The sequence below is a fragment of the Amycolatopsis sp. NPDC051128 genome (assembly GCF_040682715.1).
Lineage (GTDB): Bacteria > Actinomycetota > Actinomycetes > Mycobacteriales > Pseudonocardiaceae > Amycolatopsis.
The window spans coordinates 115,344-227,765 of sequence record NZ_JBFBBN010000006.1 but is presented as its reverse complement, the minus strand read 5'-3'; the positions used below and the strand labels follow the sequence as shown (position 1 = coordinate 227,765).

General features: G+C 71.4%; 108 protein-coding genes (2 of these 108 running past the window's edge). 66 read left to right on the top strand and 42 right to left on the bottom strand.

Translation table 11 applies throughout. The features are described 5' to 3' along the window. Together AB0M82_RS10070 and AB0M82_RS10065 are read right to left on the bottom strand one after the other, a co-directional pair. Positions 1 to 305: the 5' portion of a DUF6531 domain-containing protein gene (locus tag AB0M82_RS10070; RefSeq protein WP_364719417.1), read on the bottom strand. The gene continues 4,417 nt to the left of window position 1, outside the view; only the first 305 of its 4,722 coding nucleotides appear in the window; its start codon is at positions 303 to 305; its stop codon lies off the left edge, out of view. A 342-nt stretch (positions 306 to 647) separates the two neighbouring features. Next, complete coding sequence (locus AB0M82_RS10065) at positions 648 to 1,487, bottom strand: helix-turn-helix transcriptional regulator (protein WP_364719416.1); 840 nt, start codon at positions 1,485 to 1,487, stop codon at positions 648 to 650. A 140-nt stretch (positions 1,488 to 1,627) separates the two neighbouring features. On the opposite strand from AB0M82_RS10065, the gene AB0M82_RS10060 reads away from it, so the two are divergent. Further along, positions 1,628 to 2,473 (top strand): oxidoreductase, encoded by an 846-nt coding sequence (locus AB0M82_RS10060; protein ID WP_364719414.1) that lies wholly within the window; start codon positions 1,628 to 1,630, stop codon positions 2,471 to 2,473. Positions 2,474 to 2,482: 9 nt separating this feature from the next. Here the strand turns inward: AB0M82_RS10060 and AB0M82_RS10055 are convergent, their stop codons facing one another. Continuing rightward, positions 2,483 to 3,796: a cellulose binding domain-containing protein gene (locus AB0M82_RS10055; RefSeq protein WP_364719411.1), complete on the bottom strand. Its 1,314-nt coding sequence runs from the start codon at positions 3,794 to 3,796 to the stop codon at positions 2,483 to 2,485. 122 nt (positions 3,797 to 3,918) lie between these two features. After that, complete coding sequence (locus tag AB0M82_RS10050) at positions 3,919 to 4,506, bottom strand: TetR family transcriptional regulator (protein WP_364719409.1); 588 nt, start codon at positions 4,504 to 4,506, stop codon at positions 3,919 to 3,921. 157 nt (positions 4,507 to 4,663) lie between these two features. Between AB0M82_RS10050 and AB0M82_RS10045 the strand changes: the two genes are divergently transcribed. Next, positions 4,664 to 5,350: an SDR family oxidoreductase gene (locus AB0M82_RS10045; protein ID WP_364719407.1), complete on the top strand. Its 687-nt coding sequence runs from the start codon at positions 4,664 to 4,666 to the stop codon at positions 5,348 to 5,350. Between the two features lie 343 nt (positions 5,351 to 5,693). Beyond that, positions 5,694 to 7,214 carry a carboxylesterase family protein gene (locus tag AB0M82_RS10040; RefSeq protein WP_364719405.1) on the top strand — a complete coding sequence of 507 codons (1,521 nt, stop codon included), beginning with the start codon at positions 5,694 to 5,696 and terminating at the stop codon, positions 7,212 to 7,214. Here AB0M82_RS10040 and AB0M82_RS10035 read toward each other — a convergent pair. The 3 genes from AB0M82_RS10035 to AB0M82_RS10025 form a co-directional block, all read right to left on the bottom strand. Continuing rightward, positions 7,207 to 7,605 carry a hypothetical protein gene (locus AB0M82_RS10035; RefSeq protein WP_364719403.1) on the bottom strand — a complete coding sequence of 133 codons (399 nt, stop codon included), beginning with the start codon at positions 7,603 to 7,605 and terminating at the stop codon, positions 7,207 to 7,209. The two genes, AB0M82_RS10040 and AB0M82_RS10035, sit on opposite strands and share 8 nt — an antisense overlap. A gap of 182 nt (positions 7,606 to 7,787) precedes the next feature. Next, positions 7,788 to 8,681: a TIGR03619 family F420-dependent LLM class oxidoreductase gene (locus tag AB0M82_RS10030; RefSeq protein ID WP_364719401.1), complete on the bottom strand. Its 894-nt coding sequence runs from the start codon at positions 8,679 to 8,681 to the stop codon at positions 7,788 to 7,790. A 90-nt stretch (positions 8,682 to 8,771) separates the two neighbouring features. Continuing rightward, complete coding sequence (locus AB0M82_RS10025; RefSeq protein WP_364719399.1) at positions 8,772 to 9,767, bottom strand: LacI family DNA-binding transcriptional regulator; 996 nt, start codon at positions 9,765 to 9,767, stop codon at positions 8,772 to 8,774. 131 nt (positions 9,768 to 9,898) lie between these two features. Between AB0M82_RS10025 and AB0M82_RS10020 the strand changes: the two genes are divergently transcribed. From AB0M82_RS10020 to AB0M82_RS10010, 3 genes are all read left to right on the top strand, one after another. Next, a complete protein-coding gene (locus AB0M82_RS10020; protein ID WP_364719397.1) occupies positions 9,899 to 11,572 on the top strand; it encodes a peptide-N4-asparagine amidase in 1,674 nt (557 codons plus the stop codon). Between the two features lie 52 nt (positions 11,573 to 11,624). Further along, positions 11,625 to 12,131 carry a DUF4231 domain-containing protein gene (locus AB0M82_RS10015; protein ID WP_364719395.1) on the top strand — a complete coding sequence of 169 codons (507 nt, stop codon included), beginning with the start codon at positions 11,625 to 11,627 and terminating at the stop codon, positions 12,129 to 12,131. Positions 12,132 to 12,200: 69 nt separating this feature from the next. Further along, entirely contained in the window at positions 12,201 to 13,499 is a 1,299-nt protein-coding gene (locus AB0M82_RS10010) for a cytochrome P450 (RefSeq protein ID WP_364719393.1), read from the top strand. Here AB0M82_RS10010 and AB0M82_RS10005 read toward each other — a convergent pair. The 5 genes from AB0M82_RS10005 to AB0M82_RS09985 form a co-directional block, all read right to left on the bottom strand. Further along, on the bottom strand, positions 13,496 to 13,825 hold the full coding sequence (locus AB0M82_RS10005; RefSeq protein ID WP_364719390.1) for a hypothetical protein: 330 nt from the start codon (positions 13,823 to 13,825) through the stop codon (positions 13,496 to 13,498). The two genes, AB0M82_RS10010 and AB0M82_RS10005, sit on opposite strands and share 4 nt — an antisense overlap. A 100-nt stretch (positions 13,826 to 13,925) precedes the next feature. Beyond that, the gene (locus tag AB0M82_RS10000) at positions 13,926 to 14,552 is read right to left on the bottom strand and encodes an alpha-ketoglutarate-dependent dioxygenase AlkB (RefSeq protein ID WP_364719388.1); all 627 of its coding nucleotides are present in this window, start codon (positions 14,550 to 14,552) and stop codon (positions 13,926 to 13,928) included. A gap of 33 nt (positions 14,553 to 14,585) precedes the next feature. Beyond that, entirely contained in the window at positions 14,586 to 15,161 is a 576-nt protein-coding gene (locus AB0M82_RS09995) for a dihydrofolate reductase family protein (protein ID WP_364719386.1), read from the bottom strand. Positions 15,162 to 15,289: 128 nt separating this feature from the next. Then, positions 15,290 to 16,267 (bottom strand): RluA family pseudouridine synthase, encoded by a 978-nt coding sequence (locus AB0M82_RS09990; RefSeq protein ID WP_364719384.1) that lies wholly within the window; start codon positions 16,265 to 16,267, stop codon positions 15,290 to 15,292. 26 nt (positions 16,268 to 16,293) lie between these two features. After that, a complete protein-coding gene (locus tag AB0M82_RS09985; RefSeq protein ID WP_364719381.1) occupies positions 16,294 to 16,686 on the bottom strand; it encodes a DUF5313 domain-containing protein in 393 nt (130 codons plus the stop codon). Between the two features lie 70 nt (positions 16,687 to 16,756). Here AB0M82_RS09985 and AB0M82_RS09980 point away from each other — a divergent pair, with 70 nt between their 5' ends. The 3 genes from AB0M82_RS09980 (at position 16,757) to AB0M82_RS09970 (ending at position 18,718) form a co-directional block, all read left to right on the top strand. Next, positions 16,757 to 17,194: a MarR family transcriptional regulator gene (locus AB0M82_RS09980; protein WP_364719379.1), complete on the top strand. Its 438-nt coding sequence runs from the start codon at positions 16,757 to 16,759 to the stop codon at positions 17,192 to 17,194. A gap of 53 nt (positions 17,195 to 17,247) precedes the next feature. Then, the gene (locus AB0M82_RS09975; RefSeq protein WP_364719377.1) at positions 17,248 to 18,129 is read left to right on the top strand and encodes a TIGR03854 family LLM class F420-dependent oxidoreductase; all 882 of its coding nucleotides are present in this window, start codon (positions 17,248 to 17,250) and stop codon (positions 18,127 to 18,129) included. Between the two features lie 106 nt (positions 18,130 to 18,235). Then, the gene (locus AB0M82_RS09970) at positions 18,236 to 18,718 is read left to right on the top strand and encodes a hypothetical protein (RefSeq protein ID WP_364719375.1); all 483 of its coding nucleotides are present in this window, start codon (positions 18,236 to 18,238) and stop codon (positions 18,716 to 18,718) included. A 6-nt stretch (positions 18,719 to 18,724) separates the two neighbouring features. On the opposite strand, the gene AB0M82_RS09965 is transcribed toward AB0M82_RS09970, so the two are convergent. Then, a complete protein-coding gene (locus tag AB0M82_RS09965; RefSeq protein ID WP_364719373.1) occupies positions 18,725 to 20,242 on the bottom strand; it encodes an MDR family MFS transporter in 1,518 nt (505 codons plus the stop codon). 121 nt (positions 20,243 to 20,363) lie between these two features. On the opposite strand from AB0M82_RS09965, the gene AB0M82_RS09960 reads away from it, so the two are divergent. Next, a complete protein-coding gene (locus AB0M82_RS09960) occupies positions 20,364 to 21,524 on the top strand; it encodes a DUF1015 family protein (protein ID WP_364719370.1) in 1,161 nt (386 codons plus the stop codon). Between the two features lie 605 nt (positions 21,525 to 22,129). Here the strand turns inward: AB0M82_RS09960 and AB0M82_RS09955 are convergent. Continuing rightward, a complete protein-coding gene (locus AB0M82_RS09955) occupies positions 22,130 to 22,588 on the bottom strand; it encodes a DinB family protein (RefSeq protein WP_364719484.1) in 459 nt (152 codons plus the stop codon). A gap of 105 nt (positions 22,589 to 22,693) precedes the next feature. On the opposite strand from AB0M82_RS09955, the gene AB0M82_RS09950 reads away from it, so the two are divergent. Beyond that, the gene (locus AB0M82_RS09950; protein WP_364719367.1) at positions 22,694 to 23,773 is read left to right on the top strand and encodes an ATP-dependent DNA ligase; all 1,080 of its coding nucleotides are present in this window, start codon (positions 22,694 to 22,696) and stop codon (positions 23,771 to 23,773) included. Beyond that, a complete protein-coding gene (gene ligD, locus AB0M82_RS09945; protein ID WP_364719364.1) occupies positions 23,770 to 24,774 on the top strand; it encodes a non-homologous end-joining DNA ligase in 1,005 nt (334 codons plus the stop codon). The genes AB0M82_RS09950 and ligD (AB0M82_RS09945) overlap by 4 nt, the downstream gene beginning before the upstream one ends. Before the next feature lie 16 nt (positions 24,775 to 24,790). On the opposite strand, the gene AB0M82_RS09940 is transcribed toward ligD (AB0M82_RS09945), so the two are convergent. Together AB0M82_RS09940 and AB0M82_RS09935 are read right to left on the bottom strand one after the other, a co-directional pair. After that, positions 24,791 to 25,075 carry a hypothetical protein gene (locus tag AB0M82_RS09940; protein ID WP_364719362.1) on the bottom strand — a complete coding sequence of 95 codons (285 nt, stop codon included), beginning with the start codon at positions 25,073 to 25,075 and terminating at the stop codon, positions 24,791 to 24,793. A gap of 67 nt (positions 25,076 to 25,142) precedes the next feature. Further along, entirely contained in the window at positions 25,143 to 26,171 is a 1,029-nt protein-coding gene (locus tag AB0M82_RS09935) for a GTP-binding protein (protein ID WP_364719360.1), read from the bottom strand. Between the two features lie 563 nt (positions 26,172 to 26,734). On the opposite strand from AB0M82_RS09935, the gene AB0M82_RS09930 reads away from it, so the two are divergent. The 11 genes from AB0M82_RS09930 to AB0M82_RS09880 all read left to right on the top strand — a co-directional run bounded on the left by AB0M82_RS09930 (position 26,735) and on the right by AB0M82_RS09880 (position 45,899). After that, entirely contained in the window at positions 26,735 to 27,868 is a 1,134-nt protein-coding gene (locus AB0M82_RS09930) for a nitric oxide synthase oxygenase (RefSeq protein WP_364719481.1), read from the top strand. Between the two features lie 130 nt (positions 27,869 to 27,998). Continuing rightward, on the top strand, positions 27,999 to 28,505 hold the full coding sequence (locus tag AB0M82_RS09925) for a flavodoxin domain-containing protein (protein WP_364719357.1): 507 nt from the start codon (positions 27,999 to 28,001) through the stop codon (positions 28,503 to 28,505). An 80-nt stretch (positions 28,506 to 28,585) separates the two neighbouring features. Beyond that, positions 28,586 to 29,881: an MFS transporter gene (locus tag AB0M82_RS09920; protein WP_364719354.1), complete on the top strand. Its 1,296-nt coding sequence runs from the start codon at positions 28,586 to 28,588 to the stop codon at positions 29,879 to 29,881. Positions 29,882 to 29,944: 63 nt separating this feature from the next. Further along, on the top strand, positions 29,945 to 30,451 hold the full coding sequence (locus AB0M82_RS09915) for a hypothetical protein (protein WP_364719351.1): 507 nt from the start codon (positions 29,945 to 29,947) through the stop codon (positions 30,449 to 30,451). 197 nt (positions 30,452 to 30,648) lie between these two features. Beyond that, the gene (locus AB0M82_RS09910) at positions 30,649 to 41,358 is read left to right on the top strand and encodes a LamG-like jellyroll fold domain-containing protein (protein ID WP_364719349.1); all 10,710 of its coding nucleotides are present in this window, start codon (positions 30,649 to 30,651) and stop codon (positions 41,356 to 41,358) included. 14 nt (positions 41,359 to 41,372) lie between these two features. Next, positions 41,373 to 41,801, top strand: a complete 429-nt coding sequence (locus AB0M82_RS09905) for a hypothetical protein (protein ID WP_364719347.1) — start codon at positions 41,373 to 41,375, stop codon at positions 41,799 to 41,801. Between the two features lie 70 nt (positions 41,802 to 41,871). Further along, positions 41,872 to 42,528, top strand: a complete 657-nt coding sequence (locus AB0M82_RS09900; RefSeq protein WP_364719345.1) for a hypothetical protein — start codon at positions 41,872 to 41,874, stop codon at positions 42,526 to 42,528. 433 nt (positions 42,529 to 42,961) lie between these two features. Next, complete coding sequence (locus AB0M82_RS09895; protein WP_364719342.1) at positions 42,962 to 43,426, top strand: DUF4265 domain-containing protein; 465 nt, start codon at positions 42,962 to 42,964, stop codon at positions 43,424 to 43,426. Between the two features lie 253 nt (positions 43,427 to 43,679). Continuing rightward, a complete protein-coding gene (locus AB0M82_RS09890) occupies positions 43,680 to 44,720 on the top strand; it encodes a polymorphic toxin-type HINT domain-containing protein (RefSeq protein WP_364719340.1) in 1,041 nt (346 codons plus the stop codon). Between the two features lie 17 nt (positions 44,721 to 44,737). Next, complete coding sequence (locus AB0M82_RS09885; protein ID WP_364719337.1) at positions 44,738 to 45,226, top strand: SUKH-3 domain-containing protein; 489 nt, start codon at positions 44,738 to 44,740, stop codon at positions 45,224 to 45,226. Positions 45,227 to 45,323: 97 nt separating this feature from the next. Continuing rightward, positions 45,324 to 45,899, top strand: a complete 576-nt coding sequence (locus tag AB0M82_RS09880) for a suppressor of fused domain protein (RefSeq protein ID WP_364719335.1) — start codon at positions 45,324 to 45,326, stop codon at positions 45,897 to 45,899. A gap of 292 nt (positions 45,900 to 46,191) precedes the next feature. Here AB0M82_RS09880 and AB0M82_RS09875 read toward each other — a convergent pair whose 3' ends face one another. Further along, positions 46,192 to 46,650: a hypothetical protein gene (locus tag AB0M82_RS09875; RefSeq protein ID WP_364719333.1), complete on the bottom strand. Its 459-nt coding sequence runs from the start codon at positions 46,648 to 46,650 to the stop codon at positions 46,192 to 46,194. A 126-nt stretch (positions 46,651 to 46,776) separates the two neighbouring features. Between AB0M82_RS09875 and AB0M82_RS09870 the strand changes: the two genes are divergently transcribed. From AB0M82_RS09870 to AB0M82_RS09850, 5 genes are all read left to right on the top strand, one after another. After that, a complete protein-coding gene (locus AB0M82_RS09870; RefSeq protein ID WP_364719331.1) occupies positions 46,777 to 47,034 on the top strand; it encodes a hypothetical protein in 258 nt (85 codons plus the stop codon). Between the two features lie 324 nt (positions 47,035 to 47,358). Further along, positions 47,359 to 49,380 carry a polymorphic toxin-type HINT domain-containing protein gene (locus tag AB0M82_RS09865; RefSeq protein WP_364719478.1) on the top strand — a complete coding sequence of 674 codons (2,022 nt, stop codon included), beginning with the start codon at positions 47,359 to 47,361 and terminating at the stop codon, positions 49,378 to 49,380. Continuing rightward, entirely contained in the window at positions 49,380 to 49,784 is a 405-nt protein-coding gene (locus tag AB0M82_RS09860) for a hypothetical protein (RefSeq protein ID WP_364719328.1), read from the top strand. The genes AB0M82_RS09865 and AB0M82_RS09860 overlap by 1 nt, the downstream gene beginning before the upstream one ends. A 141-nt stretch (positions 49,785 to 49,925) precedes the next feature. Then, positions 49,926 to 50,687, top strand: a complete 762-nt coding sequence (locus AB0M82_RS09855) for a hypothetical protein (protein ID WP_364719326.1) — start codon at positions 49,926 to 49,928, stop codon at positions 50,685 to 50,687. A 48-nt stretch (positions 50,688 to 50,735) separates the two neighbouring features. Continuing rightward, on the top strand, positions 50,736 to 51,077 hold the full coding sequence (locus tag AB0M82_RS09850) for a suppressor of fused domain protein (protein ID WP_364719324.1): 342 nt from the start codon (positions 50,736 to 50,738) through the stop codon (positions 51,075 to 51,077). A gap of 103 nt (positions 51,078 to 51,180) precedes the next feature. Here AB0M82_RS09850 and AB0M82_RS09845 read toward each other — a convergent pair whose 3' ends face one another. From AB0M82_RS09845 to AB0M82_RS09835, 3 genes are all read right to left on the bottom strand, one after another. Further along, entirely contained in the window at positions 51,181 to 51,912 is a 732-nt protein-coding gene (locus AB0M82_RS09845) for a hypothetical protein (RefSeq protein ID WP_364719322.1), read from the bottom strand. Between the two features lie 171 nt (positions 51,913 to 52,083). Then, complete coding sequence (locus AB0M82_RS09840; protein ID WP_364719319.1) at positions 52,084 to 53,568, bottom strand: sialidase family protein; 1,485 nt, start codon at positions 53,566 to 53,568, stop codon at positions 52,084 to 52,086. A 119-nt stretch (positions 53,569 to 53,687) separates the two neighbouring features. After that, complete coding sequence (locus tag AB0M82_RS09835) at positions 53,688 to 54,662, bottom strand: putative sulfate exporter family transporter (RefSeq protein ID WP_364719317.1); 975 nt, start codon at positions 54,660 to 54,662, stop codon at positions 53,688 to 53,690. 70 nt (positions 54,663 to 54,732) lie between these two features. Between AB0M82_RS09835 and AB0M82_RS09830 the strand changes: the two genes are divergently transcribed. The 4 genes from AB0M82_RS09830 to AB0M82_RS09815 all read left to right on the top strand — a co-directional run bounded on the left by AB0M82_RS09830 (position 54,733) and on the right by AB0M82_RS09815 (position 57,912). Further along, positions 54,733 to 55,629, top strand: a complete 897-nt coding sequence (locus AB0M82_RS09830; RefSeq protein ID WP_364719314.1) for a LysR family transcriptional regulator — start codon at positions 54,733 to 54,735, stop codon at positions 55,627 to 55,629. 67 nt (positions 55,630 to 55,696) lie between these two features. Then, complete coding sequence (locus AB0M82_RS09825) at positions 55,697 to 56,011, top strand: hypothetical protein (RefSeq protein WP_364719312.1); 315 nt, start codon at positions 55,697 to 55,699, stop codon at positions 56,009 to 56,011. Positions 56,012 to 56,014: 3 nt separating this feature from the next. Further along, a complete protein-coding gene (locus AB0M82_RS09820) occupies positions 56,015 to 56,812 on the top strand; it encodes a PadR family transcriptional regulator (protein WP_364719309.1) in 798 nt (265 codons plus the stop codon). Positions 56,813 to 56,874: 62 nt separating this feature from the next. Continuing rightward, entirely contained in the window at positions 56,875 to 57,912 is a 1,038-nt protein-coding gene (locus AB0M82_RS09815; RefSeq protein ID WP_364719306.1) for a methyltransferase domain-containing protein, read from the top strand. 4 nt (positions 57,913 to 57,916) lie between these two features. Here AB0M82_RS09815 and AB0M82_RS09810 read toward each other — a convergent pair whose 3' ends face one another. The 3 genes from AB0M82_RS09810 to AB0M82_RS09800 form a co-directional block, all read right to left on the bottom strand. Further along, complete coding sequence (locus AB0M82_RS09810) at positions 57,917 to 59,236, bottom strand: M14 family zinc carboxypeptidase (protein ID WP_364719304.1); 1,320 nt, start codon at positions 59,234 to 59,236, stop codon at positions 57,917 to 57,919. A 197-nt stretch (positions 59,237 to 59,433) separates the two neighbouring features. Continuing rightward, entirely contained in the window at positions 59,434 to 64,905 is a 5,472-nt protein-coding gene (locus tag AB0M82_RS09805) for a biotin carboxylase N-terminal domain-containing protein (protein ID WP_364719302.1), read from the bottom strand. A 274-nt stretch (positions 64,906 to 65,179) separates the two neighbouring features. Further along, positions 65,180 to 65,419 (bottom strand): hypothetical protein, encoded by a 240-nt coding sequence (locus tag AB0M82_RS09800; protein WP_364719299.1) that lies wholly within the window; start codon positions 65,417 to 65,419, stop codon positions 65,180 to 65,182. Positions 65,420 to 65,633: 214 nt separating this feature from the next. On the opposite strand from AB0M82_RS09800, the gene AB0M82_RS09795 reads away from it, so the two are divergent. Together AB0M82_RS09795 and AB0M82_RS09790 are read left to right on the top strand one after the other, a co-directional pair. Next, positions 65,634 to 65,999: a hypothetical protein gene (locus AB0M82_RS09795; RefSeq protein WP_364719297.1), complete on the top strand. Its 366-nt coding sequence runs from the start codon at positions 65,634 to 65,636 to the stop codon at positions 65,997 to 65,999. A 79-nt stretch (positions 66,000 to 66,078) separates the two neighbouring features. Then, on the top strand, positions 66,079 to 66,909 hold the full coding sequence (locus AB0M82_RS09790) for a hypothetical protein (protein WP_364719295.1): 831 nt from the start codon (positions 66,079 to 66,081) through the stop codon (positions 66,907 to 66,909). 202 nt (positions 66,910 to 67,111) lie between these two features. Here AB0M82_RS09790 and AB0M82_RS09785 read toward each other — a convergent pair whose 3' ends face one another. Continuing rightward, positions 67,112 to 68,518, bottom strand: a complete 1,407-nt coding sequence (locus tag AB0M82_RS09785; protein WP_364719292.1) for an MFS transporter — start codon at positions 68,516 to 68,518, stop codon at positions 67,112 to 67,114. A gap of 80 nt (positions 68,519 to 68,598) precedes the next feature. Beyond that, complete coding sequence (locus tag AB0M82_RS09780; RefSeq protein ID WP_364719289.1) at positions 68,599 to 69,075, bottom strand: SRPBCC family protein; 477 nt, start codon at positions 69,073 to 69,075, stop codon at positions 68,599 to 68,601. Positions 69,076 to 69,230: 155 nt separating this feature from the next. On the opposite strand from AB0M82_RS09780, the gene AB0M82_RS09775 reads away from it, so the two are divergent. Continuing rightward, positions 69,231 to 69,746, top strand: coding sequence for a bifunctional nuclease family protein (locus AB0M82_RS09775; RefSeq protein ID WP_364719287.1), 516 nt, complete (start codon positions 69,231 to 69,233; stop codon positions 69,744 to 69,746). Between the two features lie 20 nt (positions 69,747 to 69,766). After that, positions 69,767 to 70,762, top strand: a complete 996-nt coding sequence (locus AB0M82_RS09770) for a sigma-70 family RNA polymerase sigma factor (RefSeq protein WP_364719285.1) — start codon at positions 69,767 to 69,769, stop codon at positions 70,760 to 70,762. Here the strand turns inward: AB0M82_RS09770 and AB0M82_RS09765 are convergent. Continuing rightward, entirely contained in the window at positions 70,759 to 71,241 is a 483-nt protein-coding gene (locus tag AB0M82_RS09765) for a DUF2087 domain-containing protein (protein ID WP_364719282.1), read from the bottom strand. The genes AB0M82_RS09770 and AB0M82_RS09765 overlap by 4 nt on opposite strands. Positions 71,242 to 71,310: 69 nt before the next feature. On the opposite strand from AB0M82_RS09765, the gene AB0M82_RS09760 reads away from it, so the two are divergent. The 5 genes from AB0M82_RS09760 to AB0M82_RS09740 are packed head-to-tail and all read left to right on the top strand — an operon-like array spanning position 71,311 to position 76,909. Continuing rightward, on the top strand, positions 71,311 to 72,945 hold the full coding sequence (locus tag AB0M82_RS09760) for a fatty acyl-AMP ligase (RefSeq protein ID WP_364719280.1): 1,635 nt from the start codon (positions 71,311 to 71,313) through the stop codon (positions 72,943 to 72,945). Continuing rightward, on the top strand, positions 72,938 to 73,201 hold the full coding sequence (locus tag AB0M82_RS09755; protein ID WP_364719277.1) for an acyl carrier protein: 264 nt from the start codon (positions 72,938 to 72,940) through the stop codon (positions 73,199 to 73,201). The genes AB0M82_RS09760 and AB0M82_RS09755 overlap by 8 nt, the downstream gene beginning before the upstream one ends. Continuing rightward, positions 73,198 to 73,515 (top strand): hypothetical protein, encoded by a 318-nt coding sequence (locus tag AB0M82_RS09750; RefSeq protein ID WP_364719275.1) that lies wholly within the window; start codon positions 73,198 to 73,200, stop codon positions 73,513 to 73,515. Before AB0M82_RS09755 ends, AB0M82_RS09750 begins: the two co-directional genes overlap by 4 nt. Beyond that, positions 73,515 to 76,511 carry a WXG100 family type VII secretion target gene (locus tag AB0M82_RS09745; RefSeq protein ID WP_364719273.1) on the top strand — a complete coding sequence of 999 codons (2,997 nt, stop codon included), beginning with the start codon at positions 73,515 to 73,517 and terminating at the stop codon, positions 76,509 to 76,511. Before AB0M82_RS09750 ends, AB0M82_RS09745 begins: the two co-directional genes overlap by 1 nt. Before the next feature lie 8 nt (positions 76,512 to 76,519). Beyond that, positions 76,520 to 76,909 (top strand): hypothetical protein, encoded by a 390-nt coding sequence (locus tag AB0M82_RS09740; RefSeq protein WP_364719270.1) that lies wholly within the window; start codon positions 76,520 to 76,522, stop codon positions 76,907 to 76,909. A gap of 9 nt (positions 76,910 to 76,918) precedes the next feature. Here AB0M82_RS09740 and AB0M82_RS09735 read toward each other — a convergent pair whose 3' ends face one another. Then, positions 76,919 to 77,728, bottom strand: coding sequence for a class I SAM-dependent methyltransferase (locus AB0M82_RS09735; RefSeq protein WP_364719267.1), 810 nt, complete (start codon positions 77,726 to 77,728; stop codon positions 76,919 to 76,921). A 26-nt stretch (positions 77,729 to 77,754) separates the two neighbouring features. Here AB0M82_RS09735 and AB0M82_RS09730 point away from each other — a divergent pair, with 26 nt between their 5' ends. The 7 genes from AB0M82_RS09730 to AB0M82_RS09700 all read left to right on the top strand — a co-directional run bounded on the left by AB0M82_RS09730 (position 77,755) and on the right by AB0M82_RS09700 (position 83,808). Then, entirely contained in the window at positions 77,755 to 79,341 is a 1,587-nt protein-coding gene (locus AB0M82_RS09730; RefSeq protein ID WP_364719264.1) for an alpha-amylase family glycosyl hydrolase, read from the top strand. 101 nt (positions 79,342 to 79,442) lie between these two features. Further along, positions 79,443 to 79,631 (top strand): hypothetical protein, encoded by a 189-nt coding sequence (locus AB0M82_RS09725; RefSeq protein WP_364719262.1) that lies wholly within the window; start codon positions 79,443 to 79,445, stop codon positions 79,629 to 79,631. Beyond that, a complete protein-coding gene (locus tag AB0M82_RS09720) occupies positions 79,631 to 79,816 on the top strand; it encodes a hypothetical protein (RefSeq protein ID WP_364719260.1) in 186 nt (61 codons plus the stop codon). Before AB0M82_RS09725 ends, AB0M82_RS09720 begins: the two co-directional genes overlap by 1 nt. A gap of 52 nt (positions 79,817 to 79,868) precedes the next feature. Next, positions 79,869 to 80,423 carry a hemerythrin domain-containing protein gene (locus AB0M82_RS09715; protein WP_364719258.1) on the top strand — a complete coding sequence of 185 codons (555 nt, stop codon included), beginning with the start codon at positions 79,869 to 79,871 and terminating at the stop codon, positions 80,421 to 80,423. Positions 80,424 to 80,566: 143 nt separating this feature from the next. Then, the gene (ligD, locus tag AB0M82_RS09710; RefSeq protein ID WP_364719256.1) at positions 80,567 to 82,144 is read left to right on the top strand and encodes a non-homologous end-joining DNA ligase; all 1,578 of its coding nucleotides are present in this window, start codon (positions 80,567 to 80,569) and stop codon (positions 82,142 to 82,144) included. A 373-nt stretch (positions 82,145 to 82,517) separates the two neighbouring features. Next, positions 82,518 to 83,357 carry an ANTAR domain-containing protein gene (locus tag AB0M82_RS09705; RefSeq protein WP_364719254.1) on the top strand — a complete coding sequence of 280 codons (840 nt, stop codon included), beginning with the start codon at positions 82,518 to 82,520 and terminating at the stop codon, positions 83,355 to 83,357. 52 nt (positions 83,358 to 83,409) lie between these two features. Further along, on the top strand, positions 83,410 to 83,808 hold the full coding sequence (locus AB0M82_RS09700) for an STAS domain-containing protein (RefSeq protein WP_364719252.1): 399 nt from the start codon (positions 83,410 to 83,412) through the stop codon (positions 83,806 to 83,808). A gap of 4 nt (positions 83,809 to 83,812) precedes the next feature. On the opposite strand, the gene AB0M82_RS09695 is transcribed toward AB0M82_RS09700, so the two are convergent. Then, on the bottom strand, positions 83,813 to 85,234 hold the full coding sequence (locus AB0M82_RS09695) for a PP2C family protein-serine/threonine phosphatase (RefSeq protein WP_364719250.1): 1,422 nt from the start codon (positions 85,232 to 85,234) through the stop codon (positions 83,813 to 83,815). Between the two features lie 8 nt (positions 85,235 to 85,242). Beyond that, positions 85,243 to 85,980 (bottom strand): GAF and ANTAR domain-containing protein, encoded by a 738-nt coding sequence (locus AB0M82_RS09690; RefSeq protein ID WP_364719248.1) that lies wholly within the window; start codon positions 85,978 to 85,980, stop codon positions 85,243 to 85,245. A 105-nt stretch (positions 85,981 to 86,085) separates the two neighbouring features. On the opposite strand from AB0M82_RS09690, the gene AB0M82_RS09685 reads away from it, so the two are divergent. Then, positions 86,086 to 86,829, top strand: a complete 744-nt coding sequence (locus AB0M82_RS09685) for a GAF and ANTAR domain-containing protein (RefSeq protein ID WP_364719245.1) — start codon at positions 86,086 to 86,088, stop codon at positions 86,827 to 86,829. Between the two features lie 28 nt (positions 86,830 to 86,857). Next, on the top strand, positions 86,858 to 87,778 hold the full coding sequence (gene ligD / locus AB0M82_RS09680) for a non-homologous end-joining DNA ligase (protein WP_364719243.1): 921 nt from the start codon (positions 86,858 to 86,860) through the stop codon (positions 87,776 to 87,778). A gap of 223 nt (positions 87,779 to 88,001) precedes the next feature. On the opposite strand, the gene AB0M82_RS09675 is transcribed toward ligD (AB0M82_RS09680), so the two are convergent. Further along, positions 88,002 to 88,160 (bottom strand): hypothetical protein, encoded by a 159-nt coding sequence (locus AB0M82_RS09675; protein ID WP_364719241.1) that lies wholly within the window; start codon positions 88,158 to 88,160, stop codon positions 88,002 to 88,004. 49 nt (positions 88,161 to 88,209) lie between these two features. Here AB0M82_RS09675 and AB0M82_RS09670 point away from each other — a divergent pair, with 49 nt between their 5' ends. From AB0M82_RS09670 to AB0M82_RS09660, 3 genes are read left to right on the top strand one after another with little or no spacing between them, the layout of a single operon-like run. Continuing rightward, positions 88,210 to 88,629: a DUF6292 family protein gene (locus AB0M82_RS09670; protein WP_364719239.1), complete on the top strand. Its 420-nt coding sequence runs from the start codon at positions 88,210 to 88,212 to the stop codon at positions 88,627 to 88,629. Positions 88,630 to 88,680: 51 nt separating this feature from the next. Continuing rightward, positions 88,681 to 89,676, top strand: coding sequence for a non-homologous end-joining DNA ligase (gene ligD, locus AB0M82_RS09665; RefSeq protein ID WP_364719237.1), 996 nt, complete (start codon positions 88,681 to 88,683; stop codon positions 89,674 to 89,676). After that, positions 89,673 to 90,137 carry a GNAT family N-acetyltransferase gene (locus AB0M82_RS09660; protein ID WP_364719234.1) on the top strand — a complete coding sequence of 155 codons (465 nt, stop codon included), beginning with the start codon at positions 89,673 to 89,675 and terminating at the stop codon, positions 90,135 to 90,137. The genes ligD (AB0M82_RS09665) and AB0M82_RS09660 overlap by 4 nt, the downstream gene beginning before the upstream one ends. A 1-nt stretch (position 90,138) precedes the next feature. Here AB0M82_RS09660 and AB0M82_RS09655 read toward each other — a convergent pair whose 3' ends face one another. Next, positions 90,139 to 90,657, bottom strand: a complete 519-nt coding sequence (locus AB0M82_RS09655; protein ID WP_364719231.1) for a hypothetical protein — start codon at positions 90,655 to 90,657, stop codon at positions 90,139 to 90,141. 164 nt (positions 90,658 to 90,821) lie between these two features. Between AB0M82_RS09655 and AB0M82_RS09650 the strand changes: the two genes are divergently transcribed. After that, positions 90,822 to 91,160 carry a DoxX family protein gene (locus AB0M82_RS09650; protein ID WP_364719229.1) on the top strand — a complete coding sequence of 113 codons (339 nt, stop codon included), beginning with the start codon at positions 90,822 to 90,824 and terminating at the stop codon, positions 91,158 to 91,160. Here AB0M82_RS09650 and AB0M82_RS09645 read toward each other — a convergent pair. Next, on the bottom strand, positions 91,121 to 91,984 hold the full coding sequence (locus AB0M82_RS09645) for an alpha/beta hydrolase (protein WP_364719227.1): 864 nt from the start codon (positions 91,982 to 91,984) through the stop codon (positions 91,121 to 91,123). The two genes, AB0M82_RS09650 and AB0M82_RS09645, sit on opposite strands and share 40 nt — an antisense overlap. Before the next feature lie 52 nt (positions 91,985 to 92,036). On the opposite strand from AB0M82_RS09645, the gene AB0M82_RS09640 reads away from it, so the two are divergent. After that, positions 92,037 to 92,321, top strand: coding sequence for a hypothetical protein (locus AB0M82_RS09640; RefSeq protein ID WP_364719225.1), 285 nt, complete (start codon positions 92,037 to 92,039; stop codon positions 92,319 to 92,321). A 7-nt stretch (positions 92,322 to 92,328) separates the two neighbouring features. Here the strand turns inward: AB0M82_RS09640 and AB0M82_RS09635 are convergent, their stop codons facing one another. Continuing rightward, the gene (locus AB0M82_RS09635; RefSeq protein ID WP_364719222.1) at positions 92,329 to 93,351 is read right to left on the bottom strand and encodes an alpha/beta hydrolase-fold protein; all 1,023 of its coding nucleotides are present in this window, start codon (positions 93,349 to 93,351) and stop codon (positions 92,329 to 92,331) included. A gap of 111 nt (positions 93,352 to 93,462) precedes the next feature. Here AB0M82_RS09635 and AB0M82_RS09630 point away from each other — a divergent pair, with 111 nt between their 5' ends. The 4 genes from AB0M82_RS09630 (at position 93,463) to AB0M82_RS09615 (ending at position 96,123) form a co-directional block, all read left to right on the top strand. Then, positions 93,463 to 94,137 (top strand): hypothetical protein, encoded by a 675-nt coding sequence (locus tag AB0M82_RS09630; RefSeq protein WP_364719220.1) that lies wholly within the window; start codon positions 93,463 to 93,465, stop codon positions 94,135 to 94,137. Further along, entirely contained in the window at positions 94,137 to 94,685 is a 549-nt protein-coding gene (locus tag AB0M82_RS09625; RefSeq protein WP_364719218.1) for a DUF6529 family protein, read from the top strand. The genes AB0M82_RS09630 and AB0M82_RS09625 overlap by 1 nt, the downstream gene beginning before the upstream one ends. Positions 94,686 to 94,699: 14 nt before the next feature. Beyond that, a complete protein-coding gene (locus AB0M82_RS09620) occupies positions 94,700 to 95,125 on the top strand; it encodes a Rieske (2Fe-2S) protein (protein WP_364719216.1) in 426 nt (141 codons plus the stop codon). Between the two features lie 80 nt (positions 95,126 to 95,205). Beyond that, positions 95,206 to 96,123 (top strand): DUF3800 domain-containing protein, encoded by a 918-nt coding sequence (locus AB0M82_RS09615; protein WP_364719214.1) that lies wholly within the window; start codon positions 95,206 to 95,208, stop codon positions 96,121 to 96,123. Here AB0M82_RS09615 and AB0M82_RS09610 read toward each other — a convergent pair. Next, positions 96,113 to 97,639, bottom strand: a complete 1,527-nt coding sequence (locus tag AB0M82_RS09610; RefSeq protein WP_364719212.1) for a serine/threonine-protein kinase — start codon at positions 97,637 to 97,639, stop codon at positions 96,113 to 96,115. The two genes, AB0M82_RS09615 and AB0M82_RS09610, sit on opposite strands and share 11 nt — an antisense overlap. Positions 97,640 to 97,698: 59 nt before the next feature. Here AB0M82_RS09610 and AB0M82_RS09605 point away from each other — a divergent pair, with 59 nt between their 5' ends. Then, a complete protein-coding gene (locus tag AB0M82_RS09605; protein WP_364719210.1) occupies positions 97,699 to 98,607 on the top strand; it encodes an NAD-dependent protein deacetylase in 909 nt (302 codons plus the stop codon). On the opposite strand, the gene AB0M82_RS09600 is transcribed toward AB0M82_RS09605, so the two are convergent. The 3 genes from AB0M82_RS09600 to AB0M82_RS09590 form a co-directional block, all read right to left on the bottom strand. After that, positions 98,546 to 99,145 carry a TIGR03086 family metal-binding protein gene (locus AB0M82_RS09600; RefSeq protein WP_364719207.1) on the bottom strand — a complete coding sequence of 200 codons (600 nt, stop codon included), beginning with the start codon at positions 99,143 to 99,145 and terminating at the stop codon, positions 98,546 to 98,548. The two genes, AB0M82_RS09605 and AB0M82_RS09600, sit on opposite strands and share 62 nt — an antisense overlap. Positions 99,146 to 99,305: 160 nt before the next feature. Continuing rightward, positions 99,306 to 99,761, bottom strand: coding sequence for a group II truncated hemoglobin (locus tag AB0M82_RS09595; RefSeq protein WP_364719205.1), 456 nt, complete (start codon positions 99,759 to 99,761; stop codon positions 99,306 to 99,308). A 40-nt stretch (positions 99,762 to 99,801) separates the two neighbouring features. Beyond that, complete coding sequence (locus tag AB0M82_RS09590) at positions 99,802 to 100,743, bottom strand: NAD(P)/FAD-dependent oxidoreductase (RefSeq protein WP_364719202.1); 942 nt, start codon at positions 100,741 to 100,743, stop codon at positions 99,802 to 99,804. A gap of 77 nt (positions 100,744 to 100,820) precedes the next feature. On the opposite strand from AB0M82_RS09590, the gene AB0M82_RS09585 reads away from it, so the two are divergent. Next, entirely contained in the window at positions 100,821 to 101,408 is a 588-nt protein-coding gene (locus AB0M82_RS09585) for an XRE family transcriptional regulator (protein ID WP_364576237.1), read from the top strand. A gap of 1 nt (position 101,409) precedes the next feature. On the opposite strand, the gene AB0M82_RS09580 is transcribed toward AB0M82_RS09585, so the two are convergent. From AB0M82_RS09580 to AB0M82_RS09570, 3 genes are all read right to left on the bottom strand, one after another. Further along, positions 101,410 to 103,068 carry a phospholipid carrier-dependent glycosyltransferase gene (locus AB0M82_RS09580; RefSeq protein WP_364719200.1) on the bottom strand — a complete coding sequence of 553 codons (1,659 nt, stop codon included), beginning with the start codon at positions 103,066 to 103,068 and terminating at the stop codon, positions 101,410 to 101,412. Then, entirely contained in the window at positions 103,065 to 103,574 is a 510-nt protein-coding gene (locus tag AB0M82_RS09575; protein WP_364719198.1) for a hypothetical protein, read from the bottom strand. Before AB0M82_RS09575 ends, AB0M82_RS09580 begins: the two co-directional genes overlap by 4 nt. A gap of 197 nt (positions 103,575 to 103,771) precedes the next feature. After that, on the bottom strand, positions 103,772 to 103,990 hold the full coding sequence (locus AB0M82_RS09570; protein ID WP_364719195.1) for a hypothetical protein: 219 nt from the start codon (positions 103,988 to 103,990) through the stop codon (positions 103,772 to 103,774). A gap of 103 nt (positions 103,991 to 104,093) precedes the next feature. On the opposite strand from AB0M82_RS09570, the gene map reads away from it, so the two are divergent. Continuing rightward, positions 104,094 to 104,918 (top strand): type I methionyl aminopeptidase, encoded by an 825-nt coding sequence (gene map, locus AB0M82_RS09565; RefSeq protein ID WP_364719193.1) that lies wholly within the window; start codon positions 104,094 to 104,096, stop codon positions 104,916 to 104,918. On the opposite strand, the gene AB0M82_RS09560 is transcribed toward map, so the two are convergent. Continuing rightward, positions 104,915 to 105,814 carry an SDR family oxidoreductase gene (locus tag AB0M82_RS09560; protein ID WP_364719191.1) on the bottom strand — a complete coding sequence of 300 codons (900 nt, stop codon included), beginning with the start codon at positions 105,812 to 105,814 and terminating at the stop codon, positions 104,915 to 104,917. The two genes, map and AB0M82_RS09560, sit on opposite strands and share 4 nt — an antisense overlap. Positions 105,815 to 105,911: 97 nt before the next feature. On the opposite strand from AB0M82_RS09560, the gene AB0M82_RS09555 reads away from it, so the two are divergent. After that, entirely contained in the window at positions 105,912 to 106,496 is a 585-nt protein-coding gene (locus AB0M82_RS09555; protein ID WP_364719189.1) for a helix-turn-helix domain-containing protein, read from the top strand. Between the two features lie 46 nt (positions 106,497 to 106,542). Here AB0M82_RS09555 and eno read toward each other — a convergent pair whose 3' ends face one another. Next, positions 106,543 to 107,826, bottom strand: coding sequence for a phosphopyruvate hydratase (gene eno / locus AB0M82_RS09550; RefSeq protein ID WP_364719187.1), 1,284 nt, complete (start codon positions 107,824 to 107,826; stop codon positions 106,543 to 106,545). Between the two features lie 216 nt (positions 107,827 to 108,042). Between eno and AB0M82_RS09545 the strand changes: the two genes are divergently transcribed. From AB0M82_RS09545 to AB0M82_RS09535, 3 genes are all read left to right on the top strand, one after another. Further along, complete coding sequence (locus tag AB0M82_RS09545) at positions 108,043 to 111,075, top strand: DEAD/DEAH box helicase (protein WP_364719185.1); 3,033 nt, start codon at positions 108,043 to 108,045, stop codon at positions 111,073 to 111,075. Further along, positions 111,068 to 111,799 (top strand): hypothetical protein, encoded by a 732-nt coding sequence (locus AB0M82_RS09540; protein ID WP_364719182.1) that lies wholly within the window; start codon positions 111,068 to 111,070, stop codon positions 111,797 to 111,799. Before AB0M82_RS09545 ends, AB0M82_RS09540 begins: the two co-directional genes overlap by 8 nt. Positions 111,800 to 111,893: 94 nt before the next feature. After that, positions 111,894 to 112,422, top strand: partial view of a LacI family DNA-binding transcriptional regulator gene (locus AB0M82_RS09535; RefSeq protein WP_364719180.1) — the 5' portion only. The gene runs 506 nt beyond the window's last position; 529 of the gene's 1,035 nt are visible here — the first part of the coding sequence; its start codon is at positions 111,894 to 111,896; its stop codon lies off the right edge, out of view.

Here is a 112,422-nt window from a genome sequence, read left to right as displayed (position 1 = left end):
GCGACGTTCTTCCACGTCTCCGCCTGCGCCGCGATCTCATCCGCATTGCCGGTCAACCCGTCGAGAGCTTCCTTCAACGGGCCGACATGCTCCATCAACCAGCCGACCCCGGCCGCCAGAACCGCCCCGAACGGGTCCATCGCCATCGACAACGCATCCAGCGCCGTCCCCACCGCACCCAACGCGACCGACGCCCAGTCGCCACTCTCGATCGCCGACTTCAGATCATTCGCCGACTCCAGAAGCGAAATCCCCGAATACGCCTTCGTCGAGTCCTTGGTCTCCGCGACCAGCGGATTTCCCACCGCGCGACCTTTCTGACGTCCTGGTCGGTTCTTTAGTCAAACTTTCAAGCAAGCTTGCCGGTGAAGATAGCAGCGCCTGATCGTCCCCGGCCGGCGCCGGCGCGCGGGTGCCCGAAAAGCCACGATCCCCTGGTCTGGGTGGGCAACCGTGCCGCTCGAGCGCCCGGGGTTGCGCCCCAATGTGGCGTTGGTTGCGTGGAATCAGCACTGCGGCGCGAAGCGCCTCCGTTGAGGGTGGTGGTGGGGGCATGGGAGGAGCACCGAACGCCACATTGGGTGCGTTGGACGCACCGAACGCCACATTGGGGCGCTCGGCCAGAACGTCAAACACCTTGCGAGAAACTAGCCGGTCAGCTGCTGGGTGCCGAGCACGGTGAGCAGGGCCAGGCGCTCGGCGTCGTCCGAGCCGGGCTCGGCGGTGTAGACCATGACGCGCTGGTCGCTGCCCGCGACGGTGAGCATGTCGCAGTCCAGCGTCAGCGGTCCCACCTGGGGGTGGTCGATCGTCTTCCGCGCGGTCTCGTAGTGGCCGACCGCCCCGGAGTCCCACAGCTCGCCGAACCGGGCGCTGTTCGCGCGCAGCTCGGCGACCAGCCGCCGCAGCTGCCGATCGGCGGGGTAGCGGCCCGCGGCGGCACGGAGATCGGCGACCAGATTGCCCTCCATGGCACGCCTCGACGCCGGTGTGTGCCGGACCCGGGTGCCCGGGCCGAGCAGGTTGCGCCACACGGCGTTGCGCTCGTGCGCGCGCCACCCGGACGGGTCGCCCATCAACGCCGCATACAGCGGGTTGGCGACCAGCAGCGTCCAGCACGCGTCGAACACCGCGACGGGCGTTCCGGTGAGCCGGTCCAGCAGGCGCTGGACGCTCGGGGTGAGGTAGGCGGGCACCGTGTCCGGGCCGGGCGGGGTCAGCTCGGCCAGGCGGAACAGGTGTTCGCGCTCGATCCGGGACAGCCGCAGTGCCCTGGCGAGGGTTTCGACGATCTGGGTCGAGGGGTTCGACGCGCGGCCCTGTTCGAGCCGGGTGACGTAGTCGGCGGAAATCCCGGCCAGCATGGCCAGCTCCTCGCGCCGAAGGCCGGCCGCGCGCCGGTGCCCGCCGGCGGGCAGGCCGACGGCGTCCGGCGAGACCCGGTCCCGCCAGCGCCGGACCGCCTGCCCGAATTCGGTGTTCGCCATGGCCGCCAGTGTGCCTCGCCCGTGCCGGATCTGCCTGGTACCGGCGGTCCCAGGAAGACCGGACGACTGGCTGTCCCCGCCGGCTCGGCCGAACCTGGTGCCAGGACGGAGAAAGACAGCGACGACGTAGTGGAGTACTCATGACACTCACCGAATCCCCGGTCTGGTTCATCACCGGGTGTTCCACCGGTCTCGGCCGCGCACTGGCCACCCACGTCCTCGATCGCGGGTGGCGGGCGGTGGTCACCGCACGCGACCCCCGGACGGTCGCGGACCTCGCCGGCCGCCACGGCGACCGGGCGGTGGCCCTCGCCCTCGATGTGACGGATCCTGGGCAGGTCGCCGACGCGGTCGCCAAGGCCGAAGAAACCTTCGGCCGGATCGACGTCCTCGTCAACAACGCCGGGTACGGCTACCTGGCCGCCATCGAAGAAGGCGAGGACGCCGAGGTCCGCGCGCTGTTCGAGGCGAACGTCTTCGGTCTCGTCGAGGTGACCAAGGCCGTGCTCCCCGGCATGCGGGCCAGGCGGTCCGGCCACGTCGTCACCATCTCCTCGCTCGGCGGGCTGGCCGGGTTCGGGGCCACGGGTTATTACCACGCGACGAAGTTCGCGGTGGAGGGCTTGTCGGAGTCCCTGGCCGCGGAGGTCGCGCCGCTGGGCATCGGAGTGACCATCGTGGAGCCCGGCGCGTTCCGCACAAACTGGTCCGGTCCGTCGATGAAGCAGTCCGCGATCCGCATCGGCGACTACGCCGAGACCGCCGGCAAACGCCGTGAAGCGACGCTGGCCACGTACGGCAGCCAGCCGGGCGACCCGGCCCGCGCCGCCGAGGCCATCGTCACGGTGCTCGAAGCCGAAGAGCCGTCGTTGCGGCTGCTGCTCGGCACGGCCGCCCTCGACGTCGCCCGCGGCAAGCTCGACGCCCTACGGCGCGACTTCGCCCGCTGGGAAGACCTCAGCAGGAGCACGGAACTGACCGCGTGACCACGCTCGTCAGCGGGCGGCGCAGCTCGTCCCGGCCAACGGCTGGGCGTCGCCGGTCACCACGGCGCCCCACGTGGTCGTCGCACCGGTGCCGAGCGCCCCGTTGTGGTTCTGGTTGGTGGCCTGTACCTGCTGGCCGGTCTGGGTCGGCACGGCGTTCCACGAACTGGCCACCCGCTGGGCGCCCGCGAACGAGAACGACGTGGTCCAGCCCCGCATCGGGACCGAGCCGGTGTTGCGCACGGTGATCTCGAGCTGGTGACCGCCGCTCCACGAACTGGTGACCGCGGTGGTGGCCGCGCACGCCGCGCCGGCGGGCGTGGTCGGCGTCGTGGGTGTGGTCGGCGTGGTGGGTGTGGTCGAGCCAGGGGTGCCGGTCCCGGTCGTGTAGCCGACCGAGGTGTAGGCCGCCGCGCACCCCGACAGGCACTGGTCCGGCAAGGTGAACCGGTACACGCGCCCGTCGTTCACCAGCGCGTCGCGGGCGTCCCGGACCCGGATCGCGTAGGACGTCCCCGCGGCGATGGTCGGGCCGATCACGAAGGCCTGTCCCATGTCGCTGTTCGGCTGCGCCGGCCGCCAGGCGCCGTCCACGTCGAGGTACTCCACGCCGTGGATGCCGTCGGGCAGGTGGGAAACGGCGATCGCGGCCCAGTACCGCTGCGCGCCCCGGAGGAACCCGATCTTCAGGTCACCGGTGTAGGCCGGCGCGGGGACGAAGGACCACGAGATCCGCCGGTTGTTCCAGTGCGCCGGGTTCAGGTCGCCGACCGGGACGCCGTTCTTCACGAACCGGTTGAGGGAGGCGGTCGACAGGTCGAGGTGGCCGGTGTCGTCGCGGCACCACGCGTTCGAGTCGCCGCAGCTGTCGGCGACCACCATGGTCAGCTGGGCGCCCTCGTAGCCGTCGGCCACCCAGGAACCGTTGCGGCAGAACGGTTGTCCCGGGGCGCCGTCGTTGATCCCGGTGCAGTAGTCGCCGATGGTGACCTGGACGAAGCGCCCGCAGTTGCGGCCGTTGTCCCACAGGCCGATCTTGTCGGCCTGCGACGGCGGCAGCGGCCGCGGGTAGAAGCTGTAGTCGCCGGGGGTCTTGTAGACGTTGAGGGCCACGAAGTCCGGGGCGTCGAGCACGTCCTGCGGCAGGCCGCAGCCGCCGTAGGGCGCGCCGAGGCCGTCGAAATGGGTGGCCATGGCGCTCACCGGGGCCGCTGGTGCGGCGGCCGACGGCCAGGACCACAGGACGGACCCGCCCAGCAGCACCGCGGCCACGGCGGCGAGGACAGCGGGGCGCGAGGCGATCCGGCGGGAGGCGGTGCCCATGGCGTCTCCTTCGCTTCGAATGCGGAGCGCGGCTGAACGGGCACCGGGACGGCGCCGACGGCGACTTCTGGAAGCGCTCCCAGAATCTCCCGCGGCACGCCGGTTGTCAACGTTCCTCCCGGCTAGTCGAGGAGGATGTGCCGCAAAACGGAGGACAGGTGCGTGATGAGCTGTTCGCCCGGCATGTCCGCGAGCGCACCGGTCTTCACGATGTACCGGTTGAACGTCACGCCGATCAATTGTGCGGCGAGCAGCGCGACCCGGACGTCGGCGTCGGCCGGGAGCACGTCCCGGTAGACCGCGAGGCTGTGCTCCTGCATCGCGACGTAGAGCTTGGTCGCGGCTTCCTCGTTGGCCGCCGCGCTGCGGACGAGCGCGACGAACGGGTCCTGGTCCGCGCCGTTCTCCATCCGTTCGACGAAGGCTCGCGCCACACGGTCGGGCAAGGTCCGGAGGTCGCCCTCGGCCACCTGCGCCAGATCGCGGGTGCCGGGAACGGCGGCGAGGAACAGCTGCTCCTTGGTCGAGAACTGCCGCAGCACCAATCCGTGGGTGACTCCGGCGCGACGCGCGATGTCGCGGACGGTGGCGCGGCGGTAGCCGGCTTCGGTGAACGCCGCCCGGGCCGCGGTGAGGATCGCGGCCCGGTGGTATTCGGGGTCGCGTCGTCGTTTGCGGGCCGGTGGGGGAGTCTCGGTCGGGCCGGTCACGGCCTCACTGTACGGCTGGACAGCGACGGCTCGGCTCGCTAGGTTGGGCACTAATGACCAATTGGTCATTAGTGATCGGCCTAGGGGAGACTTTGCGCGGCAAGCAGACAACGCCAACGGTGGTCACGGGAACCCGGCAGCCGGCGGGAACCACGGCATGACCACGTCGATCGTCGTGGGCGGTAACGGCGGCCTCGGCCAGGCCATCGCCCGGTCCTTCGCCGAGCGCGGCGACACGGTGGTCGTCACGAGCCGGGACAAGGCGCGGGCCGAGACGGCGGCCGCCGAGATCGGTGGTGACACCCACGGCCTGGCTGTCGACCTGGCCGAGCCGGAGACGATCGCCGCCGCGCTCGCGGAGGTGACCGAAGTGGACAATCTCGTGCTCACCGCCGCACCGCCGGCGATGAACACGATCGCGGACTTCGACGTGAGCGGCGCGATCCGGTCGGTGACGGTCAAGCTCGTCGGCTACGCCGAGACCGTCCGGGTCCTGCGCGAGCGGTTGCGCCCCGGCGCGGGCGTGGTGTTGTTCGGCGGCCTCGCCAAGGAACGCCCCTATCCGGGGTCCACGATCGTGACCACGTTCAACGCGGGGATCACCGGACTGACACGAACCCTCGCCCTGGAGATCGCCCCGCACCGCGTCAACGCGCTGCACCCGGGGCTCGTGGGCGACAGCCCCCGGTGGCGTGACGTGCCGCATCCGCCGCACGCGGACCGGGCGCCCATCGGCCGCCTGGTCACCACGGCGGAGGTCATCGACGCCACGGACTTCCTCCTCCGCAACACCGCCATGACCGGCCACGACCTGTACGTCGACGGCGGCCTCCTGCTGACCTGAGCGGATCGCTTCCGCCCCAATGTGGCGTTGGTTGCATCTGACGCACCGAACGCCACATTGGGTGCGCTGGACGCACCGAATGCCACATTGGGTGCGCTGGACGCACCGAATGCCACATTGGGTGCGCTGGACGCACCGAACGCCACATTGGGTGCGCTGGACGCACCGAATGCCACATTGGGGCGCATGAGCCGGGCGCGGCCCAAGCCGGTGAACCTTCGCGGTCCTGGCATCACGTTCGGGCCCCCCGGTAAATGGCTGGCGCGCATCCTGGTGAAGCGGGACGATCCCCGGGCCGGTGCGGATCCTGACGGGTCGCGCTCGGCTTGAGGGGGGAGTCGTGATGACCGTTGCCGGGGCCCGGCCCGAAGTCCGTGTGGCGGCCGGAACAGTGCGTGGCAGCACGGAAACCGGCGTGGCCGTCTTCCGCGGCATCCCGTTCGCCGAGCCGCCGGTCGGCGCGCTGCGGTTCGCCGCGCCGCGGCCGGCGCGGAGCTGGGACGGTGTGCGGGAAGCCGTGTCGTACGGCCCGCCGCCGCCGCAGGCCGGTGCGTTCGGGATGGACGCCCTGGCCAAGGACGCGGCCGACGACTGGCTGACGATCAACGTCTGGTCGCCCGACCCCGGCCCGGACGCCGGACTGCCGGTCATGGTGTGGATCCAGGGCGGTGCCTACGCGATCGGCATGGCGTCCCTCCCCGAGTACGACGGCGGCCGCCTCGCGCGGGACGGCGGCGTCGTGGTGGTGACCTTCAACTACCGCGTGGGCATCGAGGGCTTCGCGCAGATCGAGGGCGCGCCCGCCAACCGGGGCCTGCTCGACCAGGTCGCCGCCCTGCGGTGGGTGCACGACAACATCCGGGCCTTCGGCGGCGACCCCGGCCGGGTCACCGTCTTCGGGGAGTCGGCGGGCGGGGGATCGGTCGCCGCCCTGCTGGCGATGCCGCGCGCCGCCGGGCTCTTCGGCCGGGCCGTCGCGCAGAGCGTGCCGGGCACGTTCTTCACGCCCGCGCTCGCCGCCGACATCGCCACCGCCTTCGCCGCCGAGCTGGGGCTGCGACCCACGGTGGCCGCCCTCTCCGCCGTGGCCCCGGCCCGGCTGGCCGCCGCCGGTGACGCGGTTACCGCCAAGATCGGCCAGTGGGCACGACCCTGGGGCCAGGCCGCGCGCCGATCGATCCCGTTCGCGCCCGTCGTCGACGGCGACGTCCTGCCCCGCACCCCTTGGCAGGCGCTGGCCGACGGCGCCGGCCATGGCATCGACCTCCTCGCCGGCCACACCCGCGACGAGCAGCGGCTGTTCACCGCGATCGAGGGCCTGCTCGGCGAGGTGACACCGGAGCAGGCGGCGACGGCGCTGGAAGCATTCGCGCCCGGCCCGGACGGCGCCCGCCGGTACCGCGACAGCTTCCCGGCCGCCGGCCCGGACGAGCTGTACGAACTGGTCAACTCCGACTGGCTGTTCCGGATGCCGTCCCTCCACCTCGCGCACGCGCAGGCTGCGGCGGGCGGCCGGGCCCACCTCTTCGAGCTGACCTGGCCCGCCCCGGGGATGGGCGGCGCGTTCGGCGCCTGCCACGGCCTCGACGTGCCGCTCGTCTTCGGCAACCTGAGCAGCGGCCAGCCCGCCGTGCTGATCGGGGAGGCGCCCGAGGCGGAGGAGCTGTCCGCCGGCATCCGTGCCGCGTGGACGGCGTTCGCCACCCACGGCGACCCCGGCTGGCCCGCGTACGACACCGGCCGACGCCTCACGCAGCTCTTCGACACCCCGCCGTCGGTCACCGCCTACCCGGAAGAGGCCTCCCGGCTGATCTGGCAGGACCACACCTTTTCCGTGCTGCCGCTGCTCGGTGGGGTCAGCTGACCCGGTCGTCGCTCAGCAGCAACGTCGCTTCCTCTTCGAACCCGGCGCCGAGTGCGGCGAACTGGTTCGCGGCGTCCTTCAGCAGCCCGGCATCGCCCCGGCGGCGGGCGTGGGCGCGGGTGAGGACCGCCGCCGTCCAGCGGTTGTGCGCGGCGTGCCGCTCGGCACGCCGAAGGTGGCGCTCGGCGTCCGGGACGTCGAGCACCACGGCCAGTTCGGCGGCCAGGCCGGTCGCGTACCCGTCGAACCGGCCGGGGGAGAAGCCGGCGCTGATGACGGGCAGCAGGTCCGCGAGACCGGCGCCGGTGTGCAGGGCCACCCTCGCCCGGACGAACGCGTCCAGCGGGGCGAGGTTGGCGGAACACGAGGTCGTGTTCGTCGGCGCGGGCACTGTCGTGAGTGAGAACAGGGTTAGCCATGCCGGAAATCCTGGCGCGCCAAGACCTGCCGCACCATGCGGAAGTCCGCCGCATCGGGTTCCGGTTTTCCGCAGTGCGGTGACACCCCTGATCGGCCGGATCCCCCGGGATGTCACCGCGCGGGCATGGCCTTCCGGCGGCGAAGCGGGCGTGATCAGCCCTTGGCGGTCAGTTCGAGCAGCCGGCCGGTGAGGTCGAGGTGTTCGTCCACGCTGCCGGTCAGGTAGGTGAGATCCACGAAGACGTGGTCCGGCTCGAGGAGCGGGACGATCTTCGCCATCGACTCGGCGATCAGTTCCGGCTTCGTGCCCGAGCCGGCGTTCACCCGCAGCGCGAGGCCGAGCGCCCGCGGGTCGCGGCCGGCCTGCTCGGCGCCGGCCCGGATCTTGGCCAGGGCGGAGGTGAGCATTTCCGCCGGGAACGTTTCGGGGACGGACCAGACCGGCAGCCAGCCGTCGGCCCGCTCGGCGACCCGGCGCAGCGCCTTCTCGCCGAACCCGGCCAGGTGCACCGGCGGCTTGCGCACGGGCTTCAGCGCGACGTGCGTGTCCGGGATCGTGTAGCCGACGCCCTCGTGCGACACGATGTCCTTGGTCCACCAGGTGTCCAGCAGATCGAGCAGGTCGTCGAGCCGCTTGCCGCGCTCGGACATCGGGACGCCGACGGCCGCGTACTCGTCGGGCGACCAGCCGATGCCCAGGCCGGGCAGCAGCCGGCCGTTGCTGGCCACGTCGATGCTGGTCAGCAGGCGGGCGAGGTTGGCGGGCTGGTACTGGGTCGCGTTGATGGTGCTGGACCCGAGGACCGCGGTCTCGGTCACCGCCGCGGCGACGGCCAGCGCGGCGAACGGGTCCTGCGCGGTCCAGAACTCCTCGGGCATGGTGTCGTAGCCCGGGTAGGGCACCGCCGGGGCGACCGGCGACAGCAACCGGTCACCGACCCAGAGACCGGCTGCCCCGGCCTGCTCGGCCGCGCGCGCGTACCGCGCGATCCCGCCCGGTGTGGCCGCCGCCTTGCCGAACACCGGAAGGCTGAAACCAATTCGCATGAATTCTCCCCTGAAGAGCGAACGGACCGTACCGGCCCTGGTGCCACTAGTACCCCCATCTAGTTGCTCGTTCAAGAATCCTGGCCGGCTTCAGCGGCGCACCCGGGTCGACTCGCGGACGACCAGCTCCGGGGTGAACACCACCGCCCGGTGCTCCACCGTGGTGTCCGCCGTCTCCGCCAGCAGCAGCTCCGCCGCCGTGCGGCCGAGGCGGCGGGCCGGCTGGCGGACCGAGGTCAGCGGGACCGCCGCCGCGCCCGCGAACTCGATGTCGTCGTAGCCGACGATCGCCATCTCGTCCGGGACCCGGACGCCGGCGCCGACCATCGCCTGCAGCACGCCCAGCGCCAGCAGGTCGTTCGCGCAGAACACCGCCGTCGGGCGGGGACTCATGCCCAGCAGGCGGGCGCCCGCGTCGAGGCCGGAGGAGACGTCGAGGCCGATCGAGTCCAGCACGGTCAGCTCCGCCGCCGAGCCCGCCAGCGCCGTGCGCACGCCCTGTTCGCGGTCGCGGCACTGGGCGAGGATGGCGGGGCCGTTGACGAACGCGATCCGGTGGTGACCGGTCTCCAGCAGGTGCCGGGCCGCGAGCGCGCCGCCCGCGAGGTCGTCCACCGCCACCGAGCTCGCTTCCGACGTCGGCGCCTTGCGGTCGACGAAGACGTACGGCGTGCCGCTGCGCCGGAACGCGCGCAGGGCCTCGCCGGACGTCGCGACCGGGCTCAGCAGCACCCCGCGGACCCGCTGCTCGGCGAACATGGCCAGGTACGACGCTTCGAGGTCGGACCGCTGGCCGCTGTTGCACGTGACGATGTTGAGGCCCTCGGCGTGCGCGGCCTGCTCGGCGCCGCGGGCGACGTCGACGAAGAACGGGTTGCCGAGGTCGAGCACCAGGAGCCCCATGATCCGGCTGCGGCCCGCGCGCAGCTGCCGCGCCGACTCGTCGCGGACGTAGCCCAGCTCCTCGATCACCGACAGCACCCGGTTGCGGGTGGCCACGGCGACCACGTGCGGCCGGTTGACCACATTGGACACCGTGCCGATCGAGACGCCGGCCTGCTTCGCGACGTCCTTGATGCCGACCACCACACCCCCTCGCCGGGAAAACCGCAGCCTACCACGGGAACTGAAACGTTTCAGGCCCGATTCCCGCCGTTCGTCGGACGCGCGCGCCGCTAGGCTCCGAGCCGGTGTCCCTGCCGCTGGGAGGAGTCCGGGTGCGGATCTTCACGATCGTCCTGTCACTGGTGCTGACGTGGGTGCTCTCCGGTGCGGTCGCCGCGGCCTCGCCCTTCGTGGAAGGGGACACCGACGATCCGGTGACCGCGGCGCCCGCGGTCACCCGGCCGGACACCCCGCACTGCACAGTCACGCTCGCCGACGGCTTCCGCTCCAACGCCGCCGACGGCAGCCCGCGCTTCTACGAAGGCACGCTCACCCCGCCGAAGGCCTGTCCCGGCCCGTGGGCGAAGGTCGTCATGGACCAGAGCGTGACCGTCAGCGGCCGCCAGTACGACCGGATCGGCGACCTGCGGATCGGCGGCACCGAGGTCTGGTGGGGGACGACCGAGGAGCCCAGCGGCGAAGGCCGCCGCCCGATCACCTACCACTTCGACAAGGACCTCACCCCCTACAGCGCGCTGCTGCGCACCCCGCAGCCGTTCCACGGCGGCATCGAGAACTACAACTCGCCGGTCTACACCGGTGTCTACGCGCAGACCGTGACGCTCACCTACTACCAGGCGGACCGGAAGCACCCGGCGCCCGCCACCCCGGACCACGTCGCCGGCTTCGGGCACGCCGACGCGACTCCCGCGGCGCCCACCGTCCACTTCGCCGCGAAAGACCTGCCGCGCAACATCACCCGCGCCTACCTCGAAGTCACGCTCGAGGGCCACGCCTGCGACGAGCAGTGGTTCGACGACGTCCCGGACGACGTCGCGGCGAAGTACCCGGCGGCGGGGCTGTGCGGGAAGGGGCCCTACCGCGAGGCGAACTTCGCCATCGACGGGACTCCGGCCGGGAGCGCGTTCACGTTCCCGCACATCTACTCCGGCGGGATCGTGCCGCAGCTGTGGCGGCCGATCGTGGCGATCGACACCTTCAGCCTGCACGCCGAAACCTACGACGTCACGCCGTTCGCGGGCCGTCTCGTGGACGGCGGTGTGCACGACATCTCCTTCTCCTTCCCGGACATCGGCGGCGAATTCACCGTCGTCCCGACGCTACTGCTCTACACCGACAAAAAAGCGGCGCGGACGTCCGGGGCGCTGACCCAGGCCGACGTCGCCGCCGCGCCGGCCCGGCAGACGACGGTCAAGGACATCGAGGGCGGCGTGAACGTCACGGTCGCGGCGAAGCGCCACGACGTCACCGCCGGCTACGTCGACACGTCCGCCGGCCGTGTGTCCACCCGCGTCGAACGCACCCGCGACTACCGCAACAGCGACGACGTGACCGGCGGCGGCTTCACCCAGCACGTCGTGCAGGCCGACGCGGGGCAGCAGACTTCGGTGTCCACAGTGGACGGCCGGGTGCGGTCCGCCGACCGGCACACGTGGTCCTACCCGCTCACCACGGACGCCACCGCGGCCATCACCGACGACCAGAACCTGCGGATCTCCGGCTCGGTCGAGATGACGAAGATCCTCGGCGACCTCACCGGCGACGGCCGGTCGTGGCGGCCGGCGCGCGCGTCGCGCGAATGGCTGAGCTCGGCCGGTGTGCTGGCCCGCACGAACGGCGTGAACACCGAGGCCGACGGCCGGTCGCGAACGCTGTACACCGGCTCGGACGGCGGTGACGACGGGACTGGCCGGCCGTACTTCCACTACGTCGCCAGCGAGCACGGGTTGATCACCGAGAACCGGGAACTGCCGCCGCGGAGGTGAAACCGGATCCGGCTCACGGCAGCGGTACCACTCGCTCCGCCATCATGTCCGCATGGTGTCGACCTCGGACGATCTGCAGGAGCGCAAGGACAGGGCCTTCGCCCGGTGGCAGGCCCTGATGAAGAACTGGCGGGGACGCGCGTGGCGGAGCCGCCTGGCGTCCAAGCTCTTCACCTACGGGTGCGTGACCATGACGGTCGGCACCACCGCGATCGCGGGAGTGCCGACCGTCCCCCGCTCGTGGATCATCGTGGCCAGCGCGGGCGCGGCGCTGGCGGCCGGGCTCATGAGCGCCACGCGTTCGCACGAGCACTGGACGGCGTCTCGCGAGGTGCAGAACCGCTTGTTCGCCGAGCAGTTCCTGTTCGAGCAGGGCGCCGGCTCCTACCGCGGCCTGTCCGGTGAGGAGAGGGTCCTGCTGTTCTCCGAGCGGATCAGCGAGATCGGCATGGCCGGGCACGGCTCGTGGGCCCGTCAGGTCGCCGAGGGAGCGAGGACGGTGACGACGGCCGATCGTCCGTCCCCGGATGCCGCCGCGGGCCGGAAAGGACGGGCCTGATGGCCGTCCGGCGTGAAACCCGTCTCGCTCTCCGTCACCCGATCGGGCTAATGCGGTAGTGTCGGCCGTATGGGGAGTCTCCGCTCACGGGTCCTGGGCTGGGTCGGGCGACGCTATCTCGCCCGGCAGTCGAAAAAAGGCTTCGACCTCGAGAAGATGTCGTCCTTCCTGCCCGATTCGGCGCTCGTGCCGCTGAAGCGGGACGGCCTCGACCCGGTCGCGGAGATCGGCGCGCGCCGGGCCGCCGCCCCGATCGACAAGCTCGACCTGCCGTTCGGGATGAACGCCTGGCTGGTGACGGGCTACGACGAGGCGAAGGCCGTGCTCGGCAAGGTGACCGAGTTCTCCACCGACTTCACCAACCTGGTCGGCAACGCCGGCGTGACCGCCGACCAGAACCCGGGCGGGCTCGGCTTCGCGGACCCGCCGGTGCACACCCGGCTGCGGAAGCTGCTCACGCCGGAGTTCACCATGCGCCGGCTCAACCGGCTGGTTCCGCGCATCGACGAGATCGTCGCCGAGCAGCTCGACGCGATGGCCGCGGCCGAGGGTCCGGTCGACCTGTGGCAGGCGTTCGCGCTGCCGATCCCGTCCCTGACCATCTGCGAACTGCTCGGTGTGTCCTACGAGGACCGCGCGGAGTTCCAGCGGCTGAGCACCGCCCGGTTCGACCTCTTCGGCGGCGCGGGCGCCTCGCTCGGCGCGATGTCGGAGTCGCTGACCTATCTGCTCGACATCGTCAAGAAGCAGCGCGAAGAACCCGGCGACGGCCTGCTCGGCATGCTGATCAAGGAACACGGCGACGAGATCGACGACCGCGAGCTGGCCGGCCTCGCCGACGGTGTGCTCACCGGGGGCCTGGAGACCACGGCGAGCATGCTCGCGCTCGGCGCGCTGGTGCTGCTGCGCGACGAAAAGGCGTTCGAAGCGGTCCGCGGCGACGACGAGTCCGTGCACCGCTTCGTCGAGGAGCTGCTGCGCTACCTGACCGTGGTGCAGATGGCCTTCCCGCGGTTCGCCAAGCAGGACATGGAGATCGGCGGCGTCCACATCGCGGAGGGCGACATCGTGCTGGTGTCGCTGTCGGCCGCGGACCGGGACTCGAAGCTGGGCCCGGACATGGACACCTTCGACGCCACCCGCGAGCCGACGTCACACCTGGCGTTCAGCTACGGCATCCACCGCTGCATCGGCGCGGAGCTGGCCCGGATGGAGCTGCGCACGGCGTACCCGGCGCTCGTCCGCCGCTTCCCGAACCTGCGGCTCGCGGTGCCGGAGGACGAGCTCGCCTTCCGCAAGGTGTCCATTGTGTACGGTCTGGACGAGCTGCCGGTCCTGGTCGGCGACTCCGTGAAAGATCCGGGCTAGGGCCGTTCGTCGCAGCCCTGCTTCAGCTCCCTGGCGACCATCGACAAGCCGTACTTGCCGTTGACGGTGACCTGGAGCTCGCCGATGTCGTCCGGATACCTCGTCTGGGCGACCCGGCAGATCTTGTCCCAATCGGCGTCGGTCGGCTCACCGGACATCGCGAGGTCGAGCTTGAGCACGCCGTCGCCGATCGCCTTGTCGTGCTCGACGCCCTTGACCTCGTACCCGGCGTTCTTCAGGTCGGCCTCGAAATCGGCCACCGTCGCGCCCGACGTGCAGCTCGCGAGCGCGAACAGGCACAGGACGACGAGCACAACCCTCGACATCGAACCTCCCGGAGACCGCACCGGCTCCAGTTCTCCTGGGCGACCCGCGATCAAGACGTGATGATCAGCGGACTATACCGGCCGCTCCTTTGTGGACCGTTCAGCGGACGCCGCGCGGCCGGAACTGGATGCTGATCCGCGGCCCGACCGCCCGGGTCGTCTTGGGGATGGCGTGTTCCCACGTGCGCTGGCACGAACCGCCCATGACGATGAGGTCGCCGTGGCCGAGCGCGTAGCGGTGGGACTCGCCGCCGCCGCGGGGGCGCAGTGCCAGCTGGCGTGCCGCGCCGACCGAGACGATCGCGACCATCGTGTCTTCGCCGGCGCCGCGGCCGATCGTGTCGCCGTGCCACGCCACGCTGTCGCGGCCGTCGCGGTAGTAGCACAGGCCCGCCGTGCGGAACGGCTCGCCGAGCTCGCCGGCGTAGTGCTCGCTCAGCGCGGCGCGGGCCTCGGCCAGCACGGGGTGGGGGAGCGGCGCCGCTTCCCGGTAGAAGCACAGCAGCCGGGGGACGTCGACGAGCCGGTCGTACATCCGGCGCCGTTCCGCCTGCCACGGGACGCCGGTGACGAGTCCGGTGAACACCTCGTCGGCGCCGCCGAGCCACCCCGGCTGCACGTCGATCCACGCGCCCGAGCCCAGTTCGGTCCGGCGCGGCGCCAGCGCGTGCAGCGTGACGGGGCCGGACTCGCCGAACAGCGATGCCTGCAGTGCCGGGGTCGTCATGGCTCCGACCGTACCGAAGTTCGAACAAATGTTCTACTTCACGACGTCGTAGATCAGCTTCTGGATCCCGTTGGAGTACAACTCGCTCTCGACGACCTTCAGGTTCTGCTTGTCCTTGTCGGTGTCGCTGAACAGCCGCTTGCCCGCGCCGAGCAGGACCGGGAAGACCAGCAGGTGGTAGCGGTCGATCAGGCCGGCGTCGGCCAGCGCGCGGTTCAGGGTGGCGCTGCCGTGGACGGTGATCGGCCCGCCTTCGGTCTCCTTCAGCGCGGCGACGTCGGCCAGCGAACGCAGGATGGTGATCTCGCCCCAGTTCGACACGAGGTCCTGCTCGGCGAGGGTGGTCGACACGACGTACTTCGGCATCGCGTTGTAGCCCGGGAACTCGGCCGTCATGCCCGGCCACACCGGCGCGAACGCCTCGTAGCTGACCCGGCCCATCATCATCGCCGCGGATTCCTCCTGCTCGCGGCCCTTGAGCTCGTAGGCGGCCGCGTCGAACTCGATGTCCTTGAACGTCCAGCCCGCGTTGCGGTAGCCCGGCTCTCCGCCGGGGGCCTCGACGACGCCGTCGAGGGAGACGAACGAGGTGGCGATCAGGGTGCGCATGGACTTGCTCCTTGGTGGTTCGGGCTTGCTCTCGTCAGTGCGTCGAGCGGGGGCCGCCGGATTCGACAGCCCTCGGGAGAAAACTTTCGACGAGCCGGCCGGACCGATCATCGTGGAGTGGAGCGGGATCAGGTTCGGGTGCAAGTGACGTCCGCGGCGCTCCCGGCGCCGGCCGGGGGCGCCGCCCAGGCGTCGAGGTCGTCCCAGGCGGCGAGCCGCCGCCCGCTGGTGAACCGGCGGTGTGCCCCGGTCAGCGGGTCGTCGAAGTCGAGGACCTTGGCCAGCAGCTGCAACGGTTTGGTGAAGTCGTCGAGGGGTTTCTCCCGCAGTTGCGGGTAGAAGTCGTCGCCGAGGATCGGGACGCCGAGGCCGCTCAGGTGCACGCGCAGCTGGTGCGTCCGGCCGGTCGACGGCGCCAGCCGGTACCGCCCCAGGCCGTCGCGGTGCTCGAGCAGCTCGACGTACGTTTCGGCGTTCGGCGGGCCCGGCACCTCCTGCGCGGCCAGCACCCCGCGTTCCTTGACGAGCCGGCTCCGGACGGTCCGCGGCAGGGCCAGGGCCGGGTCGTACGGCGCGATCGCCTCGTATTCCTTGTGCACCTTGCGGTCCCGGAACAGCGTCTGGTACTTCCCGCGCAGCTCCGGCGTGATCACGAACATCACCAGCCCGGCGGTGACGCGGTCGAGCCGGTGCGCGGGGGACAGGTGCGGCAGGCCGAGGTCGCGCCGCAGCCGCACGAGCGTCGTCTCGAGGATGTGCCGTCCGCGCGGGATCGTCGCCAGGAAGTGCGGCTTGTCGACGACCAGCAGGTGCTCGTCGCGGTGGACGACGGTGATGCCGAACGGGACCGGCACCTCGTCGGGCAGGTCGCGGTGGAACCAGATGAACGAGCCGGGCTCGAACGGCGTGTCGACGCCGAGCGGGCCGTCGGTGCCGTGGATGCGCTCTTCGCGCAGCATCTGCTCGATGCGCTCCGGCGCCTCCCGGGGCAGCCGGTCGACGAGGTGGGCCAGCAGGGTCGGCCACTCGCCCTCGGCGGGCAGCTTGAGCCGGGCGGGGTCGAGCCCGTGGCGGGGCGGGATCGGCGGCCGGAGCTTGCGTCTCATCGTCTTCCGACTGTAGCTAACCCCAGCTAACCCGCTGACGGCGTCCGGTACCGCGCGAGGTAGCGGGCGGTCACCTCGGCGTTGGCGGCTTCGGCCGCTTCGGCGCGGACGCGGCGTCCGGTGTTGTGGGGGAAGCCTTGGCGGCCGAGCCGGTGCTCGATGCTCTCCTCCATGTACGCGCACGAATAGAAGTACGCGACCAGGGCCGCCATGAGGACCAGCGAGAGCCTCAGCCAGATCGATCCGGGCAGCAGCAGCCACACGGCGCACAGCGGCACGATGCCGACCGAGCTGCGCAGGACGTAGCGGGCGCGCCAGTGCTTCGACGTCGCGTCGTGCAGGGCCCAGTCGTCGTAGCGGTCAGGAAGCCGCACGCCGACGGCGTAGCCGAGCCAGCGGAGCACACCAGGTCGTTCCATGAGTTCGAGAGTACACTAATACTTAGTGTGCTAATTATTAGTGTGACGAGAGGCGCGGTAGGGTCGAGAGATGATCGATCTGGGTGAGGACCCGCTGAAGCTGGACCGGCAGGCGTGTTTCGCGCTGTCGGTGGCTTCGCGCAGCGTGATCGCGATCTACCGGCCGCTGCTGGAGCCGTACGGCCTGACCCATCCGCAGTACCTGGTGATGCTCGCGCTCTGGGAGCGTTCACCGCGGTCGGTGAAGGACCTCGGCGCGTCGCTGCGCCACGAACCCGCGACGCTGTCGCCACTGCTCAAGCGGCTGGAGGCGCTCGGGTACGTCACGCGCGGCCGGAGCCGGTCGGACGAGCGCCAGCTGATCGTCGAGCTGACGGAGTCCGGCCGCGCGTTGCGGGCGCAGGCCGAGAAGATCCCCTATCGCGTCGTCGAAGCCCTCGGGATGGACGTGTCCGAGCTGGAGGCGCTCCACGGCGTGCTGACCCGGGTCATCGACGCGACCGCCTGAGGAATTCCTGGCCGCCCGGCGCGTTGCCCCCGGAAAGACCGCTGGGAGGCACCGTGCTGAAGATCAGGTTGGGCGTCGCACCGGCGGCGGGGACCGGGCCGGCGGAGTTCGCCGGGCTGGCGCAGCGGCTGGAATCCGCCGGCGTCGACTCGCTGTGGCTGTCCGAGCTGGTCTACTCGCCCGAAGTCGACCCGATGATCGGCATGGCGCACGCGCTGGCGCGGACGTCGAAGCTGAAGGTCGGCACGGGCGTCGCGATCCTGCCCGGACGGCACCCGGTGCTGGTCGCCAAGCAGCTGCTCACGCTGGCCGGCCTGGCGCCGAAGCGGGTGCTGCCGGTGTTCGGGCTCCGCCCGGCACGCGCGGCCGAGCACGACCTGTTCCCGGTGCCGCTGGGCCGCCGGGCCGCGGTGTTCGACGAGTCGCTCGTCTTGCTGCGGCGGTTGCTGGAGGAGGATTCGGTGTCGTTCGCCGGCTCGTTCTTCCAGGTGGAAGGGGTGAGCTTGGGGCCACGCCCGGCGAAGCGCCTGGACGTCTGGCTGGGCGGAGCGGCCCCGGCGGCCCTGCGCCGCACGGGCCGCCTGGCGGACGGCTGGCTGGGCAGCTTCCACACCCCGGCCCAGGCCCGCGACGCCCGCGTCGCGATCCAGCAGGCCGCGGCGGAGGCGGGCCGCGAGATCGAGGAGGACCACTTCGGGCTCAGCCTGGTGGTGGCGGACAAAGGCCTCCCGGACGAACTGGCGGCGGTGGCCACCCGGCGGCGTCCCGGAGTGCCGGTGACGGACCTGGTGGCGACGAGTTGGGCCGAGGCGCGCAGGCTGGTGGAGCAGCACATCGAGGCGGGGTTGTCGAAGTTCGTGATCCGGCCGGGGCACGGGGATTTCGAAGGGTTCCTGGAGAACTTCCGGAAGGAACTGGTGCCGCTGCAGAACTAGCCGGCGGTTGCGCCGATCGGGTGGGCCGTGCGACGCGGCCTCAACCCGTGGCCGGGTGTGCGCGTTTCCCCCGCGACCACGCCCGGACCCAGGAAGGACTCCCGCGATGCGCCGCTTCGCACGACTCGCCACGATCCTCGGCCTCTCGCTGACACTGGCGACGGCGACCGTCGGCTCCGCCGAGGCCAGGCCGTCCCGGTTCGCTGTCGCGGCCGTGCACTCGGCGGGCGCGGGCGCCACGGCCGGGTTGCTCACCGGAGCGATGAGCTGGTCGACCTCCCTGAAGACCGTGACGCTGTCCGGGGTGAAGCTGTTCGTCAAGGGCGGCGAATGCATCAACTTCCAGGTCGCCGGACGCCGCGGATCGACCATCGTCACCGACATCAAGCGGTACCCGTCGTCGCCGAGCGGCGGCAGCTACTGCCCGGCGGCGGACTACACGTATTCGTTCGGCACGATCAGCATCACGGCCGACAGCCCGGGCGGGATCGAGTACGTCGACTTCGACATCGTCGACTACTGGCACAGCGTCCACGGCTGGGCCGTCTGCGACCGCGACGCCGCCGCTTGCACCGGCGCGAACCACTGACGGCGATCAGAACTCCAGCTGTTCGGTCTTCCTCGGCATGAGCAGCAGCGCCGCCACCGAAAGCACCGCCACCATCAACAACCCCACGAAGACGTAGTGCGTCGCGTCCGCCAGCGCGCCGCGGACGAACCTCGCCGCCGGGGAGTCGTCCGCGTGGCCGCCCAGGACCAGGCTCGTCGCGTCCACCGAGCGCGGCAAGTGACCCGCCACCTCCGCCGGCGGGTTGGCGAACCGCGAAGCCAGCGTCGCGTTGGCGATCGCGCCGAAGACCGCCGCGCCGACCGCGCTGCCCAAGGACCGGCTGAACAGGTTCGTCGCCGTCACCACGCCGCGGCGGTCCCAGCCCACCACCGACTGGACCGCCACCATCGTCGGGCTCGACGCCAGGCCGAGGCCCAGCCCGAGGACGAACGCCGCGAGAGCCGCTTCCCAGATCGACGACGAAGAACCGAGCATCGCCACCAGCACGCCGCCCGCGATGACGAACACGCTGCCGATCAGTGCCGTGTCGCGGAAGCCGATGCGCAGGTAGATCTTGCCCGCCAGCGACGCCGAGATCGGCCAGCCCACCGTCAGCGCCGCCACCGCGAACCCGGCCACCAGCGCCCCCGCGCCGAGCACGCCCTGCGCGTACGTCGGCAGGTACGACGTCAGCCCCATCAGGATCGCGCCCACCACCACCGCCACCAGGTTGCCGCCCACCAGGACCCGGCGAGTGAACACCCACAGCGGCAGCACCGGCTCGGTGGCCCGCTTCTCGACCAGGACGAACGCCACCAGCAGCACCGCGCCCACGACGAAGATCGCCACGCTCGGCAGCGACCCCCACGCCCACGCGACGCCGCCTTCGAGCAGGCCCAGAATCACCAGCGAGCAGCCGATGGTGAGCAGCGCCGCGCCCGGGTAGTCGACCTTGTGGGGCTTGCGCTCCACCCGCTCGGCGAAGCTGCGGAACAGCATCAGCGCGGCGATCGCGCCCAGCGGCAGGTTGATGAAGAAGATCCACCGCCAGTCCAGGTACTCCGCGAACACGCCGCCGAGCGTCGGGCCGACCACCGACGCCACGGCCCAGACGCTCGCGACGTAGCCCTGCACCTTGGCGCGTTCCTCCACCGTGTAGAGGTCGCCGATCACCGTCATCGACATCGGCTGGATCGCGCCCGCCCCGATGCCCTGCACGGCGCGGGCGGCGATCAGCACCGGCATGCTCCAGGCGGCGCCGCACAGCACCGAACCGACGAGGAACGCCGCGATCCCGAAGAACATCACCGGGCGGCGGCCGAGGACGTCGGCGAACTTGCCGTAGAGCGGCACCGTCACGGCCTGGGTGAGCAGGTAGATCGAGAACAGCCACGGGAACTGCGCGAACCCGCCGAGGTCGCGCACCACCGACGGCACGGCGGTCGCGATGATCGTGCTGTCCAGCGCGACGAGCGCGACGCTGAGCATGATCGCGATGAGCACCGGGCCGCGCTCGGACCGGAACCCGACGCCTTTCACGCTGGTGGCGGCGGGTGTCGTCATCGGTGGCTCCTCGGGACGGTCATGACCGGAGTCAACTATTTTGCAGCCCTAAGCATTCCACCGGAGTGGCGTCGGACCCAACGAATTTCCGTCGGAGGCCGCATCGCGCAAGATGGGGCGGATGAGCGACTGGATCCGGCCGATCGGGCGGGGCTGGGTGGTCCGCGACGCGGTCCCCGGCCCCGATGTCGACGAGTTCGCCGAGCCCGACCGGGTGATCGCCGCGCTGGCCGCGCCGGGTGCCGCGGACGGCCTCCTCGCCGTGCAGCACCCGGCCCGGACGCCCGCGGCGCTGGCACGCGGCCTCGACCTGGACGCCGCCGTGCCGGTCGCCCGCGCCGTGCTCGAACGGCTCCGCAAGCGGTTCTACCGGCCGGTGCGCGAGATCGTCGCGCCTTACCGGATCGAAGGTCCGGACGGCGTGGCCCTCGGCCTGCTCTGCCTGGTCGACCCGGCGGCGGTGACCGACGAGGGCGCCGCGCGGGTCCGCCACACCGAGGACGTCTATCCCGACGTCGTGACCGAGCGGGCCGCCGTGCTGGCCGGGCTCGGCTGCGCGACCAGCGCGGCGCTGCTCGTCCCGGCGACCGGCGGCGCCTTCCTGACCGAGCAGCTCGACCAGGCCTGCGCCGGCCTCGGCCTGCCCGATCTGTCCACTTCGGACGCGGCCGGGCGGCGGCACGACCTGTGGGTGGTGCCCGCCGGCCCGCTGCAGAGCCGGCTGCTGGCCGCGGTCGCCGACGCCGACCTCCTGGTCGCCGACGGCAACCACCGCGTGGCGGCGGCCACGGCTGCCGGCCACGGCGCGCTGCTCGCCCTGGTCACCGCCGGGCCGCGGCTGCGGATCGGCGCGATCCACCGGGTCCTCACCGGCACCGGCCTCGGCCCGGAGGAACTGGTGTCGCGCTGGTGCGCGGCCGGCCTGGACGTCCGCTACGACGAGCACGCCGTGCCGGTCACCGGCGAGGCCGTGGTGCGCGCCGGTGACGCCGTCCTGCGGGTGCCGTTGCCGCGCCAGGACGGGCCGGGACCGGTGATCGACCACGAGATCGTGGAGCGGGTGCTCTTCGCCGACGCGCTCGGCGTGGATCCCGACGGGCCGTGTGTGCGGCCGCTCCCGGCCGGCCGGCCGGTGCCGGCGGATGCGGACGCGGTGGTGCTACTCGCGCCGGTGGCCTTCGCCGACGTCCTCGCCGTGCACGAGGCCGGCCGCCGGATGCCGCGGAAGGCCACCTACTTCACGCCGAAGCCCCGCAGCGGCCTGGTCCTGGCGGAGCTTTAGCGCCCGGATGGCGAACCACTTCGACGGCTCCCCGGCCGGGACGTCCACTTCGAACCACACCCGCCCGGGGTCCCGCCGCGACTGGAGTCAGGTGCCGTCCGGCTGCCGGGCCGCGGGGATCAGCTCGATCGCTCGGCCAGGCGGGGTCCGGCGGCGTACCCTCCGCGCCGAGCCAGACCCCGTTGGCGAGGGTCCAGGCGTGGTGTCGCGAATGAGCAAGGCCGGGCAGTTAGCTGCGGCAGCGAGCTGCCCGATTAGCCCGATTGGCCCGGTTTCATGTGCTCGCCCAAGGCCGTGGATGTCGCATTGAGGGACATAGAGTCCCTCAATGCGACATTCACGGCCGTTCCGTTGACCGCATTCGCGACCAAGAAACCCCTCGAAGCCACCCCTCGCCAAGAGACTTTGCCGGGCCCCTGCCCTGGGAGGGCAGGTCGTCGTACTCCCAGCGGCGGTGCGAAGCGAGCAGTTCGGCCGTGCCGCTCAGAACCGCCGCGTCGAGGCCCCATTCCCGCAGCGCGTTCAGCGACCACGTCGTCGCCGGTCGCGCTCCACCTGCCGGCGCGGCGCCGGATCGGCGTCGCGCGACCAGACGAGCGGGTCCGTCAGGCCCCTGTGACGCCGTCGATGGCCTCCCGCAGGAAGTCGGCGTGGCCGTTGTGCCGGGCGTACTCGTGGATCATGTGCAGCATCACCAGCCGCAGCGAGACGTCCGCGTCCCAGCGCGGCTGGTGGCCGGTGACGTCCAGGGACTCGGCCGCCTCTTCGATCTTGCGCGACTGCTCGACCTCGGCCTGCCACGCCTCGAACGCCTCCGCGCGCGTCGACGAACTCGCGTCGTAGGCGGCCTGGAAGTCGCCATCGGCCGACCATCGCAGCGAGATGTCCTCGGCGTTGATCACCCGCCGGAACCAGGTGCGCTCGACCTCGGCCATGTGCCGGACCAGGCCGAGCAGCGAAAGCGTCGACGGCGGGCTCGACGCCCGCCGGAGGTCCTCGTCGGACAGTCCGTCGCACTTCATGGCGAGGGTGGCACGGTGGAAGTCGAGGAACGTGCGCAGCATTTCGCGCTCGCCCCCGACCAGCGGCGGTGCGGGTCGCTCGGTGGTGGTCACGAGTCAGTGTGTATCACGCCCGGAAATGTCGTACCTCTGAATTAAGCTCGCGCGGTGGACTTGCCCGTGATGCCGCCGGTGCGGCCGATGCTCGCCAAGGCCGTGCACGCCGTGCCGCGCGCGCCGGGGCTGCTCTACGAGCCCAAATGGGACGGCTTCCGGTGCGTCGTGTTCCGCGACGGCGACGAGATCGAGCTCGGCTCCCGCAACGACCGCCCGCTGACCCGCTACTTCCCGGAGCTGGTGGAGCTGCTGGCCGCCGCGTTGCCGCCGAGGTGCGTGGTCGACGGCGAGATCGTGCTGGTCACGCCCGCCGGGCTCGACTTCGAGGCGCTGCAGCTGCGGCTGCACCCGGCCGCCTCGCGCGTGCGCAAGCTCGCCGAGGAGACGCCGGCCAGCTTCATCGCCTTCGACCTGCTCGCCCTCGGCGACACCGACCTCACCGAGGAGCCGTTCCGCGAGCGGCGCAAGCAGCTGGAGAACGTGCTCGCGACCGAGGCCGAGGGGCTGCAGCGCGTCCACCTGACCCCGCTGAGCGAGAACCCGGACCAGGCCGAGGACTGGTTCACCCGGTTCGAAGGCGCGGGCTTCGACGGCGTCATGGCCAAGCCCGCCGACCTGCCGTACGAGCAGGACAAGCGCGTCATGCTCAAGATCAAGCACGAGCGCACGGCCGACTGCGTCGTCACCGGGTTCCGCTGGCACAAGGACGGCGTCGGCGTCGGCTCGCTTCTGCTCGGCCTGTTCGACGACGAAGGCGTCCTCCACCACGTCGGCGTCGCGAGCAGCTTCACGAAGGCGCGGCGTGGCGAGCTGGTCGAGGAGCTGGCGCCACTGCGCGAGAACGCGCTCGAGAACCACCCGTGGCGGTCGTGGGCCGAGTATGAGCCTCAGCCTGGACGCCAACCTGGCGCCAACAGCCGGTGGGCGCCGCAGAAGGACCTCTCCTGGGAACCGCTGCGTCCGGAGTGGGTCGCCGAGGTCCGCTACGAGCACCTCCAGGGCGGGCGGTTCCGGCACGGCGGGCGGCTGGTCCGGTTCCGGCCCGACCGCACCCCGGAGTCCTGCACGTACGCCCAGCTCGAGGAGGCGCCGCCCGCCGAGCTCGCGAAACTGTTCGGGGAAGCACGATGAGCGGGGCGGTGCTGCTGGACGTCGACGGCGTCGAGGTCAAGATCAGCAGCCCGGACAAGGTCTACTTCCCGGAGCGCGGCGAGACGAAGCTCGACCTCGTCGAGTACTACCGCGCGGTCTCCGGGCCGCTGCTGGCCCGGCTCGGCGGCCGCCCGCTGCTGCTGGAGCGCTACCCGGACGGCGCGGGCGGCAAGAACTGGTTCCAGAAACGGGTGCCGAAGGGCGCGCCGCCGTGGCTGACCACCACCGTCGTCTCGACGCCCAACGGCACGACGAGCGACGCGCTGGTCGCGAAGGACCTGGCGCACATCCTGTGGGCGGTGAACCTCGGCTGCCTCGGCTTCCACGTCTGGCCCTACCTCGCCGACCGCCCGGAGGTCACCGACGAGCTGCGCGTCGACCTCGACCCGTCACCCGGCGTCGGGTTCGAGGAACTGCGCGAGGCCGCCCTGCTGACCAGGGAGTTCCTGGCCGAGCACGGCATCGAAGGCCACTTGAAGACGTCCGGTTCGCGGGGGCTGCACCTGTACGTGCTGCTCGAACCGCGCTGGGACGGCTTCCAGGTGCGGGCCGCGGCGGTCGCGCTGGCGCGGGCGCTGGAACGCCGTCACCCGGAGAAGATCACCGCGCAGTGGTGGAAGGAGGAACGCGGCTCGCGCGTGTTCGTCGACTTCAACCAGAACGCGCCGCACAAGACCGTGTTCGGCACCTGGTGCGTGCGGCCGCGGGCCGGCGGCCAGGTGTCCACGCCGATCGGCTGGGACGAACTGGCCACCGTCGAACCCGACACGCTCACGCTGAGCACGGTGCCGGCCCGGGTCGCCGAGCGGGGCGACCCGTGGGCCGGGGCGGGGGAGCGGCCGCAGTCGATCGAGCCGCTGCTGGCGATGTCCGAACGGGACATGGCGAACGGGCTGATGGACGCGCCGTGGCCCCCCGTGTACCCGAAGATGCCGAACGAGCCGCCGCGGGTCGCGCCGAGCCGGGCGAAGAAGGAGTGACGGCGGAGCCGGCCCGCTACGCGAAGCTCGTCGGCTGGATGCCCAGGTCGAGCGAGAGCTGACCCTGGTCGTCGCCGGCGGTGACACGGACGCCGGACAGCGTCGCGACGCACGCCGGGCACGGCGCGATCTCGGACGTGGTCAGGTCCACCGGTTTCCAGCTGCGCGATTCCCGCTCGCCGCAGGCCGAACGCCGGTAGCGGAGGTCGCCGGAGCGGGTCATCAGGTGCGCCAGGGGAACGTCTTCGGGCAGCACGCCGACCAGGTACCAGCGTGGTGCGCTCACCGCGGTGGTCGTCATGGCCGTCAGTGTCCGTCGCGGTGGCCCGGACGGGAGCGCATTTGCCGATCTTCGGCGTGGCGGGCGGTCAGGCCTCGTCGGGGAGGTAGCGGAGGATGTGGAGCAGGCCGCGCTCGTCGACGGCGTCGGGGTCGCCGGCCACGCAGCGGCCCAGGTCGGCGAGGACGGCGTCGGCGTCGATCCCGGCGCCGATCAGCACCAGCTCGGTCCGCCGTGGCGCGCCGGACGGCCAGGCCGAGCGGTCGAGCTGCACGAACCCGCCGACGGTGTGCAGGTGGAATCGGGACTTCGGGCCGGCCGGCCCGAAGTCGGCCTGGCCCTTCATCCGGTAGAGCCCGGCCGGCCGGCGCTCGAGGAACTCGACGAAGGCGCGCGGCGCGAGCGGCGTCTCGGCGGTGAAGGTGACCGTCTGGTACTCGGCGTGCAGGTGCCGCGAGTGGTCGTGGTGGTCGTCTTCGCGCAGGTCGTCGAACGACAGCTGGCCGACCCGCTCGCCGCGGGGTTCGGGGTCGAAGAACAGCCGCGGGTCGACGCGGCCGTGCGTGGTGACCAGCAGCGGGCGGCCCGGCGCCAGCTCTTCGACGGTCGCGGTCAGCTTGGCCAGCGCGCCGGACGGCACCCGGTCGGCCTTGTTCAGCACGACGAGGTCCGCCAGCCGCAGGTGGTCGGCCAGCTCGGGGTGGCGTTCGCGGGCGGCCTCGAACTCGGCGGCGTCCACCACCTCGGCGAGCCCGCCGTAGCGGATGTCCGGGTTCTCGCTGGCGATCATCAGCCGGATCAGGTCGCGCGGCTCGGCGATGCCGCTGGCCTCGACGACGATGACGTCGATCCCCGCCTCGGCCGACGAGAGCCGGCCCAGCATGGCGTCCAGCCCACTGGCGTCGACCGCGCAGCACAGGCACCCGTTGCCGAGCGAAACCATCGTGTCGACCTGGCCGGCGACGGCGAGCGCGTCGACGTTCACGCGGCCGAAGTCGTTGACCACGACGCCGACCCTGGCGCCCTCGCGGTTGGCGAGCAGGTGGTTGAGCAGCGTCGTCTTGCCCGCGCCGAGGAAGCCGGCGACGAGGACCACGGGGATGCGCCTGGTGCTCACGAAACGTCCCTCCTCTGCCGATCCCGCGACTCTACTGTGCCGTTCGTTACTGATCCGACCACAGTCACGGCCGGATAGCTTTCGTGGCAATGGCACGTACCGCTCGAGGGGCCGGCCTACTTTTGGCCGGATCAGTAACGCCGGGACCCGCGCGGCCCATACACGGGTTACTACCACCGGAGAAGACCGTTCGCCGAATACCCACGAAAAGACGCGGCCGGCCATGTGGGAAAGGATCACGCGGATTTCTTCGCCGTCCGTGATCGATGGACGGAAAACGCGCTGTGCCATGTCTGGATAACGCGTGGTAGCAGTTATTTTCTTGGCCTTTTCGTTGGTGGCGGCGGAATTCCGGGATCGCCGGGGCGTCGTTCACGTCCGGTGGAGTGCGTCTCGCGGAACGTGGAGTATTCTCCCCCACCTGGCCGGAGGTCCTGGTGTCGCAGGAACTTCCGGCCTGCCGGGTCGTCGGTGACCATCGGAGGAACGGTGAACCTTTTTGTCGGGACGCAGGGCACGATTTCGGAGAGTGAGGCAGCGCGGTGACAGTTACACCCGAGCAGGTGACGTCCCCGCTGCCGCTCTACCACCAGCGCGTCTCGGGGGAGCAGAGCGTCAATTCCGCGGAAGCGGAGGAATTCCTGCGCCGGACGTTCGCCGAAGGTGCCGCCGAAGAGGGCGAGCGGCTCGAGAACCGGCTGGGAGAGGTCCGCGCGGAAATCGCCGAAACGGGCACCTACCGGCACACCCCGGCCGAGCTGGCGTTCGGCGCGCGCGTCGCGTGGCGCAACTCGGCCCGCTGCATCGGCAGGTTGTACTGGCGCAGCCTCCGGATCCGCGACCGTCGCCGGGTCACCGGCCCCGCCGCGATCGCCGGCGAGTGCGTCGCGCACCTGCGCCAGGCCACCCGCGGCGGCCGGATCCGGCCGACGATCACCGTCTTCGCGCCGGACACCCCGGCCGCGCCGGGGCCGCGCATCCGCAACGAGCAGCTCATCCGCTACGCCGGGTACCGCCTCGAAGACGGCTCGGTCCTCGGCGACCCGCGGTACGCCGAGTTCACCGAGCGGGTGCGAAGACTCGGCTGGCGGCCACCGGAGCGAAGAGGGTCCTTCGACGTCCTGCCCCTGCTGGTCGAGGCGGCGCCCGGGGAGCCACGGCTGTTCACCCTCCCCGCGGACGCCGTGCTGGAGGTGCCGCTGACCCACCCCGACCACCGCTGGTTCGCCGGGCTGGGGCTGCGCTGGCACGCCGTGCCGGCGATCAGCGACATGCCGCTGGAGATCGGCGGCATCACCTACCCCGCCGCGCCGTTCAACGGCTGGTACCTCGGCACCGAGATCGGCGCCCGGAACCTGGCCGACGAGCGGCGCTACGACCTGCTGCCGGTCGTCGCCGAGCTGATGGGCCTGGAAACGGTGTCCGAGCGCACGCTGTGGCGCGACCGGGCGCTGGTCGAGCTGACGCTGGCGGTGCAGCACTCGTTCGACGCGGCCGGGGTGACGATGGCCGACCACCACACCGAGTCGGAGCGGTTCCTGGCCCACCTGGAGCGTGAGGAGCGGGCCGGGCGCCGGTGCCCGGCGGAGTGGAGCTGGATCGTGCCGCCGATCTCCGGCGGCCAGACCGCGGTGTTCCACCGCTACTACGACGAGCCCGACCCGGGGGAGCGGCCGGCGTTCCTGCCGCCGGGCTGAGCCGCCGGGGCCGGCGCCCGCCGGGTCGAGCCGTCGGCCGGTCGCTGTCGGAGCAGCGTGGAAGCGCCCGTTCGGCGGATCGTTCCCGGCCCGCGGAGCAGTCCGGCCCGCGAGGGCCGACAATGGACCGATGACCGCAGTCCTCGTCACCTACGCCGGGCGTCACGGCGGAACCCGGCAGATCGCCGAGGTCATCGCCGCCGAGCTCGGGGAAACCGGCCTGACCGTGGACGTGCGGGACGCCGCCGACGTGGCCGGGGTCGACGACTACGCCGCGGTCGTCGTCGGCAGCGCCCTGTACTACCACCGGTGGCGGCCGGAGGCCGTCCGGTTGCTGGAGCGCAACGCTCAGGTGCTCGCCGAGCGCCCGGTCTGGCTGTTCCACAGCGGACCGTGCGGCCCGGGGGCGGCCGGACGGCAGGTCAGCCTGCCGGCGAACGTGGCGCTGCTGGCCGCGCGCATCGACGCGGAACGCACCGCCACCTTCGGCGGCAAGCTGGACCCGGCGACCGTGCACGGCCTGGTCCCGCGGCTGATGGCGTCGGGAGGGCGGGCCGGCGACTTCCGCGACTGGGACCGGATCAAGGCCTGGGCCCGGGACGTCGGCCGCCGGGTGCGCACGCGCGTCACGCTCTGACCCGTCTTGCCCGCCCGGGGTGGTGGGTGCTACACCGGGTCTGAGGTCTTCCGGTGGGAAACCGACGGACGGGGGCGAACGTGACGGATCGGCGGGCGGAACCGGCACCGGCGAAGAAAGCGCTTACCTCCGACCAGCGCAACGCGTTCCTCGCCGCGCTGCTCGGCTGGAGCATGGACTCGTTCGACTACTTCCTCGTCGTCTTCGTCCTGACGGACATCGCTAAGGACAAGTCGTTCGGCGCGACGGCGACCCAGTTGGCGTTCATCACCACGGCGACACTGGTGATGCGGCCGGTCGGCGCCCTCCTGTTCGGCCTGTGGGCCGACCGCGTGGGCCGCCGGATCCCGCTGATGGCCGACGTCCTGCTGTACTCGGTGGCCGGCCTGCTGTGCGCGTTCGCCCCGAACTACACCGTGCTGCTGATCCTGCGGTTCGTGTACGGCATCGGCATGGGCGGCGAGTGGGGCCTGGGCGCGGCCCTGGCGATGGAGAAGATCCCGGTGGCGCGGCGCGGGTTCTTCTCGGGCCTGCTGCAGGTCGGCTATTCGATCGGGTACCTGCTGGCCGCGCTCGCGTACCTGCTGTTCCACTCGGCGCTCGGTCTCGAGTGGCGCTGGATCTTCGTGCTGAGCATCTTCCCGGCCCTGATCAGCCTCCTGATCCGGGCGCGGGTCCGTGAGTCGGAGGTCTGGGAGGCCGCGCGGGAGAAGCTGCGGGTGACGCGGACGTCGGTCAAGGACATCCTGCTGAACCCGAAGGTGATCCGCCGCTTCGGCTACCTGATCCTGCTGATGACGGCGTTCAACTGGATGAGCCACGGCACCCAGGACGTCTACCCGAGCTTCCTCAAGGCCCACGAAAACGGCGGCGCCGGTCTCGGCGCGTCGACGAGCACGTGGATCGCGGTGCTGTACAACGTCGGCGCCATCATCGGCGGGCTGACGTTCGGCACGCTTTCGGAGCGGCTGGGCCGCCGCCGCACGATCGTGACGGCGGCGGTGCTGGGCCTGCCGGTGGTCCCGATCTTCGCGATCGACCACGGGGCGGGGATGCTCGCGCTGGGCTCGTTCCTGATGCAGATCATGGTGCAGGGCGCGTGGGGCGTGATCCCGGCGCACCTGACGGAGATGTCCCCGGACGCGATCCGCGGGTTCTACCCGGGCGTGACCTACCAGCTGGGCAACCTGCTGGCGGCGCTGAACCTGCCGATCCAGCAGGCGATCGCGGAGTCCCACGGCTACCCGTCCGCTCTCGTGTGGACGGTGGTGCCCGGCCTGATCGCGGTGGCGGTCCTGACGGCGATCGGCAAGGAGGCCAAGGGAATCAGGTTCGGCGAATCCGCCGTGACGACTGCCCCGGCGAGCGCGAAGTAGCCACCGCCGTGGTGCACACTACCGGGGTTGCGCCCGGAGCCGGGCGCGGGAGCGAGGGGTCTCGTGCGGCGTGGGTGGGTGGTCGCGGCGGCCGGTGCCGTCGTCGTGGGCGTGGTGGCCCTGGTGGTGTGGTGGCCGTCGCGGGGGGACGACGAACTGCCGCCTGCGCGGGCGCGGGTGTACGCCGACTTCTCGGCGTGCCTGCTCACCGGGGACCAGGGCCTGGCGAGCCCCGGCGCCGCACCGGTGTGGGCCGGGCTGCAGGACGCGTCCGCCGGCACCGCGACCAAGGTCTCCTACCTCGCCGCGGCGGGACCGGCGACGGACGCGAACTACCTCCCGTACCTGAACTCCCTCGTGCAGCGACGCTGTGACGTGATCGTGACGGCGGGACAGCCGGGCACCGCCGTCGCGCTCGCGCAAGCGGCCGCGCACCCCGGAATCCGCTTCGTGACCGTCGGCGGCTCCGGGCATCCGGCCGCCAATGTCTCCCCCGTGGGGGTGAGCGCGCGCGTCCGCGAGGACGTCGCCGGAGCGGTGCGGGAGGCCGCGCACGCCGCCGGGCACTGAAAATTTGGCCCTCGTTCGTCCTTTTTGCTGCCTTTTCGCGGGAATCGGGAGTGTCCGTCCTCTCAGAAATCCGTGCGTTCGCAGTCTTTTCCGGACCGCTGCCCGTGTGGTGAACTCATCCGCCGTTCGTCGGGGATGGACATCGAGGGGGACCCGTGCGTCGCCGTGCCGTGAGACTTTGTGCTGCCTCCATCCTGTTGGGACTGGGGTTGTCGCTCGGCAGCGGGCAGGCCGACGCGGCTCAGCTGGCGCTGGGCCACCTGCCGCTGGCGGAGCTGGGCTCGTGGCTCGGTTCGCTCTTCTCCGGTTCGCCGCAGTGGGGCGCGACGCCGCGGCAGGCGGCCGGCACGGCCGACGGCAAGGGGCACGACGCGACCACCGCGTCGACCCGGGCCACCGGCGGCGCGGGGAAGGCGCCCGGCACCGGACGCGGTGAGCTGCCCGCCGACAACGGCCACGGCAAGAAGGTGAACCCGGGCCCGAGCGGCGTGGCGTCCCGGGGCTTCGATCCCGCGACGAGCCGGCGCGACGCGGCGAAGTCGACCGCGACGATGAACTACTTCGCCAACGCCGACGGCTCGGTCACCCGCGACTACACGCGCGGCCCGGTCAACTTCGCCGACGGCCCCTGGGGCTGGCGGCCGATCGACACGTCCGTGCGCGGCGGCCAGGACGGCCGCTGGCACGAGACGGCCAACGCCCTGAGCGTGGACTTCGCCGCCGACGCGGCCGATCCGGCGCTCGCCAAGCTGGCCGTCGACAACGGACACACGATCTCGTACGGGCTCCAGAACGCCCACGCCGTCAAGCCCCGGGTCGACGGCCACGCCGCGACCTACCTCGGCGCGCTCCCGGGCACCGACGTCACGCTCGAGCCCACGACCACCGGGCTGAAGGAATCCCTCGTCCTGCACTCGGCGGCCGCGGCGAACTCGTGGGTGTTCCCGCTGGCGCTCGACGGGCTCACGCCGCGGCTGGAGACCGACGGCTCGGTGAGCCTGCTCGACGGGGCCGGCGCGATCCGGCAGCGGATCCCGCGCGGCTACGCCTTCGACGCGAAGGTCGACCCGGTCTCCGGCGTCCCGGCCACCACCTACGCGGTCGGGTACGAGCTGACCACCGCGGCGGGCAAGCCGGCGCTGAAGATCACGCTGGACCCGAAGTGGCTGGCCGACCCGGCGCGGGTGTTCCCGGTGACCGTCGACCCGACCTTCACCGACACGCCGTCTTCGACGTACGCGGAGATCGGCGCGCCGGGCGACCACTCGATGGAGAAGACGGTCAAGATCGGGTCGTACAACTCCGGTCCCGACTCGGCGAACACGTTCCTCCAGTTCCCGAAGGACCTCGACGGTTCCCAGGTCACGGTCAGTTCCGCGACGCTGAAGCTGTTCGACACCTGGGCGTCGACCTGCACCGCGGCCCGCCTCGACGTCGCCCCGGTGACGCAGGCGTGGACGCCGTCCGGGGTGAGCGCGTACCCGGGGCCGTCCTTCGGCGCCAGCATCGGCAACGTCACCCCGTCGGTGCCCAACGCGTGCGCCAACCGCGCTGCCGACCGGACGGTGGGCGACTGGGTGAACGTCCCGCTCTCGACGGCGACGTTCACCGGCTGGGCCAACGGATCGGTGGCGGACAACGGCCTCGCGGTCTACGCGGCGAACAACGACTCCCTGCACTGGAAGCAGTTCGACTCCTGGCTGATGAACGCCGGCTACCAGCCGGTGCTGTCCCTGACCACGAGCGGGAACGTGCCGCCGGTCGTCGACTCGGCCTTCCCCGGCGCCGGCGGGACGACGACGAGCCTGGTGCCGTTCCTGTTCGCGACCGCCCACGACATCGACGCCGGCCCGAGCGCCCTGAAGTACCGCTACCAGGTCGCCGACTCGGCGGGCTCGACCATCGCCGACTCCGGCCTGGTCACCGAAGGCACCTGGCGGGTGCCGGCCGGGAAGCTGAAGTACAACCAGACCTACTACTGGGCGGTCCAGGCCTACGACGGCGCGTCCTATTCGGCCGCCCCGCCGTGGAACCCGCTCACCGTCTCGGTCGACCAGCCGCTGGTGACTTCGTCGCTGTCCCAGAACACCGGCGTGCACGGCGTCGAGCCGAGCATCGGCAACTACACGACGTCGGCGACCGACGCCGAGGTGCGCACGGCGGGCCCGGCGCTTTCGGTGGTGCGCAACTACAACTCCCGTGACCCGCGGTCCACCGGCGCGTTCGGTGCGGGCTGGTCGAGCGTGTTCGACGCGCGCGCGGCCGAGCAGTACGACTTCGACGGCTCCGGCACGGTCGTGAGCGTCCTGGTGACCTACCCGGACGGGTCCGAAGTCGGGTACGGCAAGAACGCCGACGGCACCTTCTCCCCGCCGGCCGGGCGGTTCGCCACCTTCAAGGCGATCACCGGCGGGTACAGCCTCACCGACAAGAACGACACCGTCTACACGTTCACCCAGGCCCTCGGTTCCGGCGCCTACCAGCTGTCGTCCATCGCGGACGCCAGTGGCCGCGCGGTGAACCTCACCGTGTCCGGCGGGCACCCCGCCGCGCTGACGTCCGCGGTGTCCGGGCGCGCGCTGCACCTGGCCTGGACCACACCGGCGGGCGCCACGAACCCGCACGTCACCTCGGTCTCGACCGACGACCTCACCGCGGGCGCGCCGCTGACCTGGACCTACAGCTACACCGGGGACCAGCTCACCGCCGTCTGCCCGCCCGGCACGACCACCGACTGCACCAGGTACGGCTACACCTCCGGTTCGCCGTACCGCACCAGCATCCTCGACCTCGGCCCGCACTCGTTCTGGCCGCTGGCCGAGACGACCGGCACGACCGCCGCCAGCGCCGTGCTCACCAACGAAGGCACCGACGCGGCCACTTACCAAAACGTCACGCTCGGCCAGGCCGGTCCGCTGGCCGGGTCCTCGGCGACGGCGGCGGGGTTCAACGGCACGTCGTCGTACCTGCAGCTGCCGCGGGCGGACGCTTCGGCGCCGAACACGATGTCGGTGTCGATGTGGTTCAAGACCGCGGCCACCAACGGCGTCCTGTTCTCCTACAGCACCATGCCGCTGACGGAGACGACCAGCCCGGCGTCGCAGTACACGCCGGCGCTGTACGTCGGCAACGACGGCAAGCTGGTCGGCGAGTACTGGACGGGCGGCACTGACAAGACGATCACCACCGCCAACCCGGTCAACGACAACGCCTGGCACCACGTGGTGTTCACGCACTCCTCGACCAGCCAGGGCATGTACCTCGACGGCCAGTTCGTCGGGTCCTCGAACGGCGCGATCGTCCCGATGGGCCCACAGAACCGCTTCATCGGCGCGGGTTTCCTCGGCAACGCCTGGCCTGATCAGTCCCACAGCGGTCAGCCCGGCACCGCGACGTTCTTCAACGGCCAGATCGCCGACGTCGGCATCTGGGACCGGTCCGTGCCCGGCGTCCAGGAGATGCCGCTCTACCAGGCCGGCAAGCAGCAGGCGAGCCTGCTCACCTCGATCACCCGCCCGTCCGGCGCGGTGCACACGACCGTGTCCTACGACCCGGTTTCCCAGGCGGTCACGCAGATCGGCGACGAGAACGGCGGCACCTGGAAGTACGCGCCGCTGACCGCCACCGGGTCGAGCCAGGTCTACCGCGGTGCCGTGCTCGGCTCGCAACCCGAGCTCTACCAGCGGCTCGCCGACGCGCCCGGCACCGCCTCGCCCGCGGGTGAGGTCAACTACCGGCCGTCGGCCTACACGAACGCGACGCTCGGCGTGGCCGGCCCGTTCACCGACTCGACCGCGGCGAAGTTCCCCGGCACGGTCGCCGGCGTCACGCTGCCCGACCACCTGGTGAGCGCGTCGACCACCGCGTCGGTCGAGCTGTGGTTCAACACCACGTCGACGGCGGCGGGCACCCTGTTCTCGACCGGGAACTCGGCGCTGGGCGCCGCGAACCCGTCCGGTGGCGCGATGCCGGTGCTGTACGTCGGCACGGACGGCAAGCTGCACGGGCACTTCTGGGACAACTCCGTCGCGGGCATGGCCTCGCCGGGCAAGGTGAACGACGGCAAGTGGCACCACGTCGTGCTCAGCGGCGCGAACACCAGCCAGGTGCTCTACCTCGACGGCCTGCAGGTCGGCACGCTGTCGGCGCAGATCTTCAACAGCGACCCGCTGAACTTCGCCGGCGCCGGCGTCTACAACAGCAACGGCTGGCCGGCCGCGCCGTCCGGGAACACCTGGAACTACTTCAACGGCTCGCTCGGCGAGGTCGCCTACTACCGGTCGGCGCTGACCGCCGCCCAGGTCACCCAGCACTTCCTGGCCGCGGGCAACTCGCAGGGCCTCGCGCCGCTCACGACGTCGACCATCACCGACCCGGCGGGCAAGACGGCGGTGCAGCAGTACGAACCGGGTGCGGGCAACCACAAGGTGTCCGAAACGGACACGAACGGGAAGCGCACCACCTACGGCTACGACACCTCGGGCTTCCTGCACACGACCACCGACCCGAACGGCAACGTGGTCACCGTCGGCCACGACGTCCGCGGCAACGTCGTCTCGCAGACGACCTGCCAGGACCAGGCCGCCGAGAAGTGCTCGACGTCCTACTCGACGTACTTCCCGGACGACACCACCGCGCAGCTGACGACGGCCGACGCGCGCAACGACCTGATGCTGACCTCGCGGGACCCGCGGTCGTCGAGCGTGACCGACCCGGCCTACCTGACGACCTTCGGCTACGACACCGCGGGCAACCGCACCACGGTCACCACGCCGCCGGTGCCGGGCTTCCCGAACGGCCGCACCACGACGATCACCTACAGCGACGGCACGTCCGCCTTCCCCGCGGCCGACTCCGGGAACGTCCCCGCCGGGCTGCCGGTGAAGACGGCCTCACCCGGCGGCGCGGTCAACCGGATCGCGTACCTGCACAACGGCGACGTCGCGAGCACGACCAACGCCGACGGCCTGGTCACCCGCTTCACCTACGACGCGCTCGGCCGCGTGCTGACGAAGACGGCGGTCTCCGACAGCTTCCCGGCGGGCCTGGTCACGTCCTACACCTACGACAGCAACGACCAGGTCGTCACGCAGACCGACCCCGCGGTGACCGACCGGGTGACCGGAGCGGTGCACACCGCCGTCGCCACCAGCGTCTACAACGCGGACGGCAGCGTCACTTCCCAGACCGTCTCCGACAGCACCGGCGGTGACGCCGCCCGGACCACGAGCTCGACCTACAACGACAAGGACCAGGTCGCCTCCACCACGGACGCGAACGGCAACGTCACCACCTACACCTACGACGTCTACGGCAACAAGAAGAGCGAGACCGACGCCAACGGCACTGAAACCGACTTCACCTACGACGGCGAAGGCCGACTGCTCACGCAGGGTTTCTGGTCGACCGGCAACCCCGCCGACCCGACGCCCGCGACGTTCGTGACCCAGAAGTCCAACGCCTACGACCCGGCCGGGCGGCTGGCGTCCGAAACCGACTCGATGGGCAACGTCACCGCCTACACCTACACCGACAACGGGCTGACCGCGACGGTCACCAAGAAGAACCCGGGCGGCACGCAGTCGTTCGTCACCGAGTCGAACACCTACGACGCGGCCGGCAACCTCGTCGGCAAGGTCACCGGGAACGGCGCGAACACCTCGGCCTCCACTGTGGACGCCGCGGGCCGGGTGTTCCAGGCCGTCGACGACCCGGGTGGCGCGGCGCGCACGACGTCGGTGTCCTACACCCCGGACGACAAGGTCGCGACGAGCACGCAGACCGACCCGTCAGGGGCCAGCCGCACGGTCAGCACGTCCTACGACCCGATGGGCGTGCTCACCTCCCGGTCGGTGGCCGCGGACGGCACCGGGCACCCGGTCGGCTGGTGGAAGCTGAACCAGACCTCGGGCACCACGGTCACCGACTCTTCGGGGACCGGCAACACCGCGGCGGCCTCGGCCGTCACGTGGTCCGGCGGCGCCGCGACCCTCGACGGCACGAGCTCCCAGATCGCCACCAACGGCCCGGTCCTCAACACCGCGGCGAGCTATACCGTCTCCGCCTGGGTCAAGCCGGCCACGCTCGGCTCGGCGTTCCAGACGTACGTGATCCAGAAGGGCGCCGTGATGAGCGGCCTCTACCTGGAGTACGACCCGAGCACGCACAAGTGGTCGTTCTCCCGGTTCGGCACCGACGCGTCCAACGCCACCGCCTATCGCGCGGAGTCGTCGGCCGACGCGCAGGCCGGGGTGTGGACGCACCTGGCGGGGGTGTACAACTCGGGCACCGGCGCCATGACGCTGTACGTCAACGGCGCGGCGGCCGGGAGCACGACCGACCCGTCGCCGATGGCGTCGGGCGGCCCGCTGGTGATCGGCCACGGCTGGTACCTCGGTGCCAACGGCAACTACGCGACCGGCCAGGTCGACAGCGTCCAGGCCTACTCGCGGGCGTTGACGGCCGCCGACGTCACGACCGTCTACAACGGAGGCCGCAACGGCGGCACCGCCGCCTCGTCGGCGGCGGAGACGACGACCTGGACCGTCGACCAGCGCGGCCTGCCGACGTCGATGACCGACGGAGGAGGCAACACGACGTCGTACGCCTACGACGAGGCCGGGAAACCCGCGGTGACGACCGCGCCGACCGTGAACACCGAGACGAACGGCGGCCCGGCCACCGCCGTGCACCCGGTCACCACCACCGGGTACAACACCTTCGGCGAGCCGGTCGAAGCCGTCGACCCGGACGGCAACCAGATCACGACGGTCTACGACGCGGAGGGGCAGGCCGTTTCGGTCACCAACCCGAACTACACCCCGCCCGGCGGCACGCCGATCACGGCGACGACCGTGCGCACGTACGACAAGCTCGGGCAGGTCGTCGCCGAGAAGGACCCGCTCGGCCACGTCACGACCCTGGCCTACGACCAGCTCGGCGACCTGGCCCAGGTGACCAGGCCGTCCGGCGCGAAGGTGGTGTCGACGTTCGACACCAACGGCGACCGGCTCTCGGTCGTCGACGCGAACGGCGCCCGGACCGAGGCGACCTACGACTTCCTGTCCCGGCCCCTGACGTCGACGGCGTTCGAACGCTACCCCTCGACGCTGACCGCGACGACGACGAACTCCTACGCCGCTTCGGCGAGCAACCCCGGCGGTGCGCACCTGGCGTCGACCACGACGCCGGCCGGCGCGGTGACGTCCTACGGCTACAACGCCCTCGGCGAGACCACCTCGGTCACCGACCCGGCGGGGAACACCACCCGGTACGGCTACAGCTACCTCGGGGAGCGGACGACGGTCACCGCCGCCGACAGCACCTCGACGGTGACGGCCTACGACCAGTCGAGCCGTCCGGTGCAGGTGGCCCGCAAGGACGCGACGGGCGCGGTGCTCCAGCAGACGTCGGCGACCTACGACGCCGGCGGCCGCCTGACGTCCAGTGTGGACGGACGCGGTACCGCGCGCACGTTCACCTACGACGCGGGGAACCGGCTCGCGAGCGAGATCCAGCCGGTCTCGGCCACGGCGTCGATCACGACGTCGTTCGGCTACGACGCGGCGGGCAACCGGACCCGGTTCACCGACGGCCGCGGCAACCCGACGATCACCCGGTTCAACGCCTGGAACCTCCCGGAGGCCCTGGTCGAGCCGGCCACGGCCGCCTACACCGCGGACGCAGACAGGACGTTCACGTCCGTCTACGACGCGGCGGGGCGCCCGGTCACCCGGACCGAGCCGGGCGGGGTGACCGTGTCGGCGGGCTACGACGACGACGGGAACCTGGTCAGCCAGTCCGGCAGCGGCGCCGACGCGGCGACCGCGACCCGGACGTTCGGCTACGACCCCGGCGGCCGGATGACCTCGGCCGCCACCGCGGAAGCGGGCGTCACCGGCCACTCGGACCACCAGGTGGCTTCGAGCGAGACGTTCACCTACAACGACCGCGGCGGCCTGCTGACGGCGAGCGGTTCGGCGGGATCGTCGTCGTTCGCCTACAACACCGACGGCCTGATGACCTCGCGCACCGACGCGGCGGGCACCACGTCGTACGGCTACGACAACACCGACCGGCTCTCGACCATCACCGACGCGGCCACCGGCGGCACGCAGACCCTGAGCTACAACACGCTCAACCAGGTCAGCGGGGTGAAGTACGGCACGGGCAACGCGCGGACGTTCTCCTACGACGGCCTGCACCGCCTGACCGGCGACGCGCTCAAGACAGCCGGGGGAGCGGCGATCGCGTCGGTGACCTACGGCTACGACGGCAACAGCAACCTGACGTCGAAGACGACGGCCGGGTTCGCGGGTTCGGCGGCGAACACCTACACCTACGACTTGGCCGACCGGCTGGCGTCGTGGAACAACGGCGTGAGCACGGTGGCCTATGGCTATGACGCTTCGGGCAACCGGACCCAGGTGGGCTCGTCGACGTACACCTACGACGAGCGCAACGAGCTGACGTCGGACGGGTCGAACACCTACAGCTACAGCGCGCGGGGGACGTTGCGGCAACGCGCATCGTCGACCGGTTCCCTGGTGTCCGCTTCGGACGCGTTCGGCCAGATGGTCGTCCAGGGGACGCAGAGCTTCGGCTACGACGCGCTGCAGCGGAACCTGACCGACACGACGATCGCGTCGGGTGCGACGACGACGTTCTCGTTCTCGGGGATGGGCAACGCGATCGCGTCGGACGGCACGTCGACCTACAGCCGTGACCCGGGCGGCGGCCTGGTCGGGATCGCCTCCGGCGGGAGCGGTGCGTTCGCGTTCGTGGACCAGCACACCGACGTGGTGGGGACGTTCACGGCGACCGGGACCGCGCTGGCCGGTTCGACGTCGTATGACCCGTTCGGGAACGTGCTGGCGTCGGCGGACGTGAAGGGGCGGCTGGGTTACCAGTCGGGTTGGACGGACCGGTCGACGGGGAATGTGAACATGGCGGCGCGCTGGTACAACCCGGCGGTCGGGCAGTTCATGAACCGGGACACGGTGTCGAACAGCCCGGTGCCGAATCCGATGGAGGCGAACAAGTTCGCCTATGTGGACGACAACCCGATGACGGGCACGGACCCGTCCGGGCACGGCTTGTGGGACTGGGTGTCCGACACCTTCGTGAAGCCGGCGGCGTCGTTCGTTTACCACGAGGTGATTCAGCCGGCGGCGCACTTCGTGAACACGTATGTGGTGCAGCCGCTGGTGCATGTGGCGGTGGCGGGCTACAACGCGGTCCGGGACGGCTACCACGCGGCGGTGCGGCTGGTGAAGAACACCTATCACCGCGCGGTGCGGTTCGTGAAGCACGTGTACCACGCGGCGGTCCACGTGGTGAAGACGGCGTACCACTACGTGGCGAAAGTCGTGAAGACGGCGGCTCATGCGGTGGTGCACGCGGCGAGGACGGTGGCGCACGCGGCGGTGTCGGTGGCGAAGACGGTGACTCACGCGGTGGCGACGGCGGCGGTGGCGGTCGGTCACGCGGCGGCGTCGGCGGCGTCGCATGTGGCGACGTTCGCGAAGGAGCACGCGTCGACGATCGCCGGGATCGCGGCGGGTGTGGTGGTCGGTGCGGCGTGTACGGCGGCGACGTTGGGGATCGGCGCGGTGGGGTGTGCGGCGATCGGTGGCGCGGTCGGTGGTGCGGTGTCGTACGGGATGGATTGTTCGAAGGCGCACAACTGTTCGGCGGTGGGCGCGGTCGAGGCGGTCGGTTTGGGTGCGCTGGGTGGTGCTTTGGGCGCGGGTTTGGCGGGTCCGCTGGGTGGCAAGCTGGTGTCGGACGCGTTGAACGGCGTGTTGCCGGAGGTGGCGACGCAGGGTCTGGTGGGTGCGGGTTCGGGGGCGATCAGCGGCGGTGTGACGGCGTTGGCCGGTTACGGGTTGAACTGCGGCCGTGATTGTTCGGTGGGCGGTGCGTTGTCGGCGGCGAAGACGGGTGCGGTCGCCGGTGGTGTGGGTGGTGCGGCGTTCGGTGCGTTGGGCGGTTTGCGGGCTCGGGGACGTAGTTCGGCGGAGGAGCCGGCGGCGTGTCCGATTCACAGCTTCCTCGCTTCCACGAAGGTCCTGCTGGCCGATGGTTCTTCGAAGCCGATCTCCGCGCTGAAGGTGGGGGATCGGGTTGCGAACTCGCAGCCGGGCAAGGCGGGGCTGGAGGCGCACCCGGTGGATCGGGTGATCGTCACCGAGACGGACCACGACTTCGTGGACCTGAAGGTGAAGCCGAACCGGGTGCGCCGCGCGGTCGGCCGCGTGGTGGCGGGCCTGGCGGTGGCTGCCGCTGTCGTCACAGGTGGGGCGGCTACGGCCTCGGCGGCTCCGGCGACGGTGACCACGACGTACCACCACCCGTTCTACGACGTAACGCGTGGCGCGTTCGTGGAAGCGGTGAACTTGCGGGTGGGTGACCGTCTGCAGACCGCGGACGGGGGTGAGGCGACCGTCGAGGAGGTGACGCCGTATCACTCGACGGAGGTCACCTACGACCTGACGATCGATGAGCTGCACACGTACTACGTCTTCGCTGGCGACACCCCGGTGCTGGTCCACAACTGCGGCTCTGCGGCTGGACCACGAGCTGCAGAGTTGCAGGCCAAGCTGCCGGCAGGATCACAAGGCCGGGTGACGATGGGTGTCGGCGAAGGTGTTGATGCGAATGGCGTTCCTCGCACCGTCGTTGGGACGAGTGAACCCAACGGCTACCTTAGGCCAGGCGTCCGAGATGCCATCGCACTGGGTGAGGAGGTGGCGACCGGCGCAGGTCACGCCGAGGTGAGTATCCTCGACTACATGAGAGAAAACGGAATCAAACCCATGGTGGTTGGTGCCGGACGGCCGATCTGCCCAGCGTGCGCCTCGGCTATTGAGGATGCGGGAGCGATACCGGGAAGTCCGCTGAAATGAGTCAGTCAGGACTAATGCGGATTTCTCCGGAGTTGGTCGAGATGCTTGGAGCCGCTTCGGTTGAGCAGAGGCGCCAGATCGTCGAAAGGATATGTAAGCTGGCGGTTGAGCGAACGGGTCTATCGGACCAGGTTGTCATCGATGCGACGAACGGGCTGCGTCACATAGGAAAAGTCGATCCGTCGATTCGAGACGAGGTCGGTGCTCTGACGCAACAACTTGACGAGAGGGCCTGGGATATTCAGGAGGCAGTCGAAATCGGCTCTGCGACTGAAGATGAATATTTGACCGCCTTTGCCAAGGCTCGTGCGGTGGCTGCAGTCGGGTTCGCATTGGAAGACTCTCTGAGTGCTACATTGAATGCGGTATACGAGGCATACTACGCGATAGGCGATCGGGAAGAATTCATGCGAACTCTTGGCAGTGCGCCTCCTGGACGGTAGTCTCAAGCAACAGTTTCGATGCTTTGAACGCACCTTGACGGGTGAAAGTCGCGTATCAGTCCGTGGTGCGGTGTCGTACGGGATGGATTGTTCGAAGGCACACAACTGTTCGGCGGTCGGCGCGGTCGAGGCGGTCGGTTTGGGTGCGTTGGGTGCCGGGCTGGCGGGTCCGCTGGGTGGCAAGCTGGTGTCGGATGCGTTGAACGGTGTTCTGCCGGAGGTGGCGGCCCAGGGTCTGGTGGGTGCGGGTTCGGGGGCGGTCAGCGGTGGTGTGACGGCGTTGGCCGGTTACGGGATGAACTGTGGCCGGAGCTGTTCGGTGTCGGGTGCGTTGTCGGCGGCGGGTTCGGGCGCTGCGGCGGGTGGTGTTGGTGGGGCGGCGTTCGGGGCGCTGGGTGGTTTGCGGGCTCGGGGTCGGAGTTCGTCGGAGGAGCCGGCGGCCTGTCCGATTCACAGCTTCCTCGCTTCCACGAAGGTGCTGCTGGCTGATGGTTCTTCGGAGCCGATCTTTTCGCTGAAGGTGGGTGATCGGGTTGCGAACTCGCAGCCGGAGAAGGCGGGGCTGGAGGCGCATCCGGTCGATCGGGTGATCGTGACCGAGACCGACCACGACTTCGTGGACGTGAAGGTGAAGCCGAGGCGGGTGCGCCGCGCGGTCGGTCGCGTGGTGGCGGGCCTGGCGGTGGCTGCCGCTGTCGTTACGGGCGGGGCGGCCACGGCCTCGTGACAAGGAACGGCGGTTCCGTTTTCGAGGAGTTCACCGCAGAGTCAGGGCATTCCGCGATCAGGATCGTGTTCATCGGGGATGCCGAGAGGTCGGCGGTGGAAGCCAGGCTGCGCGAGGTAGGGAGCACTCTCCTGAATCGGCGGGTGCCTCGGTCTCGGTTGGGCAACTGTTGCCGCCGACCGGTCCCGCAAGCTGTCCGAATTATGCCTGATCAGGCGGATTATCGCGGCAGGGCAAGGAAAGCGGTGCAGCAAGCCTCGTCTACGGTGAGGCACTCGCGTGCACCCGCACGCGCCCCCAATGTGGGGGAAACGGCCGACTGGAATCGCACCTAGAGTGGGACAATGAACTGCGAGACTTTTTGCCCGAGGGGTGGTGAGAGGTGGACGTGAGTGACAGTAGTGACCCCCCTCGGTCCGCGGACGGCTCCAGGTTGTTCAAGGTCGCCTTCGATCTCGAACCGGAGCGTCCCGGGTGGCCTCCCGTATCGGTGGAGAGGCTGTGGGGCGAGAAAACCGACGTGAGAATGGAGATCAAGCTCGTCAATACGCCGTTCTTCGCGCGGGGAATCGCATTTGGAGACCTTGTTCGAGTGCGGCCTGACCACGAACGCAGGGAGCTCGTTTTCGAGGAGTTCACCGCAGAGTCAGGGCATTCCGCGATCAGGATCGTGTTCATCGGGGACGCCGAGAGGTCGGCGGTGGAAGCCAGGCTGCGCGAGGCAGGGTGTAGCTGGGAGTCGGCGGGTCAATTCGGCAGCCTGGTGGCTGTCGACATTCCTCCCGCGGTTGATTACCGCGAGTTGCGCAGCTGGCTTGTCGGCAAGGTCGATGCCGGCTCGATCGAGATTCAGGAGAGTGCCCTTTCCCAGGTGCACCGGCGCCAGTTGCCGAGCTGATGAGCCCGGGCGTTGCCGGTGTGAGGCGTGGAGGCCACCGGCATGGCGGCGCCTCGGCCTCGGTTGGGCAACCGTTGCCGCCGACCAGTCCGCAACCTGTCCGGAATGTACCTGATCAGGCGGATTATCGCGGCAGGGCAAGGTAGTTGCCGGAGGTGGCGACCCAGGGCCTGGTGGGTGCGGGTTTGGGCGCGGTCAGCGGTGGTGTCACGGCGGTGGCGGGGTATGGGCTGAACTGTGGCGGCGCTGTTCGGTGAGTGGTGCGTTGTCGGCGGCGGGTTCGGGTGCGCTGGCCGGGGGTGTCTGGGGAGCGGCGTTCGGGGCGTTGGGTGGTCTGCGGCCCCGGGGTCGCAGCTCGGCCGCGGAGGAGGAAGCTCCTTCTTCGAAGTGTGAGACTGCCGAGGCGCACAGTTTCTTCGCGGGCACGAAGGTGCTGTTGGCAGACGGAACTTCGAAGCTGATTTCCTCGGTGAAGGCGGGGGATCGGGTCGCGAACTCGCAGCCGGGGAAGGCCGGGGTGGAGGCACATCCGGTCGATCGGGTGATCGTGCCCCAGACGGATCACGACTTCGTCGACCTGAAGGTGAAGCCGAGCCGGGCGCGTCGGGCGGTCGGCCGGGCGGCGGCGGTACTCGCCGTGGCCGCGGCAGCGGTAACGGGCGGCGCGGTTACGGCCTCGGCCGCACCGGCGACCTTGACGACGACGTATCACCACCCGTTCTATGACGTGACACGCGGAGCCTTCGTCGAAGCGGTGAATCTGCGGGTGGGCGACCACCTGCAGACCGCGGACGGCGGCGAAGCGACGGTCGAGGAGGTGACCCCGTACCACTCGACCGAGGTCACCTACGACCTGACGATCGACCAGTTGCACACGTACTATGTGCTGGCCGGCGACGTCCCGGTCCTGGTCCACAACTGCGGCGAAGCGCTCGAGGACTTTGCGGCTAGTCAGCGCGAGGTGCCGGGCACCAAGTTCGCATCGGAGTACACGTCGCCGTCCGGAGAGAAATACTACAGTACGAACCGCCACGGGACGGCAGGTGAGCTGCAAGACATGCCAGAACTGCAAGATGCGGTTTCCGCTGCTGGACATCACGGTGGCTGCGCAGAGGTTGGCTACCTCATCCAGGCGTACGCGGCGGAGGGGCCGTCTGCAATCTCTGGTGGCATGATGCGCACCGTAAACGTTCGGAATCCAATGTCGTCGCGCGCGGCTGAACAAGGCACCCCTGCATTTCCGTGTGGGAGATGTCAACGGTTGCTTGAAGGACTCGGAATTGGAGTGGGGTAATGGTGACTATGCCACGGGTGTTTCCTTCGCCGGTACTGGAAGAGCTCAGAGTCGCGGGTTGGACACCTGATCGGGAAATCGACATCTCTGCATGGGAAGCGGAACTAGGCTCGCAGGGGTACCACTTGACTGATATCGCGGCCGAGTCTCTTCGTTCGTTCGGCGGGCTTGAGATTGGCCCGGTCAATACCGAAGGGCCAAACTTCAGTAACGATGAGCCGCTGAACGTGGATCCGATACTCGCTGGTTCTGGGCACTTCGCTCTAGCTGAGGAGCTCAGCCAGGAGCTTGGGGATGTGTGGTATCCCTTCGCTGAGTGGTTAAGCTCATCGAGTGTCTTTGTTGGTGCGTCAGGACATGTAGTGGCCACGGGTCTGGGGTGGATATGGGAACTCGGAGAATCCGTCGAAGACGCCATCAGGTTTGCGCTGATGGCCGATCATCCGTTGCGTTGTCTTAGGGTGCTGGCGCCTGGTGCAAAGCCGTGGCCGCCGCAGTTGACCTGAAGCGCGGACGACTACGGTACCAGCAGGGAACAAGCCTCGAGTGTCCTGCGTGCAACCGGAGTGGGGGAACGACGATTCGAGATTCGGCGGATGAGGTATGGGACTGATCGAACACTTGGAGGCGCATCTGGGCCTCATCGCCGCTGGCTGGTCGAAAGATTCGGATGGACGGCCACGAGAGTTCCGGGTTGCCGCCTTCGCGGACGGCACGATCTCCGGTGTCCAATCCTTTTCGACGATCGGCTTGAGCCGCCATGATCTGGTGTCGCCGAGGTCCGGGCGGAAGTTGCGCCTGGAACTCCTTGCCGGCGAGCGGGGCGGCCCGGGCACGGAATACCTACCAGGCCTCGTTGGGCAAGTAGCCGACGAACTTTTGGCTTCCGGCCGAGCACTTCTGCGTGGGGACGTGATCGGCCCCCGAGGTCCGCTGGTCCCTGGGAGCCGGATGGAAGCGTGGTACGCCGCGGCGCCGGTTTACTACGACGATGGCTTCGCGGGCGTGGACCTGGACGACGGACACCGTGCCGCGATCGTGTGGATAGTGCCGATCTCTCGAGGCGAAGCTCAGTTCGTCAGTGCGAACGGCTGGCGAGAGTTCGAGAACGAGTTGATCAAGCATGATCCGGACCTGTTGGATCTTCATCGAGAGGAGCTCCCCCTGGCCACCCGGTGAACGGCTGACACCGCTGCGCGGTCACTTCGGTCTGTCTCGAAGGTCCGACGATCACCCGGTTCAACTCCTGGAACCTCCCGGATCGCGTTGGGTGAATTTGAACGGTATTCACCAGTTGGTGGCAGTCATCACTTGTACTATGAAGGCGAGCAGTGGGTCCGTGAGTTTCGAAACGCGCGATCGAATGCTTGAAGCTGCGCGGCTTGAGGTGGTCGACAGAGCTTGGTCTGGTCAAGTTCCGGAGCCGGCCGAGGCGTGGAGACTGATTATCGGTGGGAGCGTTGTTCCGTCGTCAACAGTCGGCCGTCGTTCCGGTTCGAAGTATCTTGACGAAGTCGATTCTTTGTGGAGAAGGCTTGGGTCGGAGGTGGGAATGCTTGATGGGAATAAGGATTTCCTTGTCAGTGTGGGAGGTGCAGAGTTGGGTAGTCTTCCGTGGGCGCGAGTACGGTGTGGGCGCGTGCCTGTAATGGCGCATCACCTTGCCGCGATTGCGGAAGAGCCAGAGTTTGTGGCGATGTCCATCGATGGTACTGTTGTCTGTGGCGTGACAACCGAAGAGTATGATATTTGGGTTATCGCCAAGCGTTTCGAATAGCGCTTTCAGGTTATCGTAGTGATCACTCAGGCCGACCACGATTTCGTGGGTGAAGGTGAAGCTGAGCGGTTTGCGTCGTGCGGTGGGTCGCGTGGCGGCGAGACTTGCCGCGGCGGCGGCGGCGGCGGCGGTGGTGACGGGCGAGGCAGCCACGGCGTCGGCCGCACCGGCGATCTTGATGACAACGTATTACCCGTTCTACGACGTGACACGTGGCGCGACAAGTCGGCCCCCTGCCCTGCGTCGGGGGTCGAATAACGCGATGCGTTCGTGGAGGCAGTGAACCTGCAGGTCGGCGACCACCTGCAGACGGCGGGCGGTGGCGAAGCAGACGTGGTGGCGGTGACGCCGTATCACTCGATCGAGGTCACCTACGACCTGACCATCGACGAACTGCACACCTATTATGTGCTGGCTGGCGATATCTCGGTCCTCGTGCACAACTGTGGCGGCCCGTCCGACTTTCGGACGAGACAATTGACACGCATATTCTTCCGCGACCCGGTTTGGTCAAGTGAGCGAAGGGTGCGGCGCTGATGGTTCGGTTGTGTCAGATGGCGAAGCCGCTTGCCTGAGGCGGGTGCATGTGTCGTAGTGATGATTCCGCATACTCGTACAATTTTACGGAACTTGACCAGTGGGTCTCCCTTCGAAGGAATGGCGATGAAGTTCGCATCGAGTGCAACTTTGCGCAGCAAGTATTGACTGCGTCGGTTTCTGAGTTCTCGCACGCGGTGCACTTGGTTGCAAAGCGGGAAATTCAAAAGCTTGAGTGTGAGTATTCCGAGATGTCGATGCATCCGGTCGTGAGTGACCTGTGGAGTAAATGTCAAGATATCGAGTGAGATAGCCGAGGGGTAGCTGGGTTACCAGTCGGGTTGGACGGACCGGTCGACGGGGAATGTGAACATGGCGGCGCGCTGGTACAACCCGGCGGTCGGGCAGTTCATGAACCGGGACACGGTGTCGAACAGCCCGGTGCCGAATCCGATGGAGGCGAACAAGTTCGCCTATGTGGACGACAACCCGATGACGGGCACGGACCCGTCCGGGCACGGCTTGTGGGACTGGGTGTCCGACACCTTCGTGAAGCCGGCGGCGTCGTTCGTTTACCACGAGGTGATTCAGCCGGCGGCGCACTTCGTGAACACGTATGTGGTGCAGCCGCTGGTGCATGTGGCGGTGGCGGGCTACAACGCGGTCCGGGACGGCTACCACGCGGCGGTGCGGCTGGTGAAGAACACCTATCACCGCGCGGTGCGGTTCGTGAAGCACGTGTACCACGCGGCGGTCCACGTGGTGAAGACGGCGTACCACTACGTGGCGAAAGTCGTGAAGACGGCGGCTCATGCGGTGGTGCACGCGGCGAGGACGGTGGCGCACGCGGCGGTGTCGGTGGCGAAGACGGTGACTCACGCGGTGGCGACGGCGGCGGTGGCGGTCGGTCACGCGGCGGCGTCGGCGGCGTCGCATGTGGCGACGTTCGCGAAGGAGCACGCGTCGACGATCGCCGGGATCGCGGCGGGTGTGGTGGTCGGTGCGGCGTGTACGGCGGCGACGTTGGGGATCGGCGCGGTGGGGTGTGCGGCGATCGGTGGCGCGGTCGGTGGTGCGGTGTCGTACGGGATGGATTGTTCGAAGGCGCACAACTGTTCGGCGGTGGGCGCGGTCGAGGCGGTCGGTTTGGGTGCGCTGGGTGGTGCTTTGGGCGCGGGTTTGGCGGGTCCGCTGGGTGGCAAGCTGGTGTCGGACGCGTTGAACGGCGTGTTGCCGGAGGTGGCGACGCAGGGTCTGGTGGGTGCGGGTTCGGGGGCGATCAGCGGCGGTGTGACGGCGTTGGCCGGTTACGGGTTGAACTGCGGCCGTGATTGTTCGGTGGGCGGTGCGTTGTCGGCGGCGAAGACGGGTGCGGTCGCCGGTGGTGTGGGTGGTGCGGCGTTCGGTGCGTTGGGCGGTTTGCGGGCTCGGGGACGTAGTTCGGCGGAGGAGCCGGCGGCGTGTCCGATTCACAGCTTCCTCGCTTCCACGAAGGTCCTGCTGGCCGATGGTTCTTCGAAGCCGATCTCCGCGCTGAAGGTGGGGGATCGGGTTGCGAACTCGCAGCCGGGCAAGGCGGGGCTGGAGGCGCACCCGGTGGATCGGGTGATCGTCACCGAGACGGACCACGACTTCGTGGACCTGAAGGTGAAGCCGAACCGGGTGCGCCGCGCGGTCGGCCGCGTGGTGGCGGGCCTGGCGGTGGCTGCCGCTGTCGTCACAGGTGGGGCGGCTACGGCCTCGGCGGCTCCGGCGACGGTGACCACGACGTACCACCACCCGTTCTACGACGTAACGCGTGGCGCGTTCGTGGAAGCGGTGAACTTGCGGGTGGGTGACCGTCTGCAGACCGCGGACGGGGGTGAGGCGACCGTCGAGGAGGTGACGCCGTATCACTCGACGGAGGTCACCTACGACCTGACGATCGACCAGCTGCACACGTACTATGTGCTGGCGGGCGACATCCCGGTCCTCGTCCACAACTGTGGTAACTCGGCTGCTCACGATGCGCAGAATATCGCGGAAAATCTTGATGATAATGTCTATTTTCACTACACGAGTGAGGGTGGGCATGCGGGCATCGTGACACCTGGCGGAGGCCTGAGGATCGGTGCGAACGCTGGAAAGGTGCATGTGACGCAGGAAATGGGAGGCCCGGCCGAAATTGAACAGAACATTTTTATTGGGAACCCGAAGTACTCAGGCAAGGCAGATTTTCTTCTTGCATTTCGAATGTCTGAGGGAGTTGAACTGCGAACTGGATCGCAACCGAATGAGCTGATCTTCGAAGGTTCTCTGAAGATTCCCGCTGAAAATGTCATCTACCATGGAAGGAATCCCTTCTGATGTCAGTGCTGATCGAGCTGGAATCAACAAATCAGCTGGAGGCGCTGCTTCGTGCCGGAATGTTGGTGAAATTTGAACGGGCAGACGAATCGGAATTGCTGATCGGTAGCCCTGTCTACGCCGCAGCGCTGGCGGTCTTACGAGACAGTCTGATCGAAGAGCTGCGCTCGAGTGGGTCGGCGGGACATAGTCAGCGGCAAGCTGCCTGGTATCAGATTGCTCGACATCCCCACCTATGGGCTGTGGTGGCAAGTCGCGCGGCGTCTCATCCGCGCTGGCGCGAGCTCGGTGAAAGCGATCGGCTTTCTTGGGTCGAGACGCTTGCTGCACCATTGACTGTTGATCGTCAAACCTTCTCGTCCATTCAGCTGATGGTCGATGACTTGGTCGGGCCCCACACGTGAGATACGTGCTACGAATTTGATTTCGTCGGTGCAGATGGAGATTGTCAATGGCGAAGTGCGGGCTCCTGGTGGTGGTACGCTTCCGCCTGGGCGTGAAATTTTCCCCCGGCAATGCGACTGCGGCTGAAGGGAGAAATTGACATGACTTCTCAGCTGAGTCTCCATGGTCGAAGCGTGGTCGTGGATTCCGAGCGCATCGTCGAGGCTTTTCCGCGATTTATTGCCGATGAGAAGATGGTGGTGATTGGTCCATTGCCGGGGCGCGGTGAGCACGAGTCGCATGTGCTGAATACGGTGGGGAGTGTCGACTGGTTCTCGTCTGTCTCGGTGGATGAGTTCCGCTTCGACAATAGAAGCGGCGTTCTCGTCAGTGCTGCCTTGCATGTTCCCGACCAGGTATGGGAACCCGCTCGCAAGTCGGAGTTGGGCGGACGCTCGATGAGTGGCGCAATTTGTTTGGTCGATATCGCTGACTTCTTCTCCCCGTCGACCACCGTTCGACATTACGGATCTGATGACGTGCTTACCTGCCTCATGGGTTCCGGCTCTGCGGCTGATCAGGAATTGACATTCCTGGATATCTCGCAAGGGCTGTCGTTGATCTTCGCGGTCGACCAATATGTTGGGTGGCGGTTGGTCGATGCGTCGGCCGCTCTGGCGGATTCAAGTGGGGAAGTTGCCGTCGGCGAGGCAGTCTGCGTCGAGCTGCGCGAAGGACTGGCTGATTACCTGGAGCTGACATCGACTTCCATGGTCGAGCAGCTTTACGGTCGTGATCGGATTGTTCGGAATTGTCTGGAAAGGTTGGTCGAGCGGCTGTCCGATCCGGCCGCGCTGCTGCCGACGAAGTGCACGATCCTCTCGCGTATGGCGGACGATCTGCTCCGTGAGTGGTTCGACTGATTCGCGGCTAAGAGTTCCTGGCAGAATCGTTGGACGTGTCTGTAGCAGATGATGCAGGTGGCGAGGCTGAGGAAGGCTTCGTGGATGTCGTCGCGGCGTTCCCAGTGGATGCGTAGCCGCTTCATGCCGTGGTACCAGGCGGATGGGTCGGCCGCGCAGCGAGGTGCCAGCTGCGGGGCTGGTCCTTTTCACGGGAGCCGGGTTTGGGTGCGATCAGCAGTGGTGGGACGGCGCCGTGCCGCGATTGTCTGGATTGTGCCGATCTCTCGCCGCGAAGCCGAGTTCGTGAGCGTGAACGGCTGGCAAAGGTTCGAAAGCCTGTTGGCCGAGTACGACCCGGACCTCCTGGACCTTCACCGGGAGGAGCTCCCGCTGCCGACCGCCCGGTAACCAGTCGGTGTGCTGCGTTCGGGCTCGCCGGAGAGGGCACTGACACCACGGCGGTCGCTTCCACGAGGAAAGCGACCGCCGCGAGGAGCAAAGCCTGCCTGGGTCAGGAGCCAGGACCGGAGTAGATCTCGGCCTTCGGCGGGATCGTCGCCGTCACCGGCTTGTTCCATTCGCTGAAGTCCATGGCGCCGCTCTTGGGGTCCTGCATGCGCAGCAGGTAGTGCGGCTCGTCCGCGGCGACGGTGGCCGTGCCGTCGGGGCTGGTGAACTTCAGGGCCGCGGCGCCGTCGACCGTGGCCGGCTCGCCGCCGGTGAAGGTCGACTTGCCGAGCTGGCCGACCGTGTTGTCGAGGAACGTCTTGTAGTCGAGGAACTGCTTGAACGCCTCGGCGATGCCCGCGCCGACCGCCGCGGTCGAGGGGACCCACTTGCCCGTGAGCTGCTTGCCCGCGGCGGCGGGGATCCCGGCCTTCTTGACCAGGGAGTCGGTGAACCGGAAGTAGTACTTGTCCCCGACCCGCAGGACCGGGATCTCGGTGCCGTCCTGCGTGACCGTCCCGGTCGCACGGTCCTGGCCGAGCTGCAGGTCCAGGGTGGTGCTGCCGCCCTCGGAGACGGCTCCCCGGATGTGCACCGAGGTGGCCTGCTTGGCCGCGTCGGTGACCGCCGAGCCGACCTCGGCCGCGTCGAGCGCGGGCGGCGTGGGAGCCGCCGAGGTCGACGGCTGCGTGGTGGCCGCCGCCGGCGTCGAGGCGGGGGATCCACCGGAGCAGGCGCCGCAGAAGACGATGATGGCGCCGACGGCGGCGAGCACTCCCGGGCGAAGACGAGTCATGGTTGAGGGTCCGTTCGTCAGGCCCGGGCACCCCGGGCACGATCGTGGTATCGCCCGGATCCGTGAGCTGTTACCCCAACGGGGTGTGATTCGTGCCTGCTTCCGGAGTAGGCCGCCAGCCCCATCCGGCCGGTGGTGGCCGGACCCGCCGGGCCCGGCCACCACGAGCGGTCAGCTGCAGTGCTCGAACTCGCTGTTGTAGGCCTGGTCACCGGTCGCGCCGCCCCACTTCACGCACTTGTCCGCCGCGGCCGCCGAGACCGGGCCGGCGAAGTAGCCGAACGAGCCGGAGTCGGTGACCCGCGTCGAACCCTTGACCTCCAGGTAGGCCGAGGTCGCCGTGGCCGTCCCGGTGGACGCGCTCTTCATCGTGCTGACGCAGTTCTTGCCGTTGGCCGCGTTGTACGAGAGGTACACCGTGCCCGCCGCGCCGAGCGGCTGCGAGTCGATCACGCTGTAGCCGCCACCGCAGGCCGGGGCGCCGAGCGCGGCTTCGGTGATCGTGGCGTAGCGGATCGAGTTGCGGTATTCGCCCCCCGTTCCTGCTTCGAAGATCACTCCGGCCGACGACGCGGACAGCGGAACCATGTCCGAGTACGCCGCGTCCTCGCCCCACACGAGCAAGCTGCCGGCGGTGCCGGTCCAGTTGGCGCCCTCGTCGAACGACGAGTGGACCCGGAGGTCCTTGCGTTCGCCGCAGAGGGACGGCGCGGCGAACAGGAGGCGGTTGTACTTGCCGCCGGTGTCAGTGGCGCTCATGCGGCCCGTCGACCCCTCGACGGTCGGCGCGACGAGGTCGGTCGCGAAGGCGAACTTCGAGCTGAAGGACGCGCCGCCATCCGAGCTGATCGCGAAGGCGCGATTGCGCGTGCCGCCCTCGAGGCACTTGTTGCCGTCGTTCGCCTGGTTGCGGGCGGCGGCGTAGATCCGGCCGTCGTTGAGCTCGGTGACGCTGATCTCCTGTGGGTTCATCGCGCTCGTCGTCGGCTTGTCGGTGGCGCCGAGGTGCCAGGTGCTGCCCTTGTCGTCGCTGTAGATCAGGGCGCCGATGTTCGAGTAGCTCATCCCGGCGACGAGCCGGCCCTTGTGCGCCCCGCGGGTGAGCACGATCCCGTGGGACGGCCCGGTGGCCAGCCAGCCGGGCGCGGTCGAGAAGCCGAGTTCCGTGGTCAGCACCTTCGGCGCGCTCCACGTCGCCCCGTTGTTGTCGCTGATGGACACGCGCGGGATCCGGCCGCAGTCGGGACTGGTGAAGCACTGCATGGTCGACAGCAGCACGATCCGGTTGCTGTTCGGGATGACGATCGGCGCGGGGTTGCCCTTCACATCACCGAAGGCGGTGATGACCGTGTCCAGCGGGCCCCACGACTTACCGCCGTCGATCGAGCGCTTCATCACGAGGTCGATCTTGCCCAGGTCGTTGCACCAGCTGGCGCCGTCGTTGCGACCTTCGGCGAAGGCGAGCAGGTCGCCGTTGTTCGCCTTGACGATGGTGGGGATGCGGTAACAGTCGTGGTTGTCGGTGCCCCTGGCGAACACCACCGAGCTGGCCACGTCGGCCTGGGCGGTGGCGGCGCCGACGGCGGCCGGGACGGCGAGGGCGGCGCACCCCAGCAGCCCGGCCAGCAGGCCTTGGGCGAGTCGGGTGATTTTCACGATGCAGCTCCCTAGGTCATTCTACGTCCTACGTCTTGCCGACAGCTTCGACGCGGCCCGTACAAGACCTGTACAACCGGGCGTATAACGACCTGTATCGCCTTGCCTGGAGGGAAACTTCAGGTGAACGCGGCCAGGGTGCCGAAGCCGGTCGCCAGTACCAGAAGCGTGGACAGCAGGCCCAGGAGCAGCGCCCGGCCGCCGCCGCGGAGCAACGCGCCGAGCCGGACGGCGCAGCCGAGCCCGAACAGCGCCCCCGCGAGCAGGAGGGTCGACGCCGTCTTCGCGACGTCGAGCGCGAACGCCGGGACGAGCCCGGTGCCGCGGACGGCGACCATCGCCAGGAAGCCGAGCACGAACAGCGGGACGAGCGGCGCGTGCCCGCCGCGGCGGGTGCGTTCGGCGGCGCCGACGAGCGCGACCACCGGGGCGAGCAGGACGACCCGGCTCAGCTTCACGACGATCGCGACCCCCACCGCCGCGGCGCCCGCGGGCCCGGCGGCCGCGACGACCTGGGCCACTTCGTGCACCGAGATCCCGGCCCAGCTGCCGGTCCGCGTCGCGTCCAGGCCCCACCAGCGGGCCAGCAGGGGCAGCACGCCGAGGGCGAAGCTGCCGTAGCACGTGACGAGCGCGACTGCGGTCGCGACGTCGGAGTCCTCGCGGTCGACCACGCCCTCCATCGCGGCGATCGCCGACGCGCCGCAGATCGAGAACCCGGTGGCGACCAGCAGGGCGAGGCCGCGCGGCACGCGGACCAGCCGGCCGAGGCCGAGCGTGCCGAGGAAGGTGACGGCGACCGTCAGCACCACGGCGGCGAGCGTGCCGGGGCCCAGCGCGAGCACGGCGGGGACGGCGAGCTGGAGCCCGAGCAGGACGACGCCCGCGCGCAGCAGGCGTTTCGTGACGCGGGCGACGGCTTCGCGGTGCTCTTCGGTGAGCACCGGGGTGCTCCCCGCGACGATGCCCAGCGCGACGGCGGCGGTCAGCGCGCCCGCCACCGGCCAGGCCGAGCTCAGCGCGTACGCCGCCGCGACGCCGAGCCCGGTGATCGCCAGGCCGGGCAGGAGCGGTTTCGCCGACGTCAGTGCCATGCCTCCAGCGTCGCCCGGCGGCGGGGTTTCCGGTAGCCGCCGGTCGCGGCGGAGGTCATAGACTCAGGCTATGACCGGACCCGATCTCGACTCGCTGCGCCTGCTGGTGCTCGTCGACGACCTCGGCAGCATCGGCCAAGCGGCCGGGGCGCTCGGCATCGCCCAGCCGTCGGCGAGCAAACGGCTGTCCACTTTGGAACGGCAGCTGGGACTGTCCCTCGTGGACCGGACCCGGCGCGGCTCGGCGCTGACCCCGGACGGCCGGGTCATCGCGGGCTGGGCGCACCGCGTGCTGGCCGAAGTGGACGGGCTGCGCACCGGCGCGGAGGCCCTGCGCACCCAGCGCGGCGCGCAACTGCGGGTCGCCGCGAGCATGACGCTCGCCGAGCACTTCGTGCCCGCTTGGATCGGCGAGGTCAAGCGGACCGGACCGGACACCTACGTCGGGCTCGAGGTGGTGAACTCCGAGCACGTCGCCGACCTGGTCGCGCGCGGCCGGGTGGACCTCGGCTTCGTCGAGTCGCCGGGGCCGTGGCCGGGCCTCGCGACCCGTCGCGTCGCGGTGGACCGGCTCGTCGTGGTGGTCCCGCCCGGGCACGTCTGGGCGCGGCGACGGCGTCCGCTCACCGCGGCGGAGCTGGCCGCGACTCCGTTGGTGGTGCGGGAGCCGGGCTCGGGGACCCGCGAGACGGTCGAGGCGGCGTTGCGGCGTGCGGGGGCGGGTCCGGTGCGGCCGCTGCTGGAACTGGGTTCGGCGTCGTCGGTGCGGAACGCGGTGATCGCCGGGGCCGGGCCCGCGGTGATCAGCGACCTCGACGTGGTGCGGGAGGTGGCCGGCCGCCGGCTGGTCCCGGTGGCCGTGGCCGGCGTGGACCTGGGCCGGGTGCTGCGGGCGGTGTGGCCGGCGGGACGGCGGCTCACCGGCCCGGCGGCGGAGCTGCTGGCCCTGGCGGTCAAGTCCGGCTGAGCCTCGCGGGTCACCTGCGCCCGCGCTGTGGTCGCCGAGGCTCGCCTGTGCCTCGGGGGTCCGGCTCATGCGCCCCAATGTGGCGTTCGGTGCGTCCAACGCACCGAACGCCACATTGGGTGCGCTGGACGCAACCAACGCCACATTGGGTGCGCTGGACGCAACGAACGCCACATTGGGTGCGCTGGACGCAACGAACGCCACATTGGGTGCGCTGGACGCAACCAACGCCACATTGGGGCGCATGAGGCCCCCTCCGGAAGCCCGCGGAAACTCGGTCGCGGCACTGGCGAACGTTGCTTCCTCCCTTGGCGGCCGGTTGCGGCCGATCCAACGGCGATATATCGTGCGAATGTCGGCGATACGACAACGCGAGGAGTGAAGCATGGACATGAGCGCTGGAGCGGGCCGGATGTTCGGCGGTTTCGGAGGTGGCCTGTTCGGTGGCCACGGGCACCAGGGTCACCCCGGCCATCCTGGTCACCCTGACCACGGTGCGCCGGGGCACGAGGGCTGGGACGGCGGCCCCGAGCTGGCGCGCGGCGGCCCCCCGGGCGGGTTCCCACCCCCGCCACCCCACCCACCCCAACCACCCGGCCGGCCGGGCGGCTTCCCCGGGTTTCCCGGGTTCCCGGGCGGGCCCGGGTCGTTCGGCGGCGCGGGCGGCTGGGACGGTGGTGGCTCGTGGCAGCGCGTGCGGGAGTTCCGCGGCGGGCGGCCCGCGGCCCGTCCGGTGCGCCCGGCCGTGCTGGCCCTCTTGGCGGAGGAGCCTCGGCACGGCTACCAGCTGATGCAGGAGATCCGGCGCCGCACCCACGACCGGTGGCGGCCCAGCCCCGGCTCGGTGTACCCGATCCTGCAGCAGCTGGAGGACGAGGGCCTGGTCCACACGGTCGACACCGGCGGGCGGCGGGTCGCCGAGCTGACCGACGCCGGCCGGGAGCACGTCGCCGGCCGGGAGGCGGAGTTCGCCGCCCTCTGGGAGGAGCCCGAGGAGGAGCCGGGCGCCGACCGGTTCGCGGCCCTGTGGCACGCGCTGGGGGAGCTGTCCGGCGCGGCCGCCCAGGTCGGCTACAGCGGCACCGAAGCGCAGGTCGCCGAGGTGAAGAAGATCCTCGCCGACGCGCGCCGCCGCGTCTACTCGGTGCTCGCCGACGCCGGTCTGGAGGACGAGGAAGCCTGACCCGGTGGGGCGGGCCGTCCACACCGGACGGTCCGCCCGCTCCGGCGGTAAGGTCGGATCGCATGGAGGAGAAGGACTTCGCCGCGCACCTGACGGCGACCATGACGGGCAGCGCGCTCACCATGCTGATCGGGCTCGGCCACCGCACCGGGCTCTTCGAAGCCGCCGCCCGTGGGCCCGCCACCAGCGCCGGGCTCGCCGAACGGGCCGGGCTCGAGGAGCGTTACGTCCGCGAATGGCTCGGCGCGATGGTCACCGGCGGGATCTTCACCTACGCCGCCGGTGAGTACACCTTCCCGCCGGAGCACGCGAAGTTCCTGCTCGGCGAGACGGCGTCGAACCTCATGCCGTCGCTGCTGACGCTCACGGCGTTCACCGGCATCCTGCCGGAGCTGGAACGCGCGTTCGCCGAAGGCGGCGGCGTCCCGAGGTCGGCGTACGGGCCCCACCTCGAGACGCTGGGCGCGAAGACCGGCGACAGCTGGAAGCACATCTATCGCGAGCACCTGGTGGACGGCTTCTTCGGCGCGGTCCCCGGTCTCAAGGAAAAGCTCACGGCCGGTGCGCGGGTGCTGGACCTCGGCTGCGGCACCGGCAACGCGATCGCGGTCGCCGCCCGTGCGTTCCCCGCGTCGCGGTTCACCGGCCTGGACATCACCGCGAGCGTCGTCGACCAGGCGCGGGAGACCACGGCCGGGCTGCCGAACGCCGAGTTCGCCGTCGGGGACGCTGCCGAGCTGTCCGCCGATCCGCCGTACGACGTGATCACCGCGTTCGACGCGATCCACGACCAGGACCGCCCGGACGTCGTGCTGCGGCGGATCCGCGGCGCGCTGGCGCCGGACGGCCTGTTCTTCATGGTGGACACGAACTTCTCCAGCGACGTGGCGAAGAACGTCGGCGACCCGATGGCCGCGCTCTACTACTCGATCAGCCTGATGTACTGCACCACGACGTCGCTGGCCGAGGGCGGCGCGGCGCTGGGTGCCATGTGGGGCACGGAAAAGGCCACCGAAATGCTCGCGGACGCGGGGTTCCGGCACGTCGACGTGCTCGGTTCCCCGCGTCCGCAGAACTGCGTCTACGTCTGCCGTCCCTGACGGGTCACTGCTGGTACGGCGCCGCCGCGGCCTTCGCGGCGGTGACGAACGCGCCCTTGTTCTTCGGCCAGAAGGTGCTGTCGACGCAGGTGTACTTCGGGAGGAAGCCGCCGCAGGTGCCGCTCGAGCCGCCGACCTCGAACGTCACGCTGGCGACGCCGAGTTCGCCGTAGGTGAAGTCGTCGGTGGTGCCGGTCGTGTCGTAGCCGACGGTTTCTTCGTTGGTGCCCACCAGGTAGCCGTTGGAGGCCGCCATCTTCGCGCCGAACTTGCGGTACTGCGCGTCGTTCGGCGAGGTGGCCTGCGTGAAGCCCCACGGGATGATGATGTCGTTGCCGTAGCTGTGCAGCGTGATCATCGTGCCCTTGGCGGTCGACGGCGCCGGGTCGTTGTTCCCGGTGCCGCGCTGGTCGGGGAAGATCGCGCGGGCCAGCTTCTCCACCGCCTGGACTTCGGGCTCGGAGCCGGCGCTCACGCCCTGGTAGGTCTCGGAGCAGGCGGAGTTGGAGTCGCCGCCCCACTTGAACGTCGAGTTGCGGTTGAGGTCGACGCCGATGTTCGTGCCCGAGCAGCCGCCGCGGCTGTTGTTCGCGTTCTTGCGCTGCAGCTTCGGCGAGTTCCCGCCCGAGGCGACGACGTCGACGCCGTCGGGGTTGGCGATCGGCACCACCCAGACTTCGGTGGTGTCCAGAATGGACTTCGCGGTGGCGTCGGTGGCGTAGCCGCCGGCGAGGTAGTCGATCCAGCGCCAGGCGAGCTCGCCGGTGGACAGCTCGCGGGCGTGGATCTGGGCCATCAGGAAGAACTTCGGCTTCGTCGACGTCGTCGACAGCGTGCAGTCACCGGCCTGTTTCTTCGTCAGGCAGATGGCCTGGATGTCGTGCCCGCCCTGGCCCTTCGTCTTCTTCCACGACTGGCCGATCGTGTACTTCGTGGCCAGGTCGGGGTGCGCGGAGGCGACCTGCGCCAGGTGGTTCTCGTGGGCGGTGACGGTGCGGTACCCGCCGTAGAACGTATCGGCCGCGAGCCGGTTCGCCTCGGCGGGGAGTTCCTTGTAGACGGTGTCGAAGAACGTCGGCCGGTAGCCGAGCGCCCGCAGCTTCGCCGCGACTGCCCGCCCGCCGACGACGTTGACGGTGCCGGCGTCGCCCTCCTCGACGTCGAAACCGGCTTCGCCCAGCGCCTGCGCCTGGGCGGCGGTGGCCGGGACGCGCCAGAACACGGGAGTGTCGGCGGGCTGCGCGGCGGCGGTGCCGCCGAGCAGGGCGGACAGCACGACACCGGTCGCCGCCAGGGCGAGCCGGGACAGGGACCTTGACGCCATCGGGGGATCTCCTCACGCCGCACGGATGGACGCCCGGCGGCGACCACGAGCCCCGATCACGAGCCCACGGTCACCGGACCGGCACGCACAGTGTGTCGGCCCGGCACAAACCCGCCATACCCCCGAAAGTCGCGAACCCGCCCAACGGCGAAGGGCGGCACTTTCGTAGGGAAAGTGCCGCCCTTCGACGATCCGAGCTACTTCTTCAGGCCGTGCTCGATGGCCTCGATGATCCGGGGCCGGAGGTCCGCCGCGCTGATGATCGCGTCCACCGAGCCGACCTCGACCGCGCGCTGGATGCTGTGCACCCGGTCGAACTCCGCGGCCACCTCGCTGACCTTCTCCGCCCGCACCGCCGACTGGACCTCCGCCAAGCGGGCGTTGAGGGTGGCGCGGGAAGCGCCGCCGGCCGTCGAAACCTGGGCCTGCAGCTCGGTCACCCGCGGATCGTTCGCGGTGCGCGTGTTCACCTCGCCGGAGAACACCACCGCCGCCGCCGGGGCGCCGCCCAGCACGGAGGCGAACGAGCCCTCCAGGGCCAGCACCGTCATGTTCGGGTTGAGCGCCTTCGAGAACACCACGAACGCGCCGCCGTGGTAGCGGGAGATCACGCAGAACACGATCGGGCCCTCGAAGTTGACGATCGCCCGGCCGATCTCCGCGCCGTACTCCAGCTGCAGCTTGCGCAGCGACTCCGGCGAGCCGTCGAACCCGGACAGGTTCGCCAGCACGACCAGCGGCCGGTTGCCCGAGGCCGCGTTGATCGCCCGCGCGGTCTTCTTGGACGACCGCGGGAACAGCGTGCCCGCGGTGTACGCGTCCGGCCCGTCGGTGGGCGGGAAGCCGCGGCGGGGCACCGAACGCGACTCGATGCCGATCAGGCAGACCGGCCGCCCGCCGATGTGCACGTCCTGCACCGCCGCGGTGTCCGCGTCGGCCATGCCCGCCCAGCGCTCCAGCACCGGGTGGTCCTGGTCGGACAGCGCGCGCATCACCGTGCGGATGTCGAACGGCTTCTTGCGGTCCGGGTTGTGCTCGGCCGAGAAGATCTCCCCGACGGTCGCGAAGTCGCTGCCGACGATCGCGTGCGGGAACGACGAGATGTCCCGCTCGACCGGGTCGGTCGTCGCCGTCTGCCGCGGCCCGGCTTCGCCCGGCACGACGTACGTGTGGTCGTAGTGCGACATCAGCACTTCGCGAGCGGCCGGCAGGTTCGGCGCCCAGTACTGCGCCTGGCCGTTCGGGCCCATCACGCGGTCGTAGCCGCCGATGCCGAAGTTGTCCTCGGCCGACACACCGCCGGAGAAGTCCAGCGCCTGCTTGCCGGTGAGCACCATCGCCGAGTCCGGCGTCATCACCAGGATGCCCTTGGTGTGCATGAGCATCGTGGCTTCGGCGTTCCAGTACGGCTGGGCGCCGACGTTGATGCCGTTGACCACGATGTTGATCTCGCCGCCGTCCTGGGTGAACGTGACGATCCGCTTGAGCGCCGCGGCGACCCAGTCCATGTTCTCGGTGCCCGAGGACATCGAGATCCGCGCACCGGACGACAGGGCGAACCACTCCAGCGGAACCCGCATCCGCTCGGCCAGGTCGAGCGCCGCGATGACGCGCGAGCACTCCGGCTCCGAGAGCGCGCCGAGCGACTTCGTCGGGTCGCCGAGCAGCACGACGCGGGTGATGCCCTCGGGGTGCCGCTCGGTCGTGGTCGTGACGACGCCCGCGATGATCGCGGCGGTGTTCTTGCCCTTCGGCCGGTCCACCGGGACCAGGACACCCGAGGAGTCCATGTCGTGCTCGACGAACGAGCCGCCCGGGCCGGCCAGCAGGCCGGTCAGCTCGTACGGGTAGACGTTGCCGCGCCGCGCCGCGCGCAGCACCTTCAGGCGATAGTCGTCCAGCGGCTTCACCGGCTCGGTCGACGGCGCCTCGACGTGCAGCTTCGCGCCGTGCCCGGGATCGAAGGCGACCCGGACGGCGAGCTCGGTCAGCTTGCCCGCCTCGGTGCGGCGGCGGGCCAGGAACTGGACCTCCTCCAGCCCGGCCCCCACCGAAGTCGGCAGGATGCGCTGGACGAGCGTGTTCAGCTCCTCGGTGGTCAGCTCGGTCGGCGGCCAGACGTACATCATGATCCGGTTGGTGTCGAACCGCTTGTTCGGCGGCCGCTGCGCCTGGATGTTCCGGATCCCGTCGAGGCACGCGGTGACCGCGTCCTCGAGCGCGGGCAGCGCGACCAGCCGGCCGTCGGCTTCGCGCAGCGGCGTCAGGTCGCGGACCTGGCCCATCGCGATCAGCCGCTCGTCGGCCGGGTTGCTCTTCGCCACCGCCTTGAACAGGTAGATCTCCTCGTCGGCCGACGGCAGCCGGGTGAGGTCGAACTCGCGCAGCCGCTGCAACTGCAGCCGCTGCGCGATCTGCGGGTGCAGACCGCGGATGACCCGGTCCTCGGTGAAGCCCGCGCCGTCGCGCCGGAACGTGAAGTGGTGGTGCATCACCGCGCCGCCGGTGCCGGCCACGGTGACCACGACCCGGTGCACGCCCGCCGGCAGCGGGTGCTCGGCCAGCAGCGCGCCGAGCCGCTCCGCGGTCGCGTCCACGTCCGGCTGGTCCTCCCACCGGAGGTACAGGTCGGCCACCACGCCGTCGGTGGCCACCTCGCCGAGCGCGCGGACGGCGTCGGGCAGGTCGGCGATGTCGACGGCCGTGGTGACCAGCGGCAGCACGCCTTCGGGGGTGTTCAGCTCGGCGGTCAGCAGCCGGCAGCCGGCGATGTCGCGCACCGCGACCCCGGACAGCCTGCGGTTGCCGTAGTAGCGGCGGGTCAGCACCTCCAGCAGCGGCGCGTGGTCGCGGCCGGGCCGCCCGATCCGCTGCCCGATCAGCCGGACGAGGGGCTGCGAGCCGGTGATCATCGCCTGGATCCGCTCGGCGCGGTCCGGCGCGTCCGGGTGCTGGTCGAGGTACCGCAGCTCGGTGCGGACGGCGGCGTACACCTCGGCGCGGTTGCGGCGCAGCAGCGGCTGGGCGAACCAGCGGAACACGACGCCCCGGGCCAGGTCGGACACCGCGGGGAAGCGCACCTGCGTGGCTTCGACCAGGTGCTCCAGGGTGAGCCCGGCGCGCTGGCTCAGCGCTTCGAGCGGCGTGGCACCGGCCAGCCACTGCCGCAGCAGCTCCGAGATGACGGCGACGTCGGCCGGCATCCGCTGCTGCGCCAGGAAGATGCGGAAGACCGCCGCCTCCAGCTCCGGCGTGCGGTCGAGGTCGGCGACGCCGTAGTGCCCGAGGACCTGGCGCAGCCGGGCCTGGAAGCCTTCGGTGACGCCGGCGCGTTCGACGTCGAGGCTCTGCAGGTAGCTGTGGAAGAACTCACGTGGGCTGTGCACCGGGCTGCCCGGCTCGGTGTCGAGCTCGCCGCCCGGCGTGTTCCGGCTCAGCTCGGACAGGTCGGCGAAGACGGTGAGCAGCTCCAGCTCGCCCTCGACCGGGCGGTTGCCCAGCTCGGCGCGCGCCTCCAGGTACGCCGCGAGGAGCCGCTTGCGCTCGGCGGGGTCGACGTCGAAGCCGAGCAGCAGGCTCCGCAGGTCCTGCAGACCCCGTTCGACGCGGTCGGCCGCGGACACGCCGGCCGGCGCGGTCGGCAGGTCGATCTCGACGGACTCGGTCTCGGCGGCCGCCTCGTCCTCGGTGCCGTCGGACAGGGGCTCCAGGCGCATCAGCGGCGCGCCGGTCTCGACCTGGCTGCCGACGGACACCGGGCACTCGCGGACGCGGGCGCGGAACGGCGCGCGCAGCACCGTCTCCATCTTCATGCTCTCCAGCACGAGGATGGGCGCGTTCGCCTCGACCTCGTCACCGGGCGACAGCGGCGTCGCGACCACCAGCGCGGGGGCGGGCGAGCGGACGACGCCGCCTTCGTCGCGGCTGATGCGGTGGGTGACGCCGTCGACCTCGACGAGGTGGATCGGCCCGTGTGTGGCCGCCACCAGGCGGAACCGCTGCCCGTTGACCAGGATCTGGCCGCTGTGGGCGTCGAACCGGTCGACCTCGATGTCGGCGTGGTGCACGTCCGAGGTGCCGGCCGAGACACCGACGCGGAAGCGCGTGCGGCCCGCGCGGGCCACGCTGACGCGGTAGCCGACGCCGCGGAGCTTGAGGTCGAGCGGGCGGCCGATCTCGTGCTGGACCTGCGGGCGGCCGCCGTGCGCGGTGGCCAGCAGCTGCTGGACGGTGACCTCTTCCTCGTCCTGGTAAGCCTCGATGGCGGCCGCGGCGAGCGCGACCGCGGAGTGCCGGTGGGTGACGAGCCTGCCCTCGGCGCGGACGCGGTCGATCCAGCCGGTGTCGGCGCTCGCGTCGATCACCTCGGGCTGGTCGAGCAGGTCGAGCACGAAGCTCTTGTTGGTGGCGCCGCCTTCGATGATCACGGTGGTCTCGGCCATCGCGCGGCGCAGCCGGCCCAGTGCCTCGTCGCGGTCGCGGCCGTAGGCGATGATCTTGGCGATCATCGAGTCGAAGTCGGCGGGGATGGTGTCGCCCTCGCTGACGCCGGTGTCGACGCGGATGCCGGGGCCGGCGGGCAGGGCCAGCCGCGCGATGCGGCCGGGGGAGGGGGCGAAGTCGCGGTCGGGGTCCTCGGCGTTGAGCCGCGCTTCGATGGCGTGGCCGCCCTCGGCGGGCTGGGTGCCTTCGAGCTTGCCGCCGTCCGCGACGTGCAGCTGCAGCTTGACCAGGTCGGTGCCGGTGGTGATCTCGGTGATCGGGTGCTCGACCTGCAGCCGGGTGTTGACCTCGAGAAAGGCGAACAGCTTCTCGCCCGGGTGATACAGGAACTCGACGGTGCACGCGCCGCGGTAGCCGACGGCCACCGCGAGCCGCTCGGCCGACGCCTTCAGCTCGGCGGTCTGCGCCGGGGCCAGGACGGGCGAGGCGGACTCCTCGATGATCTTCTGGTTGCGCCGCTGCACCGAGCAGTCGCGGACGCCGAGCGCCCACGCCGTCACGCCGTCGGAGATCACCTGGACCTCGACGTGCCGGGCGCCGGTGACCAGGCGCTCCAGGAACACCACGCCGGAGCCGAAGGCGCGCAGGGCTTCCTGGCTGGTGCGCTCGTAGGCGTCGGCCAGCTCGTCGGCCGAGGAAACCTTGCGGATGCCGCGCCCGCCGCCGCCCGCGGTGGCCTTGAGCATCAGCGGGTAGCCGATCCGCTCGCCCGCGCTCAGCGCGTCTTCTAGGGTGGCGACCTCGCCGCGGCTCCACGGCGCGACCGGCACGCCGACCTCCTCGGCGATCAGCTTGGCGCCGATCTTGTCGCCGAGCTTGCGCATCGCGTCCGCGCTCGGCCCGACGAAGGTGACGCCGACCTTCTCGCACAGCTCGGCGAAGGCCGGGTCTTCCGCGACGAAGCCCCAGCCGACCCACGCGGCGTCGGCCTTCGTCTCGACGAGGGCCTGCTCGAGCTTGGCGAGGTCGAGGTAGGGACGGGCCGAGGCGGGGCCGAGGGGGTAGGCGAGATCGGCCTCACGGACGAACGTGGCGGTGCGATCCGCGTCGGTGTAGAGGGCGACCGTCTCGATCGGCGTCCCGGTTTCCGCCGACAGGTCCCGAACGGCGTGGATGAGCCGCATCGCGGCCTCTCCGCGGTTGACGATGGCGACACGATTGAACACCGGCTGAGCCTCCCAAGTACCCACGCACGAAAGGCGACGCACCTGTTGTGGAGCGTCGCCTGCACCTGTCTACACCCTGCTGGATTACCGCCGGGTAGACCAATGTCCGCCATGGCGCATGCCGAGGCGGTTGCTTTGTGGGGACCCGACAAAAAGCGACCCGCGCCACACCGCGGGGGCCGGATTTCTCGCGAGGACTGCCACAAAGCACGATGCGCAGCTTACGGCGGAAAAGAGTAGGGAAACATCCGGTGGCGCGGAGATAAGGGGGCGGTCAGGAGGCCAGGAGGACGTCCGACTCCAGAACCTGGCCCAGTTCGCGGCGTTCGGCTTCCGACAACGGGACGGCGGCGACGCTGCACCGGCCGTCCGGGCCGGGCGCGGTGGTGACCGCCAGCACGTGCCGCCCGTCGATCTCGCGCACCGTCACGCGGCCACCGCAGGAGAGGTCCACGGTGACCCCGGGCCGGTCACGATGCCTGCCCAGCCAGCGGCTGACGAAGTCGAAGGTCATCGTGGTCTCCCCTCGGTACGGGCGCTCCCCTTGAACTACAGGTGCCGAACATGGGTGCCCCGGATACCTCGGGTTCACACCCCGATCGGGCGAAAAACCGGCGGGACCGGCCCGGATTCCGTGAACAACCCCAGTTCTCCGGAAGCCCGCCACGGCGGCCGGGTTGCCCGTCGATGAGGTGTGCCGGGGGCGGGTTCGCGGCCATGATGGCCGGATGAAGCTCGAGCGGTGGGTGTCGGCGGCACGGGACCTGTTCGGCGCGAAACTGGTCTACGGCGAACCGGTGGAGCGCGACGGGATCGTCGTGATCCCGGCCGCCGCGGTGGTGGGCGGCGGGGGCGGGGGCGCGGACGACTCGGGCGCGCTGCCGGTGCGGCAGGGCGCCGGGTTCGGGGTGTGGGCCCGGCCCGCCGGGGCGTTCGTGGTGCGCGACGGCACGGCCGAGTGGGTGCCCGCGGTCGACGTCACGCGCCTGGGGCTGGCCGCCGCCGTCACCGTCGTCGCCCTCGCCGGGATCCTCGCCCGGCACCGCCCGTCCGGCGGGCCGGACACGACCGTGCCGACGCGATGGTGGCGGTGACCAACCCGATCTTCCTCGGCGGCGGCTGAACCCGGCCCGCTGCGCCGCGTCCCCTGTTCGGACAGACTGGGGCGAACAGGTGACGGGAGACAGGGTGCGTGGTTGTGGCCTGAAGGTGGCCATCTTCCTGGGGGCGGTCGTCGTGCTGACCGCGGGGATCGTCGTAGTGGTGGTGCTGACGCGCAGCCCGGTCCGCACGCCGGGGTGCACGGTGGCGCTGCCGGGGGAGAACGCGACCGCGTACACGTTCACCCCGGAGCAGATGAACAACGCCGCGACGATCTCGGCCGTGGGGGCGAAACTGGGCCTGCCACCGCACGCGGCGACGGTCGCGCTGGCCACGGCGTTGCAGGAGTCGAAGCTGCGCAACCTCGAAGGCGGTGACCGCGACTCGGTCGGGCTGTTCCAGCAGCGGCCCAGCCAGGGCTGGGGGACGGTGGCGCAGCTGCGCGACCCGGTCTACGCGGCGACGGAGTTCTACGAGAAGCTCGAGAAGCTGCCGAACTGGGAGACCCTGCCGATCACCGAGGCGGCGCAGGCGGTCCAGCGCTCCGGTGTCCCGGACGCCTACGCGCAGTGGGAGCCGCAGTCCCGGACCATGGCGGCGGCGTTCACCGGCCAGTTCCCGGCCGCGCTGACCTGCCGGAACCTGACCCTGGCCGCCCCCGCCGATGTCGCCGCGGCGGCGACGGAGGAACTGGGAACGGCTCGCCTCAGCGGTGCCCACCCGGCGGCGCAGGGCTGGACGTACGCGAGCTGGCTGGTCGGCCGGGCGGAGGCGCTGGGCGTGGACAAGGTCAGCTTCGCCGGGCAGACGTGGACGGCGGAGGCCGGTGCCTGGGCCCCGGACGCCGCTGCCGGCCCGGATCTCTCCCTGCACCAGGCCCCGGCGCCGCCGCCCAGCCAGTAGCGCCGGGCCCGAACGCCCAAAGCCGGGAAGTTAGCTGCGGCAGCGGGCTGTCGAGCCCGATTGGCCCGGTTTCAGGTGCTCGCCCAAGGCCGTGAATGTCGCATTGAGGGACATAGAGTCCCTCAATGTGCCATTCACGGACTTCCGTTGACCGCAGGTGCGCCCGGACGCCCGGACGCGGGTCCGGATCGGCGAGCGCTTTCTAACCCTGTTTCTCACTCACGACAACTGCGGGAGGCTCCACATGGTGGTCGGTCCGCCGACGCGCGGCGATCAGTAGCCCGCCGCCGCCCGTGGCTACGGCCGTGGCCAGCACCATCGCCCAGCCCCGCTGGAAGTCCGCCAGATCCGGCGTCCCGGCGAAGACCGCGACCAGCACCGCGATGCCCAGCACCGTCCCGATCTGCCGCATCGTGTTGACCATCGACGAACCCGCGCCCCAGCGTGCCGGCGGCAGCACCGTGCCGACCACGCCCGACAGGCTCGGCAGGATCAGCCCGACCCCGATGCCCGTCAGCAACTGCCCGGGCAGCATCGACCCCACGTAGTCACGGGCCGGACCCATGCGCAGCAACCAGACCAGCACCCCGGCGCCGAACGACACGCCGCCGAGCGCGACCACCGGGCCGGGCCCGAAGCGGTGCACGAACCGGCCCCCGAGAATCGACACCGGCACCACCATCAGCGGCCCCGGCGCCAGGGACAGCCCGGCGACGAGCATCGAGTCGTGCCAGATCGACGTCAGGAACAGCACGTTGCCGAACAGCATCGCGGCGAACCCGGCGGCGAACACGCCGGTCGTCACGCACGCCAGCCACAGCGTCGGGACACCCAGCGCCGGCAGGTCCAGCACCGGCACCGCGTGCCGCGCCGAGCGCAGTGGCACCCACGCCAGCGCGACGAGCGCGACCGCGAACGCCAGCAGGACTCCGGAAGCGCCCCAGCCGCTGTCGGACGCCTCGACCAGCGCGTAGGCCAGGGCGCCGACCCCCACCAGGAGCCCGGCCGCGCCGAGCAGGTCCGGGACGCCCGTGGTGGTGTCCCGCGACTCGCGCAGCACCCGCGGCCCGGCGAGCAGCGTCGCCGCGCAGATCGGCAGGTTCACCAGGAACACCCAGCGCCAGGACGCTTCGACGAGCAGGCCGCCGACCGGCGGGCCGAGCGCCGCGGCCGCCGCGCCGACCGACGCCCAGACGCCGACGGCGAACGGGCGCCGGTGCGGCGGGAACGCGGTCAGCAGCAGCGCGAGCGACGTCGGCATGACGAGTGCGGCGCCGATCGCCTGCACCGCGCGGAACGCGATCAGCACCGGGATCGACGGCGCGGCCGCGCAAAGAGCCGAGGCGAGCGTGAAGACCGCGACGCCGAGCAGGAACAGCCGCTTCCGGCCGTACCGGTCGGCCAGCCGCCCGGCCGGGGCGAGACAGGCCGCGAAGAGCACCGTGTAGCCGTTGAGGACCCACGACAACGTCGCCAGGCCGTCGCCGGGGAACGCGGCCCGGATGCCGGGAAAGGCGATGGTGACGATGAACGTGTCGAGGCCGGCCAGGAACGCCGCCGTCGAGACGACGAGCAGCACGAGGCCGGGCTTCGGCGCGGGGTCGGTCATGTCGCTCCTAGGTTCGAAAAAGCAACCTAGCTGGAACAGTGAGTCTCAACAAGAGACTGACCAGTTCGGAGCGACCGAGGTCACGCGGCGGCGGCCCGCTCCTCGGCGCGTGCCTTCAGCGCCGCGAGGGTGTGTTCGATCGACCGGACGTTGTAGCCGGGCCGGTCGGCGCGGCCGGTGACGCGCGGGCCCATGAACTTCCGCACCACCCAGCTGCCGATCCGGTACCAGTTCTCGGTGACCACGCAGCCGGCCGCGCTCGGCGCCAGCACGTACTCCCACCGCGAGACCCGCGAGCCGAACGGCGTCCGCACGTCGAAGGCGAACCGGCGGCCCGGCTCGAACGTCACCACCCGCACCCGCGTCCACCAGCGCAGCTCGCCGTTGCGGTTGCGGCCGCGGAACCGCGCGCCGAGCGCCGGGCCGGTGCCGTCCAGCCAGCGGCCGCCGACGTTCTCCGGGCTCAGCTCGCCCATCCGCGGCAGGTCGGTGATCCACGACCACACCGTGCCGATGTCGGCCGGGACGTCGATGCTCCGCGAGATCGTCGGTTCCACGCCCCGACGGTGACAGCGGCGCCGCCCGCGGGCAAGCGAATCCGGCGTTCTCCGCAGCGGAGAAGAGCCCGCCGGAAACCCGGCGGCCGGAACCGGGTTGCGACCCGGCCGTTCTGGGTACTTCGCGCGCGGAGGAGCTCGACACGGAGGGCGAGGTGGTCAGCGTGATTTCGGTCGAGGTGGTAGGGATGGCCGTCCCGGTACCAGGTGAGGCGCCTTTGATGCTGCTTCGCGAGCCGGAGGGGGCCCGCCGCTGGCTGGCCATCATGATCGGGTACGGCGAGGCCGAAGCCCTTGTGCGGGCGCGGGAGCAGATAGCGCAGCCGCGCCCCGGCACGATCGAGCTGCTCGGCGACGTGCTGGCGGCGTTCGGCCAGGGCGTCGCCGCGGTGGAGCTGACCGAGGTGCGCGACGGCATCTTCTACGCCGAGCTCGTGCTCGCCTCCGGCACCCGGGTGTCGGCCCGCCCGAGCGACGCGGTCGCGCTCGGCCTGCGCCAAGGCGCGCCGATCCGCGTCGCCGAAGAGGTGCTCGACGTCGCGTCGGTGCAGCTGGAGGTCGAGCAGGAGACCGAAGGCCCGGCCGCCGACGTGCTGGACACCGAGGCCGAGGTCGCCCGGTTCCGCGCCGAACTCGACGAACTGCGGCCGGAGGACTTCGACGACCGGTAAAGAATCTTCTCCCGCCGCCGATGAGTTCCGGCGGCGGCGCCGGTACACCCACCGACGCCGGACGAACGGGAGAGACGATGCCGGACTTCGCCACGCGCGCCGAGCCGCACCGGCGTGAACTGCTGGCGCACTGCTACCGCATGCTCGGCTCGGTGCACGAGGCCGAGGACCTGGTGCAGGAAACCCTGGTCCGCGCATGGAAGGCGTGGGCGGGCTACGACCCGGCCCGCGCGTCGGTGCGCACCTGGCTGTACCGGATCGCGACCAACGCCTGCCTGACGGCGCTGGAAGGGCGGGCCCGCCGGCCGCTGCCGTCCGGGCTCGGCCGGCCGAGCGAGGACCCGGCCGCGCCGCTGACGCCGTCGTTCGAAATCCCGTGGCTGCACCCGTTTCCCGACGCGCTTCTGGACGACCCCGGCCGGCGCCTGGCCCGCCGCGGCACGCTCCGGCTGGCGCTGCTGGCGGCGATGCAGACGCTGCCGCCGAAGCAGCGCGCGGTGCTGATCCTGCGGGACGTCCTGGAGTTCAGCGCCGCGGAGGTGGCCGGGTTCCTGGACACGACGCCGGCGGCGGTCAACAGCGCCCTGCAACGCGCCCGCGCCGGGCTCGGCGGGCTGTCGGCGGAGGAGGTCCCCGAACCGGACGACGCCGCGGTCGAGGCGGTCCTGGACCGCTACGTGCGGGCGTTCGAACGGGCCGACGTCGCGGGCCTGGTCGAGCTGCTGACCGACGACGCGGTGCTGGAGATGCCGCCGGTGCCGCTCTGGTACCGCGGCCGCGACGGCTACGGCGGGTTCATGGAGCGGTTGTTCGCGATGCGCGGCCCGGACTGGCGGATGACGCGCACGGCCGCCAACGGCCGGCCCGCCCTGGTGGCGTACTGCCGCGACGACGCCGGCGCGTACCGGTTGCACACCTTGCAGGTGTTCACCGTGACCGGGGCGCGGGTCGCGCACAACGTCGTCTTCGCCGATCCCGCGGTGCTGGGCCTGTTCGACCTGCCGGCGGTGCTCTAGGCGCTGCGGGCTTCCGCCGGACGGCCGTAGGCGCCGCCGTCGTTGCTGCGCTGCAGCAGGCCTTCGTCGACGAGGTACCGGCGCAGCGTCGCGTGGTCGTCGTGGACCATCGTCAGCTTCTCGCGGACGTCCCGCTCGGTGTAGAGGCGGCCCGCCTCGAACCGCTCGGCGAGGTACTCGAGCAGGGCACGCCGGCGTTGGGGCGAACGCGGGATGCCGACCAGGCGGCCGTGGCTGAACAGCGCTTCGAGCGGATCCGCGGGGGCTTTGGCGAGCGCGTCGCGGAAGACTCCGGGCACGGCGCGGTATCGGTCCTCCGTGAGCGTGACGAGCCCGGCCGAGATCAGGCGCCGCGCGAGTTTCGCCGTGGGCGGGTCCCCGTCCGCCGGAAGCCCGTCCGGCGCGGTGCAGATCCGGGCGAACAGGCGCAGTCGTTCGGGGTCCGCGAGTGCGGAGACCAGTGCTTCCGGTACGGCCATGGTCGCCGACGGTACCCGCGGCCGCCCCGACGGCGCACCGGATTTCGGCCTTCCAGTAGGTTGCGCACCGTGCTCCGTCCGCCGCCGACCGTGCCCGCTGCGGTACTGCGCGCCTCGATCGTCGACCGGCTGTTCGCCCGCGCGGACGACGAGCGGCCGCTGTTCACCCACCAGGACCACGCCCACGCGGCCGAGCACACGCTGACGTGGGCGGAGTTCGCCGCCCGGGTCCGCGTGGTGGCCGGCGGGCTGCGCCGGATCGCGGAGCCCGGGGAGCGGGTCGCGATCCTCACGGGCCAGGAACTCGCTTATCCGCTCGCGTTCTTCGGCGCGCTCGCCGCCGGGCTGGTGGCGGTTCCGCTGATGGCGCCGTCGAACCGCGCGCAGGCCGAGCGGCTGACCGGGATCCTGACGGATTCCGGCGCGCGCGTGTGGCTGACGTCGCCGGCCGCGGCGGCGCGGCTGCCCGCGCACGAACCGGTCGTGGTCGTCGACGAGCTGACCGGGCCGGGCGCCGATCCGGTGCCGGTCGCGCCGGAGAGCCCCGCCTACCTGCAGTACACGTCGGGGTCGACGCGGGAGCCTGCCGGTGCGGTGATCCCGCACCGCGCGATCGTCGCGGCCTGCTGGCAGGGGAGCCGCGCCTACGCCGTCGACGAGGGCACGACCTGCGCGGGCTGGATCCCGTTCTTCCATGACATGGGCCTGATCCAGCTGCTGTGCCTGCCCGTCTTCGCCGGGGCGCGGTCGGTGTTCATGGCGCCGGCCGAGTTCGTGCGCCGGCCGGGACGGTGGCTGCGGCAGCTGGCCACGTACCCCGCGGTGTTCACCGCCGCCCCGAACTTCGCCTACGACCTCGCGGCCGACGCCGACACCGGCGACGATCTCGACCTCTCGGACGTGCGGGTCGCGCTCAACGGCAGCGAGCCCGTCCGGCCACGGACGATCGAACGCTTCCAGGAGGTCTTCGGCCCGCGCGGATTCCGGCGCGAGGCGCACCGGCCGTCGTACGGGCTCGCCGAAGCCACCGTGTACGTCGCGAGCGCGGGCCCGGAAGGCCCGCGCGGCGCGGTGTTCGACCGCGACGCCCTCGCCCAGGGCCAAGCCGTGGAAACGGTGGAGGGACAGGAACTCGTGTCGGTGGGCCGTCCCGTCGGGCAGCGGGTGCGGATCGTCCGCGACGGGCGCGCGCGGCCCGACGGCGCGGTCGGCGAAATCTGGGTGCACGGCCCGAACGTCGCGGCCGGCTACTGGGGCCGCGGCGACAGCGCCGCGTTCGGCGCGACCCTCGACGGCCTCGGCGGCTGGCTGCGCACCGGCGACCTCGGCGTCGTGCACCGCGGCGACCTCTACGTCACCGGACGGCTCAAGGACCTCGTCGTCATCGACGGCCGCAACTTCCACCCGCAGGACATCGAGGCGGCGGCGGGGGAAGCCCATCCCGCGGTCCGCCGCGACCGCGTCGCCGCGTTCGGCGTCTCGGACGAACTCGGCGAGGGCGCGGTGGTGGTGGCCGAACTGGTGCGCGACGCCGACCCGGACGTCACCGAGGTGACCAGGGCCGTGCTGCGCGCGGTTTCGCGGGAGCACGGGCTCACGCTCCGCGCGGTACGTCTGGTCCCTTCCGGTGCCCTTCCGCGCACCTCCAGCGGCAAGGTCGCCCGGTCGGCCGCGAAGGCACGTTATGGTGGCGCCCGTGGGTGATCACCGCGCCGAGGTCACGAAGGTCGTCAGCGAGACCTTCCGGCTCGACCCGGCCCTCGTCGAGCCCGACGCTCCCCTGGAGGAGCTCGGCATCGACTCGAAGGGCCGGATCAAGCTCCTGGCGGCGCTGGAGATCTATTACGGGGTGACGATCGACTTGGACCAGCTCGAGCGGTTCACCGACGTGGGGTCGGTGGCCGCTGTGCTCGCGGAAGCACTGGGAGCAGGCGGATCTACAGGAGAGGCGCGGAAATGAGCGGCGGGGGGTACACCGCGACGACCGAGGCGTTGTCGACGGCCTCGAAGACGATCGGTGACCTGGCGGAGAACCTGCTGGACGACAACCCCGACCTGCGGAACTCGCAGGTGACGGCGGAGAAGTTCGGCCGCGCGCACGGCGCCCACGCGGCGAAGTACACCGCGGGCGCGCAGGCGCTGTGGGCCGCGGTTTCCGGCTACAGCAGCACACTGGGGTCGTTCGGCACGAACCTCGGCACCGCGGGGTCGAGCTACGGCGCCAACGAGGACAACCAGGCGGGCGCGATCACGAACGCCGGAGGAGCGCTCTGATGGCGGAGGGCAAGAAGTGGTCCGACGTCAAGGCGATCCTCGACGACCCGAGCGTCCCCGCCGCGCAGAAGAGCGCGCTGATCAGCAGCTGGCTGCGGGAAAACCCGCCACCGCCGCCGTTCCTGGCCGACCAGGAACCGGACGACATCAAGCAGAAGCGGCAGGAAGCCGACAAGTACGCCACCGCCTACAACGCGAACCCGCTGTTCGCCGGGCAGTCGGTCGACGAGGCGTTCGACAAGGCCAAGCGGAGCGGCGACCAGAACTCCTACAACGAAGACCAGGAGAAGAAGGCCGTCGACGACGGCAAGAAGAAGCTTGACGACACGAAGCCACCCGCGGCCACCGGCGACGGAGCCGGCGCTACCGGAACGAAGACGTCCGACGAGATCTTCGACGCCGCCGCGCCGGCGCTGAAGCTGTTCGAGACGTTCGGCTCGCTGCTGGCGAAGATCCCGGCCGACTGCCGCGGCAACACCCGCGCGCTCGACCTCGACAAGGACATCCGCACGCCGTTCGACGAGCAGCGCGGAATCAGCTTCGCCGACTTCGTCGCGGACGCCGCGCACTTCAAGCGCGGCTCGGAGACGGTGGACCGGACGGAGCAGGACACCGGCTCGCAGCTGGGCAGCCTCTACCAGACCTGGAGCGGCGCCGGCGCCGACGCCGCGTCCGACACCTACAACGACAAGATCCAGCCGAAGGCGGCGAAGCTGTCCCAGACGCTCTCGAACGCGAGCGAGGCGACACAGAGCACCGTCACGACGGTGTTCCAGCTGTGCAAGGGCAAGGCCGACGCGGTCATCGGGATGTACACCGACCTGGTCGGCAAGGCCGACTACACGATGGCGCAGAAGGTCGTCGCGGTCGCCAACGGCGAGCACGGCAACGAGAAGGACCTGGCCCAGATCGCGGGCTGGATGGACCTCAACTTCGGCACGAACCTGGTCAACACTCTCAACGACCAGGGCTGCTGCGACGGCGACGAAATCAAGAAGCACGGCCAGGACCTCGCCAAGCAGTGGGTGCAGAACCAGTTCAACCCCGACATGTGGGACCGGCTGTACCAGGGTTTCGTGAAGACCTGCAAGGACACCAAGGACCTGGTCGACCAGGCTTACGACGCGCTCGACAAGGTCATGGGCGGGATCCGGAACGAGTTCGAGGGCGTGACCATGCCCGGCGGGTCCGGTGCTCCGGGTTCGGGTGGCTCGGGCACCGGCGGTTCGGGCGGCGGCTCCGGTTCGGGCGCGGGTTCGGGCGTGCCCGGCGGCGGTGCGGGTACGGGCGGGTCCGGTTCGGGTTCGGGTTCCGGTGGCTCGGGAGCGGGCAGCGGTGGCCCGGTGCCGTCGATCCCTGACACGGGTTCGGGGTCCGGTACGGATCAGCCCAGCGGGGCGGGCGCCGGTTCCGGCGGTTCCGGGGCGGGCGGCGGCGGTCCGGTGCCCTCGATCCCTGACACGTCCGCGGCGTCCGGCGGGGGCTCCGCGGGCGGCGGTTCGGGCTCGTCGACCGGTCAGGACGACGGAGCCGCCGCGGCCGAGGCGGCCAAGCAACAGGCGGCCCAGGAAGCGGAGGCGGCGAAGCAGAAGGCCGCGGACGCGCTGAAGGAGTTCAGCGGCCCGGGGATCGAGACCGAGTCGGGTGCGGGGCTGGGCGGTGGCTCGGGTTCGGGCGGCGGCTCGGGCTCGGGTTCCGGCGACACGGCACCGTCTTCGGCGCCGCCCCCGCCCGGCGGCCAGGACGCCGCGGCCGCGGCCGCCGAAGCGGCCAAGAAGAAGGCCGCGGACGCGCTCAGCCAATTCAGCGGCCCCGGCATCCAGACGGACTCCGGCGACGGTGCCGGCGGCCTCGGCGGCGGTTCCGGCTCGGGCGGCGGCGAAGCGGGCTCCGGGGACGACGGCAAGGCCGCGGCCGAGCAGGCGGCGGAGGACGCCAAGAAGAAGGCCGCGGACGCGCTGAAGGAGTTCAGCGGCCCGGGGATCGAGACGGATTCCGGCGACGGCAAGCCCGGCGAGGACGCCGACCACGACGGCAAGCCCGACAGCCTGCTCGGCGACGACAAGACCGACGACAAGACCGACGGCAAGCTCGGCGACGACGACCCGGACGTCCTGAAGGTCAAGCAGGGCGACAAGACCTTCGAGATGACCGAGCCGGACCAGGACGGCAAGATGGACATCAAGGTCGGTGACGGACCCGGCGACCCGAAGGACTTCAAGCTCGACTGGTCCGACGACAAGTCCGGCGACGGTCCACAAGGGACGGACGACGACACTCACCACCCCGGCCCCGACGGGAAGATCCACATCCAGGACGGTGACCTGAAGATCACCGCCGAGCGGCCGGACGGCCCGGACGGGCCCACCGTCGTCACCGTCGATGACGGCAGCGGCACCCCGACGAGCTACACCCTCGGCGAGGACGACAAGCTCTCGGCCGCGCTCGGGGACACGCCCGAGCCGAAGGCCGACGACGACCTGCCCACCCACCGCGGCACCCTCGAGGATCTCGAACCGCGCGACGGGGGATCCGGCTCGCACGACGGTGGAGCCGGAGGCCCGGCCGGGCACCACGGCGGAGACGCCTCGCCCGGCGGCGGGTCCGGCCCGCCGGCGGCCGGGATCGGCGGGGGCTCGCCCGCCGGGTCCGGCGTCTCCGGGGCGGGCTTCGACCCGGGCGGCGCCGGGCTCGGCGAGACGCCGATGTCCGGGGGCGCCCACACCGGTGCCGGGGCCGCGCAGCCGCAGCCCGCCGCCGCGTTCGCGTCGACGGCGGCCGGGGCGACCGGTGCACCCGGCCAGCCCATGTCCGGGATGGCGGGCATGGGTGCCATGGGCGGCGGTGGCCAAGGCGGCGGCGGCGGGGGAGACACCGAGCGCTCCCGGGCCTACCGGGTCGAGGGCGCCGTCTTCGACAACCTCGGTGAGCCGAGCAGCCGGATCACCGGTTCCCTGATCGACGGCGAAGACCCGCCGTCCGCCCGGACCTGGTAGGAGGACGCATGAGCGACATCGCCGGGATGAAGGCCGAACTGGACGGCCTCGTCCGCGAGCAGTCCGAGCGCCGCGCCCTGCGCGAGCAGCGGGGCGAGGAGATCAAGGCCCGGTCCCACGAGTACATGACCAAGCAGGTCCAGGCCGCCGAACGGTACGTCCAGCACCGCCGCGAGATGGCGCAGCGCAAGACGAAGTCCGGCTGGAGCACGGACCGCGCCGCCACGGAACCGCCCTCGGCCTTCGACTCGGACCCTTTCGGCGGCGAGCCCGGCGCGGCATCGCCGTTCGCGCCGACGCCCGGCTCACGGCCCGCCGCCCGTGACGAAGGCCCCCGGCGCGCACGCCCTCCGCGTGCGGCCGAGGCCGAGGACGATTTCGACAACAACCCTTGGTGAGACCGGGAGTCACGGCCGCCAGAGGTCGACGGCGATCGCGCCCAGCCGTTCGGTGAAGGTCCCGGCCGGGCTCGCGCGGTGCAGCAGTTCGCGGAGCTCGGCCTCGAACTCGGCCCGGCGCACACCGAACAGGTGCGGCGCCGAACTGGACAGCGAGAAGACCTTCGCGACGACGTCGTCGGTGTCGCGGGTGACGACCCGCCCCGGGACCTCGAACCGGTGCGGCCCGCTGAACCCCGCGGCCCGGTAGATCGCCGGCTCGCCACCGGCCGTGCCCTGGGGAAGGCGGCCGCGCCCCGCTCGCCGCACCGGGCCGAGGTACTTCCGCACCAGCTCCGTGATCGCCGCGTGCGGGGTGGAATCCTCGACGCCCTGGTGCGTCGTCGCGTGCACGTGGGCGCAGGCACCGCCGGGCGCCAGCATGCCGCGCACCGCCGCGGCGACCCGCGGCCGGTCCAGCCAGTGGAAGGACTGGGCGAAGGTGACCAGCCGGAACCGGCCGAGCCCGGCGGGCAGGTCCTCGGCCCGCCGGTGCACCCACCGGCAGTTCCCGATGCCCGCCGCCGCGGCGAGCCGGCGCGCTTCGCCGAGCATGTCCTCGTCGGCGTCGAGCCCGACCGCCTCCTCGAACGAGCCGGCCAGCGGCAGCGTCAGCGAACCGGGCCCGCAGCCGACGTCGAGCAGGCGTCCCGTGCCGTCCAGTCCCAGCTCGGCGGCGAAGGCCGCCGCGAGGCGCGGAGGGTAGGCGGCGCGGCCTCGCGCGTAGTACGCCGCACTGCCCGAATAGAGGGACGGGTCCCAGTTCCACGCTTCGGTCACGACCTCAGCGTAGATACTCGGGTGTCATGGACGACTCCGCGAACTGGTGGCGCGACGCCGTGGTCTACGAGGTCTACGTACGCAGCTTCGCCGACGCGGACGGCAACGGCACCGGCGACCTCGCCGGCCTGCGCTCCCGTCTCGGATACCTGGCTGAGCTGGGCGTCGACGCCGTGTGGACCACGCCCTGGTACCGCTCGCCGATGGTCGACGGCGGTTACGACGTCGAGGACCACCGGTCCGTCGATCCGCTGTTCGGCGCCGACCCGGACGCGACGGCGCTGGTCACCGAGGCGCACCGGCTCGGGCTGCGGGTGCTGATCGACGTCGTGCCCAACCACACCTCCGACCGCCACCGGTGGTTCCGGGCCGCGCTGGCCGCCGGGCCCGGCTCGCCCGAACGCGCGCGCTACCACTTCCGGCCCGGCCGCGGCGCGCACGGCGAACTGCCGCCCACGGACTGGCGCAGCGTCTTCGGCGGGCCGGCCTGGACCCGGGTGCGCGACGGCGAGTGGTACCTACACCTGTTCGCCCCGGAGCAACCCGACCTCGACTGGGACCACGCCGAGGTCCGCGCCGAATTCGAGGACTTGCTGCGGTTCTGGTTCTCCCGCGGGGTCGACGGCGTCCGCATCGACGTCGCCCACGGCCTGATCAAGGACCGGAGCTTCCCCGACCTCGGCGCCGACGGCGACGAGCCGCCGCCGGGCCGGCACCCGCACCGGGACCTCGACGGCGTGCACGACGTCTACCGGTCGTGGCGGAGGATCGCCGGCGAGTTCGGCCCGGACCGGGTGTTCGTCGCCGAGGCCTGGGTCGACGCGCCGGACCGCCTCGCGCGGTACCTCCGCCCGGACGAGCTGCACACCGCGTTCAACTTCGACTTCCTGCGCTGCGCCTGGGACGCCGCCGCGTTGCGCGAGGTGATCGACCGGACCCTCGGGGCGCTGCGGGCGGTCGGTGCGCCCGCCACGTGGGTGCTGTCCAACCACGACGTCGTCCGGCACGTGACGCGGTTCGGGCGGCGGAGCACCGGCGAGCTCGACCTCGCCCTCGGCCGGCGCCGCGCCCGCGCCGCGTTGCTGCTGATGCTCGCCCTGCCCGGTGGCGCCTACCTGTACCAGGGCGAAGAACTGGGCCTGGAGGAGGTCGAGGACCTGCCCGAGGCCGTGCTCGCCGACCCGACGTGGGAACGCTCCGGCCGCACCCGGCGCGGCCGTGACGGCTGCCGGGTCCCGCTGCCGTGGTCGGGGACGGCGCCGCCGTTCGGGTTCACCCCCGACGGCGTGCCGCCGTGGCTGCCGCAGCCCGCCCGGTGGCGGGCGCTGACCGCGCGAGCGCAGGCGGCCGACCCCGGCTCGATGCTCCGGCTCTACCGCGCCGCCCTCGCCACGCGGCGGGCGCACCCCGCGCTGGGGGACGGGACGCTGACGTGGCTGCCCGCGCGGGACGGCGTGCTGTCCTTCGCGCGGGAGCCGGGTTTCGGGTGCGTGGTGAACCTGTCCGCCGAGCCGTACGAGCTGCCGGCGGACGCGCGGGTGCTGCTGGCGAGCGCGCCGCCGGACGGGAACCGGGTGCCGCCGGACGCCGCGGTATGGCTCGCCGGGAGTTGAACGGACTCGCCCGGAAGGGTTCGGTGGGAGCGGTGTGAAACCCGGGGCGACGGGGTATCCGGTCGCGTTCGTTTCGCCGCCGAATGAGCCGGAGGTCTTCGATGCCCGTCCGATCCGCCACCCCGCCCGCCGCCGACGTGGTCGGGCTGGCGCTGGAAGTCCTTGCCGCCCAAGGCTTGACCCGGCCGGCCGCGCACGCCGCCCTGGCCCGGATGGCGCGGGAGAGAGGCCTGACGGTGGCGCGCTGCGCGGCGCTGGTCGTGGCCGCGGTCGACGGGCAGGTGGGCTGATGGCCCTCACCGGCGGGTTTTCGGGAGCCCGGAACGAGGACACCGCGTCGGTGGGCGGCGGGGTGCTGCTCGCCGTCGGGCTGGTGGTCGCGTTCTTCACGTGGTGGTCGTGGTGGACGGTGGCGGGGATCGCGCTGACGGCCGCCGGAGCGCTGTGGCTCACCGTGGGGAACCGGGACGAGTAACCCGCCGGGGACGGGGAAAGTCTCTTCCGACCGACGATCGAGGAGGCCGTCCATGAAGGAGAACGACGAAGACGTCATCGAGCTGCTGCAGCGTCAGCACCGGGAGATCCGCGACCTGTTCGTGGAGCTGGAGACCGCCGAAGGCGACAAGCGGCAGGAGCTGTTCCACGATCTCGTGCGGTTGCTCGCGATCCACGAGACGGCGGAGGAGCTGGTGGTGCACCCGGAGATCCGCGATCTCGAGCCCGCGGCGAGGCCCGTCGTCGAGGCCCGGCTGGGTGAGGAGCACCGCGCCAAGGAGCTGCTGACCACCCTGCAGAAGATGGGCACGGAGGCCGATGGGTTCGACACGCTGCTCGTCCAGCTGCGCGACGACGTCCTCGCGCACGCCGAGCACGAGGAGAAGGAGGAGTTCCCGCTGCTGCGGGCCCACCGGCCGCCGGAGCGGCTGCGGGCGATGGCGGCGACCGCCCGGGTGGCCGAAGCGGTGGCGCCGACCCGGCCGCACCCCGGCGTGGAGAGCGCGAAGGCGAACCTCCTGCTGGGCCCGCCGGCGGCGATCATGGACCGGGCGCGCGACCTGATCCGCGCGGCCTTCCGGAGCTGAGTCGCGATGACATCCGAAGAACCGGTGGACGAAGACCCGGCCGACCCGGAGGAGGCCGGGACGGACCCGACCCCGCAGCAGGTGGACGTGTACCGGAAGCAGGCGCCCCGGTCCGCGCCGTCCTGAGTGGGTACCCCGTCCCCATGGCAGACGCTTCGGCCCGCAAACTGCGGCGTTACCAGGAGATGCGCGACTTCGGCCGCACGGCGGAGCCGGCCGGCGGGGCGGCGGCCGGCCCGGACGGCCACCGGTTCGTGGTGCAGCGGCACCGGGCGCGCCGGCTGCACTACGACTTCCGGCTGGAGCTGGACGGCGTGCTGGTCAGCTGGGCGGTCCCCAAGGGACCCACGCTGGACCCGAAGGCCCGCCGGCTGGCCGTCCACGTCGAAGATCACCCGATCGAGTACGCCGACTTCGAGGGCGTCATCCCGCGCGGCGAGTACGGCGGCGGAGACGTCATCGTCTGGGACCGCGGGGTCTGGCAGCCGGTCGAGCCCGACCCGGCCCGCGCGATCGAGGACGGCACGCTGCACTTCGACCTCGAGGGCGAGAAGCTGGCCGGCCGGTTCGTCCTGGTCCGCACCCGCCGCGGGGACGCGGGGAAGGACCAGTGGTTCCTGCTGCACAAGCAGGACGAGCACGCCAGCCCCGGCTGGGACGCCGAGGACCACCCGAGCTCGGTGAAGAGCGGCCGCACGAACACCGAAGTGGCGGCCGCGCCGGCCGCGCTGTGGCACGGCGACCGGCCGGCCGCGGAGGCGGAGGAGCTGGTCGGGTTCCCGGCCGCGACCGACGACGAGCTGGCGGCCCTCGACGCGCTCGGCGTCAAGGGCAAGTGGTCGGTGGCGGGGCGCGACCTCGCCCTGACCAACCTGGACAAGGTGCTCTTCCCGGCGGGTGCTTCCCCGGTCACGAAGCGGGACTTGATCAGGTACTACGTCACCGCCGGGCCGGTCATGCTGCCGTACCTGGCCGGCCGCCCGCTCAACACCCACCGCTTCCCGCAGGGCGTCACCGAGCCGGGCTTCTGGCAGAAGGAGGTCCCGCGGCACGCGCCGGACTGGCTGACCACGTGGCACAACGAGCGCGCCGACGAAGGGGAGAGCCAGCGCTACGTCGTGGCCGACAGCGTCGCGACGCTGGCCTGGCTGGCGAACTACGGCGCGCTGGAGCTGCACGCCTGGACCTCCCGCGCCGCCGACGTCGACCACCCGACGTGGGTGCTGTTCGACATCGACCCCGGCCCGGAGACGTCCTTCGCCGAGGTGCTGGAACTGGCCCGGCTGCACCGCACCGCGCTCGAACACCTCGGCCTGACCGGGCGGCCCAAGGTGACCGGGCAGCGCGGGATCCAGGTCTGGGTGCCGATCGCGCCGCACTGCACCTACGAGCAGACCCGCGCGTGGGCGGAAACGGTGTCCAAGACGATCGGGCGGGTCCTGCCGGACCTGGTCAGCTGGGCGTGGACGAAGGACAGGCGCCGCGGCCGCGCCCGGCTCGACTACACGCAGAACGTGCTCAACAAGACGCTGGTCGCGCCCTACAGCGTGCGTCCACGGCCGGGTGCCCCGGTGTCGGTGCCGCTGGAGTGGGACGAGCTCGACGACCCGGAGCTCACCCCGGACCGGTGGACGATCCGCGACGTCCCGTCCCGCCTGGCTGCCCGCGGCGACCCCTTCGCCGCGCTCCTGGGGGTGGAACAGCGGCTGCCGGGCCTATAGGTCACCTACGGAGGTCGCGAATGACTCATTCGAGCAAGGCTGGGCAGTTAGCTGCGGCAGCGGGCTGTCAAGCTGCCCGATTGGCCCGGTTTCAGGTGCTCGCCTTCCGTTGACCGCTTGCGCGGCCGAGGAATCCTTGACTACCCGGCCTTGCCCGAATGAGTCATTCGCGACCCCGGGGCGGGCCGTCGTGGCCGGCACGCGGAGTGGGGCCGTTGCTGACTCCGGCCGGCCCAGCCGCCGTTGCGCCGGACGGCCGTGCCGGTTCCGCCCGGCCGCGTGGCGGGAGCCACAACGCGGCGCGTCAGCGGTTGGAGACCACCTGGTCTTGGGGTAAATCAAAAGCACGAACACGAGGTGGAAGCGAGGTTCGGTGACCGAAACGTTGATGAACGCCGCGGACCGGTGGAGACCGCTGACCGAGTTGCTCCACGCCCTGCTCGAGCGGATCACCGGCGAGCTGCCCGGGTGCCTCGGCGTGGCCCTCACCGTCAGCCACGGCGACCGGGCGCCGCGAGTGCTGGCGACCACGGGCGTGGCCGGGTACCTGGTGCCCGCCCAGCTGGCGCACGGCGGCCCGGTCGCCGTCGCGGCCGCCACGGGCGTGCCGGTGACGACGGACGGCCTCTTCGGCGACGAGCGCTGGCCCGGGCTGACCCGCGAGGTCGTCGCCGACGGCCGTCCGGGGGTGGCCGAGCCGTGCGCGGCGGTCCGCGGCGCCGCCGCGCTGCCCGCGATCTGGGACGACGCCGGGGCCTTCGTGCTGTCGGCGACCCTTGACCGGCCCGCCGGCCGCGACGCGCTCGCGGTCCTGCGGCGCTACGAGAAGCTCACCGAGATGACCCTGGTGGTCGCCGAGACCGCCACCGCGGGCGACCCGGACCAGATGCTCGACCTGCTGGCCTCCCGTGCGGCCATCGAGCAGGCGAAGGGCGCGATCATGGCGGTCCGCCGGTGCGCGGCGGACGAGGCCTGGCAGACCCTGCGCCGGACCAGCCAGGAGTTCAACGTCAAGGTCCGCGAGCTGGCCGTCGCCCTGGTCGAGCAGCTCGGGGGCGGCTCGTCGGCCCAGCCGGAAGGGACCCCGGAAATCCGCCCCGGCGCCGCGGCCCGGCACGCGGCGGAACAGCTCTGGTCGGCCTTCTCGACGCCGCCAGCCGGAAAACCGGGCGTTTCCCTACCGGGCGTTTGGGTACCAAGTCCCCGTCCTTGATCACGTCGCTGCGTCGCCGGCCACCGGCCGGCGCGGAAGGCCTGCCGAACCCGTGTCCCGCACTACTTTCCCGGTCCCGACCCGGTCCGCGCCGCTCACGGCGCGCCGGACGGCGTACCGCCCCGGTCTCCTGGTGCTCACCTTCGCCGGCGAGATCGACGCGTTGACCCTGCCGATCCTGGAGCGCGAGCTGGCGGCGGCGCCGCCGGGGACGACCGTGGTGGACCTGACGCAGGTGGCGTTCGTCGGCCTGGCCGGCGCCCGCGCGCTGGCGGCGGCCGCGGAGCGCGCCGGCACCGAAGGACGGCGGTTCGGCGTCGTGGCGACCGGCCGGACCCTCGCGCGGCTGTTCCGGATCACCGGCCTGGCCGAGGTCGTCCCGATGTTCGCGTCGCTGTCCGACGCCGTGCGGGAGCTGTTGTCGGCCGAGGCGCACGACACCGCGTGCTGACGGCTCAGCGGGGCACCCAGCGGGCCACCAGGACACCGGCGTCGTGCCGGAGCTCGCCACCGCCGTGGGCGAGGACGGCCTGGGTGAGCTGACGGGCCACCTCCGGAGGCAGTCCCTCGCCGTCGCCCGCCAGATGCTTGACGACCCGCTCCTGGCCGAATGGCGTCCCGGCCGGATCCGTGGTCTCGGTGACGCCCCGGGAGTACACGGCGACCACGTCGCCGGGGTCGAGCCGGGCCTCCACGTCCAATGCCGGCCGGGCGGCCGCGGCGAACGGCGTGGACGCCGGGCCGGCCTGGGGGAGCGCCTCGCCCCGGCGGACGATCAGCGGCGGGGGGTGCCCGGCGGCCAGCCAGCGCAGCCCGCCGGTGTGCAGGTCCAGTTCGGCGAGCACCCCGGTGACGGCAGGCAGGCCCGGCAGGGCCCCGAGTTCGGTGGCGACCGCGGCGTACTGCTCGGCGAGCGGCGCCCCGTCGCGCCGGGCGGCGCGGTAGGCCGCCAGCGCCGCCACGACGGCGAAGTTCGCGCTGCCGGCGCGCGAACCGGCGTCGAACATCGCCAGCCGTGCGCACCGTTCCGAGAGGGCGTAGTCGAACACCGTGCCGCACAGGTCGTACGCCGGCTGGACGCTCGCCCCGACGACGACGCTTTCGGTCGCGCCGGTCAGCGGCGGCAGGCTCTGCCACAGCAGCTCGGCGGGGGAGCCGCGGTGACGGAGCCGCCGCCGCACGTCGAGGCCGTCGCCGTACTGGGTCGTCACCGTGACGAGGTGGCCGAGCAGCGTGGCCAGCCAGTGGCACTGCTCCCGCAGCAGCGGGTCGTCCGGATCGCCGTCGCCGGTCGGGACGATCTCCAGCACCCCCAGCCGTTCCACGCCGTCGAGCAGCACCGTCCACAAGGTCGGAGTGCCCCCGTTGCGCGTGACGGTGGTCCCCGCGCGGCGGAACACGTCCCCCGCGACGGTGGTTTCGATGTCGAGCTCCCCGGCGGCGCCCGGCCGCAGCGGCACGAGCGTGCGCTGGTCGTAGTCGGCCAGGTAGACGCCGATCGTCAGGTCGAGCGCGCGGCCCGCCTCGGCGACGACGGCGGGCAGCCGCTCGGGCGGGGCGCGGTGGGCGCCTTCGAGCAGGTCGACGAGGGCCTTCAAGGGGCCGTGCAACGGCTTTCCCTCGCGGAACGAGTGGCTGTAGGGCGCGCGGGCGGGGCCGGCCACTTCGTCGAGCCGTTCGTTCACGGCGTGGGCGAGCATGTCGCGGTCGACCCGGGGCAGCGTGGTCAACCCGTTCAGATAGGCGTCCAGCTCCAGCAGGCTCAAGCTGCCGCCGAGGGCGAAGTAGCGCATCCACAGCTGCTCCGGCGTCAGGTCGCTGCGGGCGTAGCAGGCCGCGAGCAGGCGCCGTTGTTCTTCCTCGGGCAGGAAGTGCATGGGGCGGCTCACCTTCCCCGCGGCGCGGGGGCGAGGAGGTCCGCGGCGGCCTCGGCGGGGCTGCGGCCTTGGGCGCGCGCCAGCGACAGCAGACGGCCGAAGGCGGCGTCCTCGCCGAGGCCCTCCCGGCCCATCAGGAAGCCCTTGGCCATGGTGATCAGGTCACGCTCGCGCAGGGTGTGCCGGAACTGGTCGCTGAACCGGTTCGCCCGTTCGTACGCGCGGGCGTTGGCGACCAGGACCGCGGCACGGGTGGCGAACTTCGTCAGCGTGTGCTCGTCGGAGGGGCCGAAGGCGCCGGGGACGGTGGCGTAGAGCTTGATGGCGCCGTGGCAGCCGTCTTCGGTGACCAGCGGGGCGGTCAGCACCGAACGCAGGCCCGCGCCGGCGGCCTCGGCACACCACCGTGGCCAGCGCCGTTCGGTGGTGACGTCGTCGATCCGCATCGGCGAGCACTCGGCCAGCGCGGCCAGGCAGGGGCCTTCGCCGAGCTCGTACTGCCGGGTGTCGGCCTCCCGCACGTGGGGTCCCGACGCGCTCGTCGTGGCGAGGCCGCCGTCTTCGTCGACGAGGGTGACGCCGGCGCCCGCCGCGGCGGCGACCGTGGCCAGCGCCAGCGAGACGATCAGCTCCAGCACCGAGTCCACGGTCTCCCGCGACAGCAGCAGCCCGGACATCCGCGCGGCGACGGCGGCGAGCTCACCGTCCAGCGGCAGCTCGTCCGGCGTGGCACTCTCCGAGGACATGGCCGCTGATTACCATCCGGCGGCGTTCGGCAAACCTGTTCGGACATGGTCCGCCGGGAAGTGGGTACCCGGTGCGCCCGCGCGCCCGAGCGGTGAGGAGTGGACATGGAACGGCCCGAACGCACCACGCTTTCCTCGCCGCTGTTCGACGAGGTCACCGGAGCCCTCGAAGCGCTGACCGCCGTCCTCGAGGAGGAGGACGACTTCCGGATCCTGATCCGGCACGTCTGCCTGCAGGTCCGGCACGCCGTCCCGGGGGTGGACGAGGCGTCCGTGACCCTGGTGACCGGGGAAACGCCGCACACGGCGACCGCGACGAGCGAGGCCGTGCGCGACCTCGACGGCGACCAGTACCGGATCGGCGACGGGCCCTGCCTCGAAGCGGTCCGCAGCGGCAAGATCGTCCGCACCCCGGTGTCCGACGCGGTCGAGCGCTGGCCGGACTTCGCCCGCGGGGCGCGGGAGGCGGGCTTCGGGAGCTTCCTGGCCGCGCCGCTGGTGGCGGACGAGCGGTTCTCCGGCGCGGTCAACTGCTACGGCCGGCAGCTCGACGGCTTCGCGGAGATCGAAGCCCAGCTGCTCGAGCTCTACACGGCCGCGGTGGAGGCCGTGCTCCGCGTGTACCACCGGTACCTGCGGGCGCGCGAGACGGCGGCGCACCTGCGGACGGCACTGCTGTCGCGCGCGGTCATCGACCAGGCCAAGGGCATGCTGATGGCGATCCGGCAGATCGACGCCGACGACGCGTTCGCCCTCCTCGTCGAGCAGTCGCAGCGGGAGAACACGAAACTGCGGGAAGTCGCGGAACGGTTCGTGGAGCGGGTGGTCGCCGGTCGCGCCGTGCCGTGACCCGGCCCGGGCACGGTAACCTGGTGGCGTGGCGGGGAGCCGGATCACGGTGCGGGTGGGCGAGCGGCAGCTGACGCTCTCGAACCTCGAAAAGGTGCTCTACCCGCGGCACGGGTTCACCAAGGGCGAGGTGCTCGACTACTACACGCGGATCGCGCCGGTGCTGCTGCCGCACGTCCGCGACCGGGCGATGACGTTCGTGCGGTTCCCCGACGGCGTCACCGGCGGCTCGTTCTTCGAGAAGGACGTCTCCCGGCACGCCCCGGACTGGGTCCGCACGGCGCGCCTCACCGTCGGCGGCCGTGGCAAGGACCCCGAGATCCTGGCCTACCCGCTGATCAACGACCTGCCCGAGCTCGTGTGGGCGGCCAACCTCGCCGCGCTCGAGCTGCACGTCCACCAGTGGACCGTCGGCTCCGGCGACGAGCGGAGCCTCCCCGACCGGCTGGTGTTCGACCTCGACCCCGGGCCGGGGACGACAGTGGTCGACTGCTGCCGGGTCGCCGAGCGGCTCTACGACGTGCTGACCGGCGACGGGTTCACCCCGGTGGCGAAGACCAGCGGCTCCAAGGGCATGCAGCTCTACGCGGGCGTGGTGACCACCGACGCCGGTGAGACGTCGCAGTACGCGAAGGCGCTGGCCGAGCGGCTCGCCGCGGAGACCCCGCACCTCGTCGTGGCGCGGATGACGAAGACCCTGCGACCCGGCAAGGTCTTCATCGACTGGAGCCAGAACAACCCGTTCAAGACCACCGTGGCGCCGTACTCGCTGCGCGGACGCGACGAGCCGACGGTGTCCACTCCGGTCACGTGGGACGAGGTCCGCGCCTGCCGGCACGTCACGCACCTGCGGTTCACCGCCGAGGAGGTGCCGGCGCGCGTCGACGAGCTCGGTGACCTCTTCGCCGATCTGGCGCGCACCCGCGTCCCCATTCCTGCGTTCGGCTGAATTTCGGAAATCGCGATTCCGCCGCGAATCCCGCCGCGTTCCCGCCTTGCCGGCGACCGTTTCCGCGGGAATTGCCGGAACCCCGGCCCGACCAGGGTGACTTGATCGTCCTCAGTGGACCCCTGCACGTGCAGACGGCCGTGTCGGTGCACAGCTCGCCCGGCCGGGACGGTTTCCGTTGTGCGGCAAGCTGGACGGGGTGGGTACGGTCTACGCGTAACCGTCAGCGGGAGCCGCCGGAGCCGGCGGCGACCGGCGTGCGGTCGTCGCGGTGGTGGAAGACATCGATCTCGCGACCGTCGCCATTCCTGTCGAATGCGCGGAAACGGCGCTGAAGACGGCGGGGATCGATCCGGTGTGCCCGGCCGATCCGCGGTTTCACCGGCCGGGCAGGGTGCCCGGCCGGATTCCGGTGCGAAGAAAGGAAACGGGTGTCCGGCCTGATCGACACCGATCTCGAGTTCTGGTTCCAGCGCGGCCTGCGCGCGTATCTGGGCGAGGTGGCCCGCGCGCTGGGCTTCGGCTTCGAGTCCTGCACCGTGGACGTGGACGTCCCGGTCTCGGCCTACATCGCGGTGGACTGGCGGCTGCGCCGGTTCCCCGAGCGCGACGTCGCGCTGCTCTGGGACGAGGTGCACGGCTGGGCCGTCGCGGTCGAGGCGGCGTGCGGGGAGGAGATGATCGTGCTGGCCTACCTGGGCGGGGCCGACATCCTGCCGCCGCCGCGTGTGCTCGTGGGGTTCCAGGCCGCGTTGCGGGCGGGCGACTTGGCGCCGGACGGGCCCGGCTCGCCCGTGCTGCGCCGGGCGGGCAGTCATCAGGAGCTCCTGCCGTTGCTGCCGGCCGGGTGACCCCGCCGTCCGCCGATCGGCCAGACTGGACGAGCTGCAGGGGAGGTGGGGATGGCGGAGAGCGTGCCGGACGCGGTGGCGCCGATGCTGGCGGTGGACGGGCCGCTCCCGGACGACGACCGGCACGGCTACGAGTGGAAGTGGGATGGTTTCCGCGGCTGTGCCCGGGTCGCGGACACCGGCGAAACCCGGATCACCAGCCGCAGCGGCAGCGACCACACCCACCGCTACCCCGAGCTGGGGACCGTCTTCGGGCCCGCGCTCGGCGGCCGGGCGGCGGTGCTCGACGGCGAGGTCGTCGCGCTGAACGCGGCCGGCCGGCCGGAGTTCGAGCTGCTGCAGCGCCGCGCCCGGCAAGAGCCGACGGCGAAGCTGCGCGCCGAGGTCCCGGTCGTCTACTTCGCCTTCGACGTGCTGCGGATCGGCAGCGAGCCGCTGCTGGCCCGGCCGTACGAGCAGCGCCGCGAGCTGCTCGCGGAGCTGCTCCGGCCCGCCGACGGCCGGATCGTCGTGCCGCCCTGGTACACCCGCGCCGACATCGCGCCGGCCCAGCTGCTGGAGACGGCGGCCGCGCACGGCATCGAGGGCGTCGTCGCGAAGCGCCTGGACGCGCCGTACCTGCCCGGCGCCCGTTCGCCGTTGTGGACGAAACGCGCGTTGACGCGGACGCGCGAGGTGGTCGTCGGCGGCTGGCGCATCGGCGCCGGCCGCCGCGCGGACACGCTCGGCGCGCTCCTGCTCGGCGCGTACGACGACGAAGGCGCGCTGGTCTACCTCGGCGACGTCGGCACCGGATTCACCGACGACGCGCTCGACCACCTCCGTGCCGTGCTCGCGCCGCTGGCCCGCCCGGCGAGCCCGTTCGCGTCCGAGGTGCCACGCGACCGCGCCCGCGGCGCCCACTGGGTCGAGCCGGAACTGGTCGGCGAGGTCGTCTACCGCCGCATGACGCCGGACCTGCGGCTGCGCCACACGTCGTGGCGTGGTCTGCGCCCGGACCGGACGCCGGACGAGGTACGCGTCCCGGCGCCGGCGGAGTCGTCGTGACGCCGCCCGTGCGGCTCGTCGAGATCACCGCCGGGAACCGCGAAGCCGTGTGCGCCCTGCGCGTGGACCCGGATCAGGAGCGGTTCGTCGCCTCGGTGGCCCGGTCCTTGGCGGACGCCGCGACGACGCCCGAGGGCGAGCCCTGGTACCGGGCCGTCTACGCGGGGGACGAGCCGGTTGGCTTCGTGATGCTCAGCTGGAACGTCCCGCCCGGCCGTCCCGGCATCCTCGGGCCCTACTACCTGTGGCGGCTGCTCATCGACCGGCGGTACCAGGGCCGCGGGTTCGGCCGAGCGGTCCTCGACGAGGTCGTCGCGCTGGTGCGGGCGGACGGCGCCGGCGAACTGCTCACGAGTCACCAGCCGGACGACGACGGGCCGGGGCCGTTCTACCGGAAGTACGGGTTCCGGCCGACGGGCGAGATCGACGACGGCGAGATCGTCGTGCGGCTCGCGCTCTGACCTACGCGATCAGCCGCAGCACGAGGTACACGCCGCCACCCGCGGACAAGGCCCCGAGAATGAGCCCGGCCCAGCGCGGGATGTCGTAGTCCTCGAGCACGAGCTCGCGCACGATCGCGATGAGGGCGCCGAGCCCGCCGAACACGATCATCCAGACGACGTCGCCGAATGCCAGGCGAAGGTCGACGATGGTGCCGCCCTTGTGCACCAGGACGATCTTGTCGGTCACCTTCGAGACCTCGACCACCACCGGCGTGCCCGGTTCGGTGTCGAGCGACTGCTGGGTGTCGCCGAACTCGAAGTCCGCCTCGCCGTCACTGCGGACGGTGATGTAGTAGGTCGTGGACGACGTGGTGTCCGGTCCGCCGGCCGGGTGGTACGCCTGCCGATGGGCGACGACCGTGCCCTCGATGTCGTAGGTCGGCGCGTCCCGCACGGTCAGGTCGTGGATCGCGTAGGTGAGGAGCCCGGCCGGGATCGCGAACCACAGGACGGTCCCGATGAGCCGCAGCACGATCATCGGTCCAGCTGACCACTCGAAGCGACCCGGGGGGAGGGGAGAAACGCCCTCGCCGTGGTGGTGACTGCCGTCACGGCCGGGGTTGTCACATCGGTCCGGACCGCGGAGTCGAGGGGGTGACGGACCCGGAACCCCGGCGTCCGCGGTTCCCGCGAGGAGTTCCGATGTCCACCGCGTACCTGATCGTCACCCTTTTCGCCGCCGCCTTCGTCGGCTTCTCGGCCGTCTCGGTCTTCACCCGGGCGAAGTGGGTCGTCGAGCCGATCACCGAGTACGGCGTGCCCGAGTCGTGGTGGCCGTGGCTCGGCGCCGCCAAGGCGGCCGGTGCGGTGGGTCTGGTCGCCGGCCTGTTCGTGGCGCCGATCGGCGTCGCGGCGGCGATCGGCCTGGTGCTGTACTTCACCGGCGCGCTCGTCACGGTGGCCCGGGCGCGGTCGTACGCGCACCTGGCCTTCCCGCTGATCTACGTGGCGCCGGTGGTGGCTTCGCTGGCGTTGCGGTGATCCGCGAGCCAGCCGAGGGCGTCGGCGGCGTGGTTCAGCACGGACAGGTGGCCGTCGCCGGGAGTGACGCGGAGTTCCGCGTCCGGGCAGCGCCCGGCGAGCCACGCGCTGTGCGTCGCCGGGATCATCCGGTCGTCCTCGCCGTGCACCAGCAGGACGGGCGCGGTGATCGACGCCGGGTCGCAGCCCCACGGCGTGACGGCGGCGAGGTCGTCGTCGATCAGGCCGCCGGGCCCGCCCGCGAGCGCCGCCCGGACGACTTCGTCCAGCCACGACCACGATCCCTTCAGCGCCACGAAGTCGGCGGCGGTGAAGACGTCCGGATCGAACTCGGCGGCGGCCTCGTACTTCTCCTTGGCCGCCCGGCCTTCGGTGGCCGCGCGCAGGGCGGCCGCGGTCGCGGTGGCCATGCCGCCGAACCAGTCGAGCCCCTCGGCGTCGAACGGCGCGACCGCGGCGAGGCTCGCGACGGCGACGACGCGGCCGGGCAGCAGCGCCGCGGTGGCGAGGGCGGGCGAGCTGCCGCCGGAGTGCCCCATGAGGGCGAACTCGCCGATCCCGAGCGCGTCGGCGACCGCGGTCACGCACTCGGCGATGCTCGCGACAGTCCGCCCCGGCAGTGGCGTGGAGGTGCCGTAGCCGGGCCGGTCGAAGGACACCCAGCGCACGCCGAGCTCCTCGGCGAGCGGCAGCAACGGCCCGGGCGGCGCGCCGGTGTTGGGCGTGCCGTGGTGCCAGAAGACGGTGAGCCGGGCGGGGCCGCCGGTGTCGTAAACGTGCAGGACGCGTCCGCCGGGCAGAGCCAGATCGTGCTCGGTGACCATGGGCCGAGCCTAGCGGCTGTAACGAAAGCGCGACTCCGATCGTCGGAAAACCATGACCACCGCGAACTACGTGACCTTGGGCGACGACCGGCACCCGGTCAACGTCTGGTACGACGAGAAGACCCAGTCGATCCACCTGACCTGCGACGACCCCCGGCTGACCGACGAGAACGGGGAGAAGCCGGGATTCCGCCTGCGGTTCAACGCCAACCCGCAGTCGGCGGACTATCATCCGGCGAACTTCAACCGTCTCGCCCGGTACCTCCGGCAGCAGGGCAAGCCGGCTCCGGACGTGGCGGAGGAACACCCCCGTCGACTGGATCAGCGCCCCCGGTGAGCCGGGTTCAGCGGGCCAGCCGCTCTGCCAGCCAGGCCAGGGAAAGCGGGTAGCGGTAGTCGATCCCGCCATGGCCTGCGTCGAACAGCTCGAAGTGGACCCGGTCGTCCGGCAGGCCCGCCTTCGCCACCTCCGCCCGGAACGCTTCCGCGCCGAGGTCGAGGAACCACTCGTCGCTCGTGCCCGCGTCGATCCACACCGCGCGCAGCGACCGGACCGCCTCCGCGTGGCCGGCCACCATCCGGACCGGGTCCCAGTCGAGCCAGCGCTGCCACTGCTCCGGCCGCAGCACGCCGGACGCCGGGTCGAACGGCAGCTCCGGCGTCCCGTCGCCGGCGGCCGAGAAGCACGCCGAGACACCGAGCATCATCAGCAGGTTCGAGTCCTCGGGCTTGGTGAACGCCGGGCGCGAGCGGAAGTCCGCCCACCACGCCTGGATGTCCTGGTCGTAGGCCCGCAGGGCGCGGACCGCCTTGCCGAAGTCGGGGACGTAGCTCAGCTCGTACAGCGAGTCACCCGCGTGCGTCGCCAGCGCGCCGAACAGGTCGGGCCGCAGCATCGGCGTGATCATCGCGCCGAACCCGCCCGACGACTTGCCGGTGATCGCGCGGGACGCGCGGTCGGGGAGGGTGCGGTAGTGCGCGTCGACCCACGGCACGATCTCGTCGCACAGGTACGAGTGGTAGCGGCCCGTGCCGGGCGAGTCGACGAACTGCGAGCCGCCGTACGCGGTCCACGCGTCGACGTACACCACGACGCAGCCCGGCGCGCCGTCGGCGAAGACGGCGTCGGCGGTCTCCACGAACGGCTGCCGGAACGGCGTCCGGTTGGCCCACATCGTCAGGTGCCCGGTGTAGCCCTGGATCACGTACACCGCCGGGTACCGCTCGTCGCCGTCGTCGTAGCCGGGCGGGACGTACACCCACAGCGGCCGCTCGTGCGGGTCGCCGAGCGGATTGCCGCGCAGCAGCGCGGAGTCGAAGGTGTGCCGGTCGAGCCGGCCGGCGAGTTCTCCGTCCCAGGGCAGCATGCCGCCAGTCAACCGGTTACAGGGGCTAAGCGATACCTCTTTTCGGCGCGTAGCGTTGAGCCGCCTCCGTGTCACGGGCACGGTGGTGGGTCGGCAGATGCGGGGAAGACCATGAAACGTCCGGGGCCGTTGTTCACGTTGCTCGCCGGTGTCGTCCTCGCCGGCGGGATCGGAATCGTCAACCTGGCGACCGGGACCGGCGTCGCGCCGGTCGCCGGGACCGCGAGCGCCGGGAGCACTCCGAGCGCCGCGCCGGCGCCGCCCACGACAGTGGCGCTTTCGGAAGCGCCGAAGCCCGAAGCGCCCGCGCGGGCGGACTACGCCGGGCGGGTCGTCGGTGGCGGCGCGTCGGTCGCGGTGTCGGTGCGCGACGGCCACGCGATCGCGTACGTCTGCGACGGCAAGAAGGTCGAAGCCTGGCTGCAGGGCGCCACGGCCGGCGGCAAGCTGGACCTCAAGGACGCCAAGAACGCCACGCTGACCGGCAGCTTCGACGCCACCGCGGTCACCGGGACGGTCACGGCGCTGGGCAGGACGTGGCAGTTCACCGCGCCGGTGGCGAAGAAGCCCGCCGGCCTCTACCGGGCGGCGCCGAAGGTGCGGGGCAAGGCGGGGAAGGTCGGGTGGATCGTGCAGCCCGACGGCAGCCAGGTCGGCGTCCTCACGACGGACGAGGACTCGTCGCCGGCCCCGGTGCTCGACCCGGCCGCCGGCACCGCGACCGTCGACGGCGCCCCGGTGACCGCCGAGCCGGTCAGCGGCCTCGCCGGAAGCGGTGACTTCTGATGACCGCCCCCGCGGGCAACCGCGCGGCGGCCGCACTCCTCGTGCCGCTGGCCGTCGGCGCCGTCGTCTCGGTCGTGCTGGGCGTCTACGGCAGCCTGCACACGCCGACCGGGGTCGCGGTGAACGTCGCCGGGTTCTCCAGCGCCCAGTCGGTGAAGGCGTGGCTCGCGACGGTCGTCGTCGTGCTGGCCCTGGCGCAGCTGGTCTCCGCGCTGGCGATGTACGGCAAGCTCGGCGGCGGCGCGCCCGCGTGGGTCGCCCCGGTGCACCGCTGGTCGGGACGGCTGGCCTTCCTGGTGTCGATCCCGGTGGCGCTGCACTGCCTCTACGCGCTCGGGTTCCAGTCGTTCGACACGCGCGTCCTCCTGCACTCCCTGCTCGGGTGTTTCTTCTACGGCGTGTTCGTCGCGAAGATGCTGTTGCTGCGGAAGGACGGCGCGCCCGGCTGGTCGCTCCCGGTCGTCGGCGGCCTGGTCTTCACCGCGCTGGTCGGGTTGTGGCTGAGCGCGTCGCTGTGGTTCTTCACCCGATCCGGCCTGACTTTTTAGCGGAGAGGACGATCGTGCGCGACGACGACACGGACCCGGTGCTGGCGCGCCGGACGGCGCTGGCGGTCCTGGGCGCCGGGGTGGTGGCCGGCTGCAGCACCTACGGCGGCAACTCGGGCGCGACGTCCGCGGCGCCGCCGCCGGCCGGCGGCGGAACCGAGCTCGGCGCGGCCGGCGACGTGCCGGTCGGCGGCGGGAAGGTGTTCGCCGACAAGCAGGTGGTCGTCACCCAGCCGGCGGCGGGGACTTTCGCGGCCTTCTCGGCGATCTGCACCCACCAGGGCTGCACGGTCGACTCGGTCGCCGACGGCACCATCAACTGCCCCTGCCACGGCAGCAAGTTCAAGATCGCCGACGGCTCGGTGGCGAACGGCCCGGCGGCGCAACCGCTGGCGAAGAAGACGATCACCGTCGCGGGCGGCAAGATCACCCTGGCCTAGCGGTGATGTGTCGTCAGGCCGGCCGCCGCGGCCGGTAATCCGGTCGCCGCGCGCCGCGCCGATCTGGCACGATCGGGCGGGTGAGCCCGGTCGAGATCGCCTGCGACGAGTCGGGCTCGGAGGGCGAGAACCTGCTCGGCGGCGAAACGGACGTCTTCGCCCACGCCGGTGTGCGGCTGTCGCCGGAGCACGCGCGTGCCTGCGTACGCGAGATCCGTGACCGCATCGGCTCGCCCGCCGAGGAGTACAAGGCCAACCACCTGCTCCGCGAGAAGAACCGCGCGGTGCTCGAGTGGCTGCTCGACCCGGCCGGCCCGCTCGCCGGCCGCGGGCACGTGCACCTGACCGACAAGACGTTCTTCGCCGTGCGGGCCGCGGTCACGCTGCTGGCCGACGACGGCACGGACGCCATGGCCCGCACCCTCCACCGCGCGGGCCCGGCCGCCTTCGGCGCCGCCCGCTGGGCGTTCTTCTTGGCCGCGTTCACCAGCGTGCTGCGGCTCAAGCCCCGGCGCGGCGTGACGACGTCGCCGGAAGAGTTCTTCGCGCTCGTCGGCGACCTCGCCGCGACCCCCGGCGAAGCCGGCGAGATCCTCGGGCTGTTCCGCGGCGGCGCGGAGCGCGTGGCCGCCTACCGGGCCCGGCTGGCGAGCGAACCGGGTCTGGTGCCGGTGCTGGATCCGCTGGTGCCCGCGGTGATCCACACGGTCCGGCACTGGAGCGCGGACGGCACCCCGGTCGCACTGGTGCACGACGAGCAGCTCGCCCTGACCGCGGAGCGCGTGCTGCAGCTCAAGGCCACCCTCGGCCACCGGCTGGCGGACGTGCGCTTCGTCGACTCCCGGTCCGACGCCCGGGTGCAGATCGCCGACTTCCTCGCCGGCGTGGCCAGGCGGATCGCCTCCGACGACCTGAACGGCCGCGGGGACAGCCGGCTGACCGGGCTGCTGGAGTCCTTTGTGGACGCGGACTCGGTCTGGGACGGGCTCAGCAGGTGATCGCCTGCGTCGGCGGAGTCGTGTTGTCGAGCCGCTTGACGTAAGCGCCGCCGCCGCGCCGCGCGCACGCGGAATCCTTGGTGGCGAACGGTCCACTGTAGACGGCATAGATGTCGGCGCCGTTCAGCTGCTGCCGCAGCGAGCCGCAGCCGGTGGTCGGCGCGTGCAGGTAGTCCGCGCCGGGGTGGGCGTCGAGGAACCGCTGGACGTCGGCGCGGTAGCGGGCCGGGGTGACCGCGGAGCCGAGGATCACGACGAAGGACCCGTCGCAGGCGGGGGTGCTCATCGCGGTCGCGAGCCCGAGATCGGCGCCGGCCGGGGCGCTGGTGGCGACCGACGTCCGGACGGTCACCTGGGTGGTCGTGACCGGCGTGGCCGTCACCGGTGGCGTGGCCGACGGCGGCGTGGTCGACGGTGTCGCTGACGTCGAGGGCGGTGTCGCGCTGGGCGTCGTCCCGGCCCGCGACGTGGGCTTGAAGATCGTGAACCATCCGGCGACGGCCACGAGAGCGAGCAGCGCGACCGCGGCGACCAGCCACGGCGCCTTCGAAGCCCGCCGCGGCTCGGTCACGGGCGCCACCCGGGTGGCCTGGCGGGTCGGGGGAGCGGCGGCGTGGACCGGGACGGTACCGCCGAGCGCGGCCCGCGCGGCGGCCGCCAGTTCCGTGACACTGCCGAACCGCGCGGCGGGATCCTTCGCCATGCCCTGGGCGATGACGACGTCGAACGCCGCGGGCAGACCGGGCCGCAGGTCGCTCGGCCGGGGCGGCGGCTGGTGCAGGTGGGCGCCGATCAGCGACGCGGCCGTCGTCGCCGCGAACGGCTTGCTGCCGGTCAGGCACTGGTGCAGCACGCAGGCCAGCGAATAGACGTCGACGCGGTGGTCGGTGGGCGCGTCCGTGAAGCGCTCCGGCGCCATGTAGTCGAGCGTGCCGACGGCGCCGCCGGTCGCGGTGAGTTCCGTGCCGGGCCCGGCCGTGCGGGCGATGCCGAAGTCCACGAGATAGGCGAACCCGGTCGCGCCGACGAGCACGTTCGACGGCTTGACGTCCCGGTGCACCAGGCCTTCGGCGTGCGCGGCGGCGAGCGCCTGGGCGACCTGCCCGGTGACGTCGACCGCTTCGGCGGGGGCCAGTGCGCCGCCCGTGGCCAGCCGATGGCCGAGGTCGTCGCCGTCGACCAGGCGCATGTCGAGGTAAAGCCGTCCGTCGATCTCGCCGTAGGCGTGGATCGGGATCACGTGCGGCTCGCGCAGCCGCGCGACCGCGTGCGCCTCCCGCCGGAATCGTTCCTGGAACTCGTGGTCGGCGGCGAATTCCGGGGCGAGCAGCTTCAGGGCCACGGCGCGGTCGTGGCGGGTGTCGTAGGCGCGCAGGACCTCGCCCATGCCGCCGCGGGCGATCAGCGACTCGACGCGGTACGGCCCGAACTGCCAGCTCACGCGGTTCCCTTCACCAGGCACTCCGGACACCGGGAAGTCGTACACCGCGCGGGCGTCCGTTACAAGGGGTGACACACCGCTCTCCGCGGCCGATCACTGGTTCGAGAAGATCCCGGCCCACGTACCCTGGCGTGGTGCGGACCCGACCCACCCTGACCTGGACGTCGGCGGAGGCGCCGCTGCCGCGGACCGCCGGCCTCGACGAGCTGACCGGAGTCGTCGCGCGCGGCCGGGTCGCCGTGCTGAGCGGCGCCGGGCTGTCCACCGAGTCCGGGATCCCCGACTACCGCGGCGAGACCGGCAGCCTGCGCCGGCACACGCCGATGACGTACGACGAGTTCGTCACCAGCGCCGAAGGGCGGCAGCGGTACTGGGCGCGCAGCCACCTCGGCTGGCGCACGATCGCCCGCGCCGACCCCAACGACGGCCACCGCGCGGTGGCCGCGCTGCGTGCCGGCGGGTTTGTCTCCGGGGTGATCACGCAGAACGTCGACGGCCTGCACCAGGCGGCGGGCACCGCGGACGCGATCGAACTGCACGGCAGCCTCGACCGCGTCCTCTGCCTGGACTGCCGCCGCACGAGCCCGCGCGCGGAGCTGGACCGGCGGCTGCGGGCGGCGAACCCCGGCTTCGGGGGTTCGGCCACCCGGATCAACCCGGACGGCGACGTCGAGCTGCCCGAGGACGTCGTGCGCCGGTTCACCCCGGTGCCGTGCGCCGACTGCGTGTCCGGGGTGCTCAAGCCGGACGTCGTGTTCTTCGGTGAGAACGTGCCGCGGCCGCGCGTCGAGCAGTGCTACCGGATCGTCGACGACGCCGACGCGCTGCTGGTGCTCGGCTCGTCCCTGACCGTGATGTCCGGCCTCCGCTTCGTCCGCCACGCGGCGGCCGCGGGCAAGCCGGTGGTGATCGTCAACCACGGCGAAACGCGCGGCGACCGGTACGCGACGGTGCGGGTCGACCGGCCGCTGGGGGAGGCGCTCACCGAGCTGGCCTCGCGGCTGGGCTGCCGGCCGGACGAGGATCGCGGCCGAACCGCGTGAGCAGCCGGTCCTGGCGGGTCGTGCGGGGCGCGCCGGGTGGCGGGTCGGCGAAGAACCGCGAGTTCAGCGCCAGCCCCGCGAAGATTTCGTCGTAGCTCTCGTCGATCCACGCGACGAGACCGGCGTCGAGGGTGTCGTCGGCGCCGAGAGCGCGGGCGAGGTCCCAGGTGTGCACGGTGCTGTCGGCGGTGCGGAGGGCCAGCGCCCGCCGTCCGGTCAGCTTGCCCAGCGGGTAGTCGACCACCCGGTCCGGCGCGCCTTCTTCGGCGAACGCGCCGGCGCAGGCCCGCACCGACGCGGTGAACGCCGTGAGGGGGTCGTCGCCGAGGGCGTCGGTGTCGCGGGCGGCCAGGAACTCGTCGCGGGTGGCGCCGCGGAGGAGGCCGGCGTAGCTGAGGTTGCCGCGGGTCATGTGGTTCACCAGCGCCCGCACGTCCCACTCGGCGCACGGGGTCGGCGCGTCCCAGCCGCCGGGCGGGACCGCGCGGACGTGACGCTCGAAACCCTTGCCGGCGAGCAGATAGCGGTCGAGGAGCATGACGTCCAGTCTGGCCCGGCCGGGGGAGCGGCGCAGGCGGGTTTCGGACGTCGTGGACGAGTCCGGTCCGGGCAGGCGGGGGGAACCTGCCCGGACCGGACTCTGCGACGGACCTCCCCGCCCGGTCGTAGCCTGCAAGACGCGGCGGCCGTCCCCGTCGTTACACCGGCTGCAAACCGTTCCACGACCAGTGCGGCATCGGCAGCCCGGCGGGGACGTCCTCGGCGGGGCCCGGGAAGGCGAGCACCTCGGCCACCGCCCACTCCATGTAGGCCCGCAGCGCGGCGCGGAACCCGGGATCGGCGGGCAGGCCGGCGTCGTCCGCGGCCCGCACGAAGCACGTCACGAACCGCCGGCCGAGGTCGCCCATGTCGCCGTTGCCGGCGTGCAGCTTGAGCATCGCCGAGTGGTCGCCGCATTCGGCGGAGAACCGCGGCGGTCCGCCCATGACCTCGGCCCAGTACCAGGCCAGCCGCTCGACGTGCAGCGGGTGCTGGCCCGGGTGCGAGAACGGGTGGTTCAGCTCCGGGTCGGCCAGGCAGCGCTCGTGGTGGGCGGCGGCCAGCGCGAGGAACGCGGGGTCGCCGCCGGCGAATTCGTACAGCGTCGGACGCATCCGCCGAGCCTGGCACGCGGGGAGCTCGAACACCAGGACGTCAGGCACGGCTCCCGGCGGCGGCGCGTTCCGCCGTGGGGGAGAAGCCGCCGAACGCGTCGACCGCCCGCCGGACGTCCTCGGTGACGAGGTCGTGGTTCAGCGCGCCCGCGGCGGCCGCGCCCTGGGCCGCGGCGATGATCACGGTCGCCCGCGCGTCGACGACGTTCCCGGCCGCCCACACCCCCGGCACGGTGGTCTTCCCGGAGGGGTCGACGGCACCCTCTTCGTAGCCGAGCCCGCGCAGCAGCTCGTCGTGCGGGACCGTGCGGGTGCGGACGAACAGCGCCACACGCGGCACGAACCGGCCGCCGAGTTCGAGACCGGTGAGGCGGCCGTCTTCCCGCCGCAGGGCCGTCACGACGCCGTCGACGACGCGGATCCCGCGCGCGTCGAGCCGCTCACGGTCCTCTTCGGACGGAGGCGCCGTGTGCGCGAAGTACACGACGTCCGGCGACCACTGGCGGACCAGCAGCGCGTGCTCGACGCTCAACGGTTCGGTGCCGAGCACGCCGAGCGGCTGGTCGCGGACCTCGTAGCCGTGACAGTAGGGGCAGGTCACCGCGTCGGTGCCCCAGCTCTCCCGCAGGCCGGGGAGGTCCGGCAGGTCGTCGTGGACGCCGGTGGCGACGAGGACGCGCCGGGCGGTCAGCTCCCGGCCGCTCGCGAGCCCCGCCGTGAAGCCCGGGTCGAGCCGGGTCACCTGGTCTTCGAGGATCTCGACGCCGTAGCCGTCGAGCTCTTCGCGGCCGGCCTTGAGCAGTTCGGACGGCGGCAGGCCGTCGCGGGAGAGGAAGCCGTGCATGTGCGCGGCGGGGGCGTTGCGGGGCGCGCCGCCGTCGACGACCGCGACGCGCCGTCGCGCCCGGCCCAGCATCAGGGCGGCGCTGAGGCCCGCCGCGCCGCCACCCACCACCAGGACGTCATAGCTGTTTTCGGTCATGCCGCCACCATGAACCCGGCTTCGCGAATCCGACAACTAATGTTGCCGTTTCCGGGACGAGCGGGTTTGCTGGAGGCATGACGGACGCGATCACCCAGGCCCTGGCCGAGGTCGGCCCCCGGCTCAAGCGGGTCCGCACGCAGCGGCGGGTCACCCTGGCCGACCTCTCGGCGGCGACGGGCATTTCGAAGAGCACGCTGTCCCGGCTGGAGTCCGGCCAGCGCAAGCCGAGCCTGGAGCTGCTGCTGCCGATCGCGCAGGCCCACCAGGTCCCGCTGGACGAGCTGGTCGGTGCCCCGGAGGTCGGCGACCCCCGGGTCCGGCTGACCGCGCGCCGCATCCCGCGCCACAACGGCGCGGCGATGACGGTGCTCCCGCTGACCCGCCAGCCGGGCGCGCCCCAGGCGTTCAAGATGATCCTGGAACCGGAAACGGGCGAGCCGGACCCCCAGGTGCACGAGGGTTACGAGTGGCTGTACGTCCTGTCGGGCCGGTTGCGCCTGATCCTGGCCGACCGTGACATGACACTGGGCCCGGGCGAGGCGGCGGAGTTCGACACCCGGTTGCCCCACTGGTTCGGCGCGGTCGACGGCCGGCCGGCGGAGATCCTCAGCCTGTTCGGCAAGCAGGGGGAGCGGCTCCACCTGCGGGCGAAGTCCCGCTGAGCTAGGGGCGGCGGTAGATCGTGATGGAGTGGCCGACCTCGTCGATCGGCGTGCCGCCGCCGATCAGCGCCGCCAGGCGGTCGTCGGCCTTGGCGATGGCGGAATCCGACACGACGAGCAGCCCTCGCACCTGCTCCGGGGACACAGTGAGCGGGTCGGCGGCGTCGATGCCGTAGAAGGACGGCAGGCCGCTGCCCTTGTAGACGAGCCAGATCCGCTCGCCCGGGTAACGCTGCCGCAGGCGGTCCGCCAGCCGGCCCAGGTCCTGGCCCCAGTCGACGTTCGAGTCGTGCAGGCGCAGATGGGTCTTCGCCGGTCCGCCGAACGCCTCGTTGGAATACGGCAGGTAGTACGGGAACGTCCGCAGTGAGCTGATCGCGGTGACGGCGACCAGGACCGCCACCGCGATGTGCGCCCATCGCCGGCGTAGCGCGACCACACCGGCCGCCGCGACCGCCAGGAACAGCGGGACGAAGATCGCGTACCGGACGCCGAGGTCGCGGTGGCCGGTCATGGCCGCGGCCAGCAGCACGGCCGTGGGAACGAGGACGTAGGGTGCCGCCGGCCGCAGCCGGGGGACCGACACCAGCGCGACGGCCCCGGCCGTCCAGAGCGCCAGCGCGCCCAGCGGCGTCTTCACCAGCAGCGCGGCCGGCAGGTAGTACCACAGCGAACCGAAGTAGTGCCTTCCCAGCAGGAAACCGCTCCACACCTGGTCCTCGAAGCCGAACTGGACGCGCATCCCGTCCCGGTAGGGCCGGGGGAACGGCAGCCGGTCGGCGAGCGCGCGCAGGCCGTGGACCGCCGGCAGATCCGGCGGGGTTTCCCAGCGCAGTCCCGGATCCACGACGAGGTAGGAGGCCCACACCACGGCGACCGCGACCAACGCCACCGCGACGGCCGCCACCGCGCCGAGCCCGAGGCGCCGGACCGTCCTTCGTGGACCATCGCCGGGGGCGCACCAGACGGACGCCACGACCAGGAGCAGCAGCACGGGGACCGCGGCAAGGGCGGTCACCTTCGTGGCCAGGGCCGCGCCCAGCGCGAGGCCCGCCAGGGGAAGATAACGGACGGGGTGGCGCCGGGCCCGCCACAGCAGCCAGGCCGACGTCAGCAGGAAACCGGCCACCGGCACGTCGAGCGAGGCCAGCGACCCGTGCGCGATGACATCGGGGGAAAACGCGTACAGGGCGAGCGCCACCAGCCCGCCGGCGGGACCGGCCAGATCACGGGCGAACATGAAGACGACCAGCCCGAACAGCAGCGTGAGCACGATCATCGGCAGCCGCGCCAGCAGCATCAGCCGTCCCGGGTCATGGCCCGATTCGTACAGCACGTGCCGGCCGAGCTCGGTTTGGTCGCCGGCGAAGGCGGGGTCGAGGCGCACATCGGCGAAGGCGAGCCCGGACGCGACGATCAGCTTGCCCAGCGGCGGGTGCTCCGGGTTGTACCGCAGGCTGTGCTGTTCCAGGTAGACCACCGCCGTGCCCACGTACACGGGTTCGTCGATGGCCGGGGTCTGTTCCACCGCCGTCACGACCATCGCGACCGCCATCTCGGCGAGCAGCACGACCACCGCGAACGCGAACAACCACCGCCGCGGCCGGTCGCCGCTCACCGTCGGCAGGTTCTCGGGGGCCGCCTCGCCGGCCTGGGTCACAGAGTGTCGTATTCGTCGCCGTTTTCGTTGAGCAGCACATAATCGGGCGACAGCTCGGTCAGGCACGTGTTCAGCGACATGAGCAGTTCCTCGACGGCGACCTGGTCGAACTCCAGCTCCGTGGCGGCTTCGGAGCAGAGCTGGTCGATCCGCGGCTCGTGCTCCTTCATCTCGGCGTAGGAGAATTCGAAGGCGGCGCGCATCGCGTCGAGGTCGGGCACGTGCGCCACGACGTCCTGCCAGGTCGGCACCCCGACGACCAGGCGAAGCACGGAGTCCAGGTCGGCGGCGACGATCCCGGCCGTGCCTTCGGAGTCGGCATAGAGCACAGGGCCGTTGTCGCACACGAAGAACGTGCCGCCCGAGGCGTCACCGGCGACCGCGCGGAGCTCGCCGCCCGAGGCCAGCCGCACCGGTTCGACGGGGTCGAGGCGGGCGATGTCGAAGTCGAACACCTCCGCCAGCAGTGCGGAGGCGCGGGTGTTGGTCCGGAGGCGATCGAACATGGCGGAACGATAGACCGCCGCGCCACCAGGGAGAGAAAGCGGTTAAGGATTCCTCTGCCGCGCAAGCGGTCAACGGAAGGCCGTGAATGGCACATTGAGGGACTCTATGTCCCTCAATGTGCCATTCACAGCTATGGGCGAGCACCTGAAACCGGCCAATCGGGCCAATCGGGCGGCTTGACAGCTCGCTGCCGCAGCTAACTGCCCGGCCGCTCCCAGTCCAGCTGGCCGGGGTCGTCCTGGCCGGCCGACGCGCGCAGCAGCGCGCACAGGTCGGCCGGCAGGACGAGCCCGGTCGCGGTGGCGAGCCGGTCGAGGTCGTGCTCGGTCGCGCCGGGTCGGAACGGCGCGGTGTCGGGGAGCAGGCACTCGAGCGCGGCTCGCAACCGCGCGAATTCGCGAGCGGTGGGGTTCATGGCGGCCAGTCTGCCGGACGCGAGCCGGTGGCGACTGGTATTACTATACCGGTCAGTGTTAGGGTACCGGTATAACTATACCCCTCTGTGACGTGAGGTTTTCGTGATCGAACTGAAGACGCCTGCGGAGATCGAACGCATGCACGTGGCCGGCCGGTTCGTCGCCGAGGTGCTCTCCGAGGTCGGCCGGCTCGCCGACGTGGGCGTCAACCTCCTGGACCTCGAGCACCACGTGCGCGGCATGATCAACCGGCGCGGGGCGGAGTCGTGCTACTGGGACTACGCGCCGTCCTTCGGCAAGGGCCCGTTCCGCAACGTCATCTGCCTGTCCGTCAACGACGCCGTCCTGCACGGCCTGCCCCACGACTACACACTGCGCGACGGCGACGTGCTCAGCGCGGACCTCGCGGTCAGCGTCGACGGCTGGGTGGCCGACTCGGCGCGCACGATCATCGTCGGGACCGCCGCCGAGGAGGACCTGCGGATCATCCGCGCCACCGAGGAAGCGCTGGAGGCGGCGATCGAAGTGGCACGTCCGGGCAACCGCCTCGGCGACATCTCGGCGGCGATCTGGGCGGTGGCGCGTGACTACGGCTATCCGGTCAACGCCGAGTTCGGTGGTCACGGCATCGGCCGCACCATGCACGAGGAACTCCACATTTCCAACAAGGGCCGGCCCGGCCGCGGCCTGAAGCTGCGGCCGGGGCTGACCCTCGCGCTCGAACCCTGGTTCGCCCGCACGACCGACCGGATCGTCTACGACGACGACGGCTGGACCATCCGCTCGGCGGACGGCTCGCGCACGGCCCACTCCGAGCATACGGTGGCCGTCACCGAGGACGCTCCCTTGGTGCTCACCCGGCGCGAATCGGAGAACCCGGCCACGGGGGGAGGTTCCGCCGGCCGGCTGTCCACAAAGGACGCCTAGCTCCTCGTGCCGTACGCGCCGGTGTCGATGTCCTCGATGAGCGCCGGCCCGGTGGGTGTCCAGCCGAGCAGCTCACGCGTCCGCGTGCTGGTCGCCCAGAGGTCCATGGCGAAGAAGTGGCCGATCCACCCGTAGTGGTCCTGGACGTCCTCGGCCGCGATGGAGGCGACGGGGAGGTCGAACGCGCGGCCGATGGCCTCCGCGATCTCGCGGGTCGGTACGCCCTCTTCGGCCACGGCGTGCAGGCGGCTGCCCGCGGGCGCCTTCTCGAGGCCGAGGGTGACGAGGCGGGCCGCGTCGGACCGGTGCACGGCAGGCCAGCGGTTGCCCCCGTCGCCGGGGTAGCCGGAGACGCCCTTCTCGTGGGCGATCGCCGCGAGGATCGCGATGAACCCGTGGTCGCCGGTGCCGTGGACGGTCGGCGAGAACCGCAGGATCACCGGGTGCACACCGCGGCCGGCGAACTCGAGCGCGAGGTTCTCGCTGCCGCCGCGCAGTGCGCCGGGACCGTGGAACGGGGAGGCGTCGGCCTCGGTCGCGGGTCTGCCCTTGACGAGCGCGGCCAGCCCCGAGGCCACCAGCAGCGGTCGCCCGGTTTCCGTGAGTGCGTCGCCGATGGTCCGGACGGCGGCGCGCTCGGCCGCGTTCGAGACGGCCGGGTTCGCGAAGTCGTGCTTGTTCGCCAGGTGGATGACGGCGTCGGCGTCCGCGGCGCCGGCTCGGATGCCGTCGAGGTCGTCGAGGTCGCCGCGGCGGACATGGGCGCCCTTCGCCTGGAGCACCGCGGCGGACGCGTCGGACCTGGCCAGTCCGGTGACGTCGTGGCCGGCGGCGAGCAGGTCGTCGACGACGGCGGAGCCGATCCAGCCGGAGGCTCCGGTGACGAAAACGCGCATGAGATGAACTCCTCTGCTGATGTCAGTGACTGACGTCGGTGACTGACATCAACCCTACGCCCGAAGTCAGCCGCTGTCATCACCTAGACTCGACCGCATGGTGCGTTGGGAACCGGGGACTCAGGAGCGGCTGCACCGGGCCGCGCTCGAACTGTTCGCCACCCGCGGGTACGAAGAGACGACCGCCGCGGAGATCGCGCAGTCCGTCGGCCTGACCGAGCGCACCTTCTTCCGCCACTTCGCCGACAAGCGCGAGGTCCTCTTCCACGGGCAGCAGCTGTTCGTCCAGGCGTTCGTCGAGGGCGTGGACACCGCGCCGCCGGCCGCGGCCCCGATCGAGGTCGTCGCCGCCGCGCTGCGGTCGGCGGCGGCGTTCTTCCCCGATGAGCGCCGGTCCCGTTCCCGCGCCCGGCAGTCGGTGATCGACCGGAATCCCGCGTTGCAGGAGCGTGAGCTGCACAAGCTGGCGATCCTCGCCACCGCGCTCGCCGAAGCCTTTCGCGCGCGGGGGGTGGGCGAACCGGCGGCCACGCTGGCGGCGGATTCGGGCGTCACGGTGTTCATGATCGCGTTCACGCAATGGATCCGCGAAGGCGAAGAGCGTTCGCTGTCCGATATCGCCGCCGGCGTGCTCGGTGAGCTGCGCGCCCTGACCGGCGGGAGTTCCGCGCCGGCGGCCTGAGTGACGGGCGCCCGCCATCGCCGTGGGCGAGCCGGACGCCCGGATCTCAGCGGCTGCCGCGCAGGGTGGCGCGGCCGGCGTACCGGGCCTCGGCGCCCAGTTCCTCCTCGATGCGGATGAGCTGGTTGTACTTCGCGGTGCGGTCGGACCGGGACAGCGAACCCGTCTTGATCTGGCCGCAGCCGGTGGCGACGGCGAGGTCGGCGATCGTCGTGTCCTCGGTTTCGCCGGAACGGTGGGACATCACGACCGAGTAGCCCGCCTTGTGCGCGGTGTCGACGGTGGTCAGCGTCTCGGTGAGCGTGCCGATCTGGTTGACCTTGACCAGGATCGAGTTCGCGATCCCGCGGTCGATCCCGTCCCGCAGCAGCGCGACGTTGGTGCAGAAGACGTCGTCGCCGACCAGCTGCACCCGGTCGCCGATGCGGTCGGTCAGCTGCTTCCAGCCGTCGTAGTCGTCCTGCGCGAGCCCGTCTTCGATGGAGACGATCGGGAACCGCGTCGTCAGCTCGGCGAGGTAGGCGACGTGTTCTTCGACGCTGCGTTTGCGGCCTTCGCCGGTGTAGTCGTAGACGCCGTCGGTGTAGAACTCCGACGCGGCCGGGTCCAGTAGCAGCGCGATGTCCTCGCCCGGGACGTAGCCGCTCTGCTCGATCGCGCGGACCACGAACTCGAGGGCTTCGTCGGCCGAGGCGAGGTTCGGCGCGAAGCCGCCTTCGTCGCCGACGTTGGTGCTGTGCCCGGCTTCCCGCAGCGACGCGCGCAGGGTGTGGAAGACCTCCGAGCCCATCCGCACGGCTTCGGCGAAGGTCTCGGCGCCGACCGGGCCGATCATGAACTCCTGGAAGTCGATCGGGTTGTCGGCGTGCGCGCCGCCGTTGACGATGTTCATCATCGGCATCGGCAGCTGGTGGGCGAAGACCCCGCCGACGTAGCGGTACAGCGGCAGCGTGTTCGCCGCCGCGGCGGCCTTCGCGACGGCCAGCGAGATGCCGAGCGTCGCGTTGGCGCCCACCCGGGCCTTGTTGGCGGTCCCGTCCACGGCGATCAGCGCGGCGTCGACTTCGGCCTGCGCTTCGGCGGCCAGCCCGACGACCGCGGCCGCGAGTTCGGTGTTGATCGCCGTGACGGCCTTGCGCACGCCTTTGCCGTGGTAGCGCGCCTTGTCGCCGTCGCGTAGCTCGACCGCTTCCCGCGTGCCGGTCGAGGCGCCCGACGGGACGGCGGCCCGGCCGAACGAGCCGTCCGCCAGCACGACGTCCACCTCGACGGTCGGGTTGCCCCGGCTGTCGAGCACCTCACGACCGTGAACACGGGCGATTGCCGTCATCTCAGCTCCTCGTGGATCGTCCTCAGGGCACCGGCCGACGCCGTCCCGTGACGCAGGCTAGCAGGAAGTGTCTGAATCGATCACGTCGTTTGCGAGCCGGTCAAGCGGGCCGGGAGCCGAAGTGTCTATTGTGGACAGCGGTCTCGGTCGGCGACCTCTGCGCCTGTCGTGCGACGATCTGCGGGAACCCCGGATCGGACGAAGGAGCCTCAGACCTTGCCCTTGGTGCACGCTCTGTGGTCTCCGGGCCGGGGTCTGCTGCTCTGGGCGGAGCACGACCGCGGCCCGGCCGGCACGTCGAGTCGTTCGGCGCGGATCGCGCTTCCGCACCCGTTCGCGGTCTCCAGCGCGCAGTTGACCGCTCTGCATCCCGGAAAGCCCACGTCGGCGACGTTGCTGCTGCCGTCGCGGGCGAACCGGCCGCTCGCCTCGTCCGAGGCGGCGGCGGGCGGTAAGCGGCGGGGCCCGGCGCCGGCGTTGCGGCCGTGGTCGGTGCCGGCGTTGATCGTGGACGCGGCCGAGCTGGACGACCTCGACGACTCGGCCTCGTACGGCGCTTCGGTCACCTACCTGCGGGCGGTGGCCCGCCTGGCCGCGGATCTGGTGCGGCGCGGGCGGGTGCTGCCGACGCTGGTCCGCCAAGGCGATGCGGCGGAGGCCCGGTGGCGCCCGGTGCTGCAGGGCGTGGATTTCGTCGCGTTCGACGCGCTGGTCGCGGCCATGCCACCGGTCGGGCGGGCCGAGCAGATCGCGCCACTCACCGGGGCCTCGCCGCGCGCGCTCGCCACCGATGCCCTCTACGCCCTCGTCGACGCGGCGGTCCGTGACCGGCTGGCGCGGGCGGATCCGCCCGTCGACCTGCGGGGGAGCCGGGGCGCGGCCGGGGTGTGGCTGTCCGCTCTGCAGGGCGGCCTTCCCCGCGTCGAGCTGCCGCTGGGCGAGCTCGGTGTCGTGGCCGACGCCGTCGCGAAGTGGGACGAGGTCGCCGATGCCGCCGATACCGCTGTCGTCGACGGCCGGGCGTGTTTCCGGCTGGCCGAAGCCGGCACCCTGCGTCAGCCGGCCGAGGACGATCCCGACGATCAGACCGGCGACGGGACCAAGTGGCAGCTGCGGTTCCTCCTGCGGGCGACGGCGGATCCGAGCTTGCTGCTGTCGGCGGGGCAGATCTGGTCGGGCGAGGCGAACGGGCTGGTCAGGGATCCGAAGGGACTGTTCGTCGCCGAACTGGGCCGGGCCGCGCTGGTGGAGCCGATGCTGGCGCCGGCGTTGCGCGGGACCCAGCCGTCCGAGTACGACCTGACTGTCGAGGAAGCCGAGCAGTTCCTCACCTCGGGCGCGACCCGGCTGGTCGAGGCCGGGTTCGAAGTGCAGCTTCCGGCCACCTGGGACGGCAGGCGCCGGCTCGGGCTGCGGCTGTCGGTCCGCAGCACGCCCGCCGAGCAGGTCGTCACCCGCAGCCGGGTGGGCCGCGATGAGCTGGGCGGGTTCCGCTGGGCGATCGCGGTGGGCGACGACGAAATCGGCGAGGAGGAACTGGCCAGGCTTGTCGCGGCGAAAACGCCGCTGGTGCGGCTGCGGGGCCGGTGGATCAGCGTCGACGCCGACCGGCTCCGCGCCGGTCTCGAGTTCCTGCGCCGCGACCCGCACCGGCCCGCCCGGCGCCCCACCGCGGCCGAGCTGCTGGAGCTTGTCCACCTCGCGCGGGAGGCGCCGCTCCCGGTCACCGACGTCAGCGCCGACGGCTGGGTCGGGGACGTCCTGGCCGAGCGGGTCCACCAAACACTGCGACCGGTCGAGCTGCCGCCGTCGTTCCGTGCCACGCTTCGCCCCTACCAGCAGCGCGGTGTGGCGTGGCTGGCTTTCATGTCGGCGCTGGGGCTGGGTGCGTGCCTGGCCGATGACATGGGCCTCGGCAAAACCGTCCAGACGCTGGCGCTCGAGGCCGTCGAGCGGGCGGACGACGATCGCCGGCCGACGTTGGTGCTGTGCCCGATGTCGCTGGTCGGCATGTGGCAGCGGGAGGCGGCGAACTTCGCCCCGGGCCTGCGTGTCCACGCCCACCACGGCAGCGCCCGCGCGCACGGGGACGCGCTCGCCGAGCAGGTCGCCGCGGCCGACCTCGTCGTCACGACCTACGCCACCGCCGCCCGTGACGCCGGCGAACTCGAGGCGGTCGCCTGGCGACGTCTGGTGCTCGACGAAGCGCACGCCATCAAGAACGCCGACACCGCGACGGCCAAGGCGGTGCGGCGGTTCACGGCCGGGCACCGGCTCGCGCTGACCGGCACCCCGGTGGAAAACCGGCTGGCGGACCTGTGGTCGGTGCTGGACCTGCTCAACCCCGGGCTGCTCGGCAGTAGGTTCGAGTTCCGCCAACGGTTCGCCACCCCGATCGAGCGCAGCGGCGACACCGCCGCGGCCGCCGCGCTGCGCCGGCTCACGCGGCCGTACCTGCTGCGCCGGGTGAAGACGGATCCCGCGATCGTTCCCGAGCTGCCGGAAAAGCTCGAAATCCGGCAGGAATACCGGCTCACCCGCGAACAGGGCACGCTGTACTGCGCGATCGTCGACGAGATGATGAAGAAGATCGAGAACAGCCAGGGCATCAAGCGCCGTGGCAACATCCTCGCCGCGATCACGAAACTCAAGCAGGTCTGCAACCACCCCGCGCACCTGCTGCACGACGGTTCCCCGATCGGGCACCGCTCCGGCAAGGTCATCCGCCTCGAAGAAATTCTGGCGGAAATCCTGGCGTCGGGCGATCGGGTGCTGTGCTTCACGCAGTACACCGAATTCGGGCACATGCTCGTGCCCCATCTGGCGGACCGGCTCGGCGCCGAAGTCGCGTTTTTGCACGGCGGCCTGGCGAAAGGGGCGCGAGACGCGATCGTGGAACGCTTCCAGGCCGGTGACGGGCCGCGGATTCTCTTGCTCTCGCTCAAGGCAGGCGGCTCCGGGCTCACGCTGACCGCCGCCAGCCAGGTCCTGCACCTGGACCGCTGGTGGAACCCGGCGGTGGAGAACCAGGCCACCGACCGGGCGTTCCGGATCGGACAGGGACGCACCGTCCAGGTCCGGAAGTTCGTCTGCCCGGGCACCATCGAGGACCGCATCGACACCCTGATCACCCAGAAACGCGCGCTCGCGGGAATGGTCGTCGGCGAGGGCGAAAGCTGGCTCACCGAACTGTCCACGGACGCGCTGCGCGGGGTGCTCACGCTGGGGGAGGAAGCGATCGATGACTGAGCCGCTCCCGTGGTGGCCGGCCCGGTTCATCCGGGCGTTGACGGCGATCGGCGTCCTCCTGCCCGCGAAGGGCCAGGGGAGTGTCGTGTCCTTGGAGGTCGGCGCCGGGCGCGTCGACGCCGAGGTGCGGGACAGCCGGCCCTACCAGGTGCGGATCGGGTTGACGGCGTTCGGAAAAGCGGACTGGGCGGCGATCACGCATGCCCTCGCCGCGAAAGCGTCGGTCACGGTTCTGCTGCTCAGCGGCGAACTGCCCCGCGACGTCGAACAGATCTTCAAGGCGCTCCGGCTGCCCTTGTTCCCGTCGTCGGCGCGGGAGGTGTCACTGGACTGCACCTGCCCCGCCGCCGAGGTGCCGTGCGGCCACCTGAACGCCGTGTTCTCCGCGCTGGTGGCGCGGGTCGGCGAGGACCCGTTCACCATCCTCGCGCTGCGCGGCCGGAACCGCGAAACGCTGCTCGAGGAGCTGAAGAACCGGCTCATCTCCGCCGAGCCGCTCGATCCTGACGACGGGTCCCCGGCTCTGACCGAAGTCATGGACACCTTCTTCGCCTGCGGTCAGGCCCCGGGTCTGGGCGGCGCGCCGCCGTTGCACGGGCCTCGGACGCCGTTCGACGCGCTACTGGACCAGGCCCCGCCGTTCGCGATCACGGCGGGCGGCGAAGACGTCGCCGAGCTGCTCCGGCCGGTGTATCGGGCACTCGCCGGAGAGCACGGCACTTAGCCGGCCGGGCGCTTGACGGGTGAACGATCGGGCTGCATACTCCCGTAACCTCCAGTTAATCGATTAACGTGCCGAGCAAGGAAGGACGTGCGCGATGGCCCGGGTCCGGATGTCCGACGTGGCCGCCCGTGCCGGGGTGTCCACGGCGACGGTGTCGATGGTGCTCAACGGGATGAACACGACGCGCGTGTCGCCGCAGACTCAGCAGCGTGTGCGCGACGCGGCCGAGGCAGTGGGCTACAAGCCGAACTCGGTGGCGCGAAGCCTGCGGACCCAGCAGACCCGCATGGTCGGCCTGATCTCGGACACCATCGCCAGCACGCCGTTCGCCGGGCGGATGCTGGCCGGGGCCAACGACGTGGCGCGGGAACAGGGGCATCTGGTGATCCTCGTCGACACCGAGCAGGATCCCGGCGCCGAGCGCCAGGCGCTGAACGCGTTGAGCGGCCAGCAGGTCGACGCCATGATCTACGCGAGCATGTGGCATCGCGTGGTGGAGGTGCCCGAGGGTCTGCCCGAGGACGCCGTCCTGCTCGACTGCGCGCCGGTCGCGGGGGGCCGCGCCGCGGTCGTCCCGGACGAACGGGCGGGCGGGGTGGCCGCGGTGCGGGAGCTGGTGGCCG

What these genes read in the sequence shown, in the direction of transcription:
- AB0M82_RS10065 (WP_364719416.1), bottom strand. Translation starts at nt 1,487, where the DNA reads ATGGCGAACACCGAATTCGGGCAGGCGGTCCGGCGCTGGCGGGACCGG.
- AB0M82_RS10060 (WP_364719414.1), top strand. Translation starts at nt 1,628, where the DNA reads ATGACACTCACCGAATCCCCGGTCTGGTTCATCACCGGGTGTTCCACC.
- AB0M82_RS10055 (WP_364719411.1), bottom strand. Translation starts at nt 3,796, where the DNA reads ATGGGCACCGCCTCCCGCCGGATCGCCTCGCGCCCCGCTGTCCTCGCC.
- AB0M82_RS10045 (WP_364719407.1), top strand. Translation starts at nt 4,664, where the DNA reads ATGACCACGTCGATCGTCGTGGGCGGTAACGGCGGCCTCGGCCAGGCC.
- AB0M82_RS10040 (WP_364719405.1), top strand. Translation starts at nt 5,694, where the DNA reads ATGACCGTTGCCGGGGCCCGGCCCGAAGTCCGTGTGGCGGCCGGAACA.
- AB0M82_RS10030 (WP_364719401.1), bottom strand. Translation starts at nt 8,681, where the DNA reads ATGCGAATTGGTTTCAGCCTTCCGGTGTTCGGCAAGGCGGCGGCCACA.
- AB0M82_RS10015 (WP_364719395.1), top strand. Translation starts at nt 11,625, where the DNA reads ATGGTGTCGACCTCGGACGATCTGCAGGAGCGCAAGGACAGGGCCTTC.
- AB0M82_RS10010 (WP_364719393.1), top strand. Translation starts at nt 12,201, where the DNA reads ATGGGGAGTCTCCGCTCACGGGTCCTGGGCTGGGTCGGGCGACGCTAT.
- AB0M82_RS10005 (WP_364719390.1), bottom strand. Translation starts at nt 13,825, where the DNA reads ATGTCGAGGGTTGTGCTCGTCGTCCTGTGCCTGTTCGCGCTCGCGAGC.
- AB0M82_RS10000 (WP_364719388.1), bottom strand. Translation starts at nt 14,552, where the DNA reads ATGACGACCCCGGCACTGCAGGCATCGCTGTTCGGCGAGTCCGGCCCC.
- AB0M82_RS09995 (WP_364719386.1), bottom strand. Translation starts at nt 15,161, where the DNA reads ATGCGCACCCTGATCGCCACCTCGTTCGTCTCCCTCGACGGCGTCGTC.
- AB0M82_RS09990 (WP_364719384.1), bottom strand. Translation starts at nt 16,267, where the DNA reads ATGAGACGCAAGCTCCGGCCGCCGATCCCGCCCCGCCACGGGCTCGAC.
- AB0M82_RS09985 (WP_364719381.1), bottom strand. Translation starts at nt 16,686, where the DNA reads ATGGAACGACCTGGTGTGCTCCGCTGGCTCGGCTACGCCGTCGGCGTG.
- AB0M82_RS09980 (WP_364719379.1), top strand. Translation starts at nt 16,757, where the DNA reads ATGATCGATCTGGGTGAGGACCCGCTGAAGCTGGACCGGCAGGCGTGT.
- AB0M82_RS09970 (WP_364719375.1), top strand. Translation starts at nt 18,236, where the DNA reads ATGCGCCGCTTCGCACGACTCGCCACGATCCTCGGCCTCTCGCTGACA.
- AB0M82_RS09965 (WP_364719373.1), bottom strand. Translation starts at nt 20,242, where the DNA reads ATGACGACACCCGCCGCCACCAGCGTGAAAGGCGTCGGGTTCCGGTCC.
- AB0M82_RS09960 (WP_364719370.1), top strand. Translation starts at nt 20,364, where the DNA reads ATGAGCGACTGGATCCGGCCGATCGGGCGGGGCTGGGTGGTCCGCGAC.
- AB0M82_RS09955 (WP_364719484.1), bottom strand. Translation starts at nt 22,588, where the DNA reads ATGCTGCGCACGTTCCTCGACTTCCACCGTGCCACCCTCGCCATGAAG.
- ligD (WP_364719364.1), top strand. Translation starts at nt 23,770, where the DNA reads ATGAGCGGGGCGGTGCTGCTGGACGTCGACGGCGTCGAGGTCAAGATC.
- AB0M82_RS09940 (WP_364719362.1), bottom strand. Translation starts at nt 25,075, where the DNA reads ATGACGACCACCGCGGTGAGCGCACCACGCTGGTACCTGGTCGGCGTG.
- AB0M82_RS09925 (WP_364719357.1), top strand. Translation starts at nt 27,999, where the DNA reads ATGACCGCAGTCCTCGTCACCTACGCCGGGCGTCACGGCGGAACCCGG.
- AB0M82_RS09905 (WP_364719347.1), top strand. Translation starts at nt 41,373, where the DNA reads ATGCGGATTTCTCCGGAGTTGGTCGAGATGCTTGGAGCCGCTTCGGTT.
- AB0M82_RS09880 (WP_364719335.1), top strand. Translation starts at nt 45,324, where the DNA reads ATGGGACTGATCGAACACTTGGAGGCGCATCTGGGCCTCATCGCCGCT.
- AB0M82_RS09860 (WP_364719328.1), top strand. Translation starts at nt 49,380, where the DNA reads ATGTCAGTGCTGATCGAGCTGGAATCAACAAATCAGCTGGAGGCGCTG.
- AB0M82_RS09855 (WP_364719326.1), top strand. Translation starts at nt 49,926, where the DNA reads ATGACTTCTCAGCTGAGTCTCCATGGTCGAAGCGTGGTCGTGGATTCC.
- AB0M82_RS09850 (WP_364719324.1), top strand. Translation starts at nt 50,736, where the DNA reads ATGATGCAGGTGGCGAGGCTGAGGAAGGCTTCGTGGATGTCGTCGCGG.
- AB0M82_RS09845 (WP_364719322.1), bottom strand. Translation starts at nt 51,912, where the DNA reads ATGACTCGTCTTCGCCCGGGAGTGCTCGCCGCCGTCGGCGCCATCATC.
- AB0M82_RS09835 (WP_364719317.1), bottom strand. Translation starts at nt 54,662, where the DNA reads ATGGCACTGACGTCGGCGAAACCGCTCCTGCCCGGCCTGGCGATCACC.
- AB0M82_RS09830 (WP_364719314.1), top strand. Translation starts at nt 54,733, where the DNA reads ATGACCGGACCCGATCTCGACTCGCTGCGCCTGCTGGTGCTCGTCGAC.
- AB0M82_RS09825 (WP_364719312.1), top strand. Translation starts at nt 55,697, where the DNA reads ATGCGCCCCAATGTGGCGTTCGGTGCGTCCAACGCACCGAACGCCACA.
- AB0M82_RS09820 (WP_364719309.1), top strand. Translation starts at nt 56,015, where the DNA reads ATGGACATGAGCGCTGGAGCGGGCCGGATGTTCGGCGGTTTCGGAGGT.
- AB0M82_RS09815 (WP_364719306.1), top strand. Translation starts at nt 56,875, where the DNA reads ATGGAGGAGAAGGACTTCGCCGCGCACCTGACGGCGACCATGACGGGC.
- AB0M82_RS09810 (WP_364719304.1), bottom strand. Translation starts at nt 59,236, where the DNA reads ATGGCGTCAAGGTCCCTGTCCCGGCTCGCCCTGGCGGCGACCGGTGTC.
- AB0M82_RS09800 (WP_364719299.1), bottom strand. Translation starts at nt 65,419, where the DNA reads ATGACCTTCGACTTCGTCAGCCGCTGGCTGGGCAGGCATCGTGACCGG.
- AB0M82_RS09795 (WP_364719297.1), top strand. Translation starts at nt 65,634, where the DNA reads ATGAAGCTCGAGCGGTGGGTGTCGGCGGCACGGGACCTGTTCGGCGCG.
- AB0M82_RS09785 (WP_364719292.1), bottom strand. Translation starts at nt 68,518, where the DNA reads ATGACCGACCCCGCGCCGAAGCCCGGCCTCGTGCTGCTCGTCGTCTCG.
- AB0M82_RS09770 (WP_364719285.1), top strand. Translation starts at nt 69,767, where the DNA reads ATGAGTTCCGGCGGCGGCGCCGGTACACCCACCGACGCCGGACGAACG.
- AB0M82_RS09765 (WP_364719282.1), bottom strand. Translation starts at nt 71,241, where the DNA reads ATGGCCGTACCGGAAGCACTGGTCTCCGCACTCGCGGACCCCGAACGA.
- AB0M82_RS09750 (WP_364719275.1), top strand. Translation starts at nt 73,198, where the DNA reads ATGAGCGGCGGGGGGTACACCGCGACGACCGAGGCGTTGTCGACGGCC.
- AB0M82_RS09745 (WP_364719273.1), top strand. Translation starts at nt 73,515, where the DNA reads ATGGCGGAGGGCAAGAAGTGGTCCGACGTCAAGGCGATCCTCGACGAC.
- AB0M82_RS09740 (WP_364719270.1), top strand. Translation starts at nt 76,520, where the DNA reads ATGAGCGACATCGCCGGGATGAAGGCCGAACTGGACGGCCTCGTCCGC.
- AB0M82_RS09730 (WP_364719264.1), top strand. Translation starts at nt 77,755, where the DNA reads ATGGACGACTCCGCGAACTGGTGGCGCGACGCCGTGGTCTACGAGGTC.
- AB0M82_RS09725 (WP_364719262.1), top strand. Translation starts at nt 79,443, where the DNA reads ATGCCCGTCCGATCCGCCACCCCGCCCGCCGCCGACGTGGTCGGGCTG.
- AB0M82_RS09720 (WP_364719260.1), top strand. Translation starts at nt 79,631, where the DNA reads ATGGCCCTCACCGGCGGGTTTTCGGGAGCCCGGAACGAGGACACCGCG.
- AB0M82_RS09715 (WP_364719258.1), top strand. Translation starts at nt 79,869, where the DNA reads ATGAAGGAGAACGACGAAGACGTCATCGAGCTGCTGCAGCGTCAGCAC.
- ligD (WP_364719256.1), top strand. Translation starts at nt 80,567, where the DNA reads ATGGCAGACGCTTCGGCCCGCAAACTGCGGCGTTACCAGGAGATGCGC.
- AB0M82_RS09695 (WP_364719250.1), bottom strand. Translation starts at nt 85,234, where the DNA reads ATGCACTTCCTGCCCGAGGAAGAACAACGGCGCCTGCTCGCGGCCTGC.
- AB0M82_RS09690 (WP_364719248.1), bottom strand. Translation starts at nt 85,980, where the DNA reads ATGTCCTCGGAGAGTGCCACGCCGGACGAGCTGCCGCTGGACGGTGAG.
- AB0M82_RS09685 (WP_364719245.1), top strand. Translation starts at nt 86,086, where the DNA reads ATGGAACGGCCCGAACGCACCACGCTTTCCTCGCCGCTGTTCGACGAG.
- ligD (WP_364719237.1), top strand. Translation starts at nt 88,681, where the DNA reads ATGGCGGAGAGCGTGCCGGACGCGGTGGCGCCGATGCTGGCGGTGGAC.
- AB0M82_RS09655 (WP_364719231.1), bottom strand. Translation starts at nt 90,657, where the DNA reads ATGATCGTGCTGCGGCTCATCGGGACCGTCCTGTGGTTCGCGATCCCG.
- AB0M82_RS09650 (WP_364719229.1), top strand. Translation starts at nt 90,822, where the DNA reads ATGTCCACCGCGTACCTGATCGTCACCCTTTTCGCCGCCGCCTTCGTC.
- AB0M82_RS09645 (WP_364719227.1), bottom strand. Translation starts at nt 91,984, where the DNA reads ATGGTCACCGAGCACGATCTGGCTCTGCCCGGCGGACGCGTCCTGCAC.
- AB0M82_RS09640 (WP_364719225.1), top strand. Translation starts at nt 92,037, where the DNA reads ATGACCACCGCGAACTACGTGACCTTGGGCGACGACCGGCACCCGGTC.
- AB0M82_RS09635 (WP_364719222.1), bottom strand. Translation starts at nt 93,351, where the DNA reads ATGCTGCCCTGGGACGGAGAACTCGCCGGCCGGCTCGACCGGCACACC.
- AB0M82_RS09630 (WP_364719220.1), top strand. Translation starts at nt 93,463, where the DNA reads ATGAAACGTCCGGGGCCGTTGTTCACGTTGCTCGCCGGTGTCGTCCTC.
- AB0M82_RS09625 (WP_364719218.1), top strand. Translation starts at nt 94,137, where the DNA reads ATGACCGCCCCCGCGGGCAACCGCGCGGCGGCCGCACTCCTCGTGCCG.
- AB0M82_RS09600 (WP_364719207.1), bottom strand. Translation starts at nt 99,145, where the DNA reads ATGCTCCTCGACCGCTATCTGCTCGCCGGCAAGGGTTTCGAGCGTCAC.
- AB0M82_RS09595 (WP_364719205.1), bottom strand. Translation starts at nt 99,761, where the DNA reads ATGCGTCCGACGCTGTACGAATTCGCCGGCGGCGACCCCGCGTTCCTC.
- AB0M82_RS09590 (WP_364719202.1), bottom strand. Translation starts at nt 100,743, where the DNA reads ATGACCGAAAACAGCTATGACGTCCTGGTGGTGGGTGGCGGCGCGGCG.
- AB0M82_RS09585 (WP_364576237.1), top strand. Translation starts at nt 100,821, where the DNA reads ATGACGGACGCGATCACCCAGGCCCTGGCCGAGGTCGGCCCCCGGCTC.
- AB0M82_RS09575 (WP_364719198.1), bottom strand. Translation starts at nt 103,574, where the DNA reads ATGTTCGATCGCCTCCGGACCAACACCCGCGCCTCCGCACTGCTGGCG.
- AB0M82_RS09570 (WP_364719195.1), bottom strand. Translation starts at nt 103,990, where the DNA reads ATGAACCCCACCGCTCGCGAATTCGCGCGGTTGCGAGCCGCGCTCGAG.
- AB0M82_RS09560 (WP_364719191.1), bottom strand. Translation starts at nt 105,814, where the DNA reads ATGCGCGTTTTCGTCACCGGAGCCTCCGGCTGGATCGGCTCCGCCGTC.
- AB0M82_RS09555 (WP_364719189.1), top strand. Translation starts at nt 105,912, where the DNA reads ATGGTGCGTTGGGAACCGGGGACTCAGGAGCGGCTGCACCGGGCCGCG.
- eno (WP_364719187.1), bottom strand. Translation starts at nt 107,826, where the DNA reads ATGACGGCAATCGCCCGTGTTCACGGTCGTGAGGTGCTCGACAGCCGG.
- AB0M82_RS09540 (WP_364719182.1), top strand. Translation starts at nt 111,068, where the DNA reads ATGACTGAGCCGCTCCCGTGGTGGCCGGCCCGGTTCATCCGGGCGTTG.